The sequence below is a fragment of the Metapseudomonas cellulosilytica genome, from assembly GCF_049334135.1.
GTDB lineage: Bacteria > Pseudomonadota > Gammaproteobacteria > Pseudomonadales > Pseudomonadaceae > Metapseudomonas.
Map to the genome: position 1 here is coordinate 168,544 of NZ_JBHZGN010000003.1, position 111,000 is coordinate 279,543.

The 111,000-nt window shown below is 67.0% G+C and carries 97 protein-coding genes and 3 pseudogenes (2 of these 100 cut by a window edge); 59 read left to right on the forward strand and 41 right to left on the reverse strand.

Annotation, left to right across the window (positions count from 1 at the left end; genetic code table 11):
- From pncB to ACFW0H_RS05050, 5 genes are all read right to left on the reverse strand, one after another.
- Positions 1-1,109, reverse strand: the 5' portion of a protein-coding gene (pncB, locus tag ACFW0H_RS05030) for a nicotinate phosphoribosyltransferase (protein WP_422912798.1). It extends 97 nt beyond the left edge of the window; 1,109 of the gene's 1,206 nt are visible here — the first part of the coding sequence; it begins with the start codon at positions 1,107-1,109; its stop codon lies beyond the left edge, outside the window.
- Positions 1,110-1,417: 308 nt separating this feature from the next.
- Complete coding sequence (locus ACFW0H_RS05035; protein ID WP_422912799.1) at positions 1,418-3,961, reverse strand: penicillin acylase family protein; 2,544 nt, start codon at positions 3,959-3,961, stop codon at positions 1,418-1,420.
- Positions 3,962-4,043: 82 nt separating this feature from the next.
- Complete coding sequence (locus ACFW0H_RS05040) at positions 4,044-4,694, reverse strand: glutathione binding-like protein (RefSeq protein ID WP_422912800.1); 651 nt, start codon at positions 4,692-4,694, stop codon at positions 4,044-4,046.
- Positions 4,695-4,773: 79 nt separating this feature from the next.
- Positions 4,774-4,971, reverse strand: a complete 198-nt coding sequence (locus tag ACFW0H_RS05045; RefSeq protein WP_422912801.1) for an SEC-C metal-binding domain-containing protein — start codon at positions 4,969-4,971, stop codon at positions 4,774-4,776.
- A 7-nt stretch (positions 4,972-4,978) separates the two neighbouring features.
- Positions 4,979-5,479, reverse strand: a complete 501-nt coding sequence (locus tag ACFW0H_RS05050; protein WP_422912802.1) for an LEA/WHy family protein — start codon at positions 5,477-5,479, stop codon at positions 4,979-4,981.
- A 117-nt stretch (positions 5,480-5,596) separates the two neighbouring features.
- Here ACFW0H_RS05050 and ACFW0H_RS05055 point away from each other — a divergent pair, with 117 nt between their 5' ends.
- Entirely contained in the window at positions 5,597-6,166 is a 570-nt protein-coding gene (locus tag ACFW0H_RS05055; protein ID WP_422912803.1) for a hypothetical protein, read from the forward strand.
- Between the two features lie 44 nt (positions 6,167-6,210).
- Here ACFW0H_RS05055 and ACFW0H_RS05060 read toward each other — a convergent pair whose 3' ends face one another.
- Both ACFW0H_RS05060 and ACFW0H_RS05065 read right to left on the reverse strand, forming a co-directional pair.
- Complete coding sequence (locus ACFW0H_RS05060; protein ID WP_422912804.1) at positions 6,211-6,681, reverse strand: YchJ family protein; 471 nt, start codon at positions 6,679-6,681, stop codon at positions 6,211-6,213.
- Positions 6,682-6,684: 3 nt separating this feature from the next.
- Positions 6,685-7,182 (reverse strand): DUF6231 family protein, encoded by a 498-nt coding sequence (locus ACFW0H_RS05065; RefSeq protein ID WP_422912805.1) that lies wholly within the window; start codon positions 7,180-7,182, stop codon positions 6,685-6,687.
- A 130-nt stretch (positions 7,183-7,312) separates the two neighbouring features.
- Between ACFW0H_RS05065 and ACFW0H_RS05070 the strand changes: the two genes are divergently transcribed.
- From ACFW0H_RS05070 to ACFW0H_RS05085, 4 genes are all read left to right on the forward strand, one after another.
- Entirely contained in the window at positions 7,313-8,005 is a 693-nt protein-coding gene (locus ACFW0H_RS05070; RefSeq protein WP_422912806.1) for an OmpA family protein, read from the forward strand.
- 97 nt (positions 8,006-8,102) lie between these two features.
- Positions 8,103-8,828: an OmpA family protein gene (locus ACFW0H_RS05075; RefSeq protein WP_422912807.1), complete on the forward strand. Its 726-nt coding sequence runs from the start codon at positions 8,103-8,105 to the stop codon at positions 8,826-8,828.
- Between the two features lie 123 nt (positions 8,829-8,951).
- On the forward strand, positions 8,952-9,230 hold the full coding sequence (locus tag ACFW0H_RS05080; RefSeq protein ID WP_422912808.1) for a DUF1145 domain-containing protein: 279 nt from the start codon (positions 8,952-8,954) through the stop codon (positions 9,228-9,230).
- Positions 9,223-9,987, forward strand: coding sequence for a collagen-like protein (locus ACFW0H_RS05085; RefSeq protein ID WP_422912809.1), 765 nt, complete (start codon positions 9,223-9,225; stop codon positions 9,985-9,987). The genes ACFW0H_RS05080 and ACFW0H_RS05085 overlap by 8 nt, the downstream gene beginning before the upstream one ends.
- A 110-nt stretch (positions 9,988-10,097) precedes the next feature.
- Here ACFW0H_RS05085 and ACFW0H_RS05090 read toward each other — a convergent pair whose 3' ends face one another.
- Complete coding sequence (locus tag ACFW0H_RS05090) at positions 10,098-10,562, reverse strand: CopD family protein (protein WP_422912810.1); 465 nt, start codon at positions 10,560-10,562, stop codon at positions 10,098-10,100.
- 97 nt (positions 10,563-10,659) lie between these two features.
- Between ACFW0H_RS05090 and dinG the strand changes: the two genes are divergently transcribed.
- From dinG to pdxH, 5 genes and pseudogenes are all read left to right on the forward strand, one after another.
- Positions 10,660-12,804 carry an ATP-dependent DNA helicase DinG gene (dinG, locus tag ACFW0H_RS05095; protein WP_422912811.1) on the forward strand — a complete coding sequence of 715 codons (2,145 nt, stop codon included), beginning with the start codon at positions 10,660-10,662 and terminating at the stop codon, positions 12,802-12,804.
- 251 nt (positions 12,805-13,055) lie between these two features.
- A complete protein-coding gene (locus tag ACFW0H_RS05100; RefSeq protein WP_422912812.1) occupies positions 13,056-15,437 on the forward strand; it encodes a beta-galactosidase in 2,382 nt (793 codons plus the stop codon).
- Positions 15,438-15,519: 82 nt separating this feature from the next.
- Complete coding sequence (locus tag ACFW0H_RS05105) at positions 15,520-16,668, forward strand: serine hydrolase domain-containing protein (RefSeq protein WP_422912813.1); 1,149 nt, start codon at positions 15,520-15,522, stop codon at positions 16,666-16,668.
- Between the two features lie 238 nt (positions 16,669-16,906).
- A pseudogene (locus ACFW0H_RS05110) lies at positions 16,907-17,467 on the forward strand (OmpA family protein); the annotation flags it as partial.
- Between the two features lie 87 nt (positions 17,468-17,554).
- Positions 17,555-18,202, forward strand: coding sequence for a pyridoxamine 5'-phosphate oxidase (gene pdxH / locus ACFW0H_RS05115; protein ID WP_422912814.1), 648 nt, complete (start codon positions 17,555-17,557; stop codon positions 18,200-18,202).
- A gap of 6 nt (positions 18,203-18,208) precedes the next feature.
- Here the strand turns inward: pdxH and ACFW0H_RS05120 are convergent, their stop codons facing one another.
- Entirely contained in the window at positions 18,209-18,442 is a 234-nt protein-coding gene (locus ACFW0H_RS05120; protein WP_422912815.1) for a hypothetical protein, read from the reverse strand.
- A gap of 160 nt (positions 18,443-18,602) precedes the next feature.
- Between ACFW0H_RS05120 and ACFW0H_RS05125 the strand changes: the two genes are divergently transcribed.
- The 8 genes from ACFW0H_RS05125 to ACFW0H_RS05160 all read left to right on the forward strand — a co-directional run bounded on the left by ACFW0H_RS05125 (position 18,603) and on the right by ACFW0H_RS05160 (position 26,010).
- On the forward strand, positions 18,603-19,067 hold the full coding sequence (locus ACFW0H_RS05125) for an outer membrane lipoprotein (RefSeq protein WP_422912816.1): 465 nt from the start codon (positions 18,603-18,605) through the stop codon (positions 19,065-19,067).
- Between the two features lie 232 nt (positions 19,068-19,299).
- A complete protein-coding gene (locus ACFW0H_RS05130; RefSeq protein ID WP_422912817.1) occupies positions 19,300-22,095 on the forward strand; it encodes a monovalent cation/H+ antiporter subunit A in 2,796 nt (931 codons plus the stop codon).
- Positions 22,095-22,430 carry a Na+/H+ antiporter subunit C gene (locus ACFW0H_RS05135; protein ID WP_422912818.1) on the forward strand — a complete coding sequence of 112 codons (336 nt, stop codon included), beginning with the start codon at positions 22,095-22,097 and terminating at the stop codon, positions 22,428-22,430. Before ACFW0H_RS05130 ends, ACFW0H_RS05135 begins: the two co-directional genes overlap by 1 nt.
- The gene (locus ACFW0H_RS05140; protein ID WP_422912819.1) at positions 22,427-23,926 is read left to right on the forward strand and encodes a monovalent cation/H+ antiporter subunit D; all 1,500 of its coding nucleotides are present in this window, start codon (positions 22,427-22,429) and stop codon (positions 23,924-23,926) included. Before ACFW0H_RS05135 ends, ACFW0H_RS05140 begins: the two co-directional genes overlap by 4 nt.
- On the forward strand, positions 23,923-24,423 hold the full coding sequence (locus ACFW0H_RS05145; protein WP_422912820.1) for a Na+/H+ antiporter subunit E: 501 nt from the start codon (positions 23,923-23,925) through the stop codon (positions 24,421-24,423). The genes ACFW0H_RS05140 and ACFW0H_RS05145 overlap by 4 nt, the downstream gene beginning before the upstream one ends.
- Positions 24,408-24,677 (forward strand): K+/H+ antiporter subunit F, encoded by a 270-nt coding sequence (locus tag ACFW0H_RS05150; protein ID WP_422912821.1) that lies wholly within the window; start codon positions 24,408-24,410, stop codon positions 24,675-24,677. The genes ACFW0H_RS05145 and ACFW0H_RS05150 overlap by 16 nt, the downstream gene beginning before the upstream one ends.
- Positions 24,674-25,021, forward strand: coding sequence for a Na+/H+ antiporter subunit G (locus ACFW0H_RS05155; RefSeq protein ID WP_422912822.1), 348 nt, complete (start codon positions 24,674-24,676; stop codon positions 25,019-25,021). Before ACFW0H_RS05150 ends, ACFW0H_RS05155 begins: the two co-directional genes overlap by 4 nt.
- A gap of 83 nt (positions 25,022-25,104) precedes the next feature.
- On the forward strand, positions 25,105-26,010 hold the full coding sequence (locus ACFW0H_RS05160) for a DMT family transporter (RefSeq protein ID WP_422912823.1): 906 nt from the start codon (positions 25,105-25,107) through the stop codon (positions 26,008-26,010).
- A gap of 2 nt (positions 26,011-26,012) precedes the next feature.
- Here the strand turns inward: ACFW0H_RS05160 and gap are convergent, their stop codons facing one another.
- The gene (gap, locus tag ACFW0H_RS05165) at positions 26,013-27,011 is read right to left on the reverse strand and encodes a type I glyceraldehyde-3-phosphate dehydrogenase (RefSeq protein WP_422912824.1); all 999 of its coding nucleotides are present in this window, start codon (positions 27,009-27,011) and stop codon (positions 26,013-26,015) included.
- A 118-nt stretch (positions 27,012-27,129) separates the two neighbouring features.
- The gene (locus ACFW0H_RS05170; protein WP_422912825.1) at positions 27,130-27,801 is read right to left on the reverse strand and encodes a COG3650 family protein; all 672 of its coding nucleotides are present in this window, start codon (positions 27,799-27,801) and stop codon (positions 27,130-27,132) included.
- 71 nt (positions 27,802-27,872) lie between these two features.
- On the opposite strand from ACFW0H_RS05170, the gene ACFW0H_RS05175 reads away from it, so the two are divergent.
- Entirely contained in the window at positions 27,873-28,268 is a 396-nt protein-coding gene (locus tag ACFW0H_RS05175; RefSeq protein WP_422912826.1) for a DUF488 domain-containing protein, read from the forward strand.
- 15 nt (positions 28,269-28,283) lie between these two features.
- Here ACFW0H_RS05175 and ACFW0H_RS05180 read toward each other — a convergent pair whose 3' ends face one another.
- Positions 28,284-28,883, reverse strand: coding sequence for a short chain dehydrogenase (locus tag ACFW0H_RS05180; RefSeq protein ID WP_422912827.1), 600 nt, complete (start codon positions 28,881-28,883; stop codon positions 28,284-28,286).
- A gap of 120 nt (positions 28,884-29,003) precedes the next feature.
- Between ACFW0H_RS05180 and ACFW0H_RS05185 the strand changes: the two genes are divergently transcribed.
- Positions 29,004-29,918 (forward strand): LysR family transcriptional regulator, encoded by a 915-nt coding sequence (locus ACFW0H_RS05185; RefSeq protein WP_422912828.1) that lies wholly within the window; start codon positions 29,004-29,006, stop codon positions 29,916-29,918.
- Between the two features lie 143 nt (positions 29,919-30,061).
- Here ACFW0H_RS05185 and ACFW0H_RS05190 read toward each other — a convergent pair whose 3' ends face one another.
- The gene (locus ACFW0H_RS05190; protein WP_422912829.1) at positions 30,062-31,018 is read right to left on the reverse strand and encodes a LysR family transcriptional regulator; all 957 of its coding nucleotides are present in this window, start codon (positions 31,016-31,018) and stop codon (positions 30,062-30,064) included.
- Between the two features lie 179 nt (positions 31,019-31,197).
- Between ACFW0H_RS05190 and ACFW0H_RS05195 the strand changes: the two genes are divergently transcribed.
- From ACFW0H_RS05195 to ACFW0H_RS05215, 5 genes are all read left to right on the forward strand, one after another.
- On the forward strand, positions 31,198-32,706 hold the full coding sequence (locus tag ACFW0H_RS05195) for an efflux transporter outer membrane subunit (RefSeq protein ID WP_422912830.1): 1,509 nt from the start codon (positions 31,198-31,200) through the stop codon (positions 32,704-32,706).
- Positions 32,707-32,715: 9 nt separating this feature from the next.
- A complete protein-coding gene (locus ACFW0H_RS05200) occupies positions 32,716-34,953 on the forward strand; it encodes an FUSC family protein (protein WP_422912831.1) in 2,238 nt (745 codons plus the stop codon).
- Positions 34,943-35,143, forward strand: a complete 201-nt coding sequence (locus tag ACFW0H_RS05205; RefSeq protein WP_422912832.1) for a DUF1656 domain-containing protein — start codon at positions 34,943-34,945, stop codon at positions 35,141-35,143. Before ACFW0H_RS05200 ends, ACFW0H_RS05205 begins: the two co-directional genes overlap by 11 nt.
- A 7-nt stretch (positions 35,144-35,150) precedes the next feature.
- Positions 35,151-36,062 carry an efflux RND transporter periplasmic adaptor subunit gene (locus ACFW0H_RS05210; protein WP_422912833.1) on the forward strand — a complete coding sequence of 304 codons (912 nt, stop codon included), beginning with the start codon at positions 35,151-35,153 and terminating at the stop codon, positions 36,060-36,062.
- A 179-nt stretch (positions 36,063-36,241) separates the two neighbouring features.
- Positions 36,242-36,505 carry a DUF2790 domain-containing protein gene (locus ACFW0H_RS05215; RefSeq protein WP_422912834.1) on the forward strand — a complete coding sequence of 88 codons (264 nt, stop codon included), beginning with the start codon at positions 36,242-36,244 and terminating at the stop codon, positions 36,503-36,505.
- A 212-nt stretch (positions 36,506-36,717) separates the two neighbouring features.
- On the opposite strand, the gene ACFW0H_RS05220 is transcribed toward ACFW0H_RS05215, so the two are convergent.
- Positions 36,718-37,506 carry a helix-turn-helix transcriptional regulator gene (locus tag ACFW0H_RS05220; RefSeq protein WP_422912835.1) on the reverse strand — a complete coding sequence of 263 codons (789 nt, stop codon included), beginning with the start codon at positions 37,504-37,506 and terminating at the stop codon, positions 36,718-36,720.
- 134 nt (positions 37,507-37,640) lie between these two features.
- Here ACFW0H_RS05220 and ACFW0H_RS05225 point away from each other — a divergent pair, with 134 nt between their 5' ends.
- The 5 genes from ACFW0H_RS05225 to ACFW0H_RS05245 all read left to right on the forward strand — a co-directional run bounded on the left by ACFW0H_RS05225 (position 37,641) and on the right by ACFW0H_RS05245 (position 42,904).
- Positions 37,641-38,456 carry a carbon-nitrogen hydrolase family protein gene (locus ACFW0H_RS05225; protein WP_422912836.1) on the forward strand — a complete coding sequence of 272 codons (816 nt, stop codon included), beginning with the start codon at positions 37,641-37,643 and terminating at the stop codon, positions 38,454-38,456.
- Between the two features lie 83 nt (positions 38,457-38,539).
- The gene (locus ACFW0H_RS05230; RefSeq protein WP_422912837.1) at positions 38,540-39,862 is read left to right on the forward strand and encodes an APC family permease; all 1,323 of its coding nucleotides are present in this window, start codon (positions 38,540-38,542) and stop codon (positions 39,860-39,862) included.
- 105 nt (positions 39,863-39,967) lie between these two features.
- A complete protein-coding gene (gene hpaR / locus ACFW0H_RS05235; RefSeq protein ID WP_422912838.1) occupies positions 39,968-40,390 on the forward strand; it encodes a homoprotocatechuate degradation operon regulator HpaR in 423 nt (140 codons plus the stop codon).
- Positions 40,391-40,699: 309 nt separating this feature from the next.
- Positions 40,700-41,869 carry a p-hydroxyphenylacetate 3-hydroxylase oxygenase component gene (locus tag ACFW0H_RS05240; RefSeq protein WP_422912839.1) on the forward strand — a complete coding sequence of 390 codons (1,170 nt, stop codon included), beginning with the start codon at positions 40,700-40,702 and terminating at the stop codon, positions 41,867-41,869.
- Between the two features lie 96 nt (positions 41,870-41,965).
- Positions 41,966-42,904 carry a p-hydroxyphenylacetate 3-hydroxylase reductase component gene (locus ACFW0H_RS05245; protein ID WP_422912840.1) on the forward strand — a complete coding sequence of 313 codons (939 nt, stop codon included), beginning with the start codon at positions 41,966-41,968 and terminating at the stop codon, positions 42,902-42,904.
- Positions 42,905-43,230: 326 nt separating this feature from the next.
- Here ACFW0H_RS05245 and hpaI read toward each other — a convergent pair whose 3' ends face one another.
- From hpaI to ACFW0H_RS05280, 7 genes are all read right to left on the reverse strand, one after another.
- On the reverse strand, positions 43,231-44,034 hold the full coding sequence (gene hpaI, locus ACFW0H_RS05250; protein ID WP_422912841.1) for a 4-hydroxy-2-oxoheptanedioate aldolase: 804 nt from the start codon (positions 44,032-44,034) through the stop codon (positions 43,231-43,233).
- Between the two features lie 83 nt (positions 44,035-44,117).
- The gene (hpaH, locus tag ACFW0H_RS05255) at positions 44,118-44,921 is read right to left on the reverse strand and encodes a 2-oxo-hept-4-ene-1,7-dioate hydratase (RefSeq protein ID WP_422912842.1); all 804 of its coding nucleotides are present in this window, start codon (positions 44,919-44,921) and stop codon (positions 44,118-44,120) included.
- Between the two features lie 7 nt (positions 44,922-44,928).
- The gene (locus tag ACFW0H_RS05260; RefSeq protein WP_422912843.1) at positions 44,929-45,339 is read right to left on the reverse strand and encodes a 5-carboxymethyl-2-hydroxymuconate isomerase; all 411 of its coding nucleotides are present in this window, start codon (positions 45,337-45,339) and stop codon (positions 44,929-44,931) included.
- 11 nt (positions 45,340-45,350) lie between these two features.
- Entirely contained in the window at positions 45,351-46,274 is a 924-nt protein-coding gene (gene hpaD, locus ACFW0H_RS05265; protein WP_422912844.1) for a 3,4-dihydroxyphenylacetate 2,3-dioxygenase, read from the reverse strand.
- Positions 46,275-46,399: 125 nt separating this feature from the next.
- A complete protein-coding gene (gene hpaE / locus ACFW0H_RS05270) occupies positions 46,400-47,860 on the reverse strand; it encodes a 5-carboxymethyl-2-hydroxymuconate semialdehyde dehydrogenase (protein WP_422912845.1) in 1,461 nt (486 codons plus the stop codon).
- Complete coding sequence (locus ACFW0H_RS05275) at positions 47,857-48,639, reverse strand: fumarylacetoacetate hydrolase family protein (RefSeq protein ID WP_422912846.1); 783 nt, start codon at positions 48,637-48,639, stop codon at positions 47,857-47,859. The genes hpaE and ACFW0H_RS05275 overlap by 4 nt, the downstream gene beginning before the upstream one ends.
- A gap of 10 nt (positions 48,640-48,649) precedes the next feature.
- A complete protein-coding gene (locus ACFW0H_RS05280) occupies positions 48,650-49,309 on the reverse strand; it encodes a fumarylacetoacetate hydrolase family protein (RefSeq protein WP_422912847.1) in 660 nt (219 codons plus the stop codon).
- 168 nt (positions 49,310-49,477) lie between these two features.
- Between ACFW0H_RS05280 and hpaA the strand changes: the two genes are divergently transcribed.
- The 5 genes from hpaA (at position 49,478) to ACFW0H_RS05305 (ending at position 54,896) form a co-directional block, all read left to right on the forward strand.
- Positions 49,478-50,395 (forward strand): 4-hydroxyphenylacetate catabolism regulatory protein HpaA, encoded by a 918-nt coding sequence (gene hpaA, locus ACFW0H_RS05285; RefSeq protein ID WP_422912848.1) that lies wholly within the window; start codon positions 49,478-49,480, stop codon positions 50,393-50,395.
- A gap of 349 nt (positions 50,396-50,744) precedes the next feature.
- The gene (locus ACFW0H_RS05290; RefSeq protein ID WP_422912849.1) at positions 50,745-51,770 is read left to right on the forward strand and encodes a TRAP transporter substrate-binding protein; all 1,026 of its coding nucleotides are present in this window, start codon (positions 50,745-50,747) and stop codon (positions 51,768-51,770) included.
- Positions 51,771-51,776: 6 nt separating this feature from the next.
- Positions 51,777-52,307 (forward strand): TRAP transporter small permease, encoded by a 531-nt coding sequence (locus ACFW0H_RS05295; protein ID WP_422912850.1) that lies wholly within the window; start codon positions 51,777-51,779, stop codon positions 52,305-52,307.
- On the forward strand, positions 52,304-53,626 hold the full coding sequence (locus ACFW0H_RS05300) for a TRAP transporter large permease (RefSeq protein ID WP_422912851.1): 1,323 nt from the start codon (positions 52,304-52,306) through the stop codon (positions 53,624-53,626). The genes ACFW0H_RS05295 and ACFW0H_RS05300 overlap by 4 nt, the downstream gene beginning before the upstream one ends.
- Positions 53,627-53,681: 55 nt before the next feature.
- The gene (locus ACFW0H_RS05305) at positions 53,682-54,896 is read left to right on the forward strand and encodes a Bcr/CflA family multidrug efflux MFS transporter (RefSeq protein ID WP_422912852.1); all 1,215 of its coding nucleotides are present in this window, start codon (positions 53,682-53,684) and stop codon (positions 54,894-54,896) included.
- A 171-nt stretch (positions 54,897-55,067) separates the two neighbouring features.
- On the opposite strand, the gene ACFW0H_RS05310 is transcribed toward ACFW0H_RS05305, so the two are convergent.
- From ACFW0H_RS05310 to ACFW0H_RS05330, 5 genes and pseudogenes are all read right to left on the reverse strand, one after another.
- A complete protein-coding gene (locus ACFW0H_RS05310) occupies positions 55,068-56,186 on the reverse strand; it encodes a class II histone deacetylase (RefSeq protein ID WP_422912853.1) in 1,119 nt (372 codons plus the stop codon).
- Between the two features lie 16 nt (positions 56,187-56,202).
- Positions 56,203-57,323: pseudogene (locus ACFW0H_RS05315) on the reverse strand (MFS transporter).
- Positions 57,313-58,185 carry a transporter gene (locus ACFW0H_RS05320; protein WP_422912854.1) on the reverse strand — a complete coding sequence of 291 codons (873 nt, stop codon included), beginning with the start codon at positions 58,183-58,185 and terminating at the stop codon, positions 57,313-57,315. The pseudogene ACFW0H_RS05315 and the gene ACFW0H_RS05320 overlap by 11 nt, the downstream one beginning before the upstream one ends.
- Before the next feature lie 108 nt (positions 58,186-58,293).
- Entirely contained in the window at positions 58,294-59,277 is a 984-nt protein-coding gene (locus tag ACFW0H_RS05325) for a helix-turn-helix transcriptional regulator (RefSeq protein ID WP_422912855.1), read from the reverse strand.
- Positions 59,278-59,418: 141 nt separating this feature from the next.
- Positions 59,419-60,663 carry an MFS transporter gene (locus ACFW0H_RS05330; protein ID WP_422912856.1) on the reverse strand — a complete coding sequence of 415 codons (1,245 nt, stop codon included), beginning with the start codon at positions 60,661-60,663 and terminating at the stop codon, positions 59,419-59,421.
- Between the two features lie 424 nt (positions 60,664-61,087).
- Here ACFW0H_RS05330 and ACFW0H_RS05335 point away from each other — a divergent pair, with 424 nt between their 5' ends.
- Entirely contained in the window at positions 61,088-61,342 is a 255-nt protein-coding gene (locus ACFW0H_RS05335; RefSeq protein WP_422912857.1) for a hypothetical protein, read from the forward strand.
- Positions 61,343-61,413: 71 nt separating this feature from the next.
- Here the strand turns inward: ACFW0H_RS05335 and ACFW0H_RS05340 are convergent, their stop codons facing one another.
- Positions 61,414-62,196, reverse strand: a complete 783-nt coding sequence (locus ACFW0H_RS05340; protein WP_422912858.1) for an SDR family NAD(P)-dependent oxidoreductase — start codon at positions 62,194-62,196, stop codon at positions 61,414-61,416.
- Positions 62,193-63,011, reverse strand: coding sequence for a molybdenum cofactor biosynthesis F family protein (locus ACFW0H_RS05345; protein ID WP_422912859.1), 819 nt, complete (start codon positions 63,009-63,011; stop codon positions 62,193-62,195). Before ACFW0H_RS05345 ends, ACFW0H_RS05340 begins: the two co-directional genes overlap by 4 nt.
- Positions 63,012-63,144: 133 nt before the next feature.
- Here ACFW0H_RS05345 and ACFW0H_RS05350 point away from each other — a divergent pair, with 133 nt between their 5' ends.
- Positions 63,145-63,921: an SDR family NAD(P)-dependent oxidoreductase gene (locus tag ACFW0H_RS05350; protein WP_422912860.1), complete on the forward strand. Its 777-nt coding sequence runs from the start codon at positions 63,145-63,147 to the stop codon at positions 63,919-63,921.
- A 37-nt stretch (positions 63,922-63,958) separates the two neighbouring features.
- Here the strand turns inward: ACFW0H_RS05350 and ACFW0H_RS05355 are convergent, their stop codons facing one another.
- The 3 genes from ACFW0H_RS05355 to ACFW0H_RS05365 all read right to left on the reverse strand — a co-directional run bounded on the left by ACFW0H_RS05355 (position 63,959) and on the right by ACFW0H_RS05365 (position 66,953).
- Positions 63,959-64,615 (reverse strand): helix-turn-helix transcriptional regulator, encoded by a 657-nt coding sequence (locus tag ACFW0H_RS05355; protein WP_422912861.1) that lies wholly within the window; start codon positions 64,613-64,615, stop codon positions 63,959-63,961.
- Positions 64,616-64,790: 175 nt separating this feature from the next.
- Entirely contained in the window at positions 64,791-66,128 is a 1,338-nt protein-coding gene (locus ACFW0H_RS05360) for an aspartate aminotransferase family protein (protein WP_422912862.1), read from the reverse strand.
- Between the two features lie 105 nt (positions 66,129-66,233).
- Positions 66,234-66,953 (reverse strand): acid phosphatase, encoded by a 720-nt coding sequence (locus ACFW0H_RS05365; protein WP_422912863.1) that lies wholly within the window; start codon positions 66,951-66,953, stop codon positions 66,234-66,236.
- A 258-nt stretch (positions 66,954-67,211) separates the two neighbouring features.
- Here ACFW0H_RS05365 and ACFW0H_RS05370 point away from each other — a divergent pair, with 258 nt between their 5' ends.
- The 5 genes from ACFW0H_RS05370 (at position 67,212) to ACFW0H_RS05390 (ending at position 73,504) form a co-directional block, all read left to right on the forward strand.
- Positions 67,212-68,699 (forward strand): aldehyde dehydrogenase family protein, encoded by a 1,488-nt coding sequence (locus tag ACFW0H_RS05370; RefSeq protein WP_422912864.1) that lies wholly within the window; start codon positions 67,212-67,214, stop codon positions 68,697-68,699.
- Positions 68,700-68,816: 117 nt separating this feature from the next.
- On the forward strand, positions 68,817-70,319 hold the full coding sequence (locus ACFW0H_RS05375; RefSeq protein WP_422912865.1) for an APC family permease: 1,503 nt from the start codon (positions 68,817-68,819) through the stop codon (positions 70,317-70,319).
- Entirely contained in the window at positions 70,300-70,869 is a 570-nt protein-coding gene (locus ACFW0H_RS05380) for a DUF3156 family protein (RefSeq protein WP_422912866.1), read from the forward strand. The genes ACFW0H_RS05375 and ACFW0H_RS05380 overlap by 20 nt, the downstream gene beginning before the upstream one ends.
- 131 nt (positions 70,870-71,000) lie before the next feature.
- Positions 71,001-71,951, forward strand: coding sequence for a transcriptional regulator FeaR (feaR, locus tag ACFW0H_RS05385; protein ID WP_422912867.1), 951 nt, complete (start codon positions 71,001-71,003; stop codon positions 71,949-71,951).
- A gap of 134 nt (positions 71,952-72,085) precedes the next feature.
- Complete coding sequence (locus ACFW0H_RS05390) at positions 72,086-73,504, forward strand: saccharopine dehydrogenase C-terminal domain-containing protein (protein WP_422912868.1); 1,419 nt, start codon at positions 72,086-72,088, stop codon at positions 73,502-73,504.
- A 5-nt stretch (positions 73,505-73,509) separates the two neighbouring features.
- On the opposite strand, the gene cra is transcribed toward ACFW0H_RS05390, so the two are convergent.
- The gene (cra, locus tag ACFW0H_RS05395; RefSeq protein ID WP_422912869.1) at positions 73,510-74,490 is read right to left on the reverse strand and encodes a catabolite repressor/activator; all 981 of its coding nucleotides are present in this window, start codon (positions 74,488-74,490) and stop codon (positions 73,510-73,512) included.
- Between the two features lie 203 nt (positions 74,491-74,693).
- On the opposite strand from cra, the gene ptsP reads away from it, so the two are divergent.
- The 4 genes from ptsP (at position 74,694) to arfB (ending at position 80,776) form a co-directional block, all read left to right on the forward strand.
- Positions 74,694-77,555 carry a phosphoenolpyruvate--protein phosphotransferase gene (gene ptsP, locus ACFW0H_RS05400; protein ID WP_422912870.1) on the forward strand — a complete coding sequence of 954 codons (2,862 nt, stop codon included), beginning with the start codon at positions 74,694-74,696 and terminating at the stop codon, positions 77,553-77,555.
- Entirely contained in the window at positions 77,555-78,511 is a 957-nt protein-coding gene (pfkB, locus tag ACFW0H_RS05405) for a 1-phosphofructokinase (protein ID WP_422912871.1), read from the forward strand. Before ptsP ends, pfkB begins: the two co-directional genes overlap by 1 nt.
- Positions 78,508-80,253 carry a fructose-specific PTS transporter subunit EIIC gene (locus ACFW0H_RS05410; protein WP_422912872.1) on the forward strand — a complete coding sequence of 582 codons (1,746 nt, stop codon included), beginning with the start codon at positions 78,508-78,510 and terminating at the stop codon, positions 80,251-80,253. The genes pfkB and ACFW0H_RS05410 overlap by 4 nt, the downstream gene beginning before the upstream one ends.
- 109 nt (positions 80,254-80,362) lie before the next feature.
- Complete coding sequence (gene arfB / locus ACFW0H_RS05415; RefSeq protein WP_422912873.1) at positions 80,363-80,776, forward strand: alternative ribosome rescue aminoacyl-tRNA hydrolase ArfB; 414 nt, start codon at positions 80,363-80,365, stop codon at positions 80,774-80,776.
- Positions 80,777-80,959: 183 nt separating this feature from the next.
- Here arfB and ACFW0H_RS05420 read toward each other — a convergent pair whose 3' ends face one another.
- From ACFW0H_RS05420 to phhA, 3 genes are all read right to left on the reverse strand, one after another.
- Positions 80,960-82,153, reverse strand: coding sequence for an amino acid aminotransferase (locus tag ACFW0H_RS05420; RefSeq protein WP_422912874.1), 1,194 nt, complete (start codon positions 82,151-82,153; stop codon positions 80,960-80,962).
- Entirely contained in the window at positions 82,150-82,506 is a 357-nt protein-coding gene (locus ACFW0H_RS05425; protein WP_422912875.1) for a 4a-hydroxytetrahydrobiopterin dehydratase, read from the reverse strand. Before ACFW0H_RS05425 ends, ACFW0H_RS05420 begins: the two co-directional genes overlap by 4 nt.
- Positions 82,507-82,581: 75 nt before the next feature.
- A complete protein-coding gene (phhA, locus tag ACFW0H_RS05430; protein ID WP_422912876.1) occupies positions 82,582-83,367 on the reverse strand; it encodes a phenylalanine 4-monooxygenase in 786 nt (261 codons plus the stop codon).
- Positions 83,368-83,626: 259 nt separating this feature from the next.
- Here phhA and ACFW0H_RS05435 point away from each other — a divergent pair, with 259 nt between their 5' ends.
- A complete protein-coding gene (locus ACFW0H_RS05435; RefSeq protein ID WP_422912877.1) occupies positions 83,627-85,186 on the forward strand; it encodes a sigma-54-dependent transcriptional regulator in 1,560 nt (519 codons plus the stop codon).
- Positions 85,187-85,554: 368 nt separating this feature from the next.
- Here ACFW0H_RS05435 and mdtI read toward each other — a convergent pair whose 3' ends face one another.
- The 3 genes from mdtI to ACFW0H_RS05450 all read right to left on the reverse strand — a co-directional run bounded on the left by mdtI (position 85,555) and on the right by ACFW0H_RS05450 (position 87,567).
- Positions 85,555-85,884: a multidrug/spermidine efflux SMR transporter subunit MdtI gene (mdtI, locus tag ACFW0H_RS05440; RefSeq protein WP_422912878.1), complete on the reverse strand. Its 330-nt coding sequence runs from the start codon at positions 85,882-85,884 to the stop codon at positions 85,555-85,557.
- Complete coding sequence (locus ACFW0H_RS05445) at positions 85,881-86,237, reverse strand: SMR family transporter (protein ID WP_422912879.1); 357 nt, start codon at positions 86,235-86,237, stop codon at positions 85,881-85,883. The genes mdtI and ACFW0H_RS05445 overlap by 4 nt, the downstream gene beginning before the upstream one ends.
- Positions 86,238-86,685: 448 nt before the next feature.
- A complete protein-coding gene (locus ACFW0H_RS05450) occupies positions 86,686-87,567 on the reverse strand; it encodes a LysR substrate-binding domain-containing protein (protein WP_422912880.1) in 882 nt (293 codons plus the stop codon).
- 138 nt (positions 87,568-87,705) lie between these two features.
- Here ACFW0H_RS05450 and ACFW0H_RS05455 point away from each other — a divergent pair, with 138 nt between their 5' ends.
- On the forward strand, positions 87,706-88,344 hold the full coding sequence (locus ACFW0H_RS05455; RefSeq protein ID WP_422912881.1) for an FMN-dependent NADH-azoreductase: 639 nt from the start codon (positions 87,706-87,708) through the stop codon (positions 88,342-88,344).
- 10 nt (positions 88,345-88,354) lie between these two features.
- The gene (locus ACFW0H_RS05460) at positions 88,355-88,660 is read left to right on the forward strand and encodes a DMT family transporter (protein ID WP_422912882.1); all 306 of its coding nucleotides are present in this window, start codon (positions 88,355-88,357) and stop codon (positions 88,658-88,660) included.
- Between the two features lie 176 nt (positions 88,661-88,836).
- Here ACFW0H_RS05460 and ACFW0H_RS05465 read toward each other — a convergent pair whose 3' ends face one another.
- Complete coding sequence (locus ACFW0H_RS05465) at positions 88,837-91,941, reverse strand: transglycosylase domain-containing protein (protein WP_422912883.1); 3,105 nt, start codon at positions 91,939-91,941, stop codon at positions 88,837-88,839.
- Positions 91,942-92,036: 95 nt separating this feature from the next.
- Between ACFW0H_RS05465 and ACFW0H_RS05470 the strand changes: the two genes are divergently transcribed.
- From ACFW0H_RS05470 to ACFW0H_RS05515, 10 genes are all read left to right on the forward strand, one after another.
- Positions 92,037-92,711, forward strand: coding sequence for a class I SAM-dependent methyltransferase (locus ACFW0H_RS05470; RefSeq protein ID WP_422912884.1), 675 nt, complete (start codon positions 92,037-92,039; stop codon positions 92,709-92,711).
- A 202-nt stretch (positions 92,712-92,913) separates the two neighbouring features.
- Positions 92,914-93,735, forward strand: a complete 822-nt coding sequence (locus ACFW0H_RS05475) for an aldo/keto reductase (RefSeq protein WP_422912885.1) — start codon at positions 92,914-92,916, stop codon at positions 93,733-93,735.
- Between the two features lie 274 nt (positions 93,736-94,009).
- Positions 94,010-94,789 (forward strand): efflux RND transporter periplasmic adaptor subunit, encoded by a 780-nt coding sequence (locus ACFW0H_RS05480; RefSeq protein WP_422912886.1) that lies wholly within the window; start codon positions 94,010-94,012, stop codon positions 94,787-94,789.
- Positions 94,786-96,105: an efflux RND transporter periplasmic adaptor subunit gene (locus ACFW0H_RS05485; protein WP_422912887.1), complete on the forward strand. Its 1,320-nt coding sequence runs from the start codon at positions 94,786-94,788 to the stop codon at positions 96,103-96,105. The genes ACFW0H_RS05480 and ACFW0H_RS05485 overlap by 4 nt, the downstream gene beginning before the upstream one ends.
- Complete coding sequence (locus ACFW0H_RS05490; RefSeq protein WP_422912991.1) at positions 96,102-98,198, forward strand: HlyD family efflux transporter periplasmic adaptor subunit; 2,097 nt, start codon at positions 96,102-96,104, stop codon at positions 98,196-98,198. The genes ACFW0H_RS05485 and ACFW0H_RS05490 overlap by 4 nt, the downstream gene beginning before the upstream one ends.
- Before the next feature lie 217 nt (positions 98,199-98,415).
- Complete coding sequence (locus tag ACFW0H_RS05495; protein ID WP_422912888.1) at positions 98,416-98,904, forward strand: GNAT family N-acetyltransferase; 489 nt, start codon at positions 98,416-98,418, stop codon at positions 98,902-98,904.
- A complete protein-coding gene (locus ACFW0H_RS05500) occupies positions 98,901-99,212 on the forward strand; it encodes a DUF6916 family protein (protein ID WP_422912889.1) in 312 nt (103 codons plus the stop codon). Before ACFW0H_RS05495 ends, ACFW0H_RS05500 begins: the two co-directional genes overlap by 4 nt.
- Positions 99,213-99,291: 79 nt before the next feature.
- The gene (locus tag ACFW0H_RS05505; RefSeq protein WP_422912890.1) at positions 99,292-99,903 is read left to right on the forward strand and encodes a phage tail protein; all 612 of its coding nucleotides are present in this window, start codon (positions 99,292-99,294) and stop codon (positions 99,901-99,903) included.
- Positions 99,904-100,059: 156 nt separating this feature from the next.
- The gene (locus ACFW0H_RS05510) at positions 100,060-108,498 is read left to right on the forward strand and encodes a DUF4347 domain-containing protein (RefSeq protein WP_422912891.1); all 8,439 of its coding nucleotides are present in this window, start codon (positions 100,060-100,062) and stop codon (positions 108,496-108,498) included.
- Positions 108,499-108,550: 52 nt separating this feature from the next.
- Entirely contained in the window at positions 108,551-110,044 is a 1,494-nt protein-coding gene (locus tag ACFW0H_RS05515) for a TolC family protein (protein ID WP_422912892.1), read from the forward strand.
- A 336-nt stretch (positions 110,045-110,380) separates the two neighbouring features.
- Here the strand turns inward: ACFW0H_RS05515 and ACFW0H_RS05520 are convergent.
- Both ACFW0H_RS05520 and ACFW0H_RS05525 read right to left on the reverse strand, forming a co-directional pair.
- A pseudogene (locus ACFW0H_RS05520) lies at positions 110,381-110,980 on the reverse strand (c-type cytochrome); the annotation flags it as partial.
- A gap of 10 nt (positions 110,981-110,990) precedes the next feature.
- On the reverse strand, positions 110,991-111,000 hold the 3' end of the coding sequence (locus ACFW0H_RS05525; protein ID WP_422912893.1) for a copper resistance protein B. Its footprint extends 875 nt past the window's final position; only the last 10 of its 885 coding nucleotides appear in the window; its start codon lies off the right edge, out of view; the stop codon is at positions 110,991-110,993.

A 111,000-nucleotide genomic window follows, 5' to 3' on the forward strand; every position in this document is an offset into this window, starting at 1 on the left:
ACCGGCTGGCCATTGCAGCCGGTCATCTTGATCACGATGTTCATGGGCTCGACGCCGGGAATGTCGCAGGTCAGGTTGGTGCCTATGCCGAAGCTGACGTGGATGCGCCCGCGCAGGGCACGGTAGAGGGCCATGGCGCGGGGCAGATCGAGGCCGTCGGAGAATACGAGGGTCTTGGTCTGCGGGTCTATGCCCAGCTTCTCGTAATGGGCGATGGCTTTCTCCGCCCACTGCAGCGGGTCGCCGGAGTCGTGGCGCAGGCCGTCGAAAAGCTTCGCGAAGTACAGGTCGAAGTCGTTGAGGAAGGCCTGCATGGTGATGCAGTCGGTGAGGGCGATGCCCAGCAGGCCCCGGTACTCGCGCACCCAGCAGTCGAGGGCGGCGATCTGGCTGTCGATCAGGCGCGGGCCGAGCTGCTGGTGGGCCATCAGCCATTCGTGGGCCATGGTGCCGATGGGCTTGATGTCGTACTCGCGGGCCAGGTGCACGTTGCTGGTGCCGACGAAGCGGCCGGGGAAGTCGCGCTTGAGGATATGCACCACTTCTTCCTGAACCTTGTAGGAGAAGCGTCGGCGGGTACCGAAGTCGGCCAGTTGGAAGCCTTCCAGCTCTTCGTCGCTGGCGTTGGCGCGCAGCCAGTCAAGCTTGCGGTAGAGCTGCTCGCGGGCCTGGATCAGCTTGATATCGCGATAGCGGTAGCGGTTGCGCACCTCGCTGATGATGGCCAGCAAAGGAATCTCGAAGAGGATCACGTGCAGCCAGGGACCCCGCAGGCGCACGCAGAGCTGCCCGTCATCGATGCCCAGCTGGAGGTAGCGCAGGTTGAAGCGGAACAGGCTGAGGAAGCGGGTGAAGTCCGGCTTGATGAAGGGGATGCGCTCGAGGAAGTTGAGCTGGTCGGGGGTGATGGAGATGTCCGCCAGTTGCTCGATCTGGTAGCGGATTTCCGCGAGGTAGGGCGTCAGGTCTTCATCGTTGCGGCAGCGGAACTCCCATTCGACTTCGGCGTTGGGATAGTTGTGCAGCACTGCCTGCATCATGGTCAGCTTGTAGAAGTCGGTGTCCAGCAGGTTCTGGATGATGCGGCCGGAAAAGGCGCTGTCGGGCATGGTCGGTTCTCGAGGCTCCAATCAGCCGATAGGGAGGGGCAGGATGCGACAAGGGGCCGGGCGGTGCAAGACGGCCCGAATCGGCTGAACCTTGTAGGGGCGAATTCATTCGCCAACCGGATCGCAGTTCCGGCCAGGGGGGACGCTGCGCGTCCCTTGGCGAATGAATTCGCCCCCACAGGAAAAGCAGCTCCGTGCCGGCAAGCGGGCAAAAGAAAAGGCGCCCAGGGGCGCCTTGAAATGTGATCTATGGAGTAAGTCCACTGGATCAGAACGGTGGGGCGGCGGGAAGTTCCGCCGCCTGGGGGTCATTTTTGCGGCGTCAGCATGAGGCGCTTGGTGCCGTAGATGGAGTCGAGGTTCTGCCCCTGGAAGGGGAACTTCATGTAGCGCGCCTTGAGCCAGGCGTCGATGCCATCGGCGTAGTGCGGGCTGGCCGGGTTGCCGGACTGGCCGGTGCTGTTCATGCCGATCATGGGTTCGGGCTGGCCGAAGTCGACGACGATGCGCATGGCCGGGATCAGCCAGGTGTTGAAGTCCTGCCCCCAGTGGTAAGCCGAGACGTTGAGGGTGCTGTGGTCGCCGCCGGCCGGGTAGGGGCCACGGTCCAGGTAGCCCTTCAGCGCATTGAGACCGGTGCGCTGGCTGGCACTCATGTAGGGCGCCAGCTGGGTGCTCTCGGTGACCCACTCGTAGCTGTGCAGCTTGCCCCACTGCCAGGCCTTGCGGTCGGCACCCAGGCGGCCTTCGGCGAAGCTGACGGCGGCAGCCAGGCTGCGGGCGAGGATGGCCGGCTTGTCTTCCTTCTGCGGAGTCTTCACGTCGTCCCAGAAGGGACTGTCGACGCGGCCCAGCAGGTGGTCGGCCTGGGCTGAATAGGAGAGGTCGGCAGTCTGCACCAGGGCACGCCAGGCCGGGCTGGTTTCCGGGCCCAGTTCGTCGAGGAAGATCTGCCGCGCGCTTTCGTGGAGGAAGGCGCCATAGTAGGCGGCGTCCGCCGAGGTGGGGCTGAGGCGGCCGTCGAAGGCCAGCAGGCGGTCGAGGCCCTCTTGCGCCTTGGCACGGTCGGCCGGAGGCAGGGCATTGATGGCCTGCTTGAGCGGCTGGGCCATGCCCGGGTCCTGCAGCATGGTCTTGAGCTTGGCCGGGAAGGGGCTGGTCTGGTCGTACTGCATGGCGATCATGCTCTGCCAGTCATGCTTGCCGCTGCCGCCGGCCAGCTCCGCAATGCGTTCGGCGCGCTCCGGGTAGTACCAGGAGTTGGACAACTGCACGCCATAGCCGCCTTGCACGGTGCGGTGGTTGGCAGTGCCGAGCCAGCCCTGGGCCGGGTCCTGGTCATAGGGGTGGAGCATGGGGTCGGCGTAGCCGTCCCAGTCATAGCGGCCGTCCCAGCCGGGGGAAGGCAGCAGGCCGCGGCCTTCGCGACGGTTGGGGTAGCGGCCGGTGACCTGCCAGGCGATGTGTTTGGCATCGGCGTAGAGGATGTTCAGGCCCACGGCGCGGATCTCGCGAGTGGCCTCGTGGGCCTGTTCCACCGACTGGGCGCGGGACAGGGCGAAGAAGGCGTCCAGGGACTGGTCCGCCTCGAACTGGCTGGTCTGCAGGGCGATGCCGTAGCCGCTCTCGAGCTCCAATGGTTGCAGCGGGTGCTTGCGCTGGCCGAGGACGGAGTTCAACAGCGGGCCGTGGCGGGTCTCGTAGATCACCTCGCGCACCGGACGCTCGCCCTTGATGATGAAGGTTTCCATCCGCTGGCTGGCCGGTACCCACTTGCCATCGGCCTGGTAGTAGAGGCTGCTGCCTTCACGCTTGATCTTCTCCAGGAACAGGTCCTGGTTGTCGCCCATGACCATGGTCATGCCCCAGGCGAGCTTGCCGTTGAAACCTGCGACCACGGCCGGTACGCCGGCGATGGAGACGCCCGCGGCCTGGAATTTCGGCGAGCGGATCTGCACGAAGTTCCACACCGAGGGCATGGCGATGGGCAGGTGGGTGTCGTTGGCCAGGATGCTGCGGCCGGTACGGCTCTTCTGCGGCGCGATGGCCCAGTTGTTGGAGGCGGCGACGCCGAGCATGTTGAGCGCGGCGATCTGCCCCGCAGCGTCGTTCAGCGCCGTGAGGCCCGGAATCTGCCCGCCCAGTTGCAGGCCCTTGAGCTTCTCGGTTTCCTCGAAGGGCAGTGGCTCATCCGGGTAGATGGGGGTCAGCCAGGCCAGCTTGTCCGCGCCGACCTTCTGGGCCAGGACCAGGGAGGCGATCTCTTCCTGCAGGTTCACCGCCAGGCCGAAGTTCAGCAGGGTGAATACCAGCACCGAGTCTTCCGGCTTCCAGTAGGCGGGCGTGTAGCCGGCCTCGGCCAGGTCCATCGGCAGCTTGTCGCGGTAGCGGTAGAGGTAGGCGTTGACGCCACGGGCGTAGACCGCGAAGAACTCCTTCAGGCGCGGCGAGGCGTTTTTGTAGAGGATGTCGGCGCTCTTGCGCAGGTTCACCGCGCGCATGAAACGGTCGATTTCCAACACGCCGGGGCCGGCCATCTCGGCCAGGCGGCCTTCGGCCATCAGGCGCAGGCCGACCATCTGGCTGAGGCGGTCGGAGGCGTGGACGTAGCCGAGGGTGAACAGGGCGTCGTGGAACGTGGTGGTTTCGATCAGCGGCATGCCCAGCGGGTTGCGGCGGATCGACACGCTCTGCGCCAGACCCTTGACCGGCTGGAAGCCGGAGGTGGGTGGCAGGCTGCTGGAATAGCGGCTGTCCAGCCAGGACTGGCAGCCGCTGAGGCCGATCATGGCGCCAGCGGCGGCGGCAACGCAGAACCGGGGAAGGAAGCGCTTGGGGGCTGGCGAAGCCATGGAGCAGGCTCTCCTCGAGAGGGCATCGGATAAAACGCGCTACGTTAGTGAGCCGTCCCGCGCCGCGCAAGCGCCGTCCGGGCTACTTTTTCACGGCGGCGGGGTTCACCTGTTCCACCAGGGCATAGGCGCGCGCGGTGGCTGGGCGGGCCTTGATGTCCTGGTACCAACGCTTGAGGTTGGGAAAGTCGTCCAGGTCCTGCTCCTGCCAGGGGTGACGGTCGATCCAGGGGTAGATGGCCATGTCGGCGATGCTGTACTCGCTGCCGGCCACGAAGGCGCGATCGGCCAGGCGCTTGTCCAGCACGCCGTAGAGGCGCGCCGTTTCCTTGACGTAGCGTTGTATGGCGTAGGGCAATTTCTCCGGCGCGAAGCGATTGAAGTGGTGGTTCTGCCCGGCCATCGGGCCGAGGCCGCCCATCTGCCAGAACAGCCATTGCAGGCAATCCTGGCGGCCGCGCAGATCCTGCGGGATGAAGCGCCCGGTTTTCTCGGCCAGGTAGAGCAGAATGGCGCCGGATTCGAACAGCGACAGGGGTTCACCGCCGTCGGCAGGCTCCTGGTCGACGATGGCGGGGATGCGGTTGTTCGGCGAGATCTTCAGGAAGTGCGGCTGGAACTGCTCGTCCTTGTTGATGTTGATCGGGTGGAGGCGATAGGGCAGGCCGGATTCTTCGAGGAACAGGGTGACCTTGTGGCCGTTGGGGGTGGTCCAGTAATAGAGGTCGATCATCTGGAAGACTCCAAGGGATATTGCACGTTCCTGAAACGAACAGGCCCGCACGAGGCGGGCCTGGAAAAGAACGCCGGTGTCAGGCGCCGTGGCACTTCTTGAATTTCTTCTGGCTGCCGCAGGGGCAGGGATCGTTGCGACCCACTTCCTTCAGCGGGTTGCGCACCGGCTCCTGGGGACCATGGTTGCAGTGTGGGCCGTGCACGTGGTGGTGATCGTGGTCATGGTCATGGTCGTGGTTGCAGTTCGGACCATGGACGTGGGGTTCTTGACTCATGAAGGTTCTACTCCGGGATGTAACTGCCGGGGATTATCTCGCCATTGCGGCTGAGGTGCACGCTCTTGCCGAACATCAGCCCGGTCTTCACTTCGCCCTGCAAGCGGTACTTGATGGGCTCGTAGGGTTTTTCCAGGAGCTTGACGATGTACTTCATGTGCCGCCAGAGATTGGTGCGCACCGGTACTTCGAAGGTCTGGCTGCCATGGGCGGGAACGGTGAACCAGGTGCTCGACTCGCCCGAGGCGAGTTTCACGTCATTGAGGTGCACGGTATAGACCAGCCCGCGCACCGGCAGGCTGACGTCATTGGGATTGTCGATGCGAAAACGTAGCACGAACTGTTGCTCCAGCAGTTTGGCGCGCACCACGTCCACCTTGATCAGGCGCACGTCGGGGTCCTGGAAGCTGCCGCTGAACCAGGTGGAGCATCCACTGAGGCCCAAAAAAGGGAGGGCGAAGAAAAACAGTAGGCTGAGAATTCTTATCGTTTGCGCCTGGTAAAACATTGCATTACTCCGAGTGAGGCTCCAGTGTAACAAGCAACTGCTCGGCCGCAACCTGTTGTCGGCCGAAAAAAAGCTGCGCCATACTGCAGGGCGATTCGGACAGGAGTGTGACCAACAATGGGTCGTTACGAGATCGCCTTCTCCGGCAAGCTGGTCCCCGGGGCGCAGCTGGAGCTGGTACAGGCCAACCTGGCCAAGCTGTTCCAGGCCGATGCCCAGCGGATTGCCCTGCTGTTCTCCGGACGGCGCGTGATCCTCAAGAACAACCTGGATGAAGCCGCCGCGGAGAAATACCGCTCGGCCCTGGAGCGCGCTGGCGCGCTGGTCGAGGTGCTGTCCATGGAGCCGGAGATCGAGGAAGTGGAGCTGGCGCCACCGCCTGAGCCGGACGCGTCCTACGAACGAGGTCGCGCAGTCGCTGAGGCGCAGGGACCGGTTCCTGGCCGCCTGAAGGTGGTGCCGCGTGATGAATACATGGCCGCTTTCGTCGGCGTGGACGCCCCTGACTTCGGTATCGCTCCCGTCGGTGCTGACCTGCAGGACGCCAAGCCGCAGACCCCGCCGCCAAGCTTCGATTTCTCCAGCCTCAGCGTGGCGCCAGCCGGCAGCGACATGGGCCAGGCCAAGACCGCTCCGGCCGCACCGCCGCCCGATACATCCCATCTGCGCCTGGAAGAGCGCAAGTAGCCCGAAAGAGGCCCGCATCATGCGGGCCTTTCTTCGTCAGCGTCTCAGAAGTAGCTCGAACAGCATTTCTTGAACTTCTGCCCGCTTCCGCAGGGGCAGGAATCATTGCGTCCGGCCTTGACCGGCACGGTCGGGTCGAGGAAATACCAGCGACCGTCCGCCTGGACGAAGGCCGAGCGTTCGCGGTGACTGTGTTCGCCACCCTGGTCATGCCAGCGCGCGGTGAAGGTGACGAAGGCGTGCTCGGGCTGGCCGCCCAGCAGTTCATGGTCTTCCACTTCGAGGCCGAGCCAGGTGCTGGAAAGGCTCCAGGCGCGGATCGCCTCCAGGTCGAGGCCGGCGCGCTGGGCGGGAAGGGTGGTTTCCACCAGGTAGTCCACCAGGCCCAGCACATAGGCGCTGTAGCGCGAACGCATCAGCGCCTCGGCGCTGGCGGCGGGGTGGCCGGCGTGATGGCGGCCACAGCAGACCTCGAGCAGGTCGCCGCTACCGCAGGGACAGATCGCTGTGCTCATGGCTTACCACCAGTACTTGCCGAAGTTTTCCGGGTTGGCCCAGAACTTGGCGTTCAGCCAGTCGGGGACCTGCTTGTATTCGCGCAGGTCGTAGGTGAACAGGGTCAGGGTCTGCTGCTCCCGCCGGAAACGTTCGCTGGCCTGCAGGGCCAGGGCGAAGAAGTCGGTGTCCTTCCAGCCGCAGGCGCCGAGGTCCGCCAATACTGCTACGCGGCTGGCATTGAGATTGCGGATGCCGCCCAGCAATTGCAGGCCGTCGCGCTTGGGCAGGTGTTCCAGGCAGTCCGCGAGCAGGGCGAGATCGAAGCGGCGCGCAGCCTGCTCCGCCGGCAGGGGGCCGGCCGGCACCTGCACCAGCTGGCTGTCCGGGTGGGCGGAGGCGAATGCTTCGAGCGCCGGAAGCGGACTGTTGCCGACCAGCAACAGGCTCTTGGGGGCATAGCGTTCGAGCAGGGCAGCGAGGGCTTGCTGGGGCGTGCGGGAAGAAAAACTGTCAGTCATCGAAAATCCTCGAGCAGGTAGGGCAAGACTAGCCTGAAGGCGGGTCGTGGCCTAGTGCTGGCGGTTTTTAGGGCTGGCGTCTTTACTCCGTAGGTGTCGGTATGGGCCGATTCTAAGAGGAGACCTGCTTATGAGCATTACACGGACAGCTTTACCCCTTGTACTAGCGACCAGCATGCTGACCGGCTGCGCCGGCCTGCAGAAAACCGACTGGCCCAAGTGTGCAGCAGTAGGGGGTGTGGTAGGTGCGGGACTGGGCGCGATTGAAAGCAGTACTTACGCCGGCTGGGGTGCCCTGATCGGCGCCGGCACGGCGGCAGCCTACTGCTGGGTGCACGGCGATGGCGACGAAGATGGCGATGGCGTGCCCGATAGCCGTGACAAGTGCCCTGGCACTCCGCCCGGCACACGTGTGGACGCCGATGGTTGCCCGCCGAAGGAAGAACCGGTGGCCGAGGAAGTGGTCGTGGTCGAACACGAAACCATCGTCGTTCGCGATCTGCTGTTCGGATTCGACTCTTCGAAGCTCGATCCAGCCGATGAAGCCAAGCTGGATACCGTCGTCAGCCGCCTGAAGAACGAAGCACCGGACGCCAAGCTGACCATCACCGGCCATACCGACAGTGTCGGTAAGGACGCCTACAACCAGAAACTCTCGGAACGTCGTGCCCAGGCAGTGGCCGACTACCTGGTACGCAGCGGCATCCCGGCCTCCAGCATCGTCGGTGTCGTCGGTGCGGGTGAAACCCAGCCGGTGGCCGACAACGCCACCAAGGACGGCCGTGCGATGAACCGTCGCGTGGAAATCCAGATCGACCGCTGACACTCCGACCAACCCCGGTGCACGCCTTGTGCCCCGGGGGCTCCGGGTCTTTACTCCTGTGTTACCGGCCTGGCCGGTGGCACAGGAGACCCCCATCATGAGCGACTACCTTTACCGGGTTGCGCTTGCTCTTCTTCTGGCCTGCGGTTTCCTCTCCGGTTGCGCTTCCACCTCCAGCGATGGCGGGGCGGTGGTGAACCAGGGGAATTGGCCTGTCTGCAGCCTGGTCGGCGGTCTCGTCGGCGGCGGGCTGGGCGCCATCGAAAGCTCGGCCTGGGCGGCCGGCGGCGCTGCGGCCGGTGCCATAGCCGGCGGCCTCATCTGCTATGCCCAGGATGGCGATGCCGATGGCGACGGGGTCTTCGACCGTCGCGACAGCTGTCCCAACACGCCACCGAACATGCCGGTCAGCGTCAATGGGTGCCCGGAACGCACGTATCCCCAGTCCCCGGCCGAGGTGCCGCCGGCCCAGGATGAGGTGATAGTGCTGAGCGATATGGGCAACGTCCTCTTCGATTTCGATTCTGCCGAGCTCACCGCCTCGGCCCGGGATCAATTGGCGGGCATCGCCAATCGCCTGACCAGCGCGAACCTGGTCGGCGTCAAGGTGGTCGGCCACACCGACAGCGCCGGCTCGGATACCTACAACCAGGGGCTGTCCGAGCGCCGCGCGCGGAGTGTGGCCGACTTCCTGGCGAGCCAGGGCGTGCCGGCTGACAAGCTCACCACCGAAGGCATGGGCGAGCGCCAGCCGGTGGCGGACAACGGCAGCGACGAAGGCCGGGCGCGCAATCGGCGGGTCGAGCTTCACGTCGATCGCTGAACGACTCCCTGTACCAGGTCCCGGGGGCTGGCCCCGGCCCCGCGCTTTTCCCGGCGACGCTCTGGTGCGCCGCCGGGCATCGGCGTATGTTCCGCAAAACTAAAAAATGCCAGGAGGGGAGGCATGCGCGTATTCATGGGGCTGGGCAAGGTCATTGCCCTGTTGTTCTGGCTGGTGGTGATCGCCAACCTCGTTTCACCTTTCACCCAACCATTCCAGTTGCTGCTCAACGGCGCCGGCATTCTGCTGATCCTGGTGCACCTGGTGGAAATCTTCCTGTTCAACTCGCTGCTGCGCACGCGTGCCCGGCCCTGGCTGGATCGCCTGCAGTTGCTGCTGTTCGGTGTCTTCCATCTGCTCAGCATCCCGCGTCACGGCGCCAAGGGGACTGGCCATGCGTAAGCTCTGCCTGCTGGCCGCGCTGATCGCCCCCGTCGTCCTGGCACAGGGCAAGGTGAAGGTGGATGCCCACAACTTCCTCAAGCTGCCGCCGCGCACCGGCAGCCTCAGCCTCGACCAGGTCGAGGTGGCCGACTTTGCCACCCTGCTGATTCCAGCCGGCGTCACCGAGTTGCGTATCGGTGAATTGCGCATGGGGCGCGAGGCGCGACTGGGTATTGCACCATCCGAGCAGGGATTCCGCCTGGAAGTCGCACGGGGCGAAATTGGCACCGGCAGCCATATCACCGCATCGGGCTCGGCGGGCAGCATGAGCAGGCCGGCCACCGCCGGCCGCGACCTGCAGCTGCGCCTGATGGACGTCCAGGTGAGTGAGATGACCGTGGATGTGCGCGGTGGCATTGGCGCCCCTGGCCATCCCGGGCTGGATGGCGCCGACGGTGATGCGGCTGGATGCCTCTGGGGCCGAGCCGAGCGTGGCTGGGATGGCCAAGCCGGTGGCAATGGCGCAACGGGTGGTGCCGGTGGCCAGGTTCGTCTGGAGGTGCCTGAGTCCTTCCCGGTGGAGCAGGTGCGCGTTCGCCTCGAAGGTGGGGCTGGCGGAGCTGCGGGCGAGGGCGGTGCCGGTGGCCATGGCGGCGCCGGAAAGGGCTGCCTGGTCTACAAGGCCGATGGCGCCAAGGGCGGACGTGCCGGACAACCCGGCCTGCCTGGTGCTGCCGGCAGCGCAGGCAGCATCAAGGTCGTGCGCATCCAGTAAGCCGGGGCACCGGCCGGATCAAGCCAGCCAGGGGCCTGGGTGCGTGGCGTGAGTCCCCCTCTCCGTTCAAGGAGAGGGGCACCGCGGATTGGAACGAGCTCGCGCCCGGCTCAGAAGGTCGGGCGGACGGCGACAATGGTCACCAGCGTCAGGCCGATCAGCAGGTTGAACCCCACCACCCGGCGGATGCGGCCCAGCACCGCGCCGCCCTCCGGCCAGTTCTCGGCACTCACCGCGGCCCGCAGTTGCGGCAGCAGCAGGGCGCTGATCCGCACGAAGAGGGCGAGCATCGCCACATAGAGACCGATCATCATGTGCACATAGCGCGGTGCTGCTTCCATGCTCTGGAACGACAGGTGCAGCATGCCTACGCCGGTGAAGGGCAGCACCAGCACCGCCGGCCAGACCCACTGGAAGAAGCGGCGGAATACCTCCAGCCACAGGCGCAGGCGCGCCGGGGGTTCCAGTGTGGTCACGGCCGCCGGCCGCAGAATCATCCAGGCGAAGAACATGCCGCCGACCCAGATCAGGGCGGCCAGCAGGTGCAGGGCGTAAAGGGCGGCGTGGGCAGTCATCCGGTCAACTCCATTCGGCGGGGAAAAGAAGGCGCGCTATCATAGCCGCCCTGTTAAAGTACTGAAAATTTATCCAGCATCGCCGTTGTCAGTCTCCATGCTCAGCACCGAACTCAAGTCCCAGATCCAGGGCGCATACAGCCGTTTCCTCGAAGCCAAGGGGCTAAAGGCCCGTTATGGCCAACGCCTGATGATCGCCGAGGTGGCCAAGGCGCTGGGGGCCATCCCCACGGATGACGAGGGCCACCGCGAAGGTGAGCCGGCCGTGGTGGCGGTGGAGGCGGGCACCGGTACCGGCAAGACGGTCGCCTACAGCCTGGCGACCATTCCCGCGGCCAAGGCGGCCGGCAAACGCCTGGTCATCGCCACGGCGACCGTGGCCCTGCAGGAGCAGATCGTCCACAAGGATCTGCCGGACCTGATCCGCAACAGCGGCCTCAACTTCAGTTTCGCCCTGGCCAAGGGCCGCGGCCGCTACCTCTGCCTGTCCAAGCTCGACATGCTGCTGCAGGAAGGCCAGGCGCAGAGCGCCACCGCCCAACTGTTCGCCGATGAAGGCTTCAGGATCGACGTCGACGAGAAAGGCCAGAAGCTGCTCAACCAGATGATCGAGCGACTCGCCGGCAATCGCTGGGATGGTGACCGCGACTCCTGGCCCGAGGCCATCGAGGACCAGGACTGGGCCCGGGTCACCACCGACCACAGCCAGTGCACCAAGCGCCATTGCCCGAACTTCCAGCAGTGCGCCTTCTACAAGGCACGCGAAGGCATGACCAAGGTGGACGTCATCGTCACCAACCATGACATGGTGCTGGCGGACCTGGCCCTGGGCGGCGGTGCCGTACTGCCGGACCCGCGTGACACCCTCTACGTCTTCGACGAAGGCCACCACCTGCCGGACAAGGCCATCGGCCACTTCGCCCACTACACCCGCCTGCGCTCCACCGGCGACTGGCTGGAGCAGGTGGCCAAGAACCTGACCAAGCTGCTGGCGCAGAACCCGCTGCCGGGCGATTTCGGCCGCCTGGTCGAGGGCGTCCCCGAGCTGGCGCGGGAACTCCGTACCCATCAGCAATTCATGTTCAACGCCTGCGAGGAAATCGCCGATTTCCGTGCCGGCGAGGATATGGAAGGGCGCGACCGCCCGCGCCACCGGTTCGAGGCCGGCGTGGTGCCGGAGCACCTGCGCGAGCTGGGTATCGAGCTGAAGAAGGGTTTCTCGAAGCTCAACGATGTCTTCACCCGCCTCACCGAACTGCTCAAGGAAGCCATGGATGGCGAAGCCGGCATCGGCGTCGCCAGCCATCAGGCGGAGGAGTGGTATCCGTTGTTCGGCAGCCTGCTGGCCCGCGCCCAGGGCAGCTGGGAGCTGTGGACCGCCTTCACCGCCGAAGATCCTGAAGACAGCCCGCCCATGGCCCGTTGGCTGACCCTGGCCGAAAGCGGAGCGCTGCATGACATCGAGGTCAACGCCAGCCCGATCCTGGCGGCCGAGACCCTGCGCCGCAACCTGTGGAACGTGGCCTATGGCGCCCTGGTGACTTCCGCCACCCTCACCGCTCTCGGCAAGTTCGATCGTTTCCGTATGCGCGCCGGTTTGCCGAAGGTCGCCGTCACCGCTGTGGTCCCCAGCCCCTTCCAGCATGCCGACGCCGGCTTGCTGCGGGTGCCCGACCTCAAGGCCGACCCGCGCGACGCCGCCGCCCACACCGCCGCCATCATCCGCGATCTTCCGGAGCTGGTGGAGGGGGCCCGCGGCACCCTGGTGCTCTTCGCCTCCCGTCGGCAGATGCAGGATGTGTTCGACGGGCTGGACCGCGATTGGCGTAAGCGTGTGCTGATCCAGGGCAACCTGTCCAAGCAGGAGACCCTGAACAAGCACAAGGCTCGGGTGGACGACGGCGAGCCCAGCGTGCTCTTCGGCCTGGCCAGCTTCGCCGAGGGTGTCGACCTCCCGGGGGCCTATTGCGAGCATGTGGTGATCGCCAAGATCCCCTTCGCCGTGCCGGACGACCCGGTCGAAGCGGCGCTGTCCGACTGGATCGAAGCCCGCGGCGGCAACCCCTTCATGGAAATCGCCGTGCCGGACGCCTCCCTCCGGCTGGTGCAGGCCTGCGGCCGCCTTTTGCGCACCGAGGCTGACCGCGGCACCATCACGCTGCTCGACCGGCGGGTGGTCACCCAGCGCTATGGCCGGGCCATCCTGGATGCCCTGCCGCCGTTCCGCCGCGAGATCGCCTGAGCAGGCCCATGATCGGCCGGAAGTCGGAATGCCCTCGTTCAGAACGGCGTGGGCCTGTTCGCCGATCGGGCAAGATCGACTGACCGGCGACCCACCCTTGACGCTGTGCGCCCCCCATCTGCGATGATGCCGGGGTTTTTGCGAGCGCCGCCGCCGGCGCTCGCGATGTCCCGCTTCGTTTCGTCGCATCCATGGCGAGATACGAACTTTTTGCGGTCTATGCACAGCATTCTCTTGGGAACCCCGGTCCGATGCTTTCGACACCAAAACGCCCCCTTGCCCTGGCCATCCTCCTCGGGATGTCGGGAATCCCCCTGGCTGCCCAGGCAGAGACCTTGTTCAATTTCGTGCGCCCGCTGGACGCCGTGCAGGTGACCACCCAGGACGCCAGCCTGCCGAGCGTGACCGCCGAGACCACCGCCAATGGCGAGATCCTCCGCCGGCTCACCTTCAACGCGGCCGAAAAGCCCAGCCTGCGCCTGACTCCTCAGGCCGGCAGCTGGGACTGGTCCAAGGCCGAGGCCATGAGCCTGCGCATCCAGAGCGCGCAGGATTGGGCCATCACCCTCGATGTCGCCATCGAAAGCACCGATGGCAAAGTCCTCACCACCCAGGTGGCGTTGCCGGCCGGCCCGGCGCAGACGCTGCTGGTGCCGCTGGCTGCCACTTCTCCCAATGCCCACGGCATGCGTGCGGCGCCTCCCGTGCCCTGGACCCGGGACGGCCAGCGATCGCTGCCGGCGACCCTGGTCAACGGCGAGCTGGACCGCAGCAAGGTCGCCGCCGTCACCCTCTCCCTGAGCCAGCCGACCGCAGCCCAGAACGTGCTGCTCGGGCGCTTCGGCACGGTCGAGGATGACCAGCAGGGCGCCCTCTATGACGGGCTGCTGGATGCCTATGGCCAGTACGCCCGGGGCGATTGGCCGGGCAAGGTGAAGAACGACGAGCAACTGAAGAAGGGCGCAGAGGAGGAGCGGAAACAGCTCGCCGACTGGACCGCCAAGCTGCCGCAGCAGGACCCCTATGGCGGCTGGCTGGGTGGCGAGACCTTCGAGGCCAGCGGCTTCTTCCGCACCGAGAAACGGGGCGGTCGCTGGTACCTGGTGACGCCCGACGGCAACCCCTTCTTCTCCCTCGGGGTCAACGCGGTAACCCCCGGTCTGAGCCAGACCTATGTCGAAGGTCGCGAGGCCATGTTCAAGGCGCTGCCGAAGGACAACGAACCGCTTGCCACCCATTTCGGCAAGGGCGACAACCGCGACGGGACCACTGCCAACAAGGGGCGTGCCTACAACCAGGGCCGCTGGTACGACTTCTACGGCGCCAACCTGGAGCGAACCTATGGTGGCAACGACCCGCAGCGTTGGGTCGGCCAGAGTCTGGATCGCCTCAAGGCCTGGGGCTTCAACACCCTGGGTAACTGGAGTGACCCGGCGTTCAACACCAGCAAGCGCATGCCCTACACGCTGCCGCTGTCGATCCAGGGCGACTTCGCCACCATCAAGACCGGCTTCGACTGGTGGGGTGGCATGCCCGACCCCTTCGACCCGCGTTTCGCCATGGCCGCCGAGCGCGCCATCGCCATCGCCGCCCGTGACCACCGCGACGATCCCTGGCTGTTGGGCTTCTTCGCCGACAACGAGCTGGCCTGGGGCGGCCACGGCGAAGACCCGAAGGCCCGTTACGCCCTGGCCTACGGCACCCTGCGGCTGACCACCGACGTCCCGGCCAAGCGCGCCTTCCTCAAGCAGTTGCGTGACAAGTACCGCAATCAGCAGGGCCTGTCCAAGGCCTGGGGCATCGACCTGCAGGCCTGGGAACTGATGGAGGACCCGGGCTTCGAGCCGCCACTGCCGAACCCTGAGCATCCGGCCATCGAGGAAGACTTCAAGCGCTTCCAGCGCCTCTACGCCGACACCTACTTCAAGACCATCGCCGACTCGCTGAAGTGGCATGCGCCCAACCACATGCTGCTGGGCGGCCGTTTCGCCGTCACGGTGCCCGAGGCCATAGAGTCCTGTGCCGAGTACTGCGACGTGATCAGCTTCAACCGCTATACCCGCGAGCCGCAGCATGGGCTGGACATGGATCTGCTGCGTCAGCTGGACAAGCCGTTGCTGATCACCGAATTCCACTTCGGCTCCCGTGACCGCGGGCCGTTCTGGGGTGGCGTGAGCGAGGTCTACAAGGAAGAGGAGCGCGGCCCGGCCTATGCCACCTTCCTGAAGAAGGCCACCGAGGAGCCGTTGATCGTCGGCGTCCACTGGTTCCAGTACCTCGACCAGCCGGTTACCGGCCGCCTGCTGGACGGCGAGAACGGCCATTTCGGCCTGGTGGGCATCACCGACCGTCCCTGGCAAGGCTTCGTTGGCGCGGTGCGCACGGCTAACCTGGGCCTGGCCGCCGACTTCAGCAAGCCCTTGGTAGCCAAGGAAACGGCCAAGCAGCCGGCTGACGCCGCGACGAAGCCGGCAGAAGCCAGCAAGCCGGCGGAACCTGGCAAGGAGCCGGAACCGGCCAAGCCGGCCGAGCCCGTCAAGGCTGCGCAGCCCAAGGAGGCTGCCGAGCAGCCCGCGGCGGAGACGCCCGCACAGTCGACGGCGACGCAGTCGGAGGAGGGCGGGAAGCCCTGAAGGGCGACCCCACTTCGGCACGGTTCACAAGGGGCGACAAGGCTGGAACAATGCCGCCTCCATTTTCTTCAGGAGCACGCCGGTGCAGATCCAGGGCTATTTCGACTTGCGCTTCGAGGCGGCGAAGGACGCCTTCGCCGAACTCTTCGCTGATCCCCAGGAGCGCGGTGCCGCCCTCTGCGTACAGGTCGGCGGGGAAACCGTGCTCGACCTCTGGGCCGGTGTGGCCGACAAGGATGGCCAGCAGGCCTGGCACAGCGACACCATCCTCAACCTGTTTTCCTGCACCAAGACCTTCACCGCAGTGACCCTGCTGCAGCTGGTGGGGGAGGGCAAGCTGGAACTGGATGCGCCCGTGGCGCGCTACTGGCCCGAGTTCGCCGCCGCCGGCAAGGAGCGCATCAGCGTTCGTCAGCTGCTCTGTCACCGCGCCGGCCTGCCGGCGATCCGCGCCGCGCTGCCGGCGGAGGCGCTCTACGACTGGGACGCCATGACCACCGCCCTGGCTGCCGAAGACCCCTGGTGGACGCCGGGCGAGGCCCATGGCTATGCGCCCATCACCTACGGCTGGCTGGTTGGCGAACTGATTCGCCGTGCCGACGGCCGTGGTCCGGGTGACTCCATCGTTGCGCGGGTGGCGCGGCCCCTCGGGCTGGATTTCCATGTCGGGCTGGCCGATGAGGAGTTCCATCGCGTCGCCCATATCGCCCGTGCCAAGGGCAACCTGGGTGATGCCGCGGCGCAGCGTCTGCTCAAGTGCATGATGACCGAGCCCGCGTCCCTGAGTACCCGTGCCTTCACCAATCCGCCGTCGATCATGACCAGCACCAACAAGCCGGAATGGCGCCGCATGCAACAGCCGGCGGCGAATGGCCACGGTAACGCGCGCAGTCTGGCGGGCTTCTACGCCGCCTTGCTGGACGGCCAACTGCTGGATTCGGAACTGCTCGCCGAGTTGACCCGCGAGCACAGTCTGGGCGAGGACCTCACCCTGCAGACCGCAACGCGTTTCGGACTGGGCTGCATGCTCGACCAGCCCGAGGTGGCCAATGCCACTTATGGCTTGGGCCGATATGCCTTCGGCCATCCCGGCGCCGGCGGTTCCACCGGCTTCGCCGACCCCGAGCGCGACCTGGCTTTCGGCTTCGTCACCAACACCCTCGGACCCTATGTGCTGATGGATCCCCGCGCACAAAATCTCGCGCGTGTTGTCAAAGGCTGCCTGGGTTGAACCGCTCGTCTAATAGGCCCTTTTTTCCTTTTCAGATTAATGGGTTGGCGAGAAAATTTAACACCGGTTGTAAATTTGGATCGCCATCATTGCAGTGCTGGCGTGAGGCCTCAGCGATTACGGAGCCCTGCCCATGAAACTGTTCAAGATCTCCACCTTGATTCTCTGCATGGCTGCGGCTGGATGCAGCATGCCCGGCCTGCAGAAGTCCGAATCCCCTGCCGAACCCCAGAAGGCCAGCGCATCGGCCAGCAAGGGGTGGTGGCCCTTCGGTGGTAGCCAGAAGACCAAGGCGCCCAAGACGGCCAAGGTGGACGCCAAGGCGACCCAGGCCTGGCTCGACCAGTACGAACCGCGCCTGCGCGAGGCGGTGAAGGGCAGCAAGCTGGATGTGGAGCGTCGCGAGAACGTGCTGGTGGTGACCCTGCCGGTGGACCCGTCGTTCAATCCGGACCGCCCGAGCATGCTGCTACCCAATACCCTGGGCCCCATCACCAAGGTGGCCAAGCTGGTGGAAGGCGATACCAAGACCGCGGTGCTGGTCCTGGGGCACGCGGATGCTTCCGGCAAGGAAGAACTCAACCGCAAGCTCAGCCAGGAGCGCGCCCAGTCCGTGGCCGCCATCTTCCGCCTGAGCGGCCTGCAGCGTGATCGCCTGTACCTCAAGGGGCTGGGGTCGGACATGCCGCGTGCGGCCAACGACAGCCAGCAGGGCCGCGCCCTCAATCGCCGCGTCGAGATGGTCCTGACTCCCCAGGACACCCTGGTCGCACTGATCGCCCAGTACAGCAAGCCGGCCAAGGGCAATCCGGTGGTTGCGGCAGATCAAGCCAAATAAGCCGGGGCTGGGTAAGCTATTGGCTTTCTGCAAACAGGATCGCCAACCATGACCCAGACCCTGGCCGACATGCGCCGTGACTACACCCGTGACGGGCTCAGCGAGGAGCAGGCTCCCGTCGAGCCCTTCAGCCTGTTCCAGAGCTGGTTCGGCGACGCGGTGAAGACCGAGCAACTGCCGGTCGAGCCCAACGCCATGACCCTCGCCACGGTGGATGCCGACGGCCGCCCGCACTGCCGGGTATTGCTGCTCAAGGGCCTGGACGACCGCGGCTTCACGTTCTTCAGCAACTACGACAGTGCCAAGGGCGAGCAGCTTGCCACCAATCCTTTCGCCGCCATGACCTTCTTCTGGCCGGCCCTGGAGCGCCAGGTGCGTATCGAAGGGCGGGTGGAGCGGGTGACGGCGGCCGAGTCCGATGCCTACTACCAGGTGCGCCCGCTGGGGAGTCGCCTGGGTGCCTGGGCGTCGCCCCAGAGCCAGGTGATTCGTGACCGCGCCGAGCTCGAGTCGCTGCTGGCGACGACCGAACAGCGATTCCTCGACTCCGCGCCAAGCTGCCCGCCGCACTGGGGGGGGTATCGTCTTCTGCCGGAACGCATCGAGTTCTGGCAGGGCCGGCCGAGCCGTCTGCACGACCGTCTCAACTATCGCCTCGTGGAGGGTTCCTGGACGCGCGAACGCCTGGCGCCATGATCCCGGTCAGGCCTGGTAGCTATCGGCTTTCTGACGCAGCCAGTCGGGAAGTTGGCGCCGTGAGATGCCGGCTTTGCGGGCGTGGAGCAGTTGTTCCAGCATGAAGGCCTGCTTGGCCTTGTCGCTGCCGGCGAGGGATAGTGCGAGGTCGCGATCCATCCAGCGCTTGATGCGGACGTACAGCCACCAGTGGAAGTACAGGCCGGCAGCGGTGGTGATGACGATGATGAAATAGTCCATGGGCTAACCTTGTGTGACAGGGACGTTCCGGAGTGGCTCCCCGATGTCTGCCATGAGGCTGAGTTCAGGCTGAATGGGCGCTGAGTTGCAGGGTCTGTCTGATGACAGCTTCTGCGGCGCGGAGTCTAATGGATAGGTAATCAATTCTGGAGGAAATGCTATGCGTAAACCCGTTCTGCTGGTGGCCTCTTTCACGGCTGTGGCACTGGCGCTGGGTGGCTGTCAGTCGAGTCTGACCGGTGACACCTATTCCCGCGATGAGGCTCGTCAAGTACAGACCGTGCGCATGGGCACCATCGAATCCCTGCGGCCGGTGAAGATCGAAGGCACCAAGACACCGGTAGGCGCCGGTGCTGGCGCGGTAGTTGGCGGTATCGGCGGCAGTACCATCGGCCACGGTCGCGGCAGCGCAGTGGCTGCGGTGATCGGTGCGGTGGCCGGCGGCCTGCTCGGTGCGGCAGCCGAAGAAGGCATGACCCGTACCCAGGGTGTGGAAGTCACCGTGCGCGAGGACGATGGCTCGATGCGTGCCTACGTCCAGGAAGTCCAGCCCAATGAAGTCTTCCGCGTCGGCGAGCGCGTGCGCATCGTGACGGTGAACGGCACCAGCCGCGTCGCACACTGAGGCTAAGCTGTCCCGATCGGGGCAGCCGGTTCTTTCCCATCCCCATCCGGTCCCGGGGGGCGATAGCGCTTCGAGCCTGTCGCGCCCTGGGATGGGCGTTTCCCGATATCGCTAGCGTTTTGAAATAATTCAATCTATCGCGATAGATCGATAGTAATGGATAATCGACGGGTTTTTCGCTTGCCATTTCCGATACTTGCGAGGGAATGGCGCTTACCCTGGGGAGTTATGGATGATATTGGCGCTCATCGTTGCGCTGCCCTTTCTCGGGGCGATCCTTCCGCTACTGGCCGAGCGCCACGGCCGTTCCGTTTGCGCGGGTGTCGCCGCGCTGGTGCCGCTGACCGGCCTGATCCTGCTGCTGGCCCAGGCTGACGGCGTCTTTTCTGGCGAGCTCCTGAAATTGGTGCTGCCGTGGCTGCCAGGTTTCGGCCTGAGCTTCAGCCTGCGGCTGGACGGGCTGGGCTTCCTGTTTGCGTTGCTGATCCTCGGCATCGGGCTCCTGGTCATCCTTTATGCCCGTTACTACCTGTCGGACGAAGAGCCGATGGGGCGCTTCTTCGCCTTCCTGCTGCTGTTCATGGGCGCCATGCTCGGCGTGGTGCTGTCCGAGAACCTGCTGCTGATGCTGGTTTTCTGGGAGCTGACCAGCCTGTCATCCTTTCTGTTGATCGGTTTCTGGGGCCACCGCTCCGATGCGCGCCGCGGCGCGCGCATGGCCCTGGCGGTCACGGGGGGCGGCGGCCTGGCGCTGTTCGCCGGGGTGCTGCTGGTGGGGCATATCGCCGGCAGCTTCGAGCTGAGCCAGGTGCTTGCGGCGGGCGAGCGGATCCGCGCCCACGACCTTTATCCCGTGGCGCTGGTGCTGCTGCTGCTGGGGGCGTTCACCAAGTCGGCGCAGTTCCCCTTCCATTTCTGGCTGCCGCACGCCATGGCGGCGCCGACGCCGGTGTCCGCCTACCTGCACTCCGCCACCATGGTGAAGGCGGGCGTGTTCCTGCTGGCGCGTCTCTACCCGGCGCTGGCCGGCTCCGACCTCTGGTTCTACCTGGTCAGCCTGAGCGGCCTGGCGACCCTGCTGTTCGGCGCTGGCATGGCGCTGTTCCAGCATGATCTCAAGGGGTTGCTGGCCTACTCGACCATCAGCCACCTGGGCCTGATCACCCTGCTGTTCGGCCTGGATTCGCAGCTGTCCAACGTCGCGGCGGTGTTCCATCTCATCAACCACGCCACCTTCAAGGCCTCGCTCTTCATGGCCGCCGGGATCATCGACCACGAGACCGGCAGCCGCGACATGCGCCTGGTCAACGGCATGTGGAAGTACATGCCGCACACCGCGGTGCTGGCCATGGTGGCATCCCTGGCCATGGCCGGGGTGCCCTTGCTCAACGGCTTCCTCAGCAAGGAGATGTTCTTCAGCGAAACCCTGCAGCAGGAACTGCTGGGCAGTTTCAGCTGGGTATTGCCGGCGGCGGCGACGCTGGCCGGGGTCTTCTCGGTGGCCTATTCCCTGCGCTTCGTCCATGACGTCTTCTTCAATGGCGAGCCGGTTTCCCTGCCCAAGTTCCCGCCCCACGAGCCGCCGCGTTACATGAAGGTGCCGGTGGAGATCCTCGTGACCCTCTGCCTGATGGTGGGCATGTTCCCCAATTTCACGGTCGCGCCGATGCTGGCGGCGGCCGCCTCCGCGAGCCTGGGGGGCGAGCTGCCGGAGTACAGCCTGGCGATCTGGCACGGCTTCAACCTGCCGCTGGCCATGAGCTTCGTGGCGCTGGTCGGCGGCGTGCTGGTCTACGTGCTGCGCAAGCCGCTGTTCAGCTGGTACGCCGGATTGCCCGACACCGATGCCAAGGACGTATTCGAGCAGCAGGTGCAGCGTGTCGCCGCAGCGGCCCGCTGGATCACCGGGCACCTGGAGAACGGTTCGCTGCAGCGCTACCTGGCCTGGCTGCTGGGCAGCGCCATGCTGGTGGTGGCGCTGTCCCTGGCACCCCTTCCGCAGATCGCCGGCGAACGGCCGCTGACCCCGCTGGATGGCATCACCACCCTGGGCCTGGCGGTGCTGGCGTTGTCCGGCGTGCTGACCGCGATTTTCCATCGCCAGCGCCTGATTGCCTTGATGATCCTCGGTGTTGCTGGCCTGCTGGTGGCATTGACCTTCGCCCGCTTCTCCGCGCCGGATCTGGCCCTGACCCAGCTGGTGGTGGAGGTGGTGACCCTGGTGCTGTTGATGCTGGCGCTCTACTACCTGCCGTCCCGCACGCCGGGAGAAAGCTCCAGCCTGCGCGGGCTGCGCGACTTGATCCTGGCCTGCGCCCTGGGTGTCATGGTGGCCCTGCTGGCGTACGCGGTGCTGACCCGCCCGTACGACGGCATCGCCGGGTTCTTCCTCGCCAACAGCCTGTCCGGTGGCGGCGGCACCAATGTGGTCAATGTGATCCTGGTGGACTTCCGCGGCTTCGATACGCTGGGCGAAATCACCGTCCTGACCATCGCCGCAGTGGGCGTCTACGCCATGCTGTCGGGCCTGCGCCTGACCAACCCCACTTGCGACCCCCAGGGCCGCAACTGGGCCCACGCCAAGCACCCGTTGGTCCTCGAAACCCTGTCGCGTCTGCTGCTGCCCCTGGCGCTGCTGATCTCGGTGTTCATCTTCCTGCGCGGCCACAACCTGCCGGGCGGCGGTTTCATCGCTGGCCTGATCACCGCCGTGGCGCTGGTGTTGCAGTACATCGCCAGCGGTATCGCCTGGGTGGAGCGGCGCATGAACCTGAAGTACCAGCGCATGGCTGGCGCCGGCGTGACCATCGCCGGCCTCACCGGCCTCGGCAGCTGGGCCTTCGGTTACAGCTTCCTCACTTCCGCCTTCGGCCACTTCGAGCTGCCGCTGGTGGGCGAATTCGAACTGGCCACCGCCATGCTGTTCGACCTCGGCGTCTACCTGGCCGTGGTCGGCTCCACCCTGCTGGTGCTGGTCAACCTGGGGCGGGTGAGCCTGGCCCCGGCCGCGAGCAAGGAGATTCACTGATGGAGGCCCTCTTCGCCGTCACCCTGGGCCTGCTCACCGCCAGCGGCGTCTACCTGTTGCTGCGCGGGCGGACCTTTCCCGTGGTGCTGGGGCTGACCCTGCTGTCCTACGCCGTCAACCTGTTCCTTTTCGCCATGGGCCGCCTGGCCGGCGAAGCCGCCGTGCTCGGGCGCGACGTGCAGTACGCCGACCCGGTGCCCCAGGCCCTGGTGCTCACCGCCATCGTCATCGGCTTCGCCATGACCGCCTTCGTGGTGGTCCTGGCCCTGCGCGGCGTGGCCGAACTGGGTAGCGATCACGTGGACGGCCGCCCCGAGCAGGAGTCCGCGCCATGATGCACCTACCGATCCTGCCCATCCTGATTCCGCTGTTCGCCGGGGCGCTGCTGCTGATGCTGCCGTCCATGGAGCGCCTCAAGCGCAGCATCTCGGTGGTGTCCACCCTGGCCCTGGTGCCGCTCGCGCTACTGCTGATGCAGCAGGCCGGCGATGGTCAGCTGCGGGTCTACGCCCTGGGCAGCTGGCAGCCGCCCTTCGGTATCGTGCTGCTGCTGGATCGGCTGGCAGCCCTGATGTTGCTGGCCACCGCCGTGCTGGCCAGTGCCGCGGTGCTCTACGCGGTGCGCGGCGACGATCGCAACGGCATGCGCTTCCACGCCCTGTTCCAGTTCCAGCTGCTGGGGATCAACGGCGCCTTCCTCACCGGTGACCTGTTCAACCTCTTCGTCTTCTTCGAGATCCTGCTGATCGCGTCCTATGCGCTGCTGATGCATGGCGGCGGCGCGGAGCGGGTGAGGGCGGGCCTGCACTACGTGATCCTCAACCTTGCCGGCTCGGCCCTGTTCCTGATCGCGGTCGGTGCCCTCTATGGCATCACCGGCACCCTGAACATGGCCGACATGGCTCGCCAGGTGGCCGCCGCCGGGCCGGGTCAGGCGCCGGTGCTGGCTGCCGCCGGGCTGTTGCTGTTGCTGGTGTTCGCCCTCAAGGCGGCGCTGCTGCCCCTGTACTTCTGGCTGCCGCGTGCCTACACCGCAGCGAGTGCGCCGGTGGCTGCGTTGTTCGCCATCATGACCAAGGTGGGCATCTACTCCATCCTGCGGGTCTACAGCCTGGTCTTCGGCCCGGAGGCCGGCGAACTGGCCAACCTGGCGCAGCCCTGGCTCTGGCCGCTGGCCCTGGCCAGCGTGATCCTCGGCGCCCTCGGAGCCCTGGCCGCCACCACCCTGCAGGGCCTGCTGGCCTACCTGGTGGTGGTCTCTGCTGGCACCCTGCTGGCGGCCATCGCCCTGGGCACGCCCGAGGCGCAGGGCGCGGCGCTGTTCTACCTGCTGCACAGCACTTGGGTGGCCGGCGGGCTGTTCCTGCTCGCTGACCTGGTCAGCCGCCAGCGTGGCGACAAGGCCGGCAAGCTGGTTCAGGGGCCGGCCCTGCAGAATCCGGCCATCCTCGGCGCGGCCTTCTTCTTCGCCGCCATCGCCGTGGCCGGCCTGCCGCCGCTGTCCGGTTTCTTCGCCAAGCTCCTGCTGCTCCAGGCGGTGCCCCCGGGTGGTGGTGCGCTGCCCTTGTGGAGTGCGCTGCTGATCGGCGGTTTCATCAGCCTGGTGGCCCTCAGCCGCGCCGGCAGCACGCTGTTCTGGCGCACCGGCCACCAGGTGCTGGGCAGCGCCGAGCTGGACCCGGGCCGGCTGTTCGCCACCTTGCTGTTGCTGGGCGGCAGCCTGGTGCTGGTGGCCTTCGCCCAGCCGCTGCTGGACTACGCCCAGGCCAGTGCCACGCAGTTGCATGACCTGAAGCTCTACCGATTGATCCTCGGGGAGGCCGGAGCATGATGCGACGACTCTTTCCCCATCCCGCCGAAAGCCTGTTGCTGCTCGTCGTCTGGCTGCTGCTGGTGGATTCCTTCGCCCTCGGCCAATGGCTGCTGGGAGGCTTTCTCGGCTGGGTGATCCCCTTCTGCTTCAAGCCGCTGCTGATCGAGCGGCCGAAGCGCTGGCACCCGCTCAAGCTGATGCGCTTCCTGCTGATGGTGGTAGGCGACGTGCTGCTGGCCAATTTCCAGGTGGCACGCCTGACCCTGGGCCGCGTCGAGGCGTTGCGTCCGGCTTTCGTCGAGGTGCCCATCGAACTGGATAACGAGCTGGCGATCAGCGTGCTGGTGAGTGTGGTGTCCCTGACGCCGGGCTCGCTGGCCGCCGATCTCAGCGCCGACCGCCGGACCCTGCTAGTGCACGGCCTGGACGTTCCGGACAAGGCCGCCATGGTGGCCGAGATCAAGTCGCGCTACGAGGCGCCGCTGAAGGAGATCTTCCCATGCTCGCCTACGTGATCCCGCTATGCCTGGCCATGCTCGGCCTGGCACTGCTGCTGGCCCTGGCCCGGCTCATCAAGGGGCCCTGCCTGCCGGACCGCGTGCTGGCGCTGGACACCCTCTACATCAACGGCATCGCCATGCTGGTGCTCTACGGTATCTGGAAGGGCAGCGACCTGTTCTTCGAAGTGGCGCTGCTGATTGCCGTGCTCGGCTTCGTCAGCACCGTCGCGGTGGCCAAGTACATGCTGCGCGGAGACATCATCGAATGACCGGCGAACCCATGGCCCTCTGGGCGGAAATCCTCGTTTCGGCGCTGCTGATCCTCGGCAGCGCCTTCGTGCTGATCGGTGCCATCGGCCTGTACCGCCTGCCGGACTTCTTCATGCGCCTGCACGGTCCGACCAAGGCCACCACCCTTGGGGTGGGCGGCGTGGTGATCGCGTCGCTGGTGTTCTTTTCCGCCGACGCCGATGGCCTCAGCCTGCATGAGCTGCTGATCAGCCTGTTCCTCTTCATCAGCGCCCCGGTCAGCGCCTACATGCTGGCCAAGGCCGCGGTGCTGCAGCAGCTGCCCGTGGACCCGCGAACCCGCGGCAAGCCCTGGAACCAGTGAGCGCTACAGTTTCTTCGCCCTGCTGTGTCTGTCTGGGGCGGGGAGCGACCGCCTAGACTGGCGGATTTCCACGGAGGTGATCGATGGCGCAGCAGGGTCGGCTGGTGGCGGTGGCTTGTCTGGTTCTGGCCATGGCGCTCTGGGGCAGCTCCTTCATCGCCCTCAAGCTGGCCTTTCGTGAGGCCGCGCCACATTGGGTGATCTTCGCCCGCATGGCCCTGGGGAGCCTGGTCTTCCTGCTCGCCTGGCGCTGGCGCGGTTCCCTCGATTACCGCCCCGGCGACTGGAAATACCTGCTGGGTCTCGCCGCCTGCGAGCCTTGCCTGTACTTCATCTTCGAAGCCCTGGCGCTGCAGCACACCAGCGCCTCCCAGGCGGGCATGATCACTGCGCTCCTGCCTCTGCTTGTGGCAGTGGGCGCCTACGCGACGCTGCATGAACGCATCACCCGCAGCACCCTGGCCGGCTTTCTCCTGGCGGTGGCCGGTGCCGTCTGGCTGAGCCTGGCCAGCGAGTCGGACGGCCACGCCCCGCAGCCGCTGCTGGGTAATTTCTACGAACTGCTGGCGATGCTCTGCGCCACCGGCTACACCCTGCTGCTCAAGCACTTGTCGTCGCGCTACTCGGCCTTCTTCCTCACCGCCATGCAGGCCTTCGTCGGCAGCCTGTTCTTCCTGCCGCTGGCCTGGCTCACCTCGCCGCTGCCGGCGTCCGTCAGCCCGCTGGGCCTCGGCGCCATGCTCTACCTGGGCACCGTGGTCACAGTGGGCGCCTACGGCCTCTACAACTTCGGCGTCTCGCGACTGCCGGCCAGCCAGGCCACCGGCTTCATCAACCTGATCCCGGTGTTCACCCTGGTGTTCGCCTGGGGATTGCTTGGCGAGCGGCTGACCGGCATGCAATTGCTGGCCGCGGGCGTCGTATTCGCCGGGGTGGCGCTGAGCCAGTGGCGCAGCACCGCCCCGGCCCCGGCCGGCGTGCTGGACTAGCGCTAGGGATTGAGCCAGGTCAGCACCACGTCCAGCATCCGGTTGGCGAACGCCCATTCGTTGTCGTACCAGGCCAGGACCTTCACCAAGTCCCCCTGTACCCGCGTGTGATTGAGATCGACCACGCAGGAAACCGGGTAACCGTTGAAATCGCTGGACACCAGCGGCAGGGCATTGCACTCCATCACCCCTTGCGGCAGGTCACGGGCGCCGGCTTCCAGCGTGGCATTGATGGCCTCGCGGCTGGCCGGGCGCTCGGCAATGAAGGAAAGATCGAGCAGCGACACGTTGGGGGTCGGCACCCGCACTGCCAACCCGTCCAGGCGACCTGCCAGTTCCGGCAGTACCAGGCCGATGGCCTTGGCCGCGCCCGTGCTGGTAGGGATCATCGAGACGGCTGCTGCGCGGGCGCGATACAGGTCACCGTGGCTCTTGTCGAGGAGGTTCTGGTCGTTGGTGTAGGCGTGCACCGTGGTCACCAGGCCACTGCGGATGCCTATCCCACGGTGCAGCAGCATGGCCAGCGGGGCGAGGCAGTTGGTGGTGCAGGAGGCGTTGGAGACGATCTGCTGGCTACCCAGCTGTTCATGGTTGACGCCGTAGACCACCGTCAGGTCGGCGCTGTCCAGCGGGTGGGAAAGCAGCACGCGCGGTGCCCCGGCGGTGAGGTGCTGTTCCACCTGGGGGCGTTTCTTCATCTTGCCCGAGCACTCCAGCACCAGGTCCACACCCAACTGGCCCCAGGGCAGGTTGACCGGGTCGCGTTCGCGCAGCAGGCGAATGGTCTGGCCGTTCACCTGCAGATGGTCGTCGTGCAGGGCGACATGGCCGTGGAAGCGGCCAAAGGTGGAGTCGAAACGGGTGAGGTGGGCCAGCGACTCGAAGTCGCCGAGGTCGTTGATGGCTTCGATGCGCAGGCGCTGGTCGAGGCCGCGCTCGAACATTGCACGAACCAGGGCGCGACCGATGCGCCCGTATCCATTCAGGGCGATACGCAGCATGACATTCTCCTTCCTGTTGTCCTTCGTTCAGCTTAGCGATGAAGGCCGGTAGGAGAGGTGGCATTTGTGGGGAGAAAGCTCGGCAAGCACCCGCGGAGCTTTCCCGTCGGTGGTGGGATCACTCGTCGCGGGAGCCGCCGAAGGACGCACAGCCCCGTTGCGGCTTGCCGTCAATGCGCAGCTCGGCGCTGAGGTGCTGGACCGCGCCGCTCATGCCATCGACGCAGCGTTGCGGTGCCACCCAGAGCTCCAGGCGCTGGCCATTGGCTTCGCTGGACAGGTTGAAGCGGCCGTCCGGCAGTTGCTCCTCCATGTAGGGCAGGGCCAGGGACGGTTGTCCGGGGCGGTCCAGCACCAGGCCCTTGCCGCTGACGCTGACGTTCCACTCCGGCTCATGGCCGCTGGCGCGCAGCAGCAGGCGCTTGAAGTTCAGGTCGTCGCAGCCATGGCCTTCGCGCTGCAGGCGGTAGAGTTTCTGCAGGTCCAGTTGGCCGTCGGCACCCTGCATCCGGGTCGGTCCCATGCTCGCGCGGATATCCGCGAACAGGGGGCCGGGGCCCTCCGCCGAAAGGTTGGCCGCCTCGGGCAGCAGGCCGGTGGCGCCGCTGTCCACCAGGGTGAAGCGGCGTTTCTCGCCACAGGGGCTGAACATCACCTGGCCAGCGTCTACGCTCAGCTCACCCTGCAGGCGCACCAGATTGGCGGCAGGAGCGGGGGCTTTCTCGGCGAACATCTGGCAGGCGCCGAAGAGGGGCAAGAGGCTGAACAGCAGGGGGCGGGCAAAGCGCATCGGTGGGTCTCCTTCCAGGGAGCGGCCACGTTACCGGGCGATGCGAGTCAGCTCAAGCGGGAGGCAGGGCGATGATCCGATGCAAGCGAGTCTATGAGGCGATGGAGCCGGGCGATGGCCAGCGCGTGCTGGTGGACCGCCTGTGGCCCAGGGGTTGCCGCAAGGAGGCCCTTGGGCTGGCCGCCTGGCTGCGGGAAGTGGCGCCGTCCGACAACCTGCGCAAGCAGTTCTGCCACGATCCGGCGCTGTTCGACGAGTTCCGTCTGCTGTATCGCGCCGAACTGGCGGCCCATCCCGAGCACTGGCAAGGGCTGCTGGCGATGGCGCGCAACGGCACTCTCACGCTGCTCTTCGCGGCGAAGGACGAGTCTTACAACAATGCCGTGGTGCTGGCCGAATTCCTCGAGGAGGAACTGGAACGGTGCGGACCGCCCAGCTCGCCGGTGTGCTACGCCGGCGAGTTCTGACAGCCCGGTCAGCCTTTACCAGACGCGATACACCTGCCCGGTCTGCGCACCCTCGGCGCTCTTGGCGTAAGCCAGTGCCGCCAGCGCCGCCGGTACCGCCTTGTAGCCGCGGAAGAAGGGTGCGTAGCCCGGCAGGGCTTCCTCGATCACCGTCGGACTGACGCTGTTGATGCGCATGCCGCGCGGCAGCTCCAGGGCGGCGCAGCGCACGAAGGCGTCGATGGCGCCATTGACCAGGCTGGCCGAAGCGCCATAGCGGATGGGGTCATCGCTGAGGATCCCGGAGGTCAGGGTGAATGAGGCGCCATCATTGGCGAACTCGCGACCGATCAGCACCAGGTTGACCTGACCCATCAGCTTGTCCTTCAGGCCGATGGCGAACTCGGCTTCGCCCATCTCCTCCAGCGCGCCGAAATGCACCTTGCCCACCGCACTGATCAGCGCATCGAAGGGACCGGCCTGCTCGAACATGCGGCGGATCGATGCCGAATCGGTGATGTTTACCTGCAGGGCGCCGCTGCTATGGCCGACGCGAACGATCTCATGGCGCTCCTTCAGTTCGTTGTCGATGGCCCTGCCGATGGTGCCGCTGGCACCGACGAGGATGATTTTCATGGAGTGGCTCCAGGGTTGTCGGTTGTCGTTCCGTTAAGTGTAGAGTCCCATCTTTGGTCGATAATCCGTGCAATTGGAAAACTTTGGTTTTCAAATGGAAACAATGGGGCAGCATTTACCATGAGCGAAATGGACGATCTGGCAGCATTCGCCGTGCTGGTCGAGGCCGGCAGCTTCACCGCTGCGGCGGAGCGCCTGGGCTGCAGCAAAGGACAGTTGTCCAAGCGCATCCGGCTGCTGGAGCAGGGCCTGGGCGCTGCATTGTTGCACCGCACCACCCGCCGCCTGGACCTGACCGCAGCCGGCGCGGCGCTGCTGCCGGAGGCCCAGGCGCTGTCCGCCCAGGCCGAACGGGCGCGGCAATCGGTGCGTCGGCTGCAGGAGGAACTGGCGGGCTGCGTGCGTCTCACCGTACCGGTGTCCCTCGGCGAGACCTTCTTCGATGCGCTGCTGCTGGACTTCACCCGCCAGTACGGACAGATCCGCATCGAACTGGACCTGCACAACGGCTACCGCGACCTGCTGGCCGAAGGCTTCGACCTGGCCATCCGCTCGGGTATGGACCTCGATGAGCGCCTGGTGGCTCGACCGCTGTTCTCCCTGCAGGAAATCACCTGTGCCACGCCGGCGTACCTGGCCACCCATGGCGAGCCATTGCAGCCGGCGGACCTGGCGGGGCACCAGTGCCTGCTGAACACCCATTACAGCGGCTTCGAGGAATGGCTCTACCACCGCCAGCACCGCCTGGAGCGGGTCAAGGTTGCCGGCGCGCTGGCGAGCAATCACTACAGCCTGTTGAAGAAGGCGGCCATGGCGGGCGCCGGCATCGCCCGGCTGCCGTCCTATATGGTCTACGACGAACTGGCTGATGGCAGGTTGGTCTGGCTGCTGCGGGACTACCAGACCCGGCAGACCCCGGTGTTCCTGGTGCATCCCTGGCAGGCCGGCCTGCCTCGGCGCACCCAGGTGCTGGCGGACTACCTGCTGGGCTGGTTCGAGCGCAGCCGGCGGATGCTGGACAAGGCGGGGGAATAGGGCAGGGGGGGCGACGGTCGGGCTCTTCCTGTAGGGGCGAATTCATTCGCCAAGCAGGCCGAAGGGCTGCCCTGCTGACTGCCAATGGGCCAGCTGCGCTGTCCTTGGCGAATGAATTCGCCCCTACAAAGGATCGTCCGAAATCAGGAGCGCGGGGTTCCCAACCGCAGGCTGTACTCCGCCACCGACTTCTCATCCGCGGCGACCCGCTCCGGCAGGAACTCGCGGAGGAATTCGACCCAGGTGCGGATCTTCGCATCGAGGAACTGCCGCGACGGGTAGAGGGCGTAGATGCCCAGCGGGAACAGGCTGTGGTTGGGCAGCACGCGCACCAGGCTGCCGTCCGTGAGGCCGCTGATGGCCGAGTACACCGGCAGCACGCCGACGCCCATGCCGGCCTTGATGGCCTCGGTCATGGCGTCCGCGGTGTTCACCTGGAAAGGCGTCTGGTTGACGCTGACCATCTCCTGGCCGTCCGGGCCATCGAACAGCCACTTGTCCAGGGACATCACGTTGTTCACCAGGCGCAGGCAGCGGTGCTTCGACAGCTCCGAGGGCAGGCGCGGCGCGCCGTGCTTCTCGATGTAGCCGGGGGAAGCGCAGAGCACGCTGTAGGTGGTGCCCAGCTGTTTGGAGATGAAGCCCGAGTCCGGCAGCTCCTGGGCGATCACCACGGAGATGTCGTAACCCTCGTCGAGGATGTCGGTGGTGCGGTTGGCCAGGGTCAGGTCGAAGCTCACATCGGGATACTTCTCGCTGTACTGGGCGATGGCCTTGATCAGGTAATGCTGGCCGATACCGGTCATGGCATGGACCTTCAGGTTGCCCACCGGCCGTGCATGGGCCTCGCTGGCCTCCGCTTCGGCTTCTTCTATATAGCCGAGGATCTGCTCGCAGCGCAGCAGGTAACGCTGGCCGGCCTCGGTCAGCGCGATGCGGCGGGTGGTGCGGTGCAGCAGGCGGGTACGCAGGTGGGTTTCGAGGGTAGCCACCGCGCGGGAAATGTAGGAGGTGGTGAGGTCCATGCGCTGGGCAGCGGCGGTGAAGCTGCCGGTCTCCGCCACGCAGACGAAGGCGCGCATGTTGAAAAGGATGTCCATTTAGGGTCCTGGCCCGGGAGGGGGCTCAAATTTTGTCACGAAGTGTGTCGATGGATTATGGCTGATTCAGTACACAATCCTTTATCTATCCGTCGCCTTATCCTGGGCAATCCCCGGCAATAGAATCGCCGCCGTTCCAGGTCCAACCCCTGGTTTCCCAGCCTTCAGGATATGCCGCAGTGCACCGCAATCCTTGGCCCGGCGTTGCCCGTGCCAGTCTGTTCGCCGTTGTTTCGCTTCTTTCCGCCTGTATCGACAGCCAGGGCATCGCGCCTCAGGCCGAGCGCCTGGACGCCGCCCGACTCGACCTCGGCCCGGCCCTGCGCCGCGCCGAACGGGACGCCGCCTGGCCCAGCGCCCAGTGGTGGCGCGTCTATGGCGACCCGCAACTGAATGCCTGGATGGATCAGGCCCTGACCGGCAGCCCGACCCTCGCCATGGCCGCCGCACGGGTACGTCGGGCCCACGCCCTGGCGGGCGTGGTGGAGTCCGCCGAGCAGCCCCAGGTCGATCTCGAAGCCAACCTGCAGCGCAAGCGCTGGCCCCACGACTTCTTCTACGGCCCCGGCGAACTGGCGCGTACCACCAGCTGGAACAACACCAGCCTGCTGGGCTTTTCCTATGACCTCGACCTCTGGGGCCGCGAGCGCAGCCGCAGCCACCAGGCCCTGGACCAGGCCCAGGTGGCCGTGGCCGATGCGCGCCTGGCGGCGCTGGAGCTGCAGGGCAACCTGGTGCGCAGCTACATCCGCCTGGCCCTGCTGCATGCCGAGAAGGACATCGCCGAAGCCAGCCTTGCACAGCAGGAACAAATCCTGCGCCTGGCCGAACAGCGCCTGCGCGATGGAATCGGCACCCGGCTGGAAGTCAGCCGCGCCGAGGCGCCGTTGCCGGAGACCCATCGGCAGCTCGATGCCCTGAACGAATCCATCGCCCTCACGCGCAACCAGTTGGCGGCCCTGGCCGGCAAGGGCCCGGGGGAGGGCGCACGCCTCGCGCGGCCGACCCTGGACCTGCAACGCCTGCCCGGCTTGCCGGCGGAGCTGCCGTTGGAACTGCTCGGCCGTCGTCCGGACCTGGTGGCCAGCCGCTGGCAGGTGGCGGCCGAAGCGCGCGGCATCGAAGTCGCCAAGGCCGGCTTCTACCCCAACGTCAACCTGCTGGGCGGCATCGGTTCCAACGCCACCCAGGGCGGTGTGCTGGATTTCCTGCGCTACGACAAGCTCACCTACAACCTCGGCCCGGCCCTCAGCCTGCCGGTGTTCGACGGTGGACTGCGCCGCGGCCAGCTGGGCGTCGCCGCCGCCGACTACGACCTGGCGGTGGAGGCGTACAACCAGACCCTGGTCGGCGCGCTGCAACAGGTGGCCGACGCCCTGGTGCGCATCGAGTCGTTGCACCAGCAACAGGAACTCGCCGCCGAGGCGGTGGCCGCCGCGCAGAAAACCTGCGACCTCGCCCTGCTGGCCCAGCAGCGTGGCCTCACCGGTTTCGATACCGTGCTGGAAACCCAGCCCACCCTGTTCCAGCGCCAGCTCCAGCAACAGCAGGTACGCGCGGCGCTGCTGGGCGCCCAGGCCGACCTGCTGCTGGCGCTCGGCGGCGGCGCGCTGCCCGAGCCCGCCGGCCCTTCCGACGCCAGCCTGGCGCCGCAGGAACCGCGCCTGCGCTTTCTCCCCAAGCCCTGAGGACCCTCCATGGTGAAAACCTTCAACCGCGCGCTGGCCGAGTGGGCGCGCAGTGACGGCCTGACCTGGGCCTTCATCTTCAAGGCCCTGCTCACCGCCTTCCTTGCCCTCTGGCTGGCCTACCGCCTCGAACTGCCGCAGCCGGGCACCGTGCTGGTCACGGTGTTCATTGTCATGCAGCCGCAGAGCGGTCAGGTCCTGGCCAAGAGCTTCTACCGCATCATCGGCACCCTGCTGGGGCTGACCGTAATGGTGGCGCTGATCGCCCTGTTCAATCAGGAACGGGTGCTGTTCATGCTCTGCCTGGCCATCTGGATCGGCCTGTGCACCGCCGGTGCGGCGCGCTATCGCGACTTTCGCGGCTACGCCTGCGTGCTGGCCGGCTACACCGCAGTTATGATCGGCCTGCCGGCCACGACCCATCCAGATGACGCCTTCATGCTCGCCCTCTGGCGGGTGCTGGAGATCAGCCTGGGCATTCTCTGCACCGGCCTGGTCAATGGCCTGATCCTGCCGCAGAGCACCAGCACCGACCTGCGCAACACCCTGCACGGACGCTTTCGCGACTTCGCCGCCTTCGCTTGCGAAGGCCTGGCCGGTGGCCTCGACACCCAGCGCTTCGACGCCAGCAACGCGCGCTTCGCCGCCGCGGCGGTCAGCCTGGAGAACATGCGCAGCGCCACCGCCTTCGAAGACCCGCACATGCGCATGCGCAGCGGTCGCCTGGCGCGGCTGAACAACGAATTCATGGTGCTCTCCACCCGCTTCCATGGACTGCACCAGCTGCTGCGTCGCCTGGCCACCGACTCGGTCCAGCCTGTAGGAGCGAGCATCGCGAGCGAAGGCTCCGAGCCGGAGGATTTCGCCAGCAGAGCTGGCTCCTACGGCGGCATCGTGCTGGAGGCTTTGCAGCCCTGCCTCGCGGAGGTCGCCCGATTACTGGCGCCGTTGCGTGACCGCCTGAGCAGCGAGGCCGACGCCGCGCAGCTGGCCGTGCGCCTGGAGGCCTGCAAGCAGGAACTGATGCAGCTGATCCGCGCCGGCCGTGCGCGCCTGGCCACGCAGCAGCCCGGCGAAGCCCAGAGCCTGGACTACGACACCGCCGCCGAACTGCTCTACCGCTTCGCCGACGACCTGCACAACTACGCCCAGACCCACGCCTCGTTGCTGGAGGACCACCATGTCCGCGAGCAGTGGCGGGAAAGCTTCCGGCCCCGCGCCAACGCCGTCGCCGCGGCAGTGGCCGGGCTGCGCAGCAGCCTGCTGATCCTGCTGCTCAGTGTGTTCTGGATGGCCACCGCCTGGCCCAGCGGCGGCACCTTCGCCATGACCATCGGTATGGTCTCGGCCTTGGCATCCTCGTCCTCGAACCCGAGGCGGCTGTCGCTGCAACTCACCCTGGGGGCCAGCGCCGGCGCGCTCCTCGGCATCTTCATGACCTTCCGGGTGCTGCCCGAAATCGATGGCTTCGCCTTGCTCTGCTGTGCCCTGGCCCCGGTGGTCGCCCTCGGTGCCTACCTCCTCGCGCGGCCGCAGTGGGCCGGAGCCGGGCTGGGTCTGCTGGTGTGGTTCAGCATGACCTCCATGCCGGCCAACCAGACCCTGTTCGATCCGCACCGGGTGCTCAACGAATACCTCGCCTCGGTGCTCTCCATGGCGTTGGCCACCGCCGCCGCCGCCGTGCTCCTGCCGCCCAACCGCCCCTGGCTCTGGCGGCGCCTGGAGCGCGACCTGCGCATGTGCGTGGTGCGTGCCGTGAGCGGGCGGATGAAGGGCCTGGTATCCGGCTTCGAAAGCGGCACCCGCGACCTGCTGAACCAGGCCTATCTGTACTCCGCAGGCCGTCCCGACGTGCAGCGCCAGTTGTTGCGCTGGATGTTCCTGGTGCAGGAGGTGGGCCACGCGGTGATCGAGCTGCGCCTGGAGCAGGCACGCCTGCCGGCGCTCTCCTGCTACGCCGAATCCATGCCCTGGCGCAATGCGATCCGCGCCATGGGGCGGGCCCTGGTGCGGCTGTTCATCCAGCCCTCGGAAGCCAACCGCCAGCGCGCCCTGCTCGCCGTGGAGCAGGCCATCGACAGTGTGCGCGGCACCGCCGAACCCTGCGCGCCACAGTTCGACACCTCGCCCCTGCGCCGCCTGCAGAGCTACCTGCACTTCATCCGTAGCTCATTGCTGGACCCGCAGAACCCCCTGGCCGGCGAAGACCAGCCGGCGCGTCTGCAAGGAGTCGCCCATGCCGCGTGAAATCGCCCTGCACGGCGTCTACATGCCGAGCCTGACCGTCCTGTTCCTGCTGGCCTTCCTGCTCGGCTGGGGGCTGGACCGCCTCTTCGCCTGGTGCGGCCTGTATCGCCACGCCTGGCACCCGGCGCTGCTGCGCGTCGGCCTGTTCACCTGCCTGTATGGCGCCCTGGCGCTGACCATCTACCGTTGAGGCCCCCATGTCCCTGAAACGAATCATCAGTGTCGGCGCGACCCTGCTCATCCTCGCCCTGGCGGTGCTGCTGGTGCGTACCCTCTGGCTGCACTACATGGACTCACCCTGGACCCGCGACGGCCGGGTGCGCGCCGACGTGATCAACATCGCCCCGGATGTGGCCGGGCTGGTGGTGGAGGTGCCGGCGCGGGACAACCAGAAGGTCGAGGCCGGTGACCTGCTGTTGCGCATCGATCCGTCCCATTACGAAGTGGCGGTGAAACAGGCCGAGGCCCTGGTGGCGGCACGCAAGGCGGCGCTGGACATGCGCAAGGTCAACGCCGACCGCCGCGCCGACATGGACGACCTGGTGGTGTCCCGCGAAAGCCGTGAGGACGCCGGCCACCTGGCCGCAGCCGCCCTCGCCGAATACCAGGAGGCGCTGGCCGCGCTGGATGCGGCCAAGCTCAACCTGGCCCGCACCGAAGTCCGCGCGCCGGTAGCCGGGCATATCACCAACCTCAACGTCTACAAGGGCGATTACGCCGAACGTGGCGAAGCCAGCATGGCTCTGGTGGACGACCGCTCCTTCTACGTCAACGGCTACTTCGAGGAGACCCGCCTGCCGCATATCAAGGTGGGCGATCGCGCCGAGCTGCGGCTGATGAGCGGCGAACGCATAGTCGGCCATGTGGACAGCATCGCCCGCGGCATCTACGACCGCGACAACCCGGAAAGCCGCGAACTGACCGCCGACGTGAATCCCACCTTCAACTGGGTTCGCCTGGCCCAGCGGGTGCCGGTGCGCATTCATCTGGATGAAGTGCCGGATGGCGTACTGCTGGCCGCCGGCATGACCTGCACCGTGGTGATCGGCGAGGAGGGCAGGGAACCGGAAACTTCCGGTTTCCTCAACGGATTGTTGTTCGCCCAGTAAAGAGTCCTTGTTGTAACTGGTGCTGTTTCCGAAGTTTCCCGGTCAATAAAATTATCCCGCCTCCCACGACGAGGCGCTTGCTGACGTAAACATCACCGAAAGGTGTTGCGCTGTGCCTTCGACCAGTTCGTGGAGAGCTGGTCGAAGTTCTAACTTCCAAGTTTTCGGGAAACTATCCAATGAAAGCTTTTGCCTTGCTGGCGCTGGCCGGCATGTCTGCCTTCGCCCTGGCTGAAGAACCGGCGGAATCCGCCGTTGCAGTGCAGCCCGCTATCGAGCAGTACCACTACGGCATGGAAATGGATATCGCCAAGGTTATTTCCAGAAGCGAAATTCCAGATGTATGCGGAATAGTACCTGCCTATATGACTTACGAAGACCATCAGGGGAACGTTCACCGCGTGGAATATAGGGTCTTCGGCAAGGGTTGCAGTAACGGTTGATTGATCCTGGTTGATTGTTTCGACGGAATGCCCGGCTATTGCACGTCGGGCATTGTCGTTTCTGGGGAAAGAGTTTTGTCCAAGCGAAGATTGCTGTAGGGGCGAATTCATTCGCCAAGCAAACCGAAGGTTTGCCCGTCGTATCCAATGGGGCCGCTTTGCGACCCTTGGCGAATGAATTCGCCCCTACACGCAGATCCACACCCCCGCTGTCACCCCACCTGCGCTTTCAAAAACAGGCCGAACAGCTCCGACTGCGACTTGATCCCCAGCTTGCTGTAGATGTGCTTGCGGTGGACCTTCACCGTCTCGGCGGAGATATCCAGCTTGCGTGCGATCTCCTTGCTGGAGCAGCCGCTGAGCATCAGGCGGGCGACTTCCAGTTCGCGGGCGGTGAGGGCGGTTTCCACCTTCTGCCCGGCCGCCTCCAGCTGTTCCTGCCAGGCGGGGGCTGGGGGCGGAGGGCTGGCCATGAGTTCCTTCTCGAAGCCCATGCGCTGGCGCATCAGTCCGGCGACCCAGGGCTGGATCAGCCCGAGCAGGGCAATCTGTTGCGGGCTGAACGCCTGCCGCGAGCCCAGGGACAGGCAGAGGGTACGCGCGCCATCCAGCGGCACATTGAGCTGCACCTCGTCGGCCACCACATTGAGGCGGAAATAGCGCTGGTAATAATCGGTCTGTTCGAAGCACTCCGGCGCCACCTCGGCCAGGCGGAACAGGCCGCCTTCATTGCGCTCGCGGCTGGCGATGTAGAAGGGGTCGAGCTGGTAGAGCCCGCGCAGGTAATCCTGGAACAGCGGGTCGGGCCCGCCGTCGGCGCCCGGGCATTCGGCGAACACCTGGGGCCGGCCATCGCTGAAGAGCAGGGCGACCCAGCTGTCGAAGGGCACATATTGTTCCAGCAGGCGCACCAGGGCGAGCCAGAAGCCGGGGCGGTCGAGTTGCTCGATCAGCCGGCCGACTGCCTGGTGCCAGGCGATGTCCTGCAAGGTCAGACTCATGTTTCTACCCCCGATGGGTTACCACGCCTGCGTAATTACCTCGTGCCTGGTCGCGCTCCATACTCCGGATACACCAGGGCGGGTGCCGAGCATTGTGACCTCTGCTCGCCCGCTGACAAGAACCAGGAGTACCCATGAAGGTCGAACTCGTCCAACTCGCCGGCCGTGACGGCGATACCGCCTACAACCTCGAGCGCACCCTCCAGACCATCGCCGCCTGCGCGCCGGATACCGAACTGGTGGTCTTCCCGGAAACCCAGCTGACCGGTTTTCCCACCGCCGACAACATCGCCGACATCGCCGAGCCGCTGGACGGTTCCAGCGTACGGGCGGTGCAGCAGGCTGCTCGTGAGCGCAATGTGGCCGTGGTGGTGGGCGTGGCGGAGAACGACGCCGGCACCTTCTACAACACCACCTTGCTGATCACTCCGGAAGGCATCGCCCTGCGCTACCGCAAGACCCACCTCTGGGCGTCGGATCGTGGCGTCTTCACCCCCGGTGACCGCTATGCCACGGCGCTGTGGAAGGGCATCCGCGTCGGCATCCTGATCTGCTTCGATATCGAGTTCCCCGAGAGCGCCCGCGCCCTTGGCCAGTTGGGTGCCGAGCTGATCCTGGTGACCAACGGCAACATGGACCCCTACGGCCCGACCCACCGCACCGCCATCATGGCCCGCGCCATGGAAAACCAGGCCTATGCGGTGATGGTCAATCGCGTCGGCGAAGGCGACGGTGGCCTGGTGTTCGCTGGCGGCAGCGCGGTGGTCGATCCCTTCGGCCAACTGCTCTGCGAGGCCGGCCGCGACGAGTGCCGGCAGATCGTCGAGCTGGACCTCGAGCGCCTCAAGGCCGCCCGCAGCGACTACCGCTACCTCGACGAGCGCCGCCTGCAGCTTCCGGGCGAGCGCATCGAGCATGCCGATGGCCGCCGCGAGCTGCTGATTCCCTGATTTCCCTGGCCGCTCCATCCGCAGAGCGGCCCTTCATGCCACTTCGGCTCTGCCACAACAACCAACAATTCGGAGTAGCGGTAATGGCTCATCTTCAGCGCACCCTGTCGCTGGGGTCGGTGGTGCTTTTCGGCATCGCCTACATGACCCCGATCATCGTCCTCGGCACCTTCGGCATCCTCGCCAACAGCACCGGCGGCCTGGTGCCGGCGGCGTACCTGGCGGCCTCCGTGGCCATGCTCTTCACCGCCCTGAGCTATGCGCGCATGGCCGCGGCCTTCCCGGTGGCCGGCTCGGCCTACACCTACGTGCGCAAGGCCATCAACCCCAAGCTGGGTTTCCTCGCCGGTTGGGCGGTGCTGCTGGACTACCTGTTCCTGCCCATGGCCATCTGGCTGATCGGTGCGGCCTACCTGCATTCGGCCTTCCCGGCGGTGCCCCAGGCGGTCTGGGTACTGGCCTTCATCGGCGTCACCACCGCGATCAACGTGGTGGGCCTGCGCTTGGCGAAGAAGGTCAACGGCGTCCTGATGCTGGTGCAGTCCCTGGTGCTGCTGGCCTTCGTCGCGCTCTGCGTGCATTACGTGCTGGGCGATGCCAGCAAGCCGCTGTGGTCGCTGGAACCCTTCTTCAGGGAGGGCATGCAGCTGCCGCTGATCATGGGGGGCGCGGCCATCGCCTGCTATTCCTTCCTCGGCTTCGACGCGGTGAGCACCCTCACCGAGGAAACCCGCGACCCGTGCCGCACCATTCCGCGGGCGATCCTGCTGATCACGCTGATCGGCGGCCTGATCTTCATCGCCGCCTCCTACTTCGTGCAGCTGGCGCATCCGTCCATCGAGTTTCAGAGCGCGGATTCGGCGGCCTACGAGATCGCCCGCAATATCGGCGGCGACCTGTTCGTGTCGATCTTCCTCATTGGCCTGATCGTCGGCCAGTTCACCTCGGGCCTGTCGGCCCAGGCCAGCGCCTCCCGCCTGTTGTTCGCCATGGGCCGCGACGGGGTACTGCCGCAGTCGATGTTCGGCCGCCTGAGCGAGCGCTTTGGCACCCCCGTGGGCAGCATCGTCCTCTGCGGCGTGGTGGCGCTGCTGGCGCTGCAGATGGATGTGACCACGTCCACGTCCTTCATCAACTTCGGCGCCTTCCTGGCCTTCACCCTGGTGAATCTCTCGGTGATCTTCCACTACTGGCTGAATGGCGAGCGTCGCGGCCCGCGCGAGTTGGTGCAGTACCTGCTGTTCCCGCTGGCCGGAATGGTGGCGACCCTCTGGCTGATGGTCAGCCTGGACCACCTGGCGATCATCCTCGGCCTGTCCTGGCTGGCGCTCGGGGTGATCTACCTCGGCTGGCTCACCGGCGGTTTCCGCCGCCAGCCGCCGGAGCTGAGCTTCGAGGAGGCCTGATGCCAATGGGCGGACCCACGAGGTCCGCCCTTCGTCTTGCCGGGCTGCGAGAGTGCGGATATTTTCATTAAAATCTTCACGATACAGTCCCGGACCCTCGTCACCATGCCTGAAACCCGTCCCTCCCTGACCCTCACCCTGCTGCAGGCCCGTGAAGCGGCCATGAGTTTCTTTCGCCCGCTGCTCAACCAGCACGACCTGACCGAGCAGCAGTGGCGGGTGATCCGCCTGCTGCGCCAGCACGGCGAGCTGGAGAGCTACCAACTGGCGGACCTCGCCTGCATCCTCAAGCCGAGCATGACCGGCGTGCTGGCGCGGCTGGAGCGCGACGGCATGGTGGCGCGGCGCAAGGCCCCGCAGGACCAGCGTCGCGTGCTGGTCAACCTGACCGAAAAGGGCCAGCAGTGCTTCGTGTCCATGAGTTCGGGGATGGAGGCCAACTACCAGAAGATCCAGGACCAGTTCGGCGAGGCGAAGCTCAAGCAGCTCTTCGAACTGCTCAACGAGCTCAAACAGATCAAGCCCTGAGTCATGGCACATGTAGGGTGGACCACGCTTTACCGGTCCACCGGCTTTTGCCAGCAGGAGAGGGCGAGGTTCTCGTAGTCCGCCGATAGTGGAAATCCTCTTCGAGGATTTTCACCCTACCTGTCCTGCGCGAGACCGCGCCACGAAAAGTGCAATCGAGACTCCGTAACGTCCATTCTTGAGGTTGGTACCCCATCCCATAATCGCCCTGCACCCACTTGGGTTACCGCCTGCGGCAGCGGCCTGGTCCGGCTATCAGGACCGCTTCGGCCCGACGGCGCCACCTCTAACAATAAGCAGGGCTCCGACATGAAAAAGCCAAACCCTCTCCTCGATGACCTGAAGGCCATCCTGCCTGCCATCGCCGCCAATGCTGCGAAGGCCGAGCAATTGCGCCAGGTGCCCGAAGAGAATATCGCCATGCTCAAGGGCATCGGCCTGCACCGCGCACTGCAGCCGAAGAAGTACGGCGGCATGGAAATCTCCCTGCCGGAGTTCGCCGATTGCGTGGTCGCCCTGGCCGGCGCCTGTGCCAGCACCGCCTGGGCCTTCAGCCTGCTGTGCACCCACAGCCACCAGTTGGCGATGTTCCCCGCGCAACTGCAGGAAGAGGTCTGGGGCGAGAATTCCGACGCCACCGCCAGCAGCTCCATCGCGCCCTTCGGCAAGGTGGAGGAAGTGGAGGGCGGGGTACTGTTCAACGGCGAGATGGGCTGGAGCAGCGGCAGCGACCATGCCGAATGGGCCATCGTCGGCTGCCGCCGGAAGAATGCCGAGGGCGAGCTCATCTACTGCTTCGCCGTGTTGCCGCGCAGCGACTACGAGATCCGCGACGACTGGTTCGCCGCCGGCATGAAGGGCAGCGGCACCAAGACCCTGGTCATCAAGGACGCCTTCGTGCCCAACCACCGCATCCAGGCCGCCAAGGACATGATGGAAGGCAAGTCCGCCGGCTTCGGCCTGTACCCGGACAGCAAGATCTTCTACGCGCCTTATCGCCCGTACTTTGCCAGCGGCTTCGCAGCCATCAGCCTGGGCATCGCCGAGCGCATGCTGGAAGCCTTCAAGGAGAAAACGAAGAACCGCGTGCGCGCCTACACCGGCGTCAGCGTCGGCACCGCCACCCCGGCGCTGATGCGCCTGGCCGAGTCCACCCACCAGGTGGCCGCCGCCCGCGCCTTCCTGGAAAAGACCTGGCAGGAGCACGCCGAGCACGGCGAGCGCCACCAGTACCCGAGCCGCGACACCCTGGCCTTCTGGCGCACCAACCAGGCCTACGCGGTGAAGATGTGCATCCAGGCGGTGGACCGCCTGTTCGAGGCCGCCGGCGGCACCGCCTGGTTCGAGAACAACGAGATGCAGCGGCTGTTCCGCGACTCCCACATGACCGGCGCCCATGCCTACACCGACTACGACGTCTGCGCGCAGATCCTCGGGCGCGAGCTGATGGGACTCGAACCCGACCCCAGCATGGTGTAACGCCTGCATCCCTTACCTGCGTGCCGGGCGGCCCGCGTCGCCCTCATTCGAAAAACCGTGTGGCCGTCCCATGAGGCGGCCGCCAGGAGCTGCGCCATGTCTTCCCAAGAGTCCGTTTTCGATTCCCGGGCCTTCCGCCGCGCCCTCGGCAATTTCGCCACCGGCGTCACCATCGTCACCGCCACCGCGCCCGATGGCAGCCGCGCCGGGGTCACCGCCAACAGCTTCAACTCGGTATCCCTGGAGCCGCCGCTGATCCTCTGGAGCATCGACAAGCGCTCCAGCAGCCTGGCGGTGTTCCAGCAGGCCAGCCACTTCGCGGTGAACATCCTCGCCGCTGACCAGATCGACCTGTCCAACCAGTTCGCCCGTCCGCGCGACGACAAGTTCGATGGCGTCACCTTCGACACCGGCATCGGCGGCGCGCCGCTGTTCCCGGACTGCGCGGCACGCTTCCAGTGCGAGCTGCACCAGCAGGTGGATGGCGGCGACCATGTCATCCTCATCGGCAAGGTGCTGGCCTTCGATGATTTCGGCCGTTCCCCGCTGCTCTACCACCAGGGCGCCTATTCCATGGTCCTGCCGCACACCCGCATGACCCAGAAGGGCGAAGGCCAGCCGGCTTCCAGCGCCTTCCAGGGGCGTCTTTCGCACAACCTCTACTACTTGATGACCCAGGCGGTGCGCGGCTACCAGGCCGACTACCAGCCCAAGCAGCTCGCCACCGGCCTGCGCACCAGCGAGGCGCGCATGCTGATGGTGCTGGAGAACGACGCCGGCCTCGACCTCTGCGACCTGCAGCGGGAAGTGGCGATGCCCAGGCGCGAAATCGAGGAGGCGGTGGCCATCCTCAAGCGCAAGGGCATGGTGGCCGATGCTGGCGAACGCTATGTGCTGACCCCGGCCGGGGTGGAGCAGGCCGACGCGCTCTGGCGCATCGCCCGCGAGCAGCAGGAGAAGGTGTTCGCGCAGTTCAGCGAGGAGCAGGTGGAGACTCTCAAGCAGATGCTCAAGGCGGTGATTGCGTTGGGGTGATCGAACTGGAGTGGAAAATGGCGCCCCTTGTGGGCGCCATTTTCATTTTGGGGGAGGGGAAACCCGTAGGAGCGAATTCATTCGCGATCCGTGTTCAGTCTAGGTACCGAGCGGACGGATACATCCCTCACCCCCGGCCCCTCTCCCGGAGGGAGAGGGGTGACTCGCGGTGGCGACGAAGTGCCAAAGCCCACCCCCTGCACGGCCAGCCCCCTCTCCCTCTGGGAGAGGGTTGGGGTGAGGGGGCTTCGCGACCGCTCGGTGCCAAGAAAGTAGGTACAAGAAAGCCGGCTCAAGGAGCCGGCTTTCTTCATCACCAGGGTCAATCAATACACCCCACCACCCCCGCCCACCGGCGCCGGCGTCCCCTTGAACGCCCCCGCCAGGCTCTGCAATCCACGCATCAGCACCGTGGTATCCACCCCCACCGCAACGAAGGCCGCGCCCAGTTCGATGTAGCGCCGTGCCAGGGCCTGGTCGGCGGAGAGTATGCCGGCGGCCTTGCCGGCAGCGCGGATGCGGAGGATGGCGTCCTCGATTGCAGCCTGCACCTCGGGATGGCCGGGGTTGCCGCGATGGCCCATGGCGGCGGAGAGGTCGGCCGGACCGATGAAGACGCCGTCGACTCCTTCCACGGCGGCGATCACATCCAGGTTGGCCAGGCCTTCGAGGTTCTCGATCTGCACCAGCAGGCACATCTGCTCGTCAGCGTTATCCAGGTAGCCGGGGATGCTGTTCCAGCGCGAGGCGCGGGCCAGGGCGCTGCCGACGCCACGGATGCCGAAGGGCGGGTAGCGCATGGCGCGCACCAGATCAAAGGCCTGCTCGGCGGATTCCACCATGGGCACCAGCAGGGTCTGCGCCCCGATATCCAGCAACTGCTTGATCAGTACCGCGTTGCCGATGGGGGGGCGGATGATGGGCTGGGACGGGTAGGGCGCGATGGCCTGGAGCTGGGCCAGCAGGCTGCGCAGATCGTTGGGGGCGTGCTCGCCGTCCAGCAGCAGCCAGTCGAAGCCGGCGCTGGCCGCCAGTTCGGCGCAGTAGGCATCGGCGAGGCCGAGCCAGAGGCCGATCTGCGGCTGGCCGGAATTCAGCCGAGCCTTGAAATGGTTGATGGGGAGTTGCATGGGAAGCTCCTTTGGAGAGCTGCAAGCTGCAAGCCTCAAGCAAAGGCCGTTTCACTTGCAGCTTGAAGCTTGTGGCTTGCCGCTTACACGAACCGGCAGGCGATGGAGCCCAGCTGGTCGTAGTCGACGTGGAAGGTATCCCCGGGGTTGGCCGCCACCGGGCGGGTGAAGGAACCGCCGAGGATGATCTGCCCGGCTTCCAGGGTGACGTCGTAGGGGGCCAATTTGTTGGCCAGCCAGGCCACGCCCTTGGCCGGGTGATTGAGCACCGCGGCGGAGACGCCGGATTCCTCGATCACGCCGTTGCGGTAGAGGATCGCCGGAACCCGGCGCAGGTCGATATCCGTGGGGCGTACGGCCCGCCCGCCCATGACCACACCGGCGTTGGCGGCGTTGTCGGAGATGGTGTCGAAGACCTTGCGCGTCACCTTGGTGTCCGGGTCTACCTGCTGGATGCGCGCGTCGATGATCTCCAGCGCCGGGATCACCCACTCGGTGGCCTCCAGCACGTCGAACACCGTGCAGTTCGGGCCGCGCAGCGGCTTGCCGAGGATGAAGGCCAATTCCACTTCCACGCGCGGGACGATGAAGCGCTCGAAGGGGATGTCGCTGCCTTCGTCGAACAACATGTCGTCCAACAGCGCGCCGTAGTCCGGCTCGGTGATATTGGAGGAGACCTGCATGGCGCGGGAGGTGAGGCCGATCTTGTGGCCCACCAGTTTGCGGCCGTCGCGGATCTTCTGTGCCACCCAGGCGCGCTGGATGGCGTAGGCGTCGTCGATGCTGATGGCGGGGTAGTCGAGGGAGAACTGGCGCACCTGCTCGCGGGAACGCTCGGCGGCGTCTAGGCGGGCGGCGGCTTGCTGGATGATGCTGGCGTCGAGCATGGAAACCTCAGGAATTCTTCGAGAACAGGGGGTGCAGGCTGCTGTGCTTGGCATCAAAGACCTGGCTGGGGCTTTCGTCGATCTGCAGGGTGACGCCGATGGGGCGTTGCTCCAGCAGGGCGTCGAGGTAGCCACGCAGCACCGCCAGCAGGCTGTCGCCCACCTGCTTGTGCACCGCCGGGCTGCGCCCGGCGCCCATGCGCAGGTTGGCGTAGAGGAAGCCGTAATCACCCTTGCCGTCGGCCACGGCGGCATGGGCCGCCGGGTAGGCCAGCACGCGGGTGCCGCCGGTGGGGAACACCTGGCGGCCGGTCTCGTCGCGCTGCTGCAGCATGCAGTCGGCGAGGGCGCGGCACAGGCCGCCGATGTCGGCCTCGCGTTCCAGGTCGGGGCTGTAGAGCAGGACCAGATGGGGCATGGCGAGGCTCCTTACAGGCGGCTGGTGGAGGTGACGCCGGCCGGGTTGGAGGCCTGGGCGGCGGGGATGGCGGAGCCGTCCTGTGGGGTGACCGGGAACACGGCGTTGATCTGGCCGGTGCCGGAGGAGCCGAAGTAGGGCGTGACGACTTCGGCCTTGCCGTCGTACTTCGACCAGCCCAGGGCACCCAGCAGCATCGCGGTGTCGTGCATGAAGCCTTCGCCGTGACCCTTGACCGCGTACTCCGGGAGCATGGTGCAGAAGTCGTCCCACTCACCGTCTTGCCACATCTGCACGACGCGGTTATCGAGGATTTCCAGGAAGGGGCTCCACACTTTTGTGGCGAACTCCGGCGCCTGGCCGTTCTGCGCGAAGCGGTGGGACAGCGAGCCACTGGCGAGGAAGGCGACCGTGCCGTCGTAGTGTTCTTCCACCGCCTTGCGCATGGCCCAGCCGAGGCGGGCGCTGTCGTTCAGGTAGTGGGAGGTGCACAGCGCCGAGACCGAGATCACCTTGAAGTGCTGGTCGGCGTTCATGTAGCGCATGGGCACCAGGGTGCCGTACTCGGGGGCCAGGGTGGTGGCGTCGTGGGCCATGGTCTCCACGCCGTAGCGGTTGCATGCCTCGGCCAGCAGGCGACCCAGTTCGGGGTTGCCGGGGAACTCGTACTCCATGTTGCTGATGAAGTGCGGCAGCTCGTTGCTGGTGTACAGACCCTGGAAATGAGGGCCGCAGTTGACGTGGTAGTTGGCGTTGACCAGCCAGTGGGTGTCGAACACGACGATTGTGTCGACGTTCAGCTCGCGGCAGCGGCGGCCGATCTCGATGTGCCCGTCGATGGCCGGCTTGCGAAAGCCCTGGCGCGGGCCGGGCAGTTCGGACAGGTACATGGACGGGACGTGGGTGATCTTGGCAGCCAGAGCAAGTTTGCCCATGACGGTTCTCCTAGCGGCGGGCGCCCTCTCTCACGGGGCGTCCTGGTTGTTGTGGTGTTTGCACGCCAGCGAAAGTGGCCGCTCGCGCAGGGTTTGCCTGCGGAGCGGCTCTATGCGGACGAGCCTTACACGCCCCAACGCGGGATGTGGTGGCTGCCCATGGAAATGCACACGTTCTTGATCTCGGCGAACACCTCGAAGCTGTACTGGCCGCCCTCGCGGCCGGTGCCCGAGCCCTTCACGCCACCGAACGGCTGGCGCAGGTCGCGCACGTTCTGGCTATTGATGAACACCATGCCGGCCTCGATGCCGCGGGCCAGGCGGTGGGCCTTGCCGATGTCCTGGGTCCAGATGTACGAGGCTAGGCCGTATTCGGTGTCGTTGGCGAGTTGCAGCGCTTCGGCTTCGTCCTTGAACTTCATCAGGCAGACCACTGGGCCGAAGATCTCTTCCTGGGCGATGCGCATGCGGTTGTCCACATCGGCGAACACGGTGGGCTGGATGAACTGCCCGCGCGACAGGTGTGCCGGCAGGTTCGCCGGGCGCTCCAGACCGCCGGCCAGCAGGGTGGCGCCTTCCTCGATGCCGATGCGGATGTAGCCGGTCACCTTGTCGTAGTGGGCCTGGGTAATCATCGAGCCGACCTGGGTCTTCGGGTCCTGCGGGTCGCCGACGATCAGGCGTTTGGCGCGGGCGGCGAACTCGGCGACGAATTTGTCGTAGACGCTCTCCTGGATGAAGATCCGGCTGCCGGCGGTGCAGCGCTCGCCGTTCAGCGAGAAGATGGTGAACAACGCGGCGTCGAGGGCACGGTCGAGATCGGCGTCGTCGAAGATCAGCACCGGCGACTTGCCACCCAGTTCCATGGAGTACTTCTTCAGGCCGGCGGTCTGCATGATCTTGCGGCCGGTGGCGGTGCCGCCGGTAAAGGAAATCGCGCGCACGTCCGGGTGACGGACCAAGGCATCGCCAGCGGTGGAGCCGTAGCCTTGCACCACGTTCAGCACGCCTTTCGGGATGCCGGCTTCCAGGGCCAGGCGGCCCAGCTCGTTGGCCGTCAGCGGAGACAGCTCGCTCATCTTCAGCACCGCGGTGTTGCCCAGGGCCAGGCACGGCGCGGTCTTCCAGGTGGCGGTCATGAACGGCACATTCCACGGCGAGACCAGGCCACAGACACCCACCGGCTGGTAGAGGGTGTAGTTGAGCATCTGGTCATCCACCGGGTAGCTGTGGCCGTCCATGCGGGTGCAGACCTCGGCGAAGAACTCGAAGTTGTGCGAGGCGCGGGGGATCAGCACGTTCTTGGTCTGGTGGATCGGCAGGCCGGTGTCCAGGGTTTCCAGCTCGGCCAGGTGCGGTACGTTCTGGTCGATCAGTTCACCCAGCTTGCGCATCAGCCTGGCGCGCTCCTTGGCGGGGGTGTTCGCCCACTTGGGGAAGGCTTCCTTGGCGGCGGCCACGGCGGCGGCGATTTCCTCGGCGCCGCCGCTGGCGACTTCACCGATGGCGTCCATGGTGGCCGGGTTGTAGTTGACGAAAGTCTCTTTGCTTTCGACTTCCTGGCCGTTGATCCAGTGCTTGATCATGCGGTTCTTACCTCTTGTTGCTTGCGGGCGAAGAAGGCCTCTTCGCTGACGATGCGGTTGACCAGGCGGCCCACGCCTTCCACTTCCACCACCACTTCATCGCCGGGCACCACGTCGGCCAGGCCCTCCGGCGTGCCGGTGGCGATCATGTCGCCCGGCTGCAGGGTCATGAAGCTGGAGAAGTATTCGATCAGGTAGGGGATGTCGAAGATCATGTCGGCGGTGGTGCCTTCCTGCTTCAGCTCGCCATTCACCCAGGTGCGCAGCGTCAGCTTCATTGGGTCGGGCACATCGCCGGCGTCGACGATCCAGGGACCGACCGGGGTGGTGGCGTCGCGGTTCTTCACCCGCAGGTTGGGCCGGTAGTAGTTCTCGAGAAAATCGCGGATCGCGTAGTCGTTGCAGACGGTGTAGCCGGCCAGGTAGGAGAGGGCGTCTTCGCGCTTCACGTTGCGCGCCGGCTTGCCGATCACTGCCACCAGCTCGCACTCGTAGTGCATGTAGGCGACGTTGTCCGGGCGCCAGGTGACCTGGTTGTGGCCGGTGTAGGTGCCCGGCGACTTGATGAAGGCCAGCGGCTCGGTGGGTGCCTTGAAGGCCAGTTCGGCGGCGTGGTCGGCGTAGTTAAGCCCCAGGGCGAACATGCTGCCGGTAGCCGGTGGCAGCCACTCGACCTGGTCTTCGGCCAGCAGGCGGCCATCGACTAGACGGACGGCGTTGTCCGCTTCCACGGTCACGGCGTGGAGTTCGCCCTGGTAACGGATGCGTGCGTGTTTCATCTCGGGCTCCTTATTCCGCAACCACGGTGTTGACGAGGCGACCGAGGCCGCTGATTTCCACTTCCACCAGGTCGCCTGGTTGCACGTCGACGCGACCTTCCGGGGTGCCGGTGATCAGCACATCGCCCTCATGCAGGGTCATGAATTCACTGATCTCCTCGATCAGCTGGGGGATGCCGCGCACCAGGTTGGCGGTGCTGTTCTCCTGGCGCAGCTGGCCATTGACGAACAGCTTGAGGGTGAGTGTGTGCGGGTCCTGCACGTTGGCGGCGGGGACGAATTCCGGGCCGAGGGGGCAGAAGCCGTCGCGGCACTTGGCCTTCACCGCCGGGCGGTAGTAGCTCTCTTCCGGCAGGCTGAATTCGTTGACGATCACGTAGCCGGCCACATGGGCCAGGGCGTCGGCGGCGCTTACGCGGCTGGCGCGCTTGCCGATCACCACGCCCAGCGCCGGGCCCGGTTGCAGACGCTCGACGCCTTGCGGGTAGACCACCGGCTGGCCGTGGCCATTGCGGGTGTTCGGGGTCTTGATGAACAGCACCGGTTTGACCGGCGGCTTCTGGTAGGGCGGTTGCTGGAATTCGTCCAGACGGCTCTCCAGCAGGCCCCGGTAGTTCAGCGCAACGCCGAACAGGGTGCCGGTGGCGACGTGGTCGAGTGCGGGGCGCATGGTCGTCTCCTGTGAATGAAAAGCGGGTGGCGCCGTGACAGGAGCGCCACCCGTAACGAGGATTTCGTTAATGTGTTAACTTTATATTTAACATGTTAATGATCGTCAAGCCTTGCGTCTTCGCCTTTCGTCATCGAAGGTGTGCGAAGGCAGCGGAGAAAGGTCGTCATGGCAGAGCGCCAACCCATCCCGAACATCAACATCGGCCAGGTCTACGACCAGCGTTACGCCGACGCGGAAGTGCACTACGAGGCGCTCGGCAAGCTGGCGGATTTTTTTGGCCGCAACATGCCGGTGCACCGTCATGACCGCTTCTTCCAGGTGCACTACGTGAAGAGCGGGGCGGTACGGGTCTACCTCGACGAGCAGCAGTACCTCCAGGAAGGGCCACTGTTCTTCCTCACCCCACCGACCATTCCCCATGCCTTCGTCACCGAGCAGGACGCCGACGGCCATGTGCTTACCGTGCGTCAGCAGTTAGTCTGGCCCCTGCTCGAAGCCGAGCAGGGATTGGCCGATGGAGCGCAGATTGCGCCGGTGTGCGTGGCCTTTTCCGAGTTGGGGGAGGAGTACCGCGAGGAGGTGCAGCGCCTGGACCTGCTGTTCGACCAGCTGCGCAGCGAGTTCGGCGCCCAGCGGCCGGGTCGCGAGGCGGCGCTCTCGGCCTTGACCCGGCTGATCTTCATCAGTCTGCTGCGGCTCTCGGCCCGGTCCCTCAAGGCGCAGCCGGCGCGCCATGAGGACCTGCAGGTGTTCCACCGCTTCAACGCCATGATCGAGGCCCACTACCGCGAGCACTGGTCCCTGGGCCAGTACGCCAGCCAGATGGGCGTGACCGAGGCGCGGCTGAACGATATCTGCCGACGCATCGCCGACCTCCCATCCAAGCGCCTGATCCACGACCGGGTGATGCAGGAGGCCAAACGCCTGCTGCTGTTCACCGGCAGCTCATCCAACGAGATCTGCTACCTGCTGGGCTTCAAGGACCCGGCCTATTTCAGCCGCTTCTTTGCGCGTAATGCGGGCATGTCGCCGGGCGAGTATCGCCAGCGCAGGGCAGGGGACAAGGAGGAGGCGTGGCGTTGAGCGCCGCCTCACGAGCGCCGATGGCGGGCACCGGCACGACCTTCTTTCCGTAGGAGCGAATTCATTCGCGAAGGGCCGCGCAGCGGCCCCAAAGCCTTCTTGTCTGTCCGTGCCAGGCCAGACCTTCTTGCCGGGCTCCTCTGGACTGATCGCAACTCTTTGACCCTGTTAGATTTTTCCTCCATTTCCGGACGTGGGTAAGGGCGCGGTCCGCTATCGAGCAGTTGTCCGTGGTTGACAGGCAACAGCAAAACGTTAATTTGTTAATTAGATGTTGAACATGTTAACGATATCTGCCTTCCTCCGGCTGGCGAAAAACGCCACTACAAGAACAACGAGGCCCCGTCCCATGAAAATCTCCAAGCTCGCCGTCCTCCTTTCTGTTGCTTGCTCAGCCCAACTGGCACTGGCGGAGCAGAGCTACACCCTCAAGGTCGCGCACTTCCTGCCGGCCAACTCCAACGCCCAACGCAACATCATCGAGCCCTGGTGCCAGCAACTTACCAGTGAATCCGCCGGCCGCCTGAAGTGCCAGCTGTACCCCTCGATGCAACTGGGCGGCACCCCGGCCAAGCTGGCCGACATGGCGCGCAACGGCGTCGCCGATATCGTCTGGACCGCGCCGGCCTACTCGGCGGGGAAGTTTCCGCGCATCGAGGCCATGGAGCTGCCCTTCATGCTGCCGGTGGGGGCGAAGGCCAGTAACCCGATCATCTGGCAGTACTACGAGCAGTACGCCCGGGATGACTTCAAGGGCTACAAGGTGCTCTCCATCCACGGCGATGGCGGCATGGACATCCACACCCGCGGCAAGGCCGTGGCCCGCCTGGAGGACCTGAAGGACCTCAAGCTGCGTGCCTCCAGCCGGACCGCCGCGAAGCTGGTGGAAGCCCTGGGCGCCGCCCCGGTGAGCATGCCGCCGGCGCAGATGACCGAGTCCATCTCCAAGGGCGTGGTGGACGGCGCGCTGGCTTCCTGGGAAGTGGTGCCGCCGACCAAGCTGGATGAAGTCACCGACCACCACTCGGCCATCCCCGCTGGCCAGCCGGCCTTCTCCTACACCGTGCTCGCCATGCTGATGAACCCGCGCAAGTTCGACAGCCTGCCGGAGGACCTGCGCGCCATCATCGAGCGCAACAGCGGCCCGGCCCTGAACGAGCGCTTCGCCACTGCCTGGGACAGCTTCCTCGACAAGGCCCGCAACGCCACGCCAGCCGAACAGATGGTGGCCATCGACCAGCCGGCCTACGCCGCCATGCGCGAGGCGGCCTCTCCGCTGGCCGATGCCTGGGCGGCCGAGCTCAGCGACAAGGGCCTGGACGGCCCGGCCCTGCTCCAGGGCGCCCGCAAGCTGTCGGCTCAACAATCCCGGTGATCGATGATGAACGAATCCCTGTCCTTCGACGCCGCCCCCAGCGAGGGGGCCGGCCTGGCCAGCCGCACGCTGCTGCGCACCGCCCAGGGTTTCGCCCTGGGTGGCGGCCTCATCCTGCTGGTGCTGGTGGCCATGTCCCTGGTGTCCATCATCGGTCGCAAGCTGTTCGCCACCCCCATCCGGGGCGATTTCGAGCTGATGGAGATCGGTGCGGCGGTGGCCATCGCCGCGTTCCTGCCTTTGTGCGAGCTGCGCGGGCAGCACATCAAGGTGGATGCCTTCACCCTGAAACTGCCGCGGCGACTCCAGGCCTGGCTGGACGCCTTCGCCCACCTGCTGTGCCTGCTGGCTGCGCTGTTGCTGGCCTGGCGCACCGGGTTGCAGGCGCTGGAAAGCCATGAGTACGGCGAGGTTTCCACGCTGCTCTCGGTGCCCCTGTGGATTCCCCTGCTGGGCATAGTCCCGAGCCTGCTGTTGCTGGCGATCACCGCCGGTGCCCGAACCCTCCACTGCCTCGCCCGGGAGCAACGTCCATGAGCGGTCTCAGTCTCGGCCTGCTGGCGCTGGCCGCCACCTTCACCCTGCTGGTGCTGCGCATGCATATCGGCCTGACCATGATGGTGGGCGGCGCCCTGTGCTTCCTCGCGGTGAACGACGGCGACCTTTCGGCGCTGCTGTTCAGCCTCAACAATCTGGCCTGGTCGCGCCTGTCCAACTACGACCTGGCGGTGATCCCGCTGTTTGTACTGATGGGGCAGTTCGCCACCCATGGCGGCCTTTCCAAGGCCATCTTCCGCTGTGCGGCGGCCTTCGTTGGCCATCTGCGCGGCGGCCTCGGCATGTCCGCTATCGGTGCCTGCGCCGGTTTCGGCGCCATTTGCGGCTCGTCTCTGGCCACTTCGGCGACCATGAGCCAGGTGGCGCTGCCGGAGCTGCGCCGGCACAACTACTCCGGGCGCCTGGCCACCGCCACGGTGGCGGCCGGCGGCACCCTGGGCATCCTCATCCCGCCGTCGGTGCCGCTGATCATCTACGCGGTGCTCACCCAGGAATCCATCGCCAAACTGTTCGTCGCCGCCGTGGTGCCGGGCCTGCTGGCGGCTGTGGGCTATGTGCTGGTGGTGCGGCTGATGGTGGCGCGCGAGTCGGAAGGCCACAGCCACAGCGAGCCTGCCAACGCCGCTGAGCGACTCAAGGCGTTCATGCAGGTGCTGCCGGTGCTGGGGGTGTTCCTGGTGGTGATCGTGGGCATCTACGGCGGTTGGGCGAACCCCACCGAGGCGGCTTCCATCGGCGCGGCGGCCTGCGGCCTGCTGGCGGTGTTCCAGGGCGGCATGCGCACGGAGGGCCTGCGCCAGAGCCTGCTGGGCACCGCCGAGACCACGGCGATGATCTTCCTGGTCCTGCTCGGCGCCGACCTGCTGAACTCCGGCCTGGCCCTGACCCAGATGCCCACCGAGCTGGCCGAGTGGGTCCAGCAGAGCGGCCTGGCGCCCATGCTGGTGCTCTGCGCCATCCTGCTGCTCTACCTGCTGCTGGGCTGCGTGATGGATTCCCTGGCGATGATCCTGCTGACCATCCCGATCTTCTACCCGGTGATCATGGGCCTGGACTTCTACGGCATGAGCGAAGTGCAGAAGTCCATCTGGTTCGGCATCCTCGCGCTGATGGTGGTGGAGATCGGCCTGATCCATCCGCCGCTGGGAATGAACCTGTTCATCGTCAACAAGGTGGCGCGGGACGTGCCCTACCTGGAAACGGCCAAGGGCGTGCTGCCGTTCCTCGCCTCCGACCTGCTGCGCATCGTGCTGCTGGTGGCCTTCCCGGGGATCTGCCTCTGGTTGCTCAGCTTCTGATCCGACGCGGGTCGCCCGGCGGCCCGCCTTCTTCCTGCCGCAAGGGACCTCCCCGATGATCCAGCCCCTCCCATTGGCCGGCCGTGGACTGATCGTCCTGCTGGCCGCCCTGGTGGCCTTCGCACCCTTGTCCATCGACATGTACCTGCCGAGCCTGCCCACCCTGGCACGGGAACTCGTCGCCAGCGAGGCGCAGGTGCAGCACAGCATCAGCGTGTTCCTGGTGGGGCTGTGCGTCGGCATGCTGTTCTACGGACCGCTGTCGGATCGCTTCGGCCGTCGGCCGCTACTGCTCGGCGGCGTCGCCCTCTACGTGGTCGCCAGCCTTGGCTGCGCCCTGACTGCCACGGCCGACCAGTTGCTGCTCTGGCGCGGCCTGCAGGCCCTCGGCGGGGCGGCCGCTTCGGTGCTGGCGCGAGCCATGGTGCGCGACCTCTATCCCCTGCAACAGTCGGCGCGGGTGCTGTCGCTGATGCACCTGGTGACCATGCTCGCCACCTTGGTGGCGCCGCTGCTGGGTAGTTGGCTGATGCAGCTGGCCGGCTGGCGCTCCATCTTCATCGGCTTGCTGGGCTTCGCAGCGCTGTGCGGACTGGCGGTGTTCGCGCGCATACCGGAAACCCATCGCGGCGAAGCGCGCCGGCATTCCCTGGGCAGCGCCTTCGCCGCCTACCGGGCGATCCTCGGCAACCCGCGTGCGGTGGGGCTGATGCTGTGCATGGAGCTGTCCTTCGCCGGCATGTTCGCCTACATCACCGGCTCGCCCTTCGTCTTCATCGAGCACTTCGGTTTCAGCCCGAACCAGTACGCGCTGCTGTTCGGCGCCAATATCGCCGGGGTGATAGTCGCCACCTTGCTCAATGCCCGCCTGGTGGGCCGCCTGGGGCCGGAGACTCTGCTGCGCCGGGGTTCGGCCGTTTCCGCCCTGGCCGGGCTGTGGCTGCTCCTCGCGACGAGCCAGCCGGCCCCGGGCTGGATGGGGATCGCCGTCGGCCTGCTGCTGTACGTCAGCGTCACCGGCATGCTCGGTGCCAACGCCATCGCCAGCCTGATGGCGCTGTTCCCCGAGCGCGCCGGCGCCGCTGCGGCCCTGGCGGTAGCCGGCCAGTTCGGCCTCGGCGCCCTCGCCAGCTTCCTGGTGGGCCTGCTGCATGACGGCTCGACCTGGCCCATGTGCCTGGTGGTGGCGTTGTGCGGCACCGGCGCCTTCGCGTCCTTGCGCCTGGCCCTGCGCTCCAGCACAAGCCGCGCAGGTGTGGCCGGCCCGTAGGTTGGGTAGCGCGGAGCGAAACGGTCCTGTGGGTTCGAATTCATTCGAAAAGGGCCGCGAAGCGGCCCCCTGGTGAGCGTTCGGTTTTCCTGTGGTTCGGGATTGGGCGGGACTGCGTCCCGCTTGGCGATTGAAATCGCCCCCACAGGAGGAGGTGCCGCCATCGAGCCCCTACCGCGCCAGGCCGAACGCCTCCACCATTTCCCCGATCAACTGGCTCTGCAGCCGACGCTGCGCTTCGCACGGCTGCTGCAGGCCGATGAAGTCGCAGAGCGGGTCCTGCACCTCGGTGCGAATGCCGGACAGTTCCTCCATCACCGCCAGGCCACAGAAGGGCACGTAGGCTTCGGCGTAGCCGCCTTCGTGGACCAGCGCCAGGCGGCCCTGGCACAGGCGTTCGGCAGTTTCGCGGACCAGGCGGGTCATGGCGCGGAAGCTGTCGCTGTGCAGCAGCATGCGCGCCAGCGGGTCCACGGCGTTGGCGTCGAAGCCGCAGGCGACCACGATCAGCTCCGGCTCGAAGCCTTCCAGGGCCGGAATCACGATCCGCTGCATGGCTTCGAGGTAGGCCGCATGGCCACTGCCGGCGAGCAGAGGGATGTTGATGTTGGCGCCCAGCCCCGCGCCTTCGCCACGATCGTCCGTGCCGCTGTAGCCCGGCGGGAAGCAGCCGTCCTGGTGCAGGGAGATGGTCAGCACGTCGGGGCGGTTGTAGTAGACCGCCTGGGTGCCATTGCCGTGGTGCACGTCCCAGTCGATCACCGCCACCTTGCCCAGGCCGTGCCGCGCCTTGGCCGCTTCGATGGCCACCGGGATGTTGGCCAGCATGCAGAAACCCATGGCCTGGTCCGGCAGGCAGTGGTGGCCCGGCGGGCGCGACAGCGAGTAGGCGTTGTCCGCCTCGCCCTTGAGCACGGCGTCGATGGCCGCCATGGCCAGACCGGCGGAGAGCTTGGCGATCTCGTAGCTGCCCGGACCGATGGGCGCGTGCTCGCCGAGGTTGCCGCCGCCGGCATCGCTCAGCGCCTTGAAGCGTTCCAGGTAGTGCGCCGAGTGGACCCGCAGCAGGTCTTCCTCGCTGGCGGCCGGGGCGCTGCGCAGGTCGAGTCGGCTGGTGAGGCCGGAGGCGTCCATCAGGTTCTTCAGGCGCCGCTTGGTTTCCGGCGATTCGGCGTGGCCGGCGGCGGAGGGCGGCTGCACCCAGCCACCCACCGGGAGGATCAGGGCGTGCTGGCTGGCGCTGTGCCAGAGGGACAGTTCGTCGAAGAAGAAGGCGGTACGACGGCTCATGGTGAAGGCTCCTTGCTTACAGGGATTGGGCGGTGGTGAGGGAAGCGGGACGCAGGCGGCTGGCGAGGGTGGCGAGCAGGGCCAGGCCGGTGAGCACGGCGGCCGCCGGCAGCAGGGTCTGGAAGTCGCCGCCGTCACCGAGCAGGCGGCCGGCCAGGGCTGGGCCCAGGGCCAGGCCGCTGCCGATGACCAGGTTGCTGAGGCTCATCAGGCGACCGGATTCATCCAGTTCCACCAGGCTGGCGAGGATGAAGGGCAGCACGTAGGTCCAGGTGAACTTGAACAGCAGCACGGCCACGGCGAAGCGCGCCAGCTGGGGCTGGCCGAGCAGCAGCAGGATGGCCGCCACCATCAGCCCGAAGCCGCTGCACAGCAGCGGGCTGCGTGGCCAGCGGTCGCCGATCAGGGTGGCGCAGCCGGCCCCGGCGATGCCCATCAGGGTGGCGATGGCGAGGATGTCGCCGCTGGCCCGGGCGCTCAGGCCGGCCTTGCTGCCGATGGCGCCGATGAAGGTCCAGACCGCGCTGAGGGCCACGTAGAAGCCCAGCAGGCCGAGGATGGCCGCTGCGGCTTTCCAGCGGGATGCCGAGCCGCTGCCGACCCGATGTTCGGCTGCCCGATGGGCCGCCGGGAAGGCGCGCACCAGCGGCAGGCCGAGCAGCATCAGGCTGGCCAGCAGCAGGTAGACGGCGCCCAGGCCATGGGCCTCGAACAGGCGCGGCTGGGGTTGGGCAGGGTCGCCGCACAGGACAGGCAGAGCACCATCAGCGAGCCGCCGGCCAGGGCAGTGACGAAGCGCAGCATGGCCAGCGCCTGGTAGCTCGCCGTGGTCGCCGATGCGAGGTTGCCGGCGATGAACAGCAGCGCGGCGACCAGCGCCGCGCGGCGCCAGTCGACCCGCTTCAGCCACCAGAAGGAGGGCAGGGTGGCGAGGCTCATGGCGCCCAGCTCGATAGAGAACAGGTCGCCGATCTGCGCCGGGTTCAGCCCCAGCTCGACGGCCAGTTGGGTGGCGATGGCCGGGGCGGTCAGCAGTACGGCCGAGGTGATGGCGGCGAACACGACGATGGCGGCTTGCAGCGCCAGCGGCCGATGGATTGCGGTGGACATGGCGAGGTCTCCGGGATCAGAACACATGGGCCAGGCGCAGCAGGGCCTGTGCGCCGTGGTAGCCGTTGTCGGTGTCGACGTTGTGGGAGAGGGCGACCATCAGCTGGTTCTGCCGGTCCAGCCAGTGGCCGAGTTCGAAACCGAGCTGGGTGTAGCGCTGGTGGGTGTCGTCCAGGGTGCGGTCGTTCAGACTGAGTTCGCCGCCGTCGGCGTGCACCAGCCGCAGGGCGCCATAGGTGGCCGGGGTGAAGTCGTAGGAGGCGAAGGCCTGCAGGCGGTAGAGCGGGTCCTGCTCCAGGTCCATCCCGTAGTAGTCGTCGTTCTTGCCGTAGAACTGGGCTTCGAGGTTGGCCTCCAGCACCCAGTTCTCGGCGACGCCCCGGGTGTAGTTGTAATTGAAGGTCAGCCCCCAGCGGTTGGCGCCGGGGGACACGTCCGGATTGTTGCCGTGGTACTCGCCCACCGGCAGCGTCACCAGGCTCAGCAGGCCGCTGTAGGTGCGGGTGGCCGGGTCGTTGATGATGAACAGCGTGCCGCCCATCTGCGGGTCGCCGATGCCGCGCTCGCTGGTGTGCCCGGTGGCTCCGGGCAGGCGGGCGTCGATGTCCACGTAGGGCACGATGAACTGCGGCGTGCAGAGGGTGCCGCAGGCGTCGGTGAAGAGCACGTGGCGGTAGGCCAGGGCGTTGACCTCCAGCTCGGCCTTGCCGCTGGCGTCGGCCGGGCCATGGAAGTCGTTGGCGCGGTTGGCGGGCAGGTAGAGCACGCCGAGCTGGGTGCCTGAGGGCGCGGAGAAGAAGTCGCGGGCGTTCATGTCGGCGGCCTGCGCGGCGAGCGGCAGCAGGCCGCAGCCGAGCAGGACATGGCCGAGGGAGCGGGAGGAGGTCATGGATGTCGGGTCTCTCTTGTTCTGGTTGCAGGTGGTTTCTTCGGGCAAAGCGCCGCCCTTGCCGCCCATGGCTGGCAGCTGACGATCAGGTGGCTGGGAAAGCGGGAATCAGTCGGGAGGCGAGTGGATGAGGTGGGCGATGCTCGCCTTGTCCTTCACGCCGAGCTTGGAATAGATGGTGCGGATGTGATGGCGCACGGTATTGGGCGCCAGGCCCAGGTCGCGGGCGATTTCCTTGTAGGTCTTGCCTTCGCCGAAGCGCAGGGCCACGTCGTTCTCGCGGGCGCTGAGCTGCTGCAGCGGGCTGTGGCTGCGGGCGGCGAGGAGGAACAGGTCGCCCACGGCGGTGACTTCCAGCAGCAGGCGGCCGCCCTGGTAGCCCTCGGGGCTGACCGCTTCGGGCAGCTGCGGGCCGGTCCACTCCGGCCACTCGGTGAGCAGCAGGTCGACGAAGCCACGCTCGGCGCAGTGCAGGGTGCCGCGCGAGTCGCACACTGCCAGCGCCAGTTGGCGCGGGTTGGAGAGGCTTTCGCGCATGGCCACCAGGGTGCGGATCTGGTTCGCCGAGACGGCGGCGGCCAGGTGCCGCATCAGGTTGTCCAGCAGCAGCTGGTCCTGGGCGCTGAAGGGCGCCGCCGTGGGCGCGCGGTAGAGGGTGAGGTGGTCCACCAGCCCGGTCTGCGGGTCGGAATGGATCACGCAGAGGAATTCACGAAAGCCGTGGCGTTCACCCAGCCACTTCAGGCCCGGCGTGCTATTGGCGCTGTCGACGACCACCGCCTTGTCGGGTGTGGCGTTGACCAGGCCGACGGTCACGTCCTCGTGGCGGATCGACTGCCAGTCGTCCAGGTAGTGCGGTGGCAGGTTGAACAGGTGCGTGCTGTGCTCTTCCGGCAGGCCGTCGATCATCGCCGCGCGGCCCCACCAGGCCTTGTCGAAGGCCAGCAACTGCTGCAACCGCGCCAGCGCCAGGGCGTGGAAGCCTTCGATGGACCGATCCCTGGCCAGGCGCTGGAGTTCCAGCACGGTGTCGCTGAATGCCTCCAGCAACTCGATGGCGATCGTGCGATCAGCCTGGTCATTCCTGCTCATGCGATATCCCCGATTGCGACCTTGTTGTTGTTCTGTCACGGGTGTGGGTCATGGCCAATCGTCTTCACGACGGGGCAGGGCCTGTGGAGCGAGTATCGGGTTCGCCCGTGGGCGCCGCCATCCTACAGATGCAGGATAGGGTCAGGCCTCCTTCGGCGCTGTCGCTATCTCCCGGCCCAGCCAGCGCTGGCGTGGCAGCAGCCAGGCGCAATAGCCGAGCAGCAGTGCGCCGGCGCTGGCCATGGCCCAGGGCGCGCCGACCTGTTCGGCGAGCACGCCCACCAGCAGCCCGCCGATGGCGTCGAAGCCGAAGCGCGTCGAGGTGTAGAGCGACACCACCCGCCCCCTCAGGCGCTCCGGGGCCAGGCTCTGCAGGAGGATGTTGGTGCCCACGTTGCAGTTGGTGATGGCGAAGCCGAGCACGGCCATGGCCAGCAGCGAGAGGGCGAGCTGTTCGCTGGCGGCGAAGGCCAGCAAGCCGGCGCCGCCCGCCAGGGCACAGGCCATGATGCTGTTCACCAGGCCCGGCAGGGCGTGGCGATTGGCGAGGAACGCGGTGCCCAGCAGCGAGCCCAGGCCGGCGGCGCCCCAGAGCCAGCCGAGGGTGCGCGCATCGCCGGCGAAGATGTCCTTGGCGAACACCGGCAGCAGCACGGCGTAACTGGAGGCGGTGAGGTTGACCACCAGCACGCTGAGCATCATCAGGCGGATGGTCGGCCTGCCGGCGACATAGGCCAGCCCTTCGCGGAACACGTCCCCCGTGGAGCCGGCGGCACGAGGTGTCGGTGCCATGCGGATGACCAGCAGCCCCGCAGCCAGCCCGAGGTAGGAAAGGGCATTGAGGGCGAAGCAGGCCGTCTCGCTGGTGAAGCCCAGCAGCAGCCCGGCCAGCGGCGGACCGACGAAGCGCGAACTGTTGAACAGCATGGCGTTGAGCGCGAGGGCGTTGGGCAGGTCCTCCTTGCCGCTGACGAATTGACTGAGCAGCGACTGGCGCAGGGGCGTGTCGAAGGCGTTGAGCACGCCGAGCAAGGCGGCCATGGCGACGATCAGCGACGGGCCGATCAGATCGGTGGCGGTGAGCAGAGCCAGGCCGATGGCCTGCAGGCCGAGCAGGCCCTGGATACCGATCAGCAGCCGGCGTTTGTCGTGGCGGTCGATCCAGGCACCGGCCAGGGGGCCGACCAGCAATTGCGGCAGCAGCGCGGCGAAGGTCGTTACGCCCAGCAACGCGGCCGAACCGGTGAGGCGGTAGATCAACCACGCCAGGGCGACCTGCTGCAGCCAACTGCCCAGGGTGGAGATGGCCTGGCCGGCGAAGTAGAGGCGGAAGTTGCGGTGGCGCAGGGCGCGGACGGCGGCTGGCCAGGGGCGGGAATCGGGCATTGGAGGGGGAACGGCGATGGATGAAAGTTAATATCTTAACTTAATCCGCAGTCCCCGTACGGGGCGCATTCATTGGCTATGACCCTGTTAGCTGTTGCTAGGAGGTTTCGGTCAGGGTTCGGGGCCTTGTAGGGTGGGCTTTAGCCCACGCTGACCTCCGATGGTGGGCTGAAGCCCACCCTACCGGCCTCTGCGCCACATCCCAACACTTAACGCAGACATAGCCCATTCATTCGCCAGACAGACCGCGGGTCTGCCTGTCCGTGCCTTTGAAGGATGCGGCAACTAATTGATCCTTAAGGGTTTTGATCGCTATCAACGACGTTGATGTTCTCTATCGCGAGTGATCACTTTTTAATCGACGCCCCGTCCGTAACATGAGCTCCGTAGCCAGTTTCCAGCCCCTGTTGAGGAGCCCACGATCATGAAAACCCACGCCTTCGCCGCCCTGATCATCGCCACCCTGAGCAGCTCTGTCTTCGCCCTGCCGTCCGACGACCAGCCGGTACTGGGTGAATCCCGGGACGGCACCTACATCCAGGTCGTGGAGCCGGTTGCCGCTGAAGGCAGCTTCATGGTCCTGGACCGCGTTGCCGAAAGCGGCTCGGACCGCACCGGCGCCAACCGCGTTGCCGAAGGTGGTTCCGACCGCCTGCTGCAAGCCCAGCGCGTCAGCTGATCGCCACTTGCTCCACCCCTCGAAGCCCGGCAAACGCCGGGCTTCTTTTTTTTGGTTCTCGCGAACGGTCCCTAGCCTCGCCCGAATGCCAGCGTCGGCACGTCGACGATGCTCGACCCGCCATCGGCCACCAGGCTGGCGCCGGTGATGATCGAGGCCTCGTCCGAGAGCAGGAAGCGGCAGACGCTGGCGATTTCCTCCGGGCTGGCCGGGCGGCGTAGCGGAACCTCGGCAGTGACCCGTGCATAGGTCGCGTCCAGGCTTTCGCCGTGGCGTTCCATCAGCGGCTGCATCTCCGCGTCGGCCATGGGCGTGCGCACCCAGCCGGGGCAGACGGCGTTCACCCGCACGCCCTGCGGGCCATAGTCCCGCGCCAGGGAGCGGGTGAGGCCGAGGAGGGCGTGCTTGGCGGTGGTGTAGCCGCACACCCCTTCGCCCGCCGCCAGGGCGGCGATGGAGGCCATCAACACCAGTGAGCCACGCCGCTGTGCCAGCAGCGGCAGGCAGGCGCGGGCGGTGTGGAAGGCACTGTCGAGGTTGGCACGCATGGCGGCCTGCCAGTCATGGTCCGAGGTCTCGGTGGCGCTGCCCAGGCCGTGGCCGCCGGCATTGGCGATCACGCCGTCGAGGCCGCCGAAGCGCCCGATGATGGCGGGGATGAAGCGGTCCCAGTCGGCGCTGCTGGCGGCGTCTCCGGCAAGCACCAGGCCGCCGCTTTCGCTGGCGACCTGTTCCAGCGCTTCACGACGGCGGCCCACCAGCACCAGGTTGGCGCCTTCTGCGGCCAACCGTCGGGCGCAGGCCGCGCCAATGCCGCTGCCGGCCCCGGTGATGAGCAGGGTACGGCCCTTCACAACGGGTACTCCGTGCGGTTGAGCACGCTGCAGTGGGAGCTCACCGGGAAGTTCGACAGCTGACCGAAGTCGCCGCCGGCATAGCCGCAGATCTTGCCGTCGCTGCGGTGGTTTCTCAGGTCGATCAGCACCACGCCGAGGGTGGGGATGATCTTCTCGCGCCAAACGAACAGGTACAGCTCTTCGGCGACCTTGTAGGTATGGCAGCGGTCGGTATCCGCCAGGCCCTGCTCGACGCCCTTGAGACATTGCCAGCTGTAGAAGTTCTCGTTGAGGTAGAGGTGCTCGTAGACCTCGCTGGGGCTGTAGCGGTAGAGGTTGCGCAGGCCCACCAGCTCACGGCTCGGCGCATGGGGGCAGGCGTCTTCGCGCCAGGGGCGGTCGAGGCTGCCGTGGAGGAACTCGGCTTTCACCGAAGTCAGCTCGCCACCGGACAGCGCCTTGCTGAACAGATCGCCACGGCTTTCCGCCTCGCTGGGCATGCGCCCGAGCACGGCGGTGAAGGCGGCGTTGGCGAGATCCAGTACCAGGCTCACCGACAGCGCGCGGCCGTCCTCTTCCTTGAGGAAGTCCACCAGGTACAGGCCTTCGCGTACCGAGGTGGCGCGATAGGGCGCCTCGCCGCTGGCGCTGCCATCGTGCATCGACCAACTGAGTTGTTCGGCGTCGAAGCGGTGTTCGATGCGCCAGCCATTGGCGAAGTGCAGGGTGAAGGTGCGGCCGGCGAGGTCCGCCCGGTTCGGCAGGATGAAGGCTTCGGGCGCAAAGCCGTCGGCCAGGGCGCCGACGGTGATCCATTCGGGTTGGGTGGTCATGGCTTATCTCCGTTGGGTTGGGATGGCGCCATGGTCGGCCGGATAGGGGCGCGCCGGTATCAACCGGAAGGTTGAGGCAGGCCTGCCTGGACTACGCTGCTCAGACCGTCTCCAGAGAAGCGAGGTGCAAGCCATGTACGCAGCAAGACCACGGCTGCTCGACAAGGTGGCGATCATCAGCGGTGGCGCCGGCGGTTGCGGCGAGGCGGCCAGCCGCCTGTTCGCTGCCGAGGGGGCCAGGGTGGTGATAGTCGACCGCAATGGCGATGCCGCCCGGGAGCTGGCCCGGCAGGTCAAGGCTGCCGGCGGCGAGGCGCTGGGCGTGGGCGCCGATGTTTCCCAGGCCGACCAGGTGAAGGCGGCGGTGGCAGCGGGGGAGGCTGCCTTCGGCGGCGCGGATGTGCTGTTCAACCACGCTGGCACCCTGATCGTGAAACCCTTCCTCGACGTGGAGGAGGACGAGTGGGACTGGTTGATGGCGGTCAACGTCAAGAGCATGTACCTGATGACCCGCGCCGTGCTGCCGCAGATGCTGGCCAAGGGCAAGGGCAGCATCGTCTGCACATCCTCCATCTCGGCCGAATATGCCACTCCCGGCGAAGTGGTCTACAACGCCACCAAGGGCGCCTGCCAGATGTTCGCCCGGGCCATCGCGGTGGAGTTCCGCGACCGCGGCATCCGCTGCAATGCCGTGGCGCCGGGCTTTATCCGCACCGCCCACGGCATCCGCGAGATGAAGGAGCTGCAGGCCATGGGCGTGGAGGCCAGCGAGGCGGCCATTTCCCTGCAGCAGGGGCGCCTGTGCGAGCCGGAAGAGGTGGCGCGGGCGGCGTTGTTCCTGGCGTCGGACGAGGCGTCCTTCGTCAGCGGGGCGCACCTCTTCGTGGATAACTGCTTCTCCTCCGTTTGAGGCGCCAAAGCGATGGGTATCGCAGGCTCCACCCATCCTACGGGAAGAGCTTTCTCACCAACTCGGTCCGGCTGCGCACGCCGGTCTTGCGGAACAGATGGATGAGATGGGTCTTCACCGTGGCCAGGCTCAGGTCCAACTGCCGGGCGAGCTCCTTGTTGGACAGGCCTTCGCGCAGGAGGAAAGCGATTTCCTGTTCCCGAGGGGTGAAGCCGGTCAGCCCATCCTGCGCCGATGGTGCGTCCGGCAGATGACGCACGGCCAGGTCCAGCAGGCCGCGCAGGCCGTCGAGGCGCTGCAGTTCTTCGGAATCGAAAGGCGAGAGATTGCCAGTGCGCAGCAGGGAGATGCCCACTACCGGCCGCTGGCGATCATGGGCGATCACCTCCACCACGTCGCGGATGCCATGACGCACCAGGAAGCCCTGGTAGATGCGCCGTGAATCCCCCGCCTGGCGCGCCATGGCTTCGCGCAGGGGCACTACGGCGTGGCGTTCGTCGCGGCAGAGGGCGGGTTGCAGCGGATCGAAGTCGCGGTAGTGGTCGAGGTAGTCGCGGTGGGTGCGGGCGTCCATGCGCAGCAACTGGAAGTCGCGGGCGCGAAACTGCGCGTCGACCCGGTAGAAGGCGAAGCAGGAGGCCGGGACCACCCGGCTGAAGGCGTGCAGGCAGTGCAGGCCGAAGTCGTCGTGCATGACGCTGCTCCCGGAAACAAGGAGCGCGGCCTGGGCCGCGCCCTATAAAAAAGTCCAAGGATCTTGCGAGCTAGAGCGAGACAAGGCGGGAAGGGCCGAGGCCGCGGAGTTTACGCCTGTAAATGAGCAGGCCGAGGCCATTCCCAACGCAGTATCGCCGACGCGCAGCTGATCCCTACATGTGGGCTTCCTGGAAGCCGATGGCGAGCGCATTGACGATGGTATCGATCTGCTCCTTCTCGATCACCAGTGGCGGCGAGAGGATGATCTTGGTGCCCACCGGGCGCACCATCACGCCGTTGGCGCGGGCGATCTCGGCGACGCGGTTGGCGTAGCCGCCCATGGGGTCGATGGGCTCGCGAGTCGTCCTGTCGCTCACCAGGTCCAGGGCCACCATCAGGCCCTTGCCGCGCACCTCGCCGACGGCGGCGAAACGCTCGGGGAAGGACGCGAGGCTGTTCAGCAGGTATTCACCCTGCTTCGCCGCATTGGCCGGCAGGTTCTCCTGCTCGACGATATCGAGGTTGGCCAGGGCGGCGGCGCAGGCCACCGGGTGCCCGGAGTAGGTGTAGCCGTGCATGATGGCGCCGGTGAAGTTGCCGTTGCCGGCGAAGGCCTGCTCGATGCGCTCGTTGACCACGGTGGCGCCGAGGGGGATGTAACCCGAGGAGATGCCCTTGGCCAGGCACATGATGTCCGGCTTAACGCCCCACAGGCGGCTGCCGAACATGGAGCCGCTACGGCCGAAACCGGTGACGATCTCGTCGGCGATCAGCAGCACGCCGTACTTGTCGCAGACCTTGCGGATCAGCGGCCAGTAGCTGGCCGGCGGCACGATCACGCCGCCCGCGCCCTGGATCGGCTCGGCGATGAAGGCGGCCACGGTGTCCGGGCTCTGGAACTGGATCTCGCGCTCGAGGATATCCGCGCAGATCTGCGCCAGTTCTTCCGGGTCCTGGCTGTAGGGGTTGCGGTAGAGCCAGGGCGTGTCGACGTGGAAGCAGCCCGGCAGCAGCGGCTCGTAGTTGCGGCGGAACACCGTGTTGCCGTTCACCGAGGCGCCGCCGAAGTGGGTGCCGTGGTAGCCCTGGCGCAGGGAGATGAACTTGGTGCGATCGGCCTGGCCCAGCAGCTTCCAGTATTGGCGGGCGAGCTTCAGCGCGGTTTCCACGGCGTCAGAGCCGCCGGAGCTGAAGGCCACGCGGCGCATGCCTTCGGGTTCCAGCATGCCGATCACCTTGGCGGCCAGTTCCTCGGCGCGGGGGTGGCTGATGCCGTCGAACAGCTGGAAGTACTCCAGTTCGTCCAACTGGGCGGTGATGGCCGCCTTGATCTCCTTGCGGCCGTGGCCGACGTTGACGTTCCACAGGCCCGCCACGCCGTCCACCAGGCGATTGCCCTTGTCGTCGAAGACGAAGCAGCCCTCGCCACGCAGGATGCGGATGGGCTCGCGCTGCTTCATCTCGTTGGGGTGCAGCATGGGGTGCCAGAAGGCGGTGTCTTTGGTGCTCACGGTGAATTCTCCTCTCGTGCAGCAGTGCGGCTGTGTGGGGCATTTGTGCCGCAACCGGCCGGGGACGTCTTGTCTGTCCCTGCCAGGCCGGTTGCCTGCCCCTGCCTAGTTGCGTTCCAGAGTCGCGCGTATTTCCTGTCGCACTCGGTTGAAGTCGGCGGCGGCCTGCGGGTCCGCCAGCAGGTTCGCTACCAGCGCCGCGGCGGCGAGCTGCCCGCCCTGCAGGTCGCTGGGGTAGTGCACTCCGGCGATCACCCGGCTGCCTGCGTGTTCCCGCGCGCGCTCGAACAACTCGGCGCGTTTCTCCGGCACCGCCATGCCCAGCAGCGTGGCGTTGAGGTAGGCGTTCATGCTGTGGCCGCTGGGGTAGGAGTCGCCTTCCGGCGGCGGCAGCACGGGCTTGATCCGCGTATCCGCCTCGTAGGGGCGGGGACGGTCGAAGTGCTGCTTGGCCGGTATCAGCACCTGCACCAGGTCTTCCTGGGCGCGGCGGAAGAAGGCGCGGGTCAGCGGCAGCCGCTCCGCCTCGAAGCCCTTGCCGAGCAGGTCGGCGGCGAAGGGGAAGACGGCGTCCTCCCACTGGTCGTCGGCCTGCACCTTCTTCACCTGCTCGGCACTGCGTCGGGCCTGGGCATCGAGCACGGCCTGGAGGTCGGCCCGGGCAGCGGGCGAATCTGCGGTGGGGGGCGGTGGCAGGTAGTCGGCCAGTTGCAGCCGGGCTTCGGCGAGGTAGGGCGGGTAGCGGGTGGCCGGGTCGGCCTGGATGGCCAGCGCGGGGAGGAGCAGGGCGAGGCCGAGCAGCAAGGGGCGCAGGGGCTTGTACATGGCAACGGTCCTTATTGTTGTCGTGCGGCGCGAGGCGGTGGTTCCGGGCCGTCTCGATTGCCCTTGTCCGCCAAACCCCGAGGTGATGCTTGTCTTTCCCTGCCCGGGCGGTTGTCTCTGCCTGCCGGGGGCCTGGCAGCCAGTGGCAAATCCCCCGGCAGGCAGGGTCAAGAGCGCCCGCCGGGTTTGTCGCAGAGTGCCACTCGACAATCCGAGATACCCGGCCGCCCTGGTGGCCGCGCGAGAAGAGGAATCGAGATGAGCATTGCCCTTGACCCCCGTGTTGCCGCCTTCGTCCAGGCCCGTCACGGACTGCTGATCGACGGCCAGTCGCGGCCCGCACTGTCCGGCGCCGAGATGCCGGTGCACAACCCTGCCACCGGCGAGGAACTGGCGCGCGTCGCGGTGGCCGGCAAGGCCGATGTGGACCTGGCGGTGGCCGCCGCCCGCAGCGCTTTCGAGGGCAGTTGGGCGGCCCAGCGCCCGGCCGACCGGGAGCGCCTGCTGCTGAAGCTGGCCGAGCTGCTGGAGGCCCATGGCGAGGAGCTGGCCCAGCTGGAAACCCTGAACAACGGCAAGTCGATCAATCTGTCGCGGGCCATCGAGGTGGGCGCCGGCGTGGAGTACACCCGCTACATGGCCGGCTGGGCGACCAAGATCGAAGGCAAGAGCCTGGATGTCTCGATCGGTGCCATTCCCGGCGGCAAGTTCCGCGCCTACACGGTGCCGGAGCCGGTGGGCGTGGTGGGGGCCATCGTACCCTGGAACTTCCCGCTGATGATGGCGCTGTGGAAGGTGGTGCCGGCCTTGGCCTGCGGCTGCACGGTGGTGCTCAAGCCCGCCGACGAGACCCCGCTGACCGCCCTGCGCCTGGGCCAACTGTGCCTGGAGGCGGGCATTCCCGCCGGCGTGGTGAACATCGTCACCGGCGTCGGTGCCGAGGCTGGCGCGGCCCTGGCGGCGCACCCGGGCATCGACAAGCTGGCCTTCACCGGCTCCACCCCGGTGGGCAAGCTGATCGGCCATGCTGCTGTGGAAAACATGACCCGCTTCACCGTGGAACTGGGCGGCAAGAGCCCGGTGATCGTGCTCGACGATACGGCGTTGGACAACGCCGCCGCTGGCGCCGCCGGGGCGATCTTCTTCAACAACGGCCAGGTCTGCACCGCCGGTTCGCGGCTCTATGTACAGCGCAAGTCCTTCGACCAGGTGCTGGAGCGCCTGCACGGCATCGCCGGTTCCCTCAGCATCGGCGCGGGCCTGGACCCGGCTGCGCAGATCACCCCGCTGGTTTCCGCCAAACAGCAGCGTCGCGTGCTGGGCATGATCGACAGCGGCCGCGCCCAGGGCGCCAGCGTCATCTGCGGCGGCGACGCACACGGCGAGCGGGGCTTCTTCGTCCAGCCGACGGTGATCGCCAATGTGCGCCCGGAGATGCAGGTGGTGCGCGAGGAAATCTTCGGCCCGGTGCTGGTGGCCACCGCCTTCGACGAGCTCGACGAGGTGGTCGCACTGGCCAACGACAGCCCCTACGGCCTGGCCGCGAGCATCTGGTCCAACGACCTGAAGCAGGTGATGGGCCTGATCCCACGGCTGAAGGCCGGCACCGTCTGGGTCAACGCCCACAACCTGCTGGACCCCTCCATGCCCTTCGGCGGCTTCAAGCAGTCGGGCATCGGCCGCGAGATGGGCCACGCCGCCATCGAAGCCTTCACCGAGAACAAGTCCGTGTGCATCGCCTACTGAGCCGCACCGCAGGAGGCGGCCGCCTCCGATGATCTTCGCCGGGCCCGCGTGGGGGCCCGGCCTTCCACATGCCTTGAGCCCTAACAACGACAACATCCGTCTTCGAGGTCCAGCACCATGTCCATCAACGCAAGACTCGCAGCACACCTGGAGCGCGGCACGGTCGGGTTCCCCACCGCGCTCGCCAGTACCATCGGCCTGATCATGGCCAGCCCGGTGATCCTCACCGCCACCATGGGTTTTGGCATCGGCGGCAGCGCTTTCGCCGTGGCCATGCTGATCGCCGCGGTGATGATGCTGGCGCAGTCCACCACCTTCGCCGAGGCAGCTTCCATCCTGCCGACCACGGGCTCGGTGTACGACTACATCTCCTGCGGCATGGGGCGCTTCTTCGCCATCACCGGGACCATTTCCGCCTACCTCATCGTCCATGTGTTCGCCGGCACCGCCGAGACCATCCTCGCCGGGGTCATGGCCCTGGTGAACTTCGAGCACCTCAATACCCTGGCCGAGTCCGCCGGTGGCTCCTGGCTGCTGGGCGTGGGCTTCGTCATCACCTTCGGTATCCTCAACGCCTTCGGCATCAGCGTGTTCAGCAAGGCGGAGGTGATCCTCACCTTCGGCATGTGGACCACGCTTATGGTCTTCGGCCTGGCGGGCCTGTTCGCCGCCCCGGCGGTGGAACTGGAGGGCTGGTTCGGCGCCTCCCTGGTGGGGACCGACCTCACCACCATCCTGTCCCTGGTGGGCATGGCGATGTTCATGTTCGTCGGCTGCGAGTTCGTCACCCCGCTGGCCCCCGAAGTGCGCCGCTCCGCCTGGACCCTGCCGCGCGCCATGGCCCTGGGCCTGTTCGGCGTGGCCTCGTGCATGTTCATCTATGGCGCGGCGATGAAGCGCCAGGTGGAGAACGTGCTGCTCGACGAAGCCACCGGCGTGCACCTGCTGGACACCCCCATGGCCATCCCGCAGTTCGCCCAGCAGGTGATGGGCGACATCGGGCCGATCTGGCTGGGCATCGGCTTCCTGTTCGCCGGCGCCGCCACCATCAACACCCTGATGGCCGGCCTGCCGCGCATCATGTACGGCATGGCGGTGGACGGTGCGCTGCCCAAGGTCTTCACCTACCTGCACCCGCGCTTCAAGACGCCGCTGTTGTGCATCGCCGTGGCGGTGGCCATTCCCTGCCTGCACGCCTGGTGGCTGGGCGGCAACACCGATGGCATCTTCAACCTGGTGCTGGCCGCCGTCTGCGCCTGGAGCACTGCCTACCTGCTGGTGACGCTCTCCGTGGTGATGCTGCGCATCCGCCGCCCGGACCTGCCGCGCGCCTACCGCTCACCCTGGTTCCCGCTGCCGCAGGTGCTGTCGTCCGTGGGCATCCTCATCGGCATGTGGTTCATCACCCCGCCGGGCATGAACCCGAGCGACATCTATGTGCCCTTCGGCGTGATGCTCGGCCTGACGGCCGCCTACGCGCTGTTCTGGACGCTGGTGGTGCAGAAAGTGAACCCCTTCCGGCCGGTGCCGGTGGAGGAGGTGCTGGAGAAGGAGTTCAACAACGAACCTGGCGTCAGCCACGACCTGGAGCGCTTCGAGCATGTTTCCAAGCCTGTCTGAGTACTGGCGTCGCCCCCCGGCCGGCTACCGGCCGGGGGCCACGTTGATGCATGTGCAGCGTGACCTCCGCAACCTGCCGGGCGAGCCGCTGGACGGGGCGGCGATGCGCTTTCGCAGCGCCGACGGAGCCCTGGACTTCGAGGTGCGTGAAGTGGTGCAGGCGCAGTTCCTCATGCACCTGGTGCGCACCGAGTTCGTCCTGCGGGTGCCTTCGTCCGGGGCCGGGCCGGTGCGCATCGAACTGAACCACCGGGGCGCGATTCGCCGCCAGGGCATCGCCTGCAAGGTCCGCGCGGGCGATGCCGGAGCGCTGGCCAGCCGCCTGCAGGACGACCCCCGGTTGCTGGCCGCGTTGATGCCCCTGGACTTCAAGCGCCTGCGCATCGACCGCGAAGGGAGCCAGTGGGTGGTGCGCCTGGAACACATGGGCGCCAGCGAGGTGGTCAACCGGATGCCGGCCTTCCGCCGCTACATCCGTCTCACGGCTGAACAGCGCCAGCATCTCCTGCAGGTCCTCCGCGGCCTGCGGGAACTGCTGGTCGAGTACTGAAAAGGGGGACATCTCCAAACCGGGCACAAGTGGTCTGTTCTGGCCGACGAGGTTCCTTGTCGGGCAAATAGATAACATGTTAATAATGTCGCCATAACAATGTGGCTTCAGCCCGCCCCTGGAGGTGTCCGATGGTTTCCCAAGCTGTCCGCTCCCATGATTTCGATTCCTGGCTCCGTGAGCTGCAAGGCGTCTGCGGCCGTTTCGAGTCGCTTCCCGCGCTCAGTCATGGACTGTTCATCGGCGAGATCACCCGCCAGGACCTCTCCGGCCTGGAAGTGGCTCAGATCCGCACCAACGCCGGGATGATCAGCCGCCAGCGCACCTCCATCGACCATGACGACGATCGCCACTGCTTCCTCATCGTCCAGCGCAGCGGCCGCGCTCAGTTGAGCCAGGGTGGGGAGCGCATCGAGCTGGCCCCCGGCGAGATGGCCCTGATGGACTCGGCCAGGGCCTGCGAGATTGTCCCCCACGGCCTTATCGAGCACGCGTCCTTCCACCTCTCCCGCGAGGAAGTCAGCCGCCATCTGCCGGAGGGCCGGCCGAAGTTCGGCAAGCTCTCGCAGCACTGCGCCAGCGGCCGTGTGCTGCGGACCCTGGTGGAGCAGATCTGCGGCGGCGAACTGGATGATTGCGCCGGTCTGGAGGAGGGCGATGCCCTGCAAGAGGCGCTGATCGCACTGCTGGCGCCGACCCTCAAGCAGCAGGCCGGGCAGACCGCCAGCGAAGCGGACGGCAGCCACATTGCCGGCCTGCGCAGCCTGGCGCAGCAACTGATCGACCGGTCCCTTTCCGAACCGGGCCTGACGCCACTGTCCCTGGCCCGGCAACTGAATATCTCGGTGCGCCAGCTCTACCGGCTGTTCGAGGACCAGGGCGACAGCGTCTGCCGCTTCATCCAGCGTTCGCGCCTGAAACGCAGCGCCGCCGACCTGTCCAATCCGCGCCTGCGCAACGAGTCCATCACCGATATCGCCTTCCGCTGGGGCTTCACCGACTCGGCGCATTTCAGCCGTACCTTCAAGAAACATTTCGACCAGTCCCCCAGGGATTACCGCGCCAGCGCGTTCGCCGGGTGATCGGCAGGCCGCAACGGTCAAGGCCAACATCGGTTGCGACCTTTCGGCCCACGCCGGCGCGGCTATGCTCGGGTTAGGGGCTCGGGAATTCAGGCTCGCAGCCCGATCGTTCCGCCTGCCAAGGCAGGGGAGGTGTGGCCTTGCACAGTCGGCAGTTGCTCCAGCGTTTCGATGGTCGTCTGGTCATGGTGGGATTCGGTTGCATCGGGCAAGGCGTGCTGCCTCTCCTCCTGCGTCACCTTGAGCTGGAGCCCGATCGATTGCTGGTGCTGAGCCCGGACCCGGCCGGCCAGGTCATCGCCGAGGCCCAGGGCGTGCGCTTCCTCCGCATGGCGCTGGAGCCGGATAACTACCGGGAGCAACTCGACCCGCTGCTGGGCGCCGGGGATTTTCTGCTCAATCTCTCGGTGGGCGTTTCTACCCAGGCACTGCTGGCGTTCTGCCGGGCGCGCGACGTCCTTTACCTGGACACCTGCATCGAACCCTGGCCGGGCGGCTACACCGACCCGCGGCGCACCCTGTCCCAGCGCAGCAACCATGCCCTGCGGGAGGCTGCCCTGGCGCTGCGCCGCCCTGGTGGCGATGCCCCCACCGCGTTGCTGACCCACGGCGCCAACCCGGGCCTGGTGTCGCACCTGGTCAAGCAGGCGCTGCTGAACCTGGCGGCGGACAGTGGCCAGGCCCCGCCCGCGCCCGCCACGCGGGAGGGCTGGGCCGCCCTCGCCGCGCAGCTGGGGGTGCGCTGCATTCATATCGCCGAGCGGGACACCCAGCAGTCGTCGCGCCGCAAGGTGGATGACGAGTTCGTCAATACCTGGTCAATCGCCGGTTTCATCGGCGAGGCCTGCCAGCCTGCCGAGCTCGGCTGGGGCACTCACGAAAAGGGCCTGCCGCCGGATGGCCGCCACCATGAGAGCGGCTGCCAGGCGGCGATATACCTGCGCCGGCCGGGCGCGGCGACCCAGGTGCGCAGCTGGACGCCCAGCGGGCCCACGCTGGGCTACCTGATCACCCATGGCGAATCCATCTCCATGTCCGACTACTTCACCCTGGGGCCGGCCAGCCAGCCGCGTTACCGCCCCACGGTGCTCTATGCCTACCAGCCCTGTGATGACGCGGTGCTGTCCCTGCGTGAACTGGCGGCGCGCAACTGGCAACCGCAACGCCACGGCAGGCTGCTGCTGGATGACATCATCCGCGGCCGGGACGACCTGGGCCTGCTGCTCCTCGGCCACGGCAGCCAGGCCTACTGGTTCGGTTCGCGGTTATCCATCGAGCAGGCCCGGGAACTCAGCCCGCACAACAACGCCACCAGCCTGCAGGTGACGGCCGCGGTGCTGGCCGGCGTGGTCTGGGTCATGCGCAACCCGCGTCGCGGCATCCTCGAACCGGACGAGCTGCCCTACGCCGAGCTGCTGGAACTTGCCCGGCCGTACCTGGGTGAGGTGACCGGCATCTACAGCAACTGGAACCCGCTGCAGGGCCGCGAACGGCTGGTGGCGGAAGTCCTCGACCGCGACGACCCCTGGCAGTTCGTGAATTTCCGCGCCTAGGCCCCTCAACGCTCCTTGAGTCGGCGCGCCACGCCGCGCACGCCCGGCTCGTACAGCGCCTGTTCCACCGCCTTCAGCGCCAGGCCCAGCACCTGTTCGGCGATCAACTCGTGCTGCTGGTACATGGAGTTCACCGGCAGCGGCAGGAAGTCCAGCAATTGGGTGTCGCCGAAGGTGCCGACGCGCATGCCGGCGGGCCAGTCGCCCTGTTCGCGCAATGCATCGAGGACCCCGGCCAGCAACACGTAGGCGGTGGTGATCAGCGCGTCCGGCAGCTCGCCCCGCTGCAACAGGTCGGCCATCAGGCGGTGCCCGCATTCGCGGCTGAAGTCCTCGCCCTGGATTTCCAGTACCTCGCATTCCATCCCGGCCAGGGCGTCGTGGAAGCCGGCGCTGCGCTCGGCGCTGATGGGCAGGTCGGGCCGTGCGCCGAGCAGGGCGATGCGCCGGGGGGCGGGGTTCAGCAGGCTGCGGGTGAGCTGCTGGCAGGCCAGGCGGTCATCGCTGACCACCGAGCAGAACCGCTGTGGATCGCGCACCCGGTCCACGGCTATCACCGGCAGGCCTTCGTCCAGCAGCTGCTCCAGGCTGTCGTCCTCCTTCGGCAGGCAACTGGCGACGATCAGGGCGTCGCAGCGCCGCGCGCGGAACAGCTTGAGCAGTTGCCGCTCGCTGTCCGGCTCGTCGTCGGAACTGGCGATCAGGAGCTGGTAGCCCCGCGCCCGTGCGCCCTGTTCCAGCAGCTTGGCCAGGCGCGCGTAGCTGGGGTTTTCCAGGTCCGGGAGGATGAAACCCAGGGTGCGCGTCTGCCGACTGCGCAGGCCGGCGGCCTGGGGGTTGGGCTTGAAACCGTGCTCGTCCACCACCGCCCGTACCCGTTCCACGGTCGCCGGGCTGATGCGCTTCTGCTCGGCCTTGCCGTTGATCACGTAGCTCGCCGTGGTCACCGAGACACCGGCCAGGCGGGCGATATCGCTGAGTTTCAAGTTGACGACTCCTGTTATGCGGATGTGTTTCATCGGACGGGCTTCAAGAATCGAAGATTATCGAGTAACGTGCCTGCTCAGTTTAGTGAAACGATTCAGCAGGCGTTCTGTCTACGCTTTGGCCAATCGATGCGACGGTTGGTAACGCTGCTGATGGCCGGTGACAACTACAAGAAGGGCGCAAGGCCCGGAGAGGTGATGCGATGCTCGAACTGACCGCAGGGCAGATTTCCATGGGCCTGGTGGCGGCGGACAAGGCTGCCGCGTTGCGGATGCTGGCCGAGCGGCTCGAAGGCGACGGCCTGGTGGCAGCGGGTTACCTCGCCGGCCTCGAGGCTCGCGAAGCCCAGGGGGCCACCTACCTTGGCCAGGGTATCGCCATTCCCCATGGCACCCCGCAGACCCGCGACCTGGTGTTCAACACGGGGGTGCGCCTGATGCAGTTCCCCGAAGGCGTGGATTGGGGCGACGGCCAGATGGTCTATCTCGCCATCGGTATCGCCGCCAAGTCCGACGAGCACCTGCGCCTGCTGCAGATCCTCACCCGCGCCCTGGGCGAAGCGGACCTCGGCAGCGAACTGCGCCGCGCCGAAACCCCGGACGAGATTCTCAAGCTGCTGCAGAGCGCACCCCAGGAACTGGCCCTGGACGACCAGTTGATTGGCCTCGGCATCGCGGTCGAAGACTACGACGAACTGGTGCTGCAAGGCGCCCGCCTGCTGCGCCGCGCCGACTGCGTCGGTGGCGGATTCGCCGCCGCGTTGCTGCAGGGCGAACCGCTGCCCCTGGGCGATGGCCTCTGGTGGCTGCACAGCGACCAGGCGGTGCAGCGCCCCGGCCTGGCCTACCTGACCCCGGCAAAGCCCCTGCGCTATCTCGACCAGCCGCTCAACGGCCTGTTCTGCCTGGCCAGCCTGGGGGATGCCCACCTGGCCTTGCTGGAGCGCCTCTGCGCCCTGCTGATCGAAGGCCGGGGCCGCGAGCTGGCCCGCGCCACCCAGCGCCGCGCCGTACTGGAAGCCCTGGGCGGGGAACCCCAGCCCGACTGGCCCAGCCTGCGCCTGCCACTGGCCAACGCCCATGGCCTGCATGCGCGGCCGGCCAAGGAACTGGTGCAGGTGGCCAAATCCTTCGAGGGTGAAATCCGCCTGCGGGTGGCCGACAGTGGCGCCGCTGCGGTTTCCGCCAAGAGCCTGAGCAAGTTGCTGAGCCTGGGCATCCGCCGTGGCCAGGTGGTGGAAATCATTGCCGAGCCGACCATTGCCGACGTCGCGCTGCCGGCCCTGAAAGCCGCCATCGAAGAGGGCCTGGGTGAAGAGATCGAACCCTTGATGCTGGGCGAGGCGCCGGTGGAGGAGGTCGAGCCCGAAGCGCAGCCTCTCAGCGCCCCGGCTCCCGGCAGCCAGCTGCAGGCCGTGCCCGCGGCCCCCGGCATCGCCGTCGGCCCGGCGCATATCCACCTGCGCAGGGAACTGGACTACCCGCTACGCGGCGAGTCTCCCGGCGTCGAGCGCGAACGCCTGCAGCAAGCACTGGCCCATGTGCGCGGCGAGATCGAGGCGCTGGTGCTGCGCAGCGAGGCCAAGGCCATCCGCGAGATCTTCATCACCCACCTGGAAATGCTCGCCGACCCCGAGCTGGGCGATGAAGTCGATGCTCGCCTCAAGCAGGGCGAAAGCGCCGCCGCCGCCTGGATGACGGTGGTGGAGAGCGCCGCCGCCCAGCAGGAAAGCCTGCACGATGCGCTGCTCGCCGAGCGCGCTGCCGACCTGCGCGATATCGGCCGGCGCGTGCTCGGCCAGCTCTGCGGCGTGGAAGACGCACCGGAGCCGGAAGAACCCTACATCCTGCTGATGGACGAAATGGCCCCCTCGGACGTGGCGCGCCTGGATCGTAACCGCGTGGCCGGCATCCTCACTGCCCGTGGCGGCGCCACTTCCCACAGCGCCATCGTCGCCCGTGCCCTGGGCATTCCCGCCCTGGTGGGCGCCGGTGCCGCCGTGCTGCTGCTGGAGCCGCGCACCCTGCTACTGCTGGATGGCCAACGTGGCCGTCTGATCGTGGCGCCGGACAGCCAGCAACTGGAGCGCGCCCGCCAGGAACAGGAGGGCCGCCAGCGCCGCCTGCAACTGGCCGACGCCCACAAGCTGGAACCGGCGGTGACCCGTGACGGCCACCGGGTGGAGATCTGTGCCAACCTGGGTGAGAGCGCCGCTGCCGCCAAGGCCATGGCCCAGGGCGCCGAAGGCGTCGGCCTGCTGCGCACCGAATTCATCTTCATGGCCCATCCGCAGGCGCCGGACCTCGCCATCCAGGAGGCCGAGTACCGCCGCCTGTTCGACGCCCTCGACGGCCGCCCCCTGGTGGCCCGCACCCTGGATGTCGGCGGCGACAAGCCCTTGCCCTACTGGCCGGTGCCGGAAGAGGAGAACCCCTTCCTCGGCGTGCGCGGCGTGCGCCTGACCCTGCAGCGTCCGCACCTGATGGAGACCCAGCTGCGTGCCCTGATGGGTGCCAGCGAAGGCCGGCCGCTGCGCATCATGTTCCCCATGGTCGGCACCGTCGAAGAATGGCGCCAGGCGCGCGACATGGCGCTGAAGGTGGCTGCGGAGATTCCCCAGGCCGACCTGCAGCTGGGCATCATGGTCGAGGTGCCCTCGGCGGCCTTGATCGCGCCCGTGCTGGCCCGCGAAGTGGACTTCTTCAGCATCGGCACCAATGACCTGACCCAATACTGCCTCGCCATCGACCGGGGCCATCCGACCCTTTCCGCCCAGGCCGACGGCCTGCATCCGGCGGTGCTGCAGCTGATCGACCTCACCGTGCGCGCCGCCCATGCCCAGGGCAAATGGGTGGGCGTGTGCGGCGAGCTGGCCGGCGACCCGCTGGCCGTACCGCTGCTGGTGGGCCTGGGGGTGGACGAACTGAGCCTGTCGGCCGGCGGCATAGCCGAGGTCAAGGCGCGGGTGCGCGAGTTCAGCCTGTCGGCGGCCCGCGAGCTGGCTGAAGGGGCGCTGGCCCTGGAAAGCGCGGCGGCCGTGCGCGAACTGGCGGAGCGTTTCTGATGGCGCGCATCCTCAGCATCACCCTGAATCCCGCCCTGGACCTGACCCTGCGCCTGGAGCGCCTGGAACCGGGAGAGGTGAACCGCAGCCAGGCCCAGGCCAGCCATGCCGCCGGCAAGGGCCTGAACGTCGCCCAGGTGCTGGCCGACCTTGGCCATTCCCTCAGCGTTTCCGGCTTCCTTGGCGCGGACAATGCCGAAGCCTTCGAAGCGCTGTTCGCCCGGCGCGGCTTCGTCGACCAGTTCGTCCGCGTGCCTGGGGAGACCCGCAGCAATATCAAGCTGGCGGAAGCCGATGGGCGCATCACCGATATCAATGGCCCTGGCCCGCTGGTGGATGCGGACGCCCAGGCCGAACTCCTGGCCCGCCTTGAAGCCATCGCTCCCGGCCACGAGCTGGCCGTGGTGGCTGGCAGCCTGCCCCGTGGCGTGGCGCCGGCGTTTCTTGCCGAGCTGATCGGCCGGCTCAAGGGCCACGGCCTGAAGGTGGCCCTGGACACCAGCGGCGAAGCGCTACGCGCCGGCCTGCTCGCTGCGCCCTGGCTGATCAAGCCGAACACCGACGAACTTGGCGAGCTCTGCGGTCGCGTCCTGGCCGACGTCGAGTCCCAGCGCGAGGAAGTCCGTCAGCTGCAGGCGCTGGGCATCGAGCAGATCGTCATATCCCAGGGTGCCGAGGGGGTGAACTGGTTCGGCCCCGGTCTGGCCCTGCATGCCCGGCCGCCAAGGGTCACAGTGGCCAGCACCGTGGGCGCGGGCGATTCGCTGCTGGCCGGCATGGTCCATGGCCTGCTCAGTGGCTGGCCGGCGCAGCGCACCCTGCGCCATGCCACCGCCATCGCCGCCCAGGCGGTGACCCAGGTGGGGTTCGGCATCCTTGACGCCGTGCAACTGCAACAGCTCGAAGGCGCCGTGACGGTAAAGGCGCTGCCAGAACAACAAGAGGTGTCCCGATGAAACTCGCCATAGTCACCGCCTGCCCCAATGGCATGGTCACCAGCGTGCTCTGTGCGCGCCTGCTGGACGCCGCCGCCCAGCGCCTGGGCTGGAGCACCAGCGTCGAAGTGGTGGACCCGCAGCACCGGGAGCACCAGCTTTCCGCCGCCATCCTGGAGGCAGCCGACTGGGTGCTGGTGGTCAAGAGCGGCGCCCTGGACCTGTCCCGTTTTGCCGGCAAGCGCCTGTTCCTCGCCACCCCCGGCGAAGCCCTGCGCGACACTGAGGCCTTTCTCCTGCGCGCCGCCGTGGAGGCGAAGGAGCAGGACCTTGCAGTGCCCGCTCCGACCGCCGTTGCCGGCGCGAGGCCGCGCCTGGTCGCCGTGACTGCCTGCCCGACCGGGGTGGCGCACACTTTCATGGCCGCCGAAGCGCTGAAGCAGGCGGCCCAGCGCCTGGACTACGAACTGCAGGTGGAAACCCAGGGCTCGGTGGGCGCCCGCGACCCGCTCAGCCCCGAGGCCATCGCCGCCGCCGATGCGGTTCTGCTGGCCACCGATATCGAAGTGGATACCGCGCGTTTCGCCGGCAAGAAAGTGTTCCGTTGTGGTACCGGCGTGGCCCTGAAACAGGCCGAAGCCACCCTGAAACGCGCCCTGGCCGAGGGCCAGCCGCTGGCGGCCAAGGCCGGCGGCGACAGCCAGCCGGGCAACGCCAAGGCCGAACCCAAGGGCGCCTACAAGCACTTGCTCACCGGGGTGTCCTACATGCTGCCGATGGTGGTGGCGGGCGGTCTCTTGATCGCCCTGTCCTTCGTCTTCGGCATCGAGGCCTTCAAGGAGGAGGGCACCCTGGCCGCCGCGCTGATGCAGATCGGCGGCGAGGCGGCCTTCAAGCTGATGGTGCCGCTCCTGGCCGGCTACATCGCTTATTCCATCGCCGACCGCCCGGGCCTGGCGCCGGGCATGATCGGTGGCCTGCTGGCCAGCACCCTGGGTGCGGGCTTTATCGGCGGCATCATCGCGGGGTTTCTCGCCGGCTATTCGGCGCGGGCCATCAACCGCCACCTCAAGCTGCCGCCCAGCGTCGAGGCGCTCAAGCCGATCCTCATCATCCCGCTGCTCGCCAGCCTGTTCACCGGCCTGGTGATGATCTACGTGGTGGGCAAGCCGGTGGCCGGCATGCTCGCCAGCCTCACTCACTTCCTCGACAACATGGGCACCTCCAACGCCATCCTCCTCGGCCTGCTGCTGGGCGGGATGATGTGCGTGGACCTCGGTGGGCCGATCAACAAGGCGGCCTACGCCTTCTCCGTCGGCCTGCTGGCGTCGCAGAGCTATGCCCCCATGGCCGCCACCATGGCCGCCGGCATGGTGCCGCCCATCGGCATGGGCATCGCCACCTTGCTCATGCGCCGCAAGTTCGCCCAGAGCGAGCGCGAGGCGGGCAAGGCGGCGCTGGTGCTGGGGCTGTGCTTCATCTCCGAAGGGGCCATTCCCTTCGCCGCCAAGGACCCGCTGCGGGTGATCCCGGCCAGCATTGCCGGCGGGGCGCTGACCGGTGCGTTGTCGATGTACTTTGGCTGCAAGCTGATGGCGCCGCATGGCGGCCTGTTCGTCATGCTCATCCCCAACGCCATCAACCACGCGCTGCTCTATCTGCTGGCGATAGTCGCCGGCAGCGTGCTGACCGGGGTGATCTATGCCCTGCTAAAGCGTGGCGCGGAGCAGGAGATGGTGCTGGAAGGGAGCCGGACGGCCTGAGCCCCTGTAGGATGGGTGGAGCTCGGCGATACCCATCGGCGGTGGTGATGGGTATCGCGTAGCTCCACCCATCCTACGGACTACCGTCCGCCTTCCGGTTGCTTTTCCCATGCTGCTGATCTCCAACAACGTCCACCTGCCTGACGACGAAGTCGAACTGACCGCCATCCGCGCCCAGGGTGCCGGCGGGCAGAACGTCAACAAGGTGTCCAGTGCGGTGCACCTGCGCTTCGATATCAACGCCTCGTCACTGCCGCCTTTCTACAAGGAGCGCCTGCTGGAATTGCGCGACAGCCGCATCACGGCGGAGGGGGTGATCGTCATCAAGGCCCAGCAGTACCGCACCCAGGAACAGAACCGCGCCGACGCCCTGGAGCGCCTGGCGGAGCTGATCCGCAGCGTGGCGAAAGTGCAGAAGGCACGGCGGCCGACCAAGCCGACATTGGGCTCGAAGAAGCGGCGGCTGGAAGGCAAGGCCAAGCGCGGGGCGATCAAGTCGGGGAGGGGGAAGGTGGATTACTGAGCGAGGGCTGCGACCCTCACCCCCGGCCCCTCTCCCTGAAGTGGAGAGGGGTGACTCGCGCCTGATGTTTCGCGACAACCGGAAACTCGGAGCGGTGCTTAGCGCAGCCATCGGGCGATGCAAAGAATAGCTCCCCTCTCCCTTCAGGGAGAGGGGTTGGGGGAGAGGGTAGCGGAGCGTCCCTCAGCACACCTTGGCGATGGCCTTCGCCAGGTCGCCGATCCGGCTGAAGTCCAGCCCCGCCACGTTGGCCCGGCCGGTGCTCACCATGTACACGCTGAACTCCGCACGCAGCCGCGCCACCTGTTCAGGCGACAGGCCGGTGTAGGAGAACATGCCGCGCTGCTCGCCGATATGGGCGAAGCGTTCCGCGAGGCCATAAGGCTGCAGGGCTTCCACCAGGCCACGGCGCAGGTCGGCGACGCGGGAGCGCATGGCTTCCAGTTCGGCGATCCAACTGGCCCGGAGAGCGGCGTCACCCAGGATGGTGGCGACCACGGCGGCGCCATGGGCCGGCGGGGTGGACCAGAGGTTGCGGGCGAGGAAGGCCAGTTGGCTGCGCACGTCGGTCAGCTTCTCGGCATCGCCGGCGCAGACGATCAGCGCGCCGGTGCGCTCGCGGTAGAGGCCGAAGTTCTTCGAGCAGGAGCTGGTGACCAAGACTTCCGGCAGTGCCTCGGCGAACAGCCGCACGGCCCAGGCGTCCTGCTCCAGGCCGTCGCCGAAGCCCTGGTAGGCGAAGTCGATCAGCGGCAGCAGCTCGCGCTTCTTCACCACCTCCAGCACCCGGCGCCAGTCGTCCTGGCCGAGGTCGAAGCCGGTGGGGTTGTGGCAGCAGGCGTGCAGCAGCACCACATCGCCGGACGGCACCTGTTCCAGGGCCTTGATCATCGCCTCCACATCCAGGCGGTTGCTGGCGTCCACGTAGGGGTAGTGGCTGACCTTGATCTTCGCGCCGGCGAAGATGGTTTCGTGGATCGGCCAGGTCGGGTCGCTCAGCCAGACGCCACGGCCCGGCAGGTTGGCAGCGATGAACTCCGCCGCCAGGCGCAGGGCGCCGGTGCCGCCCGGAGTCTGGGTGGCGCCGGCGCGGCCGGCCGCGATCAGCGGGTTGCCGGTGCCCAGCACCAGTTCCAGCATCAGTTGGCCGAAGGCCGCGTCACCGTGGCCGCCGACGTAGGTCTTGGTGGTCTCGGTATCGACCAGGCGCTGCTCGGCGAGCTTCACTGCCCGGGGGATAGGCGTCAGGCCCTTGGCGTCCTTGTACACGCCTACGCCCAGGTCCAGCTTGGCCGGGTTGGGGTCCAGGCGGTAGGCGTCCATCAGGCCGAGGATGGGGTCGCCGGGCACCCGGCCCACCTTGGCGAAATGACTCATTTACGGCCCTCGGCGGTTTCCGCCACCTGGTCGGTGCGGGCGGACATGATGAAGTCGTTGCGGTGCAGGCCCTTGGCCTCGTGGCTCCACCAGGTCACGGTGACCTTGCCCCACTCGGTGAGCAGGCCCGGGTGGTGGCCTTCTTCCTCGGCGATGGCGCCCACGGCATTGGTGAAGGCCAGGGCGTAGCGGAAGTTCTTGAAGCGGAACTCCTTCTCCAGCTGCATGATCCCGTCGCGGACTTCGATGTTCCAGTCGGGGATCTGCTTGATCAGCACGGCCAGTTCTTCATCGGACACCTTCGGGGCATCGGCGCGGCAGGCTTCGCAATGGGCTTGGGACAGGGCGGTCATGGTCGTTCTTCCAGAATTGGGGGTCTTCGGTAGGGTGGACGGCGCTTTATCCATCCACCATTCGCAGGGTTCGATTCAGGCCGCTTTCGGCGGGAACTTCGGCGTGTGCAGGCCCATCGACATGGCTTTGTGCACCAGCGCCATGATGTCTTCGTGGGCCAGGTCGAACAGGCGCTTGAGTTCCGGCAGCACGAAATACAGCGGCTGCAGGATGTCGATGCGGTACGGGGTACGCATGCATTCCAGCGGGTCGAAGGCCTGATGCTCGGGCTCGCCCGAGAGAGCGTAGACGGTCTCCTTCGGCGAGGAGAGGATGCCGCCGCCATAGATGCGCCGGCCCTGCGGGGTGTCCATCAGGCCGAATTCGATGGTCATCCAGTACAGGCGCGCGAGGTAGACGCGTTCTTCCTTGGTGGCCTTGAGGCCGAGCTTGCCGTAGGTGTGGGTGAACTCGGCGAACCACGGATTGGTGAGCAGCGGGCAGTGGCCGAAGATCTCGTGGAAGATGTCGGGTTCCTGCAGGTAGTCCAGTTCTTCCGGGGTGCGGATGAAGGTGGCCACCGGGAATTGCTGACTGGCGAGCAGTTCGAAGAAGGTCTGGAAGGGGATCAGCGCCGGGACGCGGGCAACGCGCCAACCGGTGGTGGCCTGGAGCACCTTGTTGACCTCGCCCAGTTGCGGGATGCGGTCATGGGGCATGCCGAGTTGCTCGATGCCGTCCAGGTATTCCTGGCACGCGCGGCCTTCGATCACTTTCAACTGGCGGGTGATCAGGGTGTTCCACACCTGATGTTCGGTTTCCGGGTAGTGGATAAAACCGTTGGCATCGGGTTCACGGGCCACGTACTTCGTTGCTTTCATTCGGCCTCCCTGGGATGGGGCTTCGTTGTTGTGTTGCTTTATCGATAGCGCAGGTTGCGCCGCAACGCAGCAGGGCAGGGGGCGCTCGGGGCTCGCGGATACCCGTCAAATCGTAATGAAAAGTTTACATGCATGGCTGGATGGCCAGGAATCGCCTTGTCGCTGCGGCGTGTTGTCACATATTCTTGACGGAAAAATAGGGTCGAGAACGGATTCTTTCGTCCAAAACCCAAGGAAAAGCCCGACCCAGGGGTGTCTGATGCGTATCAAAGTCCATTGCCAGAATCGCGTGGGAATCCTGCGCGACATCCTCAACCTGCTCGTCGATTACGGCATCAACGTCAACCGTGGCGAGGTGGGCGGCGACCAGGGCAATGCCATCTACCTGCTCTGCCCGAACCTGATCAACCTGCAGTTCCAGGCCCTGCGGCCGAAGCTGGAGACCATTCCCGGCGTCTTCGGCGTCAAGCGCGTGGGCTTGATGCCCAGCGAGCGTCGCCACCTGGAGCTGAATGCCCTGCTGGGGGCGCTGGATTTCCCGGTGCTGTCCATCGACATGGGCGGCTCGATCGTCGCCGCCAACCGCGCCGCTGCCCAACTGCTCGGCGTGCGGGTGGACGAGGTGCCGGGTATCCCCCTGGCGCGCTACGTCGAGGACTTCGACCTGCCGGAGCTGGTGCGTGCCAACAAGGCGCGAATCAATGGCCTGCGCATCAAGATCAAGGGCGACACCTTCCTCGCCGATATCGCGCCGCTGCAATCCGAGCACGACGAAAGCGAAGCCCTGGCTGGCGCCGTGCTCACCCTGCACCGCGCCGACCGGGTCGGCGAGCGCATCTACAACGTGCGCAAGCATGAACTGCGCGGCTTCGACAGCATCTTCCAGAGCTCTAAGGTGATGGCCGCGGTGGTGCGCGAAGCCCGGCGCATGGCGCCCCTGGACGCGCCGCTGCTGATCGAGGGCGAGACCGGCACCGGCAAGGAGCTGCTGGCCCGCGCCTGCCACCTGGCCAGCCCGCGTGGGCAGTCGCCTTTCATGGCGCTGAACTGCGCCGGCCTGCCGGAATCCATGGCCGAGACCGAACTGTTCGGTTATGGCCCCGGCGCCTTCGAGGGTGCGCGGCCGGAAGGCAAGCTGGGCCTGCTGGAGCTCACCGCCGGCGGCACCCTGTTCCTCGATGGCGTCGGCGAGATGAGCCCGCGCCTGCAGGCCAAGCTGCTGCGCTTCCTGCAGGACGGCTGCTTCCGCCGGGTCGGCAGCGACGAGGAGGTCTACCTGGATGTGCGGGTGATCTGCGCCACCCAGGTGGATCTCTCCGATCTTTGCGCCAAGGGCGAATTCCGCCAGGACCTCTACCACCGCCTCAATGTGCTGTCCCTGCATATCCCGCCGCTGCGCGAATGCCTGGACGGCCTGGCGCCGCTGGTGGAGCACTTCCTCGACTCGGCCAGCCGGCAGATCGGCTGTGGCCTGCCGAAGCTGGCGCCGCAGGTGCTGGACAAGCTCGGCCGCTACCACTGGCCCGGCAACGTACGGCAGCTGGAGAACGTGCTGTTCCAGGCAGTGTCCCTGTGCGATGGCGCCACCGTCAGGCCGGAGCACATCCGCCTGCCGGATTACGGCACGCCCCAGCCGCTGGGGGATTTCTCCCTGGACGGCGGCCTGGACGCCATCATCGGCCGCTTCGAGAAGGCGGTACTGGAGCGGCTCTATGTCGAGCATCCGAGCAGCCGCCTGCTGGGCAAGCGCCTCGGCGTGTCCCATACCACCATCGCCAACAAACTGCGGCTGCATGGTCTGGGGAAGGAGGAGAGTTAGACCTTGGTGTAATGGTCCGGAGGAGTGTCAGTGCGTAAAAAGGTTCCTGTCTGAATCTTGCGTGATGCGGACACAAGCGTTTCTGACATTCCTCTCCCGGAATGATTGGGCGGGCGACCAGATGGTCGCCCATTTTTTTGCCTGGGATTTGTGCGCTGGCCGGGCGACGGCGTCGGGTGGATGTCGCTTTTCACATCCACCAGCGAAGCCTGGGTGAACCGCGAAAGGTGGACCGGTGAAGCGTGGTCCACCCTACGGGGCTACGGTAGTCGTAGGGTGGATGTCGCTTTTCACATCCACCAGCGGCGCCCAGGTGAACGGCGAAAGGTGGACCGATGAAGCGTGGTCCACCCTACGGGGCCGGCAAATCATGCCAGCTTCAGCAGGCCCATCCCCACCAGCAGCAACCCCAAGCCCAGCCAGCCGCGCCCGGCCAGGCGCTGGCCGAACAGCGCCCAACCCAGCGCCACGGTGGCGAGGATGCCGAAACCGCCCCAGATGGCATAGGCCAGCGACAGGTCGATCCCCCGCACCGCCTGTGCCAGGGCGGTGAAGGCCGCCAGGATGCAGAGCAGCGACAGCGCCCCCAGGGCCTGGCGGCGGAAGCCGTCGGAGTATTTCAAGAGCACGTTGGCCAGTACTTCCAGGGCGATGGCCGCGCCCAGCCAGGCGAAGTGCAACCAGGTCACGCCGTTCATGCCAGCACCTCCTGCTCGCGAGCCCTGGGGGCGGCGCGGGTGCCGGATTTGATCAGCAGGATGCCGGCGATCATCACGGCCAGGCCCAGGGCCTTGTAGGGGCCGATGCTCTCGCCCAGCCAGGTGACGCTGATACCGGTGATCAGCACGATGCCGATGCCCTCCCAGAGGGCGTAGGCAACGCCCACCGGCACACGCTTGATCGCCAGCGACAGGAAGAAATAGGACAGGCCGATCAGGCCGTACATCAACAGGTGGCCGAGCACGGGAGCGTGTTCGGCGGCGAATTTCATCGAGGTGGTGCCGACGACCTCGAAGAGGATCGCGGCAAATAAATAAATCCAGGAACGCATGGTGCCCTCCCTTGGGCAATGCAGAGCCCTTCGCCTGCAGGCGAACGGCGTATGTGCAGGAAGTCCTGGCCATGGCGAGACGGGGCATGCCCGACGGCTCCACGGCAATGAGGAAGGGGGAGGGGCTACAGGTCGCCGGTCCAGTGGCGCTCGCGGGAGGCGAGGCGGGCGAAGTGGAGGGGGTGGATCAGTGTGTTCAACATAATGAACATGATATTAGTCGCTCTGACCCGTGAAAGGCAAATTTGCGGGTGTGGTGGCTTGTCGCGGTACCTCCCGAGGATGGATTTGTGTTCGTTATTTTGTTCGCGTGGAGGATGATCGATTTCCTGTAGGGGCGAATTTATTCGCCAAGCAGGCCGAAGGTCTGCCATGCAGGGATGGGACTGCTGCGCAGTCCTTGGCGAATGAATTCGCCCCTACAAGGAATAGGGCAATTCCTCGTCAGTCACCCCACTTCCCGGCTCAACCAATCGAAGAAGGCCTTCACCGGCGGATGCCGTTCCCGCCCCGGTACGCAGAGGGTCGAATAGCCCGCACCGGCCACCCTGACCTCCGGCCGATAGGGCACCAGCAGGCCGCTGGCGAGGCTTTCCGAAACCAGGATGGAACTGGCCAGCACCAGGCCCTGGCCGGCGATGGCCGCCTGCAGGGCATAGTGTTCTTCGTCGTACTCCCGCTGCGGCGCGATTTCCAGCAGCCGCTCCTCGCTCGCCGCCTGGCACCAGGCCTTCCAGCCCAGCTCGAAGAGCAGGGCGTTGCGCCAGCGCACGGTGATCAGTGTCGGCACGCCAGCGCCCAGGCTGGCCACCAGCGCCGGCGCGCCGTAGACGCCGAAGCATTCGTCCAGCAGGCACTGGCTGTGCAGGTTGGGATAGTCGCCCATGCCATAGCGGATCACGCAATCGACGCTGGCGTCCTGATGCAGGTCGACCAGCGTGTTGCTGGTGTCCAGGCGCAGGTTGATCTCCGGGTGCTCGGCGTAGAAGCGGCCCAGGCGCGGGATCAGCCAGAGCGCGGCGAAGGCCGGGGTGGTGGAGAGGGTGAGGTTGCCGCTGCTGCGTTGCGGGCGCAGTTGGTCGAGGGTCTGGGTCACTTCCAGCAGGGCACCGTGGAGGCTGCCGAACAGGCGCTGGCCGCAGGCGGTCAGGCGCACGCTGCGCGGCAGTCGGTCGAACAGTGGCACCCCCAGCCAGCTTTCCAGGCCACGGATCTGGTGGGACACCGCCGTGGGGGTGACCGCCAGCTCCTCGGCGGCCGCCTTGAAGCTGGACAGGCGCGCGGCGGATTCGAAGGTGCGCAGGGCGGTGAGGGGCAGGCTGGAGAACATGGGAAGCTCCATGGGTGAATTGAATTCATCCAGATGAACTAATGCTCATTTGTCCGGGACGGTGGTCGTGACTAGCTTGATGCCTGAGTTTCCGCCAATTCACGTGCTTCTGGAAGCGCGGCCGTCAAGGAGATTTAGATGAGCACAATTCTTTCCATTCAAGGCAGTCCCCGTGGTGAACGTTCCCATTCCCGTCGCTTGCAGGAGGCTTTCCTCAGGGCCTGGCAGGCGCGCCAGGAAGGCCGCCAGGTCGTGCGTCGCGAAGTGGGGCGGGTGGGCATTCCGGCGGTTACCGAGGGCTGGATCGCCGCCGCCTTCCACCCCGAGCCGGAGGCGCGCAGTGAGGTGATGAAGGCCGACCTGGCGCTCAGCGACCTGCTGGTGGACGAGCTGTTCGCCGCCGACCGCCTGGTGCTCTCCGCACCCATGTACAACTTCGGCGTGCCCAGCGGGGTCAAGGCCTGGATCGACCAGATCGTGCGCATCGGCCGCACCTTCGCCTTCGATCCGGCGCGCCAGGGCAACCCTTACACGCCGCTGGTGACGGGCCGCAAGGCGCTGATCATCACTACCCGCGGCGACCACGGCTACGGCCCGGGAGGCGCCAACGCCCACATGAACCACGCGGACGCCTATCTGCGCGCCGTCCTGGGCTACATCGGCATCACCGAGGTGACGGTGGTGGCGGTGGAGAACGACGAGTTCGGCGGCGAGGCTTTCGCGCAGTCCTACCAGCGCGCCGAGCGGTCCTTGGCGGACCTGGTGGAAAGCTTCTGAGGGGGCGGCCATGGCCTGGATATTCCTGCTGGTGGCAGCCTTCTTCGAGGTGCTGTTCGCCATGGGCATGAAGTACGCGGAAGGCTTCACCCGGCCCTGGCCCAGCCTGCTGGTGGTGGTGGCCGCGGTGGCCGGGATCTGGTTCCTGACCCTGGCCATGCGCGTGCTGCCGGTGAGCATCGCCTATCCCATCTGGACCGCCATCGGCACCCTGGGCACGGTGCTGCTCGGCTTCCTCCTGCTGGGTGAAGCGCTGACGCCGGTCAAGCTGCTGTCGGTGGTGTTGATCATCGCCGGGGTGGCGGGGCTACGGTAGGGGCGAATTCATTCGCCAAGGGCCGCGCAGCGGCCCCGTAGGGTGGATGGCGCTTTTCCATCCACCATCGCCGCCTGGCCAAGCCCCCGATGGTGGACCGATAAAGCGTGGTCCACCCTACGAAAAGCAGCATTTCGCGGGGCGGGCCGGCAGCCCCTTCCGGGAGGAGAGTGCTTTTACCTGCGGCTCACCTGCACCGCCGGCGCCAGGTCCTGGCACTGGGTGTTCAGGCCGGGGGCGAGGTAGGGCTGGAGGATGGGGGCCATGCCTTTGAGCACCTGCACCGGCAGCGCGGAGGTGAAGCTGAACTTGTCGGCCTGGCTGCCTTCGACGAAGGCGGTGAGCGTGCCGAAGTGGCGCGGACCCAGGTAGAAGACGAAGGTGGCGGTGCGGTTCATCGCCTTCGAGCTCTTCACTGCGCCGTAGCGGGTCACGGTCTGGATGCGGTTGTCGCCGGTGCCGGTCTTGCCGCCCATCACCAGCGGCTGGCCATCGGGCAGGGTGAAGCTGCCTTGCAGGCGTCGCGCGGTGCCGCCTTCCACCACTTTGGAGAGCGCGTCGCGCAGGGTGGCGGCCACTTCGGAGGTCATCACCCGTTTGCCTTCGCTGCCCTGGTGGCCCACCAGGGTTTCGTAGGGCGTGTCGGCGGCGAAGTGCAGCTGGTCGATGCGCAGGGTGGGCTGGCGCATGCCGTCGTTGAGGATGATGCCCATGAGTTCGGCCAGGGCCGCCGGGCGATCGCCGGAGCTGCCGAGTGCGGTGGCGAGCGACGGCACCAGGTGATCGAAGGGGTAGCCCAGGGATTTCCAGTGCTCGTGGATGTCGAGGAAGGCCTCCACCTCCAGCATGATGCGGATGCGCTTGTCGCGGGCGTACTTGCGCTTGGACTTGAACAGCCAGCCATAGACTTCGCGGCGTTCGTCGCTACTGGCTTCCACGGCATCGCGGTAGGTGGCGTTGGGATTCTCCTGCAGGTAGCCGAGCAGCCAGAGCTCCAGCGGGTGGACGCGGGCGACGTAGCCCTGGTCGTTGAGGTTGAAGGCACCCGGCCCGTAGCGGGTGTAGAGGTCCTCGATACGCTCGTCGGTGAGTGCCGGGTTGGGCTTGGGCACCCGCTCGCGCATGAAGGCGGCGAAGGTGGCGAGGTCCGCCTTGGGCTGCAGGTAGCGGTGGATGGCGGCCATCCGCGCCTGCCAGGGATTGAGGCCGTCGAGGAAGGTGGACAGGCGCGCCTCCGCGTCCTTGCCCTGGTACTTGTTCCAGAAGCGGCGCAGGTAGGTCTGGCTCTCGCGGGAGACGAAGAGGTCCAGGTAGCCCTGGCGACGCGGGTCCTTGTCGTCGGAGAGCAGTTGCATCTTGCCGCCGTCCGGGCGGTACATGTCATGCCGCACCACATCGCGCAGCAGGCGCACGAAGGGCAGGTTGATGGACTCGCGCAGGGCATCGCGCAGGGACGGCCGGCGGCCGTTGTCTTCCTTGCGGAAGTTGTTGAAGGCGTGCAGCCCGCCGCCGGTGAAGAAGGCCTCATAGGGGCTGGCGGAGTAGGTGCGGTCCAGGGCGGCCTGGAGCATGGCGCTGAGGTTGCGGTCCTTGGTCTGGATCAGGTAGTCGATGGCCCAGCGGCTGATGAAGTCGAGCGGGTCGACCTCCACCTTGCGCAGTTCCGCCACGGACATGCCGGAATAGCGCTGGTGCAGGGTGGCGACGTTTTCCAGGTAGGTGGCCAGCACGCGCAGCTTGGCGGTGGAGCCCAGTTCCAGCTTGCTGCCTTCGTTGATGTCGAAGGGTTGGTCGGTGTTATCGGTCTGCACGCGCACGCGGTTGCCCGAAGGCGTGCGCTCGAACAGGGTGAAGCTGTAGCGCACTTCGCGGGTCTTCTCCGGCGACAGCAGGCGTTCGCCGTAGAGCCCCACCTGCTCGGCGAAGGCCGGGTCGGCCAGGTGCCGCAGGTAGTCGGTCACAGTGTTCTGCAATTCGCTCTGCAGGGTGCTGCTGGCGGTGAGGTCGAGCCGGTCGAGGTCGTACAGCGGCATGTTCAGCATGCTGGAGAGGCGGCTGCGGGCGACGCTGATGCCCTTGTTGGCTTCCACCGCCTGCAGTGCCGGTTCTTCCACCCAGTTGCGGAAGCGCAGTTTCGCCTTGAGCGCGGCGTCGAGCAGGGGCGGGTCGATGACTCCGGCGCTGCCAAGCACGCGGATGTGGCTGTCGGTCAGGTCGTTCAGTTCGCCATGAGCGGTGGACAGGTAATAAGAGGGGCGACGCTGGGCGATGAACAGCGAGAGCACCTGGCGCATGGCAAGGCCGCGCGCGGCCACATCGGCGTTCTTGTTGGCCAGGATCTGGTTGACCTTGTTGAAATCGGCGCCATACCAGACCCGCAGGCCGTCGGCGATGCCGTGAACCTCGCCGTGCCCCGGCGCCGCTGAGAGCGGCACGCTGTTGAGGTAGTCCATGACGATGCGTTCGCGCGCGGCCATCGTCTCAGGGCCGCCCTGGTAGGCGCGTACGCTGGCGGAGACCATCTGGCGGATCTTTTCGGCGGCCGAGGCCGTGCGGCCGTACGGCGAGTGGCGGTATTTCTCCAGCTGGGTGGCCAGGGTGCTGCCGCCGGCGGATTGGCCCTCCATGTCGATGGCCTTGCCCACCTGGGTCAGCGCCGCCTTGGAAAAGCGCGGCCAGTCCACCGCCGGATTGGCGAGTGGCTCGTTGCGATCCAGCAGTTTGCGGTTCTCGATGAACAGCAGGCTGCTGACCAGCAGCGGCGGGATGCTGGCGAAGCTCGGGTAACGCTGCTGCGGGTAGGAGAACTGGTAGAACGGCAGGCCGCGGCAGTCGCAGATACTGATGCCGGCCTGGACCTTTTCCCGGTACGGCGGGAAGAGCCCGTGCTCGGTGTAGCGGACCAGGGCCGGCGAGAAACGGGCTTGCTGCTGGATCGCGAAGCCGCGTTTTTCCAGGCGTTCGAGCATCTGTGGCAGGAAGGCATAGCCCATTCGGCGGTCGAAGGGGCCGTCGCCGGGGTAGCGAATGGAGTGGCTCGGCCCTTCACCCAGCTTGTAGTTCAAGGTGGCGGCGTAGCGGCTGATTTCCCGAGCCTGGAACCGGGATGTGCGTGCCTCGTGGGTGGCCGCGACGCCGACGATACCAATGGTCAGCAGGCACAGGCCCCAGAACAGGAGACGGTGCTTGCGGCGAGGTTTTTTCGGGGGAACAGCGGGGGTATCGAGAGGGCCCTTAGGGGCCTCCTTCCTGACTTCTTCGGATTGCCATAATGCGCCCATAGTCCACCGGCTGGCCTGTTTCCGCTCTTGCTTGCAATCTTAGTAGGTCGCGGGCGGGCTGCATGGCGGAGTGACGGCAAAATGGGAGCGAATCAATGACAGGCGACAATCGGAAGCAACTCGACCTCAGCTGGCATGCCAATGCCCCGGCCTGGACACGTGTGGTGCGGGAAAACCGTATCGAAAGCAGGCGATTGGCCACTGATCGCGCCATCGCCGAGGCGGTACTGGCCAACTGCCCAGCGCGGGTGCTGGACCTGGGCTGCGGGGAGGGCTGGCTGTGCCGGGCGCTGGCCGCCCAGGGGGTGGACGTGCTGGGCATCGACGCCTCGGAACCCCTGGTAGAGGCGGCGCAGGTAGCGGGCGGCGTGTTTCGCTGCCTGGACTATGCCCAATTGCAGGCCGACCCCGGCCAACTGGGCCGCTTCGATGTCGTGGTGTGCAATTTCTCCCTCTTCGAGGAACGGCTCGAACCCCTGCTGGCGGCGGTGCGCGAATTGCTTGGCGTGGATGGCGTGCTGCTGATCCAGACCGTCCACCCCTGGCAGGCGCGGGGCCGGGAAGGCTATCGGGATGGCTGGCGCCACGAGGACTTCGCCGCCTTCGAAGGCGAGTTCCCCGAGCCCATGCCCTGGTATTTCCGCACTCTGGCGTCCTGGTGCGAGCTGCTGCGGCGCTGCGGCTACCGCATCGAGGCGCTGCGCGAGCCGGCCCACCCGGACACCGGCGAGCCGCTGTCGCTCTTGCTGGAGGCGAAGCCGACGGGCTGAGCCCCGCCGCCGTCGGGTGCATCATGACGGTGCCTGGCACTTGCGGCGGGGCGCGATGGTCCATTGCTGCAGGGGCCCCGTTCTGCCAACGCGTCGTGGTGGTCGGCGCCCCTCGTGGGCTTGAGCGCTCAGGCCCATTGCGGGAATATCGCGCCCCAGCTGCCGGCAATCCCGAATGAACGGACTTTCCGAGGAACACGCCATGCAAAGCATCACCTTCCCCGACGGCACCCGGGTGCCCGCGATCGGCCAGGGCACCTGGCACATGGGCGAGAGCCGCAGTGAGCGCAAGCGCGAAGTCGCCGCCCTGCGCCAGGGGCTGGAGCTGGGGCTGAAACTGATCGACACCGCCGAGATGTATGCCGAAGGCGGCGCCGAGGAGGTGGTGGGGGAGGCCATCGCCGGCCTGCGCGGACAGGTCTTCCTGGTCAGCAAGGTCTACCCCTGGAACGCCAGCCGCACAGGGACTGCCCTGGCCTGTGAGCGCAGCCTCAAACGGCTGGGCACCGATCACCTCGACCTCTATCTGCTGCACTGGCGCGGCGAGCACCCGCTGGAGGAGACCGTGGAAGCCTTCGAGCGCCTGCGCGAACAGGGCAAGATCGCCCGTTGGGGCGTCTCCAATCTCGATCTGGATGACTTCGTTGAACTGCCCGCCGGTTGCGCCGCCAACCAGGTGCTCTACAACCCGGAAGCGCGCGGCATCGAATTCGACCTGCTGCCCTGGCAGCGGCAACAGGGGATGCCGCTGATGGCCTACTGCCCGGTAGGGCGGGGTGCCCAACTGCTGCGCAATGCCGCCCTCAACGAGGTGGCCCACCGCCATGGCGCCAGCCCCGCCCAGGTGGCCTTGGCCTGGGCCCTGCGCCAGGAGGGGGTGATGGTCATCCCCAAGGCCGTCGATCCCCTCCATATAAAGCAGAACGCCGAGGCCCACCGCCTCAGTCTCAGCGCCGACGACCTCGCCCTGATCGACCACAGCTTCCCTCCGCCACGGCGCCGGCGGCCACTGGAGATGGTCTGAAGGAGTGGGTGGCTCTACCTTGTGGTAGCGAACTTATTCGCGAATGAATTCGCTCCCATCGTTTCGTAGGGTGGACAGCGCTTTTCTGTCCACCAAGCGGCCTCGATCCCTGGCGCAAGCCGGCTTGTTCGCTGGTGGAAATCGCTTCGCGATTTTCACCCTACGACTGTCCGTGTAGCCAGGGCCCTCGGGAGCAAGATAATTCCTGCATTCAGATTCCTATTGTCCGACAGCTCTCTTAGACTCAGGCCCAGTCTTCCAGGGAAGGGCCGCCATGATGCGCACGCTGTGGACGCTGTTGGGTTTGATGGGACTGGTCGCCACCACCTGGGCGGAGGAACCGCCGGCCCAGGATCCCTTGCTCGATGCGCCCGCCGCGCAGGCCACGGCCAGCAGCGACGCTCGCGGCGTGCTGCGGGCCCGCAACCAGGCGGTGCTGTCCAGCGAACTGGCTGGACGTATCAATGAAATGCCTTATGCCGAAGGCCAGGCGTTCAAGCAGGGCGACGTGCTGGTGCGTTTCGACTGCAGCGCCTACCAGGCCCAGCTGAATGCCGCCAATTCCGCCGTGCGCGCGGCCCGTGAAGAACTGAAGAACAAGCAGCAACTGGCCGCTCTCAATTCGGTGGGCCGTTTCGAAGTGGCCCTGGCCGAGGCGCGCCAGGCGCAGTCCCAGGCCGAGGCCCAGGTCTACCAGGTGCAGGTGCAGCGCTGCCAGGTCAAGGCACCCTTCGACGGCCAGGTGGTGGCGCGCAAGGTGCAGCCCTTCGAAAGCGTGGCGGCCGGCGCGCCGCTGCTGGAAGTGGTGGACAACCGCACCCTGGAGATCCATCTGCTGGTGCCTTCGCGCTGGCTGAACCGGCTCAAGCCGGAGCAGAGCTTCAGCTTCGTCCCCGATGAAACCGGCCAGCCGCTGCAGGCCGTGGTCAAGCGCCTGGGCGCACGGATCGACGAAGGCAGCCAGACCCTGCTGCTGATCGGCGGCCTGCCGGCCGATGCCCAAGGCCTGCTGGCCGGCATGAGCGGTACCGCGCACTTCGCGGAGACGCCATGAGCGCGGCCCTGCCCGGTGGCGCCGAGCGCGTCTTCGCGCTCTTTCTCGGCCTGGAGAAACAGGCCCGCCAGGCCGCCAGCACCGAGCAGCTGGCTTTCGCCATGGTCAACGACGGCCAGGCGCTGTTCGGCTTCCGCCATGCCGCGCTGCTGATCGCCGGCAAGGTGCGCGCCCTCACCGGCATCAGCCTGGTCGAGCCCAATGCCCCCTTCGTGGCCTTCGTCGAGGGCGCCGCCGGGCAATTGCTCGGCCATGGGCTGCTGGACGAGCCCGGCGCCGTCCAGACCGCGCGGCTGGACGCGCAGTCCTGTGCCGACTGGCAGGCGCTGTCCGCTGCCCAGGCCTTCTGGCTACCCCTGAAGGATCGTGGCGGCGCCACCTTCGGTGGCCTCTGGCTGGCCCGCGAACAGCCTTTCAATGAAGCCGAGCAGACCCTGCTGGTCCAGCTTGGCGATACCTACGCCCATGCCTGGCTGGCCCTGCAGCCGCGCAAGCCCTGGCGCCTGCGCTGGCCGACGAAGACACGCCTGGCCCTGGCCGCCGGTCTCTGCCTGTTGCTCCTGGTGCCGGTGCGCCAGTCGGTGCTGGCGCCGGCCGAGGTGGTGCCCCAGGGCGGCCGGGTGGTGGCGGCGCCCCTGGACGGGGTGATTGCCGAATTCCTGGTCAAGCCCAACCAGAACGTGGCTGCCGGCGAGCTGCTGGTGCGCTTCGACGCCACCAGCCTCAAGGCCCAGGCGGATGTCGCCGAGCGTGCCCTGGGCGTGGCCGAGGCCGAACTCAAGACCAGCACCCAGCGTGCTTTCGCCGATGCCGAATCCAGCGCACGCATCGACCTGCTGGCTGCGCGGGTGGAGCAGAAGCGCGCCGAGCGCGACTACGCCCGCCAACTGCTGGCGCGCAGCGAAGTGCGCGCCGAACGGGCCGGCATCGCGGTGTTCGCCGATGCCGAGCGCTGGACCGGCAAGCCGGTGCAGACCGGCGAGCGGCTGATGCAGATCGCCGATCCGGCCCAGGCCGAACTGCGCATCGAGCTGCCGGTGGGCGATGCCATCGCCCTGCAGCCCGGCGCCGAAGTGGCGCTGTTCCTCGACAGCGATCCCCTCGATCGCCACGGCGCACGCCTCGAACGTGCCGCCTACGAGGCCGAGACCACCGCTGCCGGCAAGCTGGCCTACCGTCTCGACGCCGCCTTCGCCGAGGCGCCGCCGCGCATCGGCCTGCGCGGCACCGCCAAGCTGTTCGGCGAGCGTGCGCCCCTGGCCTATTACCTGCTGCGCCGGCCCCTGGCCGCGCTGCGCCAGAGCCTGGGCTTCTGATGCTGCCGGCGCTGCGTCCCGACCTGCAGCTGTCGCCGGCCGCGCCCGGGTTGGACGGCGCGCCCCAGTGGACCCTGGCCGACCCCCTGCGCGGGCGCTACTTCAAGCTCGGTGCCAGCGCCGTGCGCCTGCTCCGCCACTGGGCCCTGGGCGAGCCGCAGCGGGTCCTGGCGGCGGCCAACGCCGAGCCTGGGCTGTCGCTGGGTGCCGTCGAGCTGGAGGAACTGCTGCGCTTTCTCCGTGGCCATGACCTGATCGCCGCCCTGGATGCCGAACAGCGCGCCGGCTATGCCGCCCGGGCCGCCGCCCAGCGCCAGGGCCTGTGGCAGCGGGTGCTGCACCACTACCTGTTCTTCCGCATCCCGCTGTGGCGCCCGGATGCCTTCCTCAATCGCGCCTGGCCCGTGCTGCAACGCACCGGCCCCTCACTGCTGCGCTGGGGCCTGCCGCTGCTGTTGGTCCTCGGCCTGTTCCTGGTGGCGCGGGACTGGGAGCGCTTTATCGCCACTTTCCCGCACCTGTTCAGCCTGGGCGGCGCGCTGGCCTTCGGCATCGCCCTGGCCTTCGCCAAGCTCTGCCACGAGTTCGGCCATGCCTTCATGGCCAAGCGCGCCGGCTGCCGGGTGCAGAGCATGGGGCTGGCCTTCATGGTGCTGCTGCCGATGTTCTACACCGACGTCAGCGACGCCTGGCGGGTCAACGACCGCCGCTCGCGGCTGCTGATCGGCGCCGGCGGCGTGCTCGCCGAACTGCTGCTGGCGGTGCTGGCGCTGCTGGCCTGGTCGCTGCTGCCGGACGGCCCGGCGCGCACCTCGGCCTTCATGCTGGCCAGCGCCACCTGGGTCACCACGGTGCTGATCAACCTCAACCCCTTCATGCGTTTCGACGGCTACTTCCTGCTCAGCGACCTCTGGGGCGTCGACAACCTCCAGGCGCGGGCCTTCGCCCTGTGCCGCTGGCGCCTGCGCGAAGCGCTGTTCGGCTACGGCGAAGCCATGCCCGAGCCCTGGCGGCCGGCCATGGCGCGGCGCCTGCTGCTCTGGGGCTACGGCTCCTGGCTGTGGCGCGCGGTGCTGTTCTTCGGTATCGCCCTGGCGGTCTACCACCTGTTCTTCAAGCTATTGGGCCTCTTCCTGATGCTGGTGGAGCTGGTCTGGTTCATCGGCCTGCCGGTCTGGCGGGAGCTGCGTGAATGGTGGCAGCGCCGCCACCAGGCCGAGCCGGGCCGGATGTTGCTCACCGGCGCCGGTCTGCTGGCGCTGCTGGCCTTGCTGGCGCTGCCCTGGCGCAGTTCGGTGGAGGTTCCGGCCCTGCTGGAGGCTTCCGCTTCCACCGCGTTGCACGCGCCCCTGGCGGCACGGCTGAAGCAACTTCAGGTACGGGACGGCCAGGCGGTGGGGCAGGGCGACCTGTTGCTGGAACTGGAGTCCCCTGACCTGGATGCGCGCCAGGCCATCGTTCGCCGCGAGATCGAGATCCTCCAGCTGCAGTTGCGCCGCCAGGCCGGGCGCAGCGAGACCGCGGCCGATGTCGGCATCCTCGAACAGCGCCTGGCCGAGGCCGTGGCCGAGTACCGTGGCCTCGCCGCCCAGCGCGAACGCCTGCAACTGCGCGCACCCCAGGCCGGGGTGGTGCGCGACCTGCTGCCGGACCTGAGCCCCGGCCGCTGGCTCGGCCCCGCCGATGCCCTGGCGCGGGTGGTGGAGCCCGGCCTGCGGCTGCGTGGCTACCTGGCTGAAGAACACCTCTGGCGTGTCCAACCGGGTGCCGAAGGGCGCTTTATCGCCGACGACCCGGCGCGCCCGGCGCTGCCGGTCCGCCTCGAGGAAGTGGATGCCACCGGCGTCGCCTTCCTGGAACTGGAAGCCCTCACCTCCGACCACGACGGGCCCATTGCCGTGCGCCGCGATGCCCAGCGTCGCGCCGAGCCGGTGCAGGCCCAGTACGGTGTGCGCCTCAGCCTGCCGGATGCGCCCATCCAGCCGGCCCAGCCCCTGCGCGGCGTGGTGGTGCTGGGCGGGCAGGGGCAGTCGCTGCTCGGCGCCGCCTGGCGTCGGCTGGCCGCGTTGGGCGTGAGGGAAAGCGGTTTCTGAGCTGCCGGCTGGCGGCCGGGGAGGGGCCTAGAGTCGCGGATTCATACAGCTGTTTAGGAAAAATCCCATCGCTAATTCGGGAAACGGTGGCGATTGGCCAAGGCCTTCGACTACTCTCCTGCTGTTGAGGTCGCGTGATAGCACAATAATACGGAGTCGGCCCCTTCCACCCAGGGTGCCGCCAGCAAGGACGCACGACGCCATGCCGAGCCTGGAGTTGAACCTTCGCCTCATCGCGGACGCCGATATGGCGTTCCTGCGTGCCCTTTATGCGACCACCCGCGCCGACGAGATGGCCTCCACCGGCTGGAGCCAGCCGGCCATCGACACCTTCCTTGGCCAACAATTCGACGCCCAGCACCGCTACTACCAGGAGCACTACGGCGACGCGGAGTTCTCCCTGATCTGCGATCGCGACCGGGCCATCGGCCGGCTCTATGTCTTTCGCGGGCCCAGCACCTTCAACCTGATCGATATCGCCCTGCTCCCCGAATGGCGGCAGCGGGGTATCGGCACCTCCTACCTGCAGGCCCTGACCCGCGAGGCGGACGAGGCCGGACGGGCCATCCGCCTGTTCGTCGAGGCCGGCAACCCGGCCCGGCGCCTCTACGACCGCTTCGGATTCGTCGTTACCGGCAGCAACCACGTCTATCTGCAAATGCGCCGCGACGCCCGTTCGCAGCGCGCGCTGGAGGTGTCCGCATGAGCTCGATCCCGACTCGCCAGGAGTTCGAACAGCAACTCCAGCAGCCCTGGCACCTGAGCTGGGAAGGCAGCGAAGGCCTCGTCGTGACCCTGGTGGAGGTCAGCGAAGGCACGGCGATGAACGCCCGTCATGAATGCTACAGCGCCGTCTTCGCCCAGCCCGCCGGCATCCAGTTGCCGCAGCACAGCTACCTGCTGCGCAGCCCCAGTTCGGCGCAGTGGCAGGTGCTGCTGACCCCGATCGGCCCGGACGAGGACGGCGAACGCCACCTGCTGCAGGCGGTGTTCCACAGCCGAAGGGCCCCCTGAAGCGAACCGGATCAAGAGGTTGTCCCGCGCAGCGATGCGCAACCTGCCGCATGGTCGGCACCCACAAGGAGCAACAGCGATGAGCGAACCCTTTCTCGGCGAAATCCGTATGGTCGGCTTCAATTTCGCGCCCCGTGGCTGGGCCTTCTGCCAAGGCGCATTGATGTCCATCTCGCAAAACACGGCGCTGTTCTCGCTACTGGGCACTATGTACGGCGGTAATGGCCAGACCACCTTCGCCCTGCCGGATCTGCGCGGCCGCAGCCCGGTGGGGCAGGGGCAGGGCCCGGGCCTGTCGGGGATCGAGATCGGTGAAGTGGCCGGCACCGAGAACGTGACCCTGCTCACCAACCAGATGCCCGCGCACACCCATACCGCGGCGCCTACCAGCAACTCCATCACCGCCTCCGGGCAGGCTGCCGTTCCCGCCGCGACCACCGGCACCACCCAGGCCAACCCGGGGCCGACCACCGTACTCGGGCCGATTTCGGCCTCCGGCCGGGCCGGCACCCTGTATGCCACCGGCGCACCCGACACCACCCTGGCGCCCTTCAACGTCAGTGTGATGGGCGACATGCCGGGCATCACCGTCGGTGCCTCGGGCGGCGGCCTGCCCGTGCCGATCCGTAACCCGTACCTGGGCGTCAACTTCGTGATCGCGCTGGAGGGGATCTTCCCGTCGCGCAGCTGATCCCGGTTGCTTCCGGCGAACCGGACTCGCAACAGGCTGTGGGGGGAAGCCGTTCGCGGCCTTCCCCCTTTTCAATGCACCAGGCGGTGCCTCATGTGGTGGAAGAAGCGTGCCCCCCGATCATCGTCGAACCCGCCGGCGCGAAGCGCGTTGGCCGTGGCGCTCGAGCCGCGGATGATGTTCGACGGCGCGGTTGCCGCCACCACTGCGGAAGTGACGGACACCCCGCCGGCCGCGGATGCCACCGACGTCCAGCCGTCCGCCACCGATACCCAGGCGGCCAGCGATAGCCTGGCCGCGACCCCCGCCGGCACGAGCGATAACCGCCAGGAGGTGGTGTTCGTCGACAGCCAGGTGAAGGACTACCAGCAATTGGTCGGCGGCCTCAAACCCGGCACCGAGGTGGTGGTGCTGGATGCCAGCAAGGACGGCCTGCAGCAGATGGCCGACTACCTCGATGGCCGCAGCGGCATCGATGCCATCCATATCCTCAGCCATGGCGATGTCGGCAAGGTCCAGCTCGGCAATGACTGGCTGGAAGATGGTGACCTCGCCAGTCGCAACGAGCTGCTGGACGCCATCGGCCAATCCCTGGACAGCGGGGGCGACATCCTGCTGTACGGCTGCCGGGTCGGTGCCGATGGGGAAGGACAGGGGTTCATCGATGGCCTGGCCGCGGCCACCGGGGCGGATGTCGCCGCTTCCAGTGACCTGACCGGCGCCGCGGGCATGGGCGGGGACTGGGTGTTGGAGGTCAGCCAGGGTGAAGTGGAAGCGGCCGCTCTGGACCTGACCGATTACAGCGGCCTGCTGGCTGCGTTTGCCGATGATTTAACCAGTGCCAATGGCATTTCCGGCGTCACCACATTCACCCGTACCCTGGGAGGGGTGTCCTATACCTTCACGTTCACCAGCGATGGTGATGGCGGTGACTTCGCCTGGGAAAACATCAACGGCGCTGGCGGCTCCGCGTCGATCAATATGCTCTCGTTCGACGCCACCAATGCCGTCGAACGGGTCACCATCGCACGCACCGACGGTCAGGACTTCACCTTCAGCAGTATCTTCATCGACAACGCCAGCGGTGGTACCACCAACGTGCGTGGATTTCTCGACGGGGTGGCGGTGGGGGCCAACCAGGCCATGGCCGTTGGTACTTCCGGAACGCTGACGTTCGGCAGTCTCCGTGTCGACCAGGTGCAGATCACCTCCACCGACTTCTTCGGCACCAACTTCGACAACTTCAGCGGCGATACCGACCCGCCCCTGATCGCACCGAGCCTGTCCGCCACCGGCAGCAACCCGTCCTTCACCGAGAATGGCAGCGCGGTCGATCTGTTCAGCAGTGTGACGGCCGACACCCACGACAGCGGCCAGTCCTTCAGCGGCATGACCCTGAGCGTGACCAACGTCAGCAACGGTGCCAGCGAGCTGCTGAATATCGGCGGCAGCGACATCGCCCTCAACAATGGCAACAGCGGCACCATCGCCGGCATCGGCAACTACAGCGTCAGCGTTGCCGGCAGCACGGCGATCGTCACCCTGTCGGGCATGAGCCGTACGAATATCCAGATGGGCACGCTGGTCGACGGCATCACCTACCGCAACACCAGCGACAGTCCGGGCGGCACGAGCCGTGCGGTCACCATCACCAGCGTCACCGACAGTGGTGGCAGCAACAACAGCGCCAGCCCCAATATCACCTCGACCGTGGCAGTGACGCCGGTGAACGACGCGCCGAGCCTGGCGCCGGCCAACGACACCGCGTTCTACACCGAAAATGGCGCCGGCGCGGTGCTCAGCTCGACCCTGACCATCAGTGACCCGGATAGCGCCAACTTCCAGGGCGCCACGGTCACCATCAGCGATTTCCGTACTGGCGACGTGCTGAGCGTCGGCACGCCCGGAGGCTTCGCCACCAGCTTCAACAGCGCGACCGGCGTGCTGACTCTGACCGGACCCGGCACCCTGGCTGCCTTGCAGACCGCGCTGCGCTCGGTCAGCTATTCCTCGACCTCCGACGACCCCACCTTCGGCGGTACCGATGGCACCCGGCAGATCAACTTCACCGTCACCGACAGCAATGGAGTGGCCTCAGGCAACGCTACCTCGCAGGTTGCCATCACTTCCGTGAACGACGCGCCGACCCTGTCCGGCGGCCCCTATGCCTGGGCCGGCACCAGCGAGGATGCGACGTCCACTGCCGTCACCGTCAGCAGCCTGCTGGGCGGCCTGACGGCAAGCGACCCCGACAGTTCCAGCGTCGGCATCGCCCTCACTGCCAGCAGCGGCAACGGCACCTGGCAGTACTCCACCGACGGCCTGACCTGGAGCGGCATCGGCAGCGTCGCCGGCAACGCGGCGCTGCTGCTTTCCGCCAGTAGCCAGCTGCGCTATGTCCCCAATGCCCAGAATGGCGAGACCGCGACCCTGACCCTCCGGGCCTGGGACCAGACCAGCGGCACGGCATCCACCAACGGCACCCGCAGCACGGCGGATACCACCACCAATGGCGGCAGCACGGCGTTCTCCAGCGGCACGGCGCTCGCCACACTCACCGTCAGCAGCATCAACGACGCGCCGGTGCTTACCCCGGTCGCGCCCACCCTGACCGGTCTCACCGATGGCGACGTCAATAATCCCGGCCAACTGGTTGCCAGCTTCGCGGGTGGCACGATCGGCGACGTCGACAGCGGCGCGGTCAGCGGCATCGCCATCACCGGCCTGAACGCAGGCAACGGCACCTGGCAGTACAGCCTGGATGGCGGCGGCAGCTGGTCGAATGTGGGCAGCGTCGCCGACAGTGCCGCATTGCTGTTGCGCTCCACCGACCGGGTGAGATTCGTGCCGGACGGCATCAATGGCACCAGTGCCAGCCTGACCTATCGCGCCTGGGACCAGAGCGGCGCAACCGCCGGGCAGCAGGGAACCAAGGTGGATGCCAGCGCCACCGGCGGTGCCACGGCGTTCTCCAGCGCCAGCGATACCGCCAGTATCACAGTCACCGCCATCGACGATGCGCCGGTGGTCACCACCAGCGGTGGCAGCGCGGCCTTCATCGAAGGCGACAATGTCGCCTCGACCCCGATGGTGATCGACCCGGGCATCACCCTGTCCGATGCCGATTCGTCGCTTCTGCAAAGCGCCACGGTGACGATCGTTGGCGGCTTCCAGAGCGGCCAGGATGTGCTGGCCTTCAGCAGCAACCCGGCCACCATGGGTGACATCACCGGCAGCTACAACAGTGCCACCGGCGTGCTGACGCTGACGTCCGCCGGTGGCGCCTCCGCGGCGCAATGGCAGGCCGCGCTGCGCGTCGTCACCTACGGCAACAGCTCGGATACGCCGGCTACCGCTACCCGCACCATCGGTTTCGCGGTAAGCGACGGCAACAGCTTCAGCGCGACGGCCAACCGCACCGTCACAGTGGCTACCACCAACGATGCGCCGATCGTCACGGTGCCGGGCAGTATCACTGTGAGCGAAGATGTCGCCACCGCCATCACCGGCATCAGCTTCAGCGATCTCGATGCGGGCGGCGGCAGCGTCACCGTTACCCTGAGCGTTCCCTCGGGCAGCCTGGGCGCCACCAGTGGCGGCGGCGTCACCGTGGGTGGCACCGCGTCCGCCCTGACGCTGACCGGCTCGATCAGCAACATCAACGCTTTCATCGCCGGCGGCCAGGTCAGCTTCCAGACCGCGCCCAATAGCACCAGCAGCATCACGCTAACCGCCTCCATCGACGACGGCGGCAACACCGGCGGCGCTGCCGGGAGCGACAGCGACAACGTCACCCTTACCATGACCCCGGTGAACGACGCGCCGGTCGTCAATGCCCCGGCCAGCATCAACGTCACCGAGGACATCCCGCAGGCGCTCACCGGCATCAGCTTTGGCGACATCGATGCCGGCTCCGGCGTGGTCAGCGTCCAGTTCAGTGTCGCGCCTGGCAGCGGGTCCCTCAGCGCCAGCAGTGGGGCCGGCGTGACCGTGCTCGGCTCCGGGACCGGCACCCTCAGCCTCAGCGGCACGCTGCCGGATATCAATGCCTTCCTCGCCAGCGGCGCCGTCAGCTACACCACTGCCAGCAACGCCACCAGCAACGTGGTGCTCTCGCTGAGCATCGACGACGGCGGCAACACCGGCACCGGTGGCAGCCAGACGGGCAGCACCTCGCTCACCCTGGTGGTCAGTGCCGTGAACGATGCGCCGGTCAATAGCGTGCCAGGCAGCCAGACCGTGCTGGAGAATGGCAACCTGGTCTTCAGCACCGGCAACGGCAACGCGGTTTCCATCGCCGATGTGGACGCCGGCGGCGGCACCGTGCAGGTCACCCTCACTGCCAGCAACGGCCTGATCACCCTGGGCAGCATCTCCGGCCTGGTGTTCTCCGTGGGCAGCGGCAGCGGCGACGGCACCATGACCTTCGATGGCACCGTCAGCGCCATCAACAACGCCCTGGCCGGACTGAGCTTCACACCCACGTCGGGCTATCACGGCCCCGCGTCGCTGCAGATCACCAGCAACGACCTCGGCCTGTCGGGCAGCGGCGGTAACCAGACCGACAGCGACACCATCCTGATCGATGTCGACCAGCCCAATCCGTCCATCACCAGCGTCGCCGGCGCCAGTCCCGACGGCGGCTACAAGGTGGGCGACACGGTCAGCGTCAGCGTTACCTTCGACCAGGCCGTCACCGTGAGCGGCGGCGTACCCACGCTGCTGCTGGAAACCGGCAGTACCGATCGTGTCGCGACATACGTGTCGGGCTCCGGCAGCAACACCCTGACCTTCAGCTATACGGTGCAGGCCGGCGACCTCAGCGCTGACCTGAACTACCAGTCCACCACCGCGCTGGCCCTCAACGGCGCCACCATTCGCAGCGCGGCCAACGACGACGCGATCCTCACCCTGCCGGCCCTGGCCGGCGGCAACTCCCTGGCCGGCCAGAGCGCTATCGTCATCGATGGCATCGCACCCACCGTCGCCAGCGTCGGCGTGCCGGCCAACGGCACCTATGTGGCTGGGCAGAACCTCGACTTCACCGTCAACCTCAGCGAAGCGGTGACGGTCGATACCAGCGGCGGCATCCCGCGCCTCGCCGTCATCCTGGACGGCGGCGGCACGGTGTTCGCCAATTACCTCAGCGGCTCCGGCACCACCGCGCTGGTGTTCCGCCTGACCGTCGCCACTGGCCAGTTCGATACCAATGGCATCAGCGTCGGCAGCATCCTCCAGGCCAACGGCGCGACCCTGCGCGATGCCGTGGGCAACGACGCCGACACCACCCTGAACAACGTCGCCAGCACCACGGGCGTGCGGGTGGACGCCGTGGCGCCCACGGTGTCCAGTGTCAGCGTGCCCCCTGCCGTGCGATACAACGCCGGCGATGTGCTGACCTTCGCGGTCAACGCCAGCGAGGCGGTGCTCGTCACCGGCACCCCGCGTCTCGCCCTGGATATCGGCGGCAGCACGGTATTCGCCAACTATGTGAGCGGCTCCGGCACCAGCACCCTGGTGTTCCAGTACAGCGTCCAGGCCGGCGACAACGACGCCGACGGCATTGTCGTCTCCAGTCTCGCGAGCAATGGCGGAGCCCTGCGCGACGCCGCCGGCAATGACCTGAACCTGACGCTGAACGCGATCGGCGACACCAGCGGTGTGCTGGTCGACACCATTGCGCCCGGTCCGAGCGGCATCGTCACTCTCGACCCCTCGCCGACCAACGCCGGCAGCGTGCGCTTCAGCGTTACCTTCAGCGAGGATGTCACGGGCGTCGATCCGGCCGACTTCACCCTGGTGACCACCGGCACCGTTGGCGGCAGCCTGGCGAGCATCGTGCAGGTCGACCCGCGGACCTACCGGCTCACCGTCAGTGGTCTCTCCGGCACCGGCACCCTGGGGCTCGACCTCAATGGTGCCGGCACCGGGATCGTCGACCTCGCCGGCAATGCCATCAGCGGTGGCCTGGCGGGCGCGCTGTACAGCCTCGATCTCGATGCGCCCACCGTCACCAGCGTCAGCGTTCCGGCCGACGGCATCTACGTCGCGGGCCAGAACCTCGACTTCACCGTCAACCTCAGCGAAGCGGTGACCGTCGACACCAGCGGCGGCACCCCGCGCATCGCCGTCACCCTGGACGGTGGCGGTACGGTGTTCGCCGATTACCTCAGCGGTTCCGGCAGCACCGCGCTGGTGTTCCGCCTGACCGTCGCCAGCGGCCAGTTCGACAGCAACGGCATCAGCGTCGGCAGCGCCATCCAGGCCAACGGCGCGACCCTGCGTGATGGGCTGGGCAACGACGCCGACACCACCCTCAACAACGTCGCCAGTACCGCCGGTGTGCAGGTGGATGCCGTGGCACCGGGCGTGGCCAGTGTCAGCGTACCGACCTGGCTTCAATACCGGGCCGGCGACCTGCTGACCTTCGTGGTCAATGCCAGCGAGGCGGTGTTCGTCAACGGCGCCCCGCGTCTCGCCCTGGATATCGGCGGCAGCACCGTGTTCGCCGATTACCTGTCCGGCTCCGGCAGCAGCGCCCTGGTGTTCCAGTACCGCGTGCAGCCGGGCGAAAACGACGCCAATGGCCTCACTGTGACCGGCCTGGCCAGCAATGGCGCGACCCTGCGCGATGCCGCCGGCAATGACATGGACCTGACCCTGAACAACGTCGGCGATACCCGCGGCGTGGCGATCGACACCCGGGCGCCGAACGCCAGCGGCATCGTGCGGGTCGACGCCAGCCCGACCAACGCGGGCAGCGTGCGCTACACCGTCACTTTCGACGAGGATGTCAACGGTGTGGATCTCAGCGACTTCAGCCTGGTGACCACCGGCACCGCCAGCGGCAGCCTGGCCAACCTGGTGCAGGTGAATGCCCGCACCTACACCGTGACCGTCGATGGCTTGTCCGGCACCGGCACCCTCGGCCTCGACCTGAATGCCAGCGGCACGGGCATCATCGACGGCGCCCGCAACCCGGTCAGCGGTGGCCTGGTGGGCGACCTGTACAGCCTCGACCGCGATGCGCCCCTGATCACCCGTGTGGACGTGCCGGCCAACGGCACCTATGTGGCCGGGCAGCACCTGGACTTCACCGTCAACTTCAGCGAGGCGCTGACGGTCGACACCAGCGGTGGGAGCCCGCGCCTCGCCGTCACCCTGGACGGCGGTGGAACCGTCTTCGCCGACTACCTCGGCGGCTCCGGCAGCTCCGCGCTGGTGTTCCGCCTGACCGTCGCCAGTGGCCAGTTCGACAGCAATGGCATCAGCGTCGGCAGCGCCATCCTGGCCAACGGTGCAACCCTGCGCGATGCCGTGGGCAATGACGCCGACACCAGCCTGAACAACCTTGCCAGCACCGCCGGTGTGCGGGTGGACGCCGTGGTGCCCAGGGTCGCCAGCGTCGGCGTGCCGGTGGGACTTTCCTACAACGCCGGCGATGTACTGACCTTCGTGGTCAACGCCAGCGAGGCGGTGTTCGTCAACGGCACCCCGCGTCTCGCCCTGGACATGGGCGGCAGCACGGTGTTCGCCGACTACGTGGCCGGCTCGGGCAGTGGCAGACTGGTGTTCCAGTACCGCGTGCAGCCGGGCGACAACGATGCCGACGGCATTGCCGTCAGCGGACTTGCGAGCAACGGCGGCACCCTGCGCGATGCTGCCGGCAATGACCTGAACCTGGCGCTGAACGGCGTCGGCGACACCCATGGCGTGGTCGTCGACACAACGGCGCCGAGTGCCATCGGCCTGGTTCGCGCGGATGCCTCACCCACCTCGGCCCGTACCCTGCGTTTCACCCTGACCTTCAGCGAGGACGTCAGCGGCCTGGACCTCGACTACCTCAGCCTGAACACCACCGGCAATGCCGTCGGCACCCTGCAATCGCTGGAGCAGGTGGACGCACGGACCTACCAGGTCACAGTCGGCAATGTCGCCGGCAACGGCTCGCTGGGTATCAGCCTGAACAGCCCCGGCACCGGCATCACGGATGCCGCCGGCAACCTGCTGGTGGGCAGCCTGGTGGGCGAAAGCTATGTCCTCAGCCAGGGCGAAGGTGACCCGCAGTTCCGCATCGAATCGCCGCTGCGCATCCCGGACACACCCAATGCGCCAATCGACATGCTCCTGCCGGGGCCGCCGCCGCCACCCTTCAGTTCGCCGCTGCTGCCATTGCCGCTGTTCGAGGTGCAGACCCCGGGCAGCGGTTTCCCGACCCTGGGCAGCCTCTTCCGGCACAACGGTGCCGTGGCGCCGAGCTTCATCGCCCAGGTATTCGCCGCCGGCGGTGTCAGTGATGGCGACGCTTCGGCCAACGGCTTCCTCGGTTTCGGTGGGGGCGATGCCGGGGTCTTCGGCACCAGCAGCCTGGCCAGCTTCTTCAACAGGGACAAGCCGGACGACTCCAGCGAGATGAAGCTGTTCGACGCCAGGCTCTGGCGCCGCTCGGCGGATGCCGGACAGGACGCGCAGGGCGGCGTTGGCGCGCCCACGCTGGGCCAGCAGCTGCAAGACATCCAGGACAACCAACAACGACAGGTCGACGAGTTGGCCCGGGCGCTGGCGCAGATCCAGGCGGATCCGCCGCAGGCCTGATCGGAACGAATCAGAACAATGTGTACGCCGTGACCAAGGGGGCGGCCCAAGGATGAGCAGAGCAGGGAAATTCTTCAGTGTCAGCGTGCTGGCGCTGGCCATCAGCGGTTGCGCGGTGACCAGCCAGCCCATCGACCGCAGCGTCAGCGAGCAGCGTGCCCGCCAGGACCTGCAGGCCATGTTCAAGGACCAGGAGCCCCTCAGCGGGCCCCTGACCCTGCACCAGGCCATGGCCCGCGCGGTGAAGTACAACCTCGAAGCGCGCCTGAAGGTGATGGAGGAGGCCCTGGCCAAGCGCCAGGTGGACCTCGCCAGCTTCGACATGCTGCCGCGCATGGCCATGGAAGCGGGCTACGCCGGGCGCAGCAACGTCAGTGCCTCCAGCAGCCAGAGCGTGCTGACCGACACCCAGTCCCTGGAGCCCTCGACTTCCCAGGACCGCGACCGCGGCGTGGCCGACCTGACCATGGTGTGGAACGTGCTGGACTTCGGTGTCAGCTATGTCAGCGCCAAGCAGCAGGCCGACCAGCGCCTGATCGTCCAGGAACGCCGCCGCAAGGTGGTCCACACCATCATCCAGGACGTGCGCTCGGCCTACTGGCGGGCGGTGGCCGCCGACCGCCTGCTCAAGCAGATCGACGGCCTGATGGCGCGGGTGGACGAGGCGCGCAACAGCAGCCAGCACATGAGCCGCGAACGCATTGGCGACCCGGTGCAGGCCCTGAGCTACCAGCGCGGCCTGATCGAGGCCACCCGCCAGTTGGAAGAGCAGCGCCGCGCGCTGTCCCTGGCCAAGACCGAACTGGCCGCGCTGGTCAACCTGCCGCTGAACACCGACTACAGCCTGGCCGCCAGCGACGACTACCCGGTGCCCGAACTCAAGGTGGACATCACCCGCCTGGAAGAGGAAGCCCTGGCCAGCCGCCCCGAACTGCGCGAGCAGGACTACCAGGCGCGCATCAGCGCCGCGGAAACCCGCAAGGCCATGCTGCGCATGCTGCCGGGCCTGGAGTTCTCCGCCGGCGGCCACTACGACAGCAACTCCTTCCTGGTGAACCAGAGCTGGGCCGACTACGGCGTGAAGGTCACCTGGAACCTGTTCAACGCCATCTCCGCACCGGCCGCCATCGACGTCGCCAAGGCCGGCGAGTCCGTCGCCGCGGCCCGCCGCCAGGCCATGTCCATGGCCGTGCTGGCGCAGCTCTACGTGGCCAATGCCAACTACCAGGAAGCCCTGCGGCAGTTCCAGACCAACCAGCAACTGGCCGACCTGGACGGGCAGATCGTCGAGCAACTGCGCAATCGCCACCAGGCGCAGAACATCGGCGAGCTGGAACTGATCCAGGGCGAACTGAACACCCTCGATGCCCAACTCCAGCGCGACCTGGCCTACGCCGAACTGCGCAATGCCTACGCCCAGCTCTTCGTCAGCGCCGGTGTCGATCCGCTGCCGGGAACCCTGCCGGACGACCGGCTCGCCACCATCGCCAGCGCTTTGGAAAACAGCGAAGCGCGCTGGGCGAGCGGGGATCTCGGGGCGAAGTAGGTTAGCTCTTGTAGGTTGGTGCGGGCCACGCTGGTCCGAGCGCAGCGAGGCCCAACGTAGCGATGGTGGGTAATACAGCGTTGGGCTTCGTACCTCAGCCCAACCTTCGGAATCAAGGCCCGCCGGTTCGAGGCATACCGTTCCGACTAGGCACGGACTAGCTCCCCTCTCCCTCCGGGAGAGGGGGCTGCCCGTGCCGAGTTGGACGCTGGGGTGGGTCCTTAGCCATCTTCCTCTGCGCTCGCCTCCAGCGGGATCGAGGCTTACTGGTTGTTGCTCTCCTGCAGGCGCGAATCACAGGGGCTGGAGGAAGGGGAGCGTGGGCCGGCACTAATGCCCATGCCCCTCCCCATGCCCATGCCCCTCGTCTTCCGCCATCTCCTCGCCATGCCCATGGGGAGCGCTTTCCCCACCGCCATGCTGGTGCCCCTCACTGCTGGCCACCAGCTGGCGATAGCCGGTCTCGTCCAGTTCCGGCAGCTGTTGGAGAAAGGCCACCAGTCCCCAGATGTGCTGGTCTTCCATGCTCTTGCCCCAGGCCGCCATCCCGGTGGCCTTGATGCCGTGCTTGATCACCCAGAAGGCCGCCGCCGGGTCGCCGTCCACACCTTGCCGGGCGAGGTTCGGCGGGGCGGGGTAGAGCGCCTGGCTGAGTTCGCTGGCCTCCAGCCCCGGGGCCAAGTGACAGCCCACGCACATGGCGTCGTAGTTGCCGGCGCCGGTGCGGATCAGCTCGGCATCGTCCAGCGGCGGCACCTGGATATCCCGTGAGCGCACTTCGATGGAGCGGTCGCGGGCGGCGGTAAGAAACGCATGCACCAGGGAAAAGTGCGGGTCGTCGGCGGCGACGTTGACCGCACCGCTGTAGACCACGCCGCCCACGCCGGCGGCGGCCACCAGGCCGGCGAGGGCCAGGGTCTTTATTGTTCTTTTCATGTTGGGGGTCTCAGAACCAG

What these genes read in the sequence shown, in the direction of transcription:
- feaR (WP_422912867.1), top strand. Translation starts at nt 71,001, where the DNA reads ATGGTTTCCCAAGCTGTCCGCTCCCATGATTTCGATTCCTGGCTCCGT.
- ACFW0H_RS05210 (WP_422912833.1), top strand. Translation starts at nt 35,151, where the DNA reads ATGTCCCTGAAACGAATCATCAGTGTCGGCGCGACCCTGCTCATCCTC.
- ACFW0H_RS05485 (WP_422912887.1), top strand. Translation starts at nt 94,786, where the DNA reads ATGAGCGCGGCCCTGCCCGGTGGCGCCGAGCGCGTCTTCGCGCTCTTT.
- hpaA (WP_422912848.1), top strand. Translation starts at nt 49,478, where the DNA reads ATGGCAGAGCGCCAACCCATCCCGAACATCAACATCGGCCAGGTCTAC.
- ACFW0H_RS05475 (WP_422912885.1), top strand. Translation starts at nt 92,914, where the DNA reads ATGCAAAGCATCACCTTCCCCGACGGCACCCGGGTGCCCGCGATCGGC.
- arfB (WP_422912873.1), top strand. Translation starts at nt 80,363, where the DNA reads ATGCTGCTGATCTCCAACAACGTCCACCTGCCTGACGACGAAGTCGAA.
- ACFW0H_RS05355 (WP_422912861.1), bottom strand. Translation starts at nt 64,615, where the DNA reads ATGCACGACGACTTCGGCCTGCACTGCCTGCACGCCTTCAGCCGGGTG.
- phhA (WP_422912876.1), bottom strand. Translation starts at nt 83,367, where the DNA reads ATGAAAGCAACGAAGTACGTGGCCCGTGAACCCGATGCCAACGGTTTT.
- ACFW0H_RS05200 (WP_422912831.1), top strand. Translation starts at nt 32,716, where the DNA reads ATGGTGAAAACCTTCAACCGCGCGCTGGCCGAGTGGGCGCGCAGTGAC.
- ACFW0H_RS05160 (WP_422912823.1), top strand. Translation starts at nt 25,105, where the DNA reads ATGGCGCAGCAGGGTCGGCTGGTGGCGGTGGCTTGTCTGGTTCTGGCC.
- ACFW0H_RS05050 (WP_422912802.1), bottom strand. Translation starts at nt 5,479, where the DNA reads ATGTTTTACCAGGCGCAAACGATAAGAATTCTCAGCCTACTGTTTTTC.
- hpaR (WP_422912838.1), top strand. Translation starts at nt 39,968, where the DNA reads ATGCCTGAAACCCGTCCCTCCCTGACCCTCACCCTGCTGCAGGCCCGT.
- ACFW0H_RS05450 (WP_422912880.1), bottom strand. Translation starts at nt 87,567, where the DNA reads ATGTTCTCCAGCCTGCCCCTCACCGCCCTGCGCACCTTCGAATCCGCC.
- ACFW0H_RS05185 (WP_422912828.1), top strand. Translation starts at nt 29,004, where the DNA reads ATGAGCGAAATGGACGATCTGGCAGCATTCGCCGTGCTGGTCGAGGCC.
- ACFW0H_RS05155 (WP_422912822.1), top strand. Translation starts at nt 24,674, where the DNA reads ATGACCGGCGAACCCATGGCCCTCTGGGCGGAAATCCTCGTTTCGGCG.
- ACFW0H_RS05130 (WP_422912817.1), top strand. Translation starts at nt 19,300, where the DNA reads ATGATATTGGCGCTCATCGTTGCGCTGCCCTTTCTCGGGGCGATCCTT.
- ACFW0H_RS05205 (WP_422912832.1), top strand. Translation starts at nt 34,943, where the DNA reads ATGCCGCGTGAAATCGCCCTGCACGGCGTCTACATGCCGAGCCTGACC.
- ACFW0H_RS05100 (WP_422912812.1), top strand. Translation starts at nt 13,056, where the DNA reads ATGCTTTCGACACCAAAACGCCCCCTTGCCCTGGCCATCCTCCTCGGG.
- dinG (WP_422912811.1), top strand. Translation starts at nt 10,660, where the DNA reads ATGCTCAGCACCGAACTCAAGTCCCAGATCCAGGGCGCATACAGCCGT.
- ACFW0H_RS05465 (WP_422912883.1), bottom strand. Translation starts at nt 91,941, where the DNA reads ATGGGCGCATTATGGCAATCCGAAGAAGTCAGGAAGGAGGCCCCTAAG.
- ACFW0H_RS05300 (WP_422912851.1), top strand. Translation starts at nt 52,304, where the DNA reads ATGAGCGGTCTCAGTCTCGGCCTGCTGGCGCTGGCCGCCACCTTCACC.
- ACFW0H_RS05230 (WP_422912837.1), top strand. Translation starts at nt 38,540, where the DNA reads ATGGCTCATCTTCAGCGCACCCTGTCGCTGGGGTCGGTGGTGCTTTTC.
- ACFW0H_RS05515 (WP_422912892.1), top strand. Translation starts at nt 108,551, where the DNA reads ATGAGCAGAGCAGGGAAATTCTTCAGTGTCAGCGTGCTGGCGCTGGCC.
- ACFW0H_RS05055 (WP_422912803.1), top strand. Translation starts at nt 5,597, where the DNA reads ATGGGTCGTTACGAGATCGCCTTCTCCGGCAAGCTGGTCCCCGGGGCG.
- ACFW0H_RS05040 (WP_422912800.1), bottom strand. Translation starts at nt 4,694, where the DNA reads ATGATCGACCTCTATTACTGGACCACCCCCAACGGCCACAAGGTCACC.
- ACFW0H_RS05380 (WP_422912866.1), top strand. Translation starts at nt 70,300, where the DNA reads ATGTTTCCAAGCCTGTCTGAGTACTGGCGTCGCCCCCCGGCCGGCTAC.
- ACFW0H_RS05470 (WP_422912884.1), top strand. Translation starts at nt 92,037, where the DNA reads ATGACAGGCGACAATCGGAAGCAACTCGACCTCAGCTGGCATGCCAAT.
- ACFW0H_RS05290 (WP_422912849.1), top strand. Translation starts at nt 50,745, where the DNA reads ATGAAAATCTCCAAGCTCGCCGTCCTCCTTTCTGTTGCTTGCTCAGCC.
- ACFW0H_RS05045 (WP_422912801.1), bottom strand. Translation starts at nt 4,971, where the DNA reads ATGAGTCAAGAACCCCACGTCCATGGTCCGAACTGCAACCACGACCAT.
- ACFW0H_RS05170 (WP_422912825.1), bottom strand. Translation starts at nt 27,801, where the DNA reads ATGCGCTTTGCCCGCCCCCTGCTGTTCAGCCTCTTGCCCCTCTTCGGC.
- ACFW0H_RS05480 (WP_422912886.1), top strand. Translation starts at nt 94,010, where the DNA reads ATGATGCGCACGCTGTGGACGCTGTTGGGTTTGATGGGACTGGTCGCC.
- gap (WP_422912824.1), bottom strand. Translation starts at nt 27,011, where the DNA reads ATGCTGCGTATCGCCCTGAATGGATACGGGCGCATCGGTCGCGCCCTG.
- ACFW0H_RS05500 (WP_422912889.1), top strand. Translation starts at nt 98,901, where the DNA reads ATGAGCTCGATCCCGACTCGCCAGGAGTTCGAACAGCAACTCCAGCAG.
- ACFW0H_RS05335 (WP_422912857.1), top strand. Translation starts at nt 61,088, where the DNA reads ATGAAAACCCACGCCTTCGCCGCCCTGATCATCGCCACCCTGAGCAGC.
- ACFW0H_RS05420 (WP_422912874.1), bottom strand. Translation starts at nt 82,153, where the DNA reads ATGAGTCATTTCGCCAAGGTGGGCCGGGTGCCCGGCGACCCCATCCTC.
- ACFW0H_RS05220 (WP_422912835.1), bottom strand. Translation starts at nt 37,506, where the DNA reads ATGAGTCTGACCTTGCAGGACATCGCCTGGCACCAGGCAGTCGGCCGG.
- ACFW0H_RS05190 (WP_422912829.1), bottom strand. Translation starts at nt 31,018, where the DNA reads ATGGACATCCTTTTCAACATGCGCGCCTTCGTCTGCGTGGCGGAGACC.
- ACFW0H_RS05330 (WP_422912856.1), bottom strand. Translation starts at nt 60,663, where the DNA reads ATGCCCGATTCCCGCCCCTGGCCAGCCGCCGTCCGCGCCCTGCGCCAC.
- ACFW0H_RS05345 (WP_422912859.1), bottom strand. Translation starts at nt 63,011, where the DNA reads ATGACCACCCAACCCGAATGGATCACCGTCGGCGCCCTGGCCGACGGC.
- ACFW0H_RS05455 (WP_422912881.1), top strand. Translation starts at nt 87,706, where the DNA reads ATGAGCACAATTCTTTCCATTCAAGGCAGTCCCCGTGGTGAACGTTCC.
- ACFW0H_RS05245 (WP_422912840.1), top strand. Translation starts at nt 41,966, where the DNA reads ATGTCTTCCCAAGAGTCCGTTTTCGATTCCCGGGCCTTCCGCCGCGCC.
- mdtI (WP_422912878.1), bottom strand. Translation starts at nt 85,884, where the DNA reads ATGAACGGCGTGACCTGGTTGCACTTCGCCTGGCTGGGCGCGGCCATC.
- ACFW0H_RS05225 (WP_422912836.1), top strand. Translation starts at nt 37,641, where the DNA reads ATGAAGGTCGAACTCGTCCAACTCGCCGGCCGTGACGGCGATACCGCC.
- ACFW0H_RS05370 (WP_422912864.1), top strand. Translation starts at nt 67,212, where the DNA reads ATGAGCATTGCCCTTGACCCCCGTGTTGCCGCCTTCGTCCAGGCCCGT.
- ACFW0H_RS05350 (WP_422912860.1), top strand. Translation starts at nt 63,145, where the DNA reads ATGTACGCAGCAAGACCACGGCTGCTCGACAAGGTGGCGATCATCAGC.
- ACFW0H_RS05180 (WP_422912827.1), bottom strand. Translation starts at nt 28,883, where the DNA reads ATGAAAATCATCCTCGTCGGTGCCAGCGGCACCATCGGCAGGGCCATC.
- ACFW0H_RS05070 (WP_422912806.1), top strand. Translation starts at nt 7,313, where the DNA reads ATGAGCATTACACGGACAGCTTTACCCCTTGTACTAGCGACCAGCATG.
- ACFW0H_RS05065 (WP_422912805.1), bottom strand. Translation starts at nt 7,182, where the DNA reads ATGACTGACAGTTTTTCTTCCCGCACGCCCCAGCAAGCCCTCGCTGCC.
- ACFW0H_RS05035 (WP_422912799.1), bottom strand. Translation starts at nt 3,961, where the DNA reads ATGGCTTCGCCAGCCCCCAAGCGCTTCCTTCCCCGGTTCTGCGTTGCC.
- ACFW0H_RS05375 (WP_422912865.1), top strand. Translation starts at nt 68,817, where the DNA reads ATGTCCATCAACGCAAGACTCGCAGCACACCTGGAGCGCGGCACGGTC.
- ACFW0H_RS05060 (WP_422912804.1), bottom strand. Translation starts at nt 6,681, where the DNA reads ATGAGCACAGCGATCTGTCCCTGCGGTAGCGGCGACCTGCTCGAGGTC.
- ACFW0H_RS05305 (WP_422912852.1), top strand. Translation starts at nt 53,682, where the DNA reads ATGATCCAGCCCCTCCCATTGGCCGGCCGTGGACTGATCGTCCTGCTG.
- ACFW0H_RS05175 (WP_422912826.1), top strand. Translation starts at nt 27,873, where the DNA reads ATGATCCGATGCAAGCGAGTCTATGAGGCGATGGAGCCGGGCGATGGC.
- ACFW0H_RS05085 (WP_422912809.1), top strand. Translation starts at nt 9,223, where the DNA reads ATGCGTAAGCTCTGCCTGCTGGCCGCGCTGATCGCCCCCGTCGTCCTG.
- ACFW0H_RS05365 (WP_422912863.1), bottom strand. Translation starts at nt 66,953, where the DNA reads ATGTACAAGCCCCTGCGCCCCTTGCTGCTCGGCCTCGCCCTGCTCCTC.
- ACFW0H_RS05080 (WP_422912808.1), top strand. Translation starts at nt 8,952, where the DNA reads ATGCGCGTATTCATGGGGCTGGGCAAGGTCATTGCCCTGTTGTTCTGG.
- ACFW0H_RS05145 (WP_422912820.1), top strand. Translation starts at nt 23,923, where the DNA reads ATGATGCGACGACTCTTTCCCCATCCCGCCGAAAGCCTGTTGCTGCTC.
- ACFW0H_RS05280 (WP_422912847.1), bottom strand. Translation starts at nt 49,309, where the DNA reads ATGCGCCCCGCACTCGACCACGTCGCCACCGGCACCCTGTTCGGCGTT.
- ACFW0H_RS05295 (WP_422912850.1), top strand. Translation starts at nt 51,777, where the DNA reads ATGAACGAATCCCTGTCCTTCGACGCCGCCCCCAGCGAGGGGGCCGGC.
- ACFW0H_RS05140 (WP_422912819.1), top strand. Translation starts at nt 22,427, where the DNA reads ATGATGCACCTACCGATCCTGCCCATCCTGATTCCGCTGTTCGCCGGG.
- ACFW0H_RS05260 (WP_422912843.1), bottom strand. Translation starts at nt 45,339, where the DNA reads ATGCCCCATCTGGTCCTGCTCTACAGCCCCGACCTGGAACGCGAGGCC.
- pdxH (WP_422912814.1), top strand. Translation starts at nt 17,555, where the DNA reads ATGACCCAGACCCTGGCCGACATGCGCCGTGACTACACCCGTGACGGG.
- ACFW0H_RS05240 (WP_422912839.1), top strand. Translation starts at nt 40,700, where the DNA reads ATGAAAAAGCCAAACCCTCTCCTCGATGACCTGAAGGCCATCCTGCCT.
- ACFW0H_RS05125 (WP_422912816.1), top strand. Translation starts at nt 18,603, where the DNA reads ATGCGTAAACCCGTTCTGCTGGTGGCCTCTTTCACGGCTGTGGCACTG.
- pfkB (WP_422912871.1), top strand. Translation starts at nt 77,555, where the DNA reads ATGGCGCGCATCCTCAGCATCACCCTGAATCCCGCCCTGGACCTGACC.
- ACFW0H_RS05325 (WP_422912855.1), bottom strand. Translation starts at nt 59,277, where the DNA reads ATGAGCAGGAATGACCAGGCTGATCGCACGATCGCCATCGAGTTGCTG.
- ACFW0H_RS05150 (WP_422912821.1), top strand. Translation starts at nt 24,408, where the DNA reads ATGCTCGCCTACGTGATCCCGCTATGCCTGGCCATGCTCGGCCTGGCA.
- ACFW0H_RS05425 (WP_422912875.1), bottom strand. Translation starts at nt 82,506, where the DNA reads ATGACCGCCCTGTCCCAAGCCCATTGCGAAGCCTGCCGCGCCGATGCC.
- hpaI (WP_422912841.1), bottom strand. Translation starts at nt 44,034, where the DNA reads ATGCAACTCCCCATCAACCATTTCAAGGCTCGGCTGAATTCCGGCCAG.
- ACFW0H_RS05090 (WP_422912810.1), bottom strand. Translation starts at nt 10,562, where the DNA reads ATGACTGCCCACGCCGCCCTTTACGCCCTGCACCTGCTGGCCGCCCTG.
- ACFW0H_RS05135 (WP_422912818.1), top strand. Translation starts at nt 22,095, where the DNA reads ATGGAGGCCCTCTTCGCCGTCACCCTGGGCCTGCTCACCGCCAGCGGC.
- hpaH (WP_422912842.1), bottom strand. Translation starts at nt 44,921, where the DNA reads ATGCTCGACGCCAGCATCATCCAGCAAGCCGCCGCCCGCCTAGACGCC.
- ACFW0H_RS05120 (WP_422912815.1), bottom strand. Translation starts at nt 18,442, where the DNA reads ATGGACTATTTCATCATCGTCATCACCACCGCTGCCGGCCTGTACTTC.
- hpaD (WP_422912844.1), bottom strand. Translation starts at nt 46,274, where the DNA reads ATGGGCAAACTTGCTCTGGCTGCCAAGATCACCCACGTCCCGTCCATG.
- ACFW0H_RS05275 (WP_422912846.1), bottom strand. Translation starts at nt 48,639, where the DNA reads ATGAAACACGCACGCATCCGTTACCAGGGCGAACTCCACGCCGTGACC.
- ACFW0H_RS05310 (WP_422912853.1), bottom strand. Translation starts at nt 56,186, where the DNA reads ATGAGCCGTCGTACCGCCTTCTTCTTCGACGAACTGTCCCTCTGGCAC.
- ACFW0H_RS05460 (WP_422912882.1), top strand. Translation starts at nt 88,355, where the DNA reads ATGGCCTGGATATTCCTGCTGGTGGCAGCCTTCTTCGAGGTGCTGTTC.
- ACFW0H_RS05320 (WP_422912854.1), bottom strand. Translation starts at nt 58,185, where the DNA reads ATGACCTCCTCCCGCTCCCTCGGCCATGTCCTGCTCGGCTGCGGCCTG.
- ACFW0H_RS05215 (WP_422912834.1), top strand. Translation starts at nt 36,242, where the DNA reads ATGAAAGCTTTTGCCTTGCTGGCGCTGGCCGGCATGTCTGCCTTCGCC.
- ACFW0H_RS05435 (WP_422912877.1), top strand. Translation starts at nt 83,627, where the DNA reads ATGCGTATCAAAGTCCATTGCCAGAATCGCGTGGGAATCCTGCGCGAC.
- ptsP (WP_422912870.1), top strand. Translation starts at nt 74,694, where the DNA reads ATGCTCGAACTGACCGCAGGGCAGATTTCCATGGGCCTGGTGGCGGCG.
- ACFW0H_RS05075 (WP_422912807.1), top strand. Translation starts at nt 8,103, where the DNA reads ATGAGCGACTACCTTTACCGGGTTGCGCTTGCTCTTCTTCTGGCCTGC.
- ACFW0H_RS05445 (WP_422912879.1), bottom strand. Translation starts at nt 86,237, where the DNA reads ATGCGTTCCTGGATTTATTTATTTGCCGCGATCCTCTTCGAGGTCGTC.
- ACFW0H_RS05505 (WP_422912890.1), top strand. Translation starts at nt 99,292, where the DNA reads ATGAGCGAACCCTTTCTCGGCGAAATCCGTATGGTCGGCTTCAATTTC.
- ACFW0H_RS05410 (WP_422912872.1), top strand. Translation starts at nt 78,508, where the DNA reads ATGAAACTCGCCATAGTCACCGCCTGCCCCAATGGCATGGTCACCAGC.
- hpaE (WP_422912845.1), bottom strand. Translation starts at nt 47,860, where the DNA reads ATGATCAAGCACTGGATCAACGGCCAGGAAGTCGAAAGCAAAGAGACT.